Consider the following 115343-nt stretch of genomic DNA (forward strand, 5'->3'; position numbering starts at 1 on the left):
AGTTTTTATGACCCTGATATGCAGCATTTGACCCACTTAGTGCGGTCAAATTATAAAAATATTATCATAAATAATTGAAAATCAATCCTCACTTTTTTGATAAATTAAAGGCGGACAAGTCAGGAAATATCAAAAATAAGCAGATACCAAACTTATGTGCGCCTATATGCCCTATGATCCTGTGTTAAAAAAACAACTCATAAACAGAATATAAACAAAGAAACTTTCAGATTATCCGCCTTGCTTCGCTGAAGTCTTTATTCAACCATACCACGCCGGGTTTTTTACCTTTTTCAAAGCTGCCCAAATCGTTATGCCAGTGCAGCGCCTTTGCTCCGTTTAGAGTGGCCCATTGTAAAAGGGTAGCTATAGGAATATCCGGTAAGTGTTTATGAATAGCCGCCATTTCACTGGTAATACTTAATTGCCGGTTGCTGCCATAACTATCTGTTCCCAAAACAATATTACAATTGTGCCTGATAAAGAGATCAATTGGCGGCAGCTTTTCCTCTATATACAAATTGGCATTGGGGCATAGACAATATACTAATTGCAGTCCGTTCATTTCCGCGTATTCATTGGCGAAAATAATATCTTCTTCAGGCGTATAGGTATTGTGTACCATGATAATGGTTTGCCCGTTATTAAAATAGGGCAACCAGGTTTGTATACTGCTTTTTCCGGAAACAGCCAACGGCATTGATTTGCGGCCAATACTTTCATAAAACCTGAGGAACCTGCCACTACCATTGGTAAATAATTGGTCTTCATCGGCGCATTCCTGGTTATGGATGGTGATGGTTTTGTTTTTTGTATTTTTATTTATAAGGGAAAAAGTAAGTGGCGACACACTGTAAATGGCATGTGGCGACAGCGCCACATTGGAGGTGGAAGGCAGTGCTTCTTTGAATTCATTTGCCATATTATTATACAGCACAACACGTTCTGCTGCTTTTGCATCGTCCAGATTGGTTAGCTCAAGGAAATTATACCATTGTATATTGCTTTTTTCTTTTTGCCGTATGGAATAAAGCTGGTTGCAGATATCGCCTGTAGCTACAATACCATTTTCATACATTTCTTTATCTGCTAAAGCCATACTCCGCTCTTTTTCTGCCTGATCAACTTTGGGAAATCCCATAACGGAGGATATAAAATGGGTAAGTCCCCGCCCGGCAGGGATACGATTGCGCATATGGCTAAGCTCCAGGTGGCAGTGGCAGTTGATGTGCCCGGGCATGAGTATACCGCGGAATTGCTGAATATCATTGCCCGCTTCTCCTGTTACAATATCCACTACTGTTCCCCCTTCATCGGTAACCAGCACATGGGAATGATCAAGAAGTTGGTATCCTGTAAACAAATGATCCGCCTGAAATTTGCAATACGCCATAGCTAAACTAACTTTGCTGCCCTAAAAAGCCGGTAACACAAAAATAACAGAAAACCATCCACGGGGCAATTGTGGAAACAAATAGCGATGTTAGACAAATTAGAAGCGATAAAAGCAAGATTCGACCAGTTGGGTGTTGCACTCACCAATCCGGAGATTGTGAATGACAACAAAAAGTTTACGGCTACCAGCAGGGAATACCGGAGCTTAGAGAAGATTGTGCAGGCCTATAATGCCTATAAAAATGTATTGGATAATATTGAATTCAATACTGAAGTGTTAAATGGCGATGATGATGAGATGCGGAATCTTGCAAAAGAAGAATTACCGGTTCTGGAAGAGCAGAAAGAAACAATGGAAGCCGGTATCCGCCAGATGCTGATACCCAAAGACCCGCAGGATGAAAAGAATGCTATTCTTGAAATACGTGCCGGTACCGGGGGAGATGAGGCATCATTGTTTGCAGGTGACCTGCTGCGTATGTATATCCGCTATTGTGAGCGGAGGGGTTGGAAAACGGCGATCCTCAGTGAAAATGAAGGTACCGTTGGGGGGTATAAAGAAGTTGAGCTGGAGGTAACAGGTGAAGATGTGTATGGTATATTAAAGTTTGAAAGTGGCGTACACCGCGTACAGCGCGTACCACATACGGAAGCCAGCGGCCGGGTGCACACCAGCGCTGCCACCGTGGCTGTGATGCCCGAAGCGGAAGAAGTGGATTTTGAGCTGAGGGAAAGCGATGTAAAAATGGAAACCTCGCGGAGCGGTGGCGCAGGCGGACAAAATGTGAATAAAGTAGAAACCAAGGTGATGCTAACGCATATTCCTACCGGCACGGTGGTGATATGCCAGACAGAGCGTTCGCAATTGGGCAACCGCGAAAAAGCCATGCAAATGATGCGAACCCGCTTATATGAAGAGCAGGTGCGTAAGCAGGAAGAAGAAATAGCGCGCCATCGTAAAAGCCTCGTGAGCACGGGAGACCGGTCGGCAAAGATCAGGACCTATAATTATCCGCAGGGCAGGGTAACAGACCATCGCATAGGCCTTACCGTATATAATCTTGATGATGTGATGAACGGAAATCTCCAGGAATTTATGGAGGCGCTCCAGTTTGCGGAAAATGCAGAAAAGCTGACGCATGAGGGGGTTTGAAGAGTTTGAAATTTATTGTTTGTGGTTTGTAGTTGACAATCCCCTTCGGATGATTATGATTTGAGATTTAAGATTTGAAATTTGAGATTGCAGGTTACAGGTTGCATGTTTCAGGGGGGCGGATTTCGAATTTGTGACTGTCAGGCATTGACCGTCACCGATCAGTAAATAACTGCTAACGACAGGCTGTATACGCCTTCTTTACCCTGCTCATGGCTGAATCTGATTGCTGACAGCCCTCTTCGGATGTCGGATTTTCAACTTCGGGTTTCGCATTTGAGAGTTATCCGCCACGGCTGACAGTTTTGAGATTGGTGCAGGGTGCAGGTTACAAGTTTCAGGTTGCAGGGAATATCAGCATTGTTCACTTTTATTCAATAATTGAAATGGAAGAATTTTTGCTCTGCCCGCCCGGATGAACCGTTCGGACGGGGTATTGTTATACAGCACCGTCCCTCTCCTACGGTGTGGACAGGGAAAGAGCCCGCCCGAACGACGTTCAGTCGGGCGGGGGTGAGGTATTCCATTAGTTTATTTACTTTGCAGCTATTATAAAATACAAAGGATGAAAATATTAATTACCGGTACAGCAGGATTTATAGGATTTCACCTGGCTAACTACCTGATAAAGCGTGGCGATGAAGTAGTAGGATTGGATAGTATTAATGATTACTATGATGTTAATCTCAAATACAACCGCCTGCAAACCGTCGGAATAAATAAAGAGAATATGGAATATAATAAGTTGGTCTCCAGTTCCAAACATGCCAATTACAGCTTTATTCAACTGCAGTTAGAAGATAAGGAGAACCTGGAAAAATTATTTGCCGGTCAGCAATTTGATAAAGTATGTAACCTTGCTGCGCAGGCCGGTGTGCGCTACAGTCTCACCAACCCCGATGCATACCTTAACAGTAATATCGTTGGTTTTCTTAACATTTTGGAATGTTGCCGTCATAATAAAGTAAAGCATTTGGCCTATGCCAGCAGTTCAAGTGTATACGGGCTCAATGGTAAATCGCCCTTTGCTACTTCCGATAATGTAGATCATCCGATTTCCTTATATGCCGCCAGTAAAAAAAGCAATGAACTCATGGCGCATACCTACAGTCATTTGTTTAAAGTTCCTACTACCGGGCTTCGGTTTTTTACGGTATATGGCCCCTGGGGCAGACCGGATATGGCCTTGTTTCTGTTTACCAAAGCCATACTTGAAAACAAACCCATCCAGGTGTTTAATAATGGCAATATGGTAAGAGACTTTACATATATAGCCGATATTGTAGAAGGAGTGGTAAGAGTAATTGACAATCCCCCGGCTGGCAACCCTTTATGGGATGCTGCTCATCCCGATCCTTCCACTTCCACTGCGCCGTATAAAGTATATAATATAGGAAACAACAACCCGGTTCGGCTAATGGATTTTATTGAAGCCATTGAAGAAGCCCTGGGCAAAAAGGCCGAAAAGCAGCTATTGCCTATGCAGCCGGGAGATGTTGCCTCTACCTGTGCCGATGTGGAAGACCTGGTGCGGGACCTGCACTATAAGCCGGATACAAAAGTGGGCGAGGGCATAAAAAATTTCATTGAGTGGTACAGGGCGTATTATAAGTAGTGAGTAGTGAGTGAATGTGACACGATTAAGGGGATCTGGCTAAGGCCTATAGTTTTATGAAATAATTTACATTTCTTCCTCTAAAATGAATGGGTAAGATTGCGAATCCGGATCATTAAATTGTACGAATCACACGCTTTTTTTGCGTACCCGAAGGGAACTTTTAAAAAAATTTTGCGCTTTATATGAATACCCTAACTTTGCCGCAGGAAAAGGAACGACAGAAGGGAACGATTCGTTCCCTTCTTCATTTATCAGACTATGATCAGCGATGCAACAACAGGGGTTATAGAACAAATGATGACCACATTACTGGCTGATAATCCCGACTATTTTTTGGTGGAAATCAAAACAAATCCTGCCAATAATATAAAGGTTTTTCTGGATGCAGATGCTGGCGTATCTATAGACAAATGCGTGAAGTATAACCGGGCATTGTATAAACAGATAGAAGAAAGCGGGATTTTCCCTGAAGGTGATTTTTCTCTTGAAGTGTCTTCCCCGGGGCTGGATGAACCACTAAAGCTGAAACGCCAGTATAGTAAAAATACAGGCAGGAATGTGGAAGTACTTTTGCACGATGGCAGCAAAGTGGAGGGAAAGTTATTAGCGGTAAATGATGCAGATATACAGGTGGAAGAAGTAAAAGGTAAAAACAAGAAAAAAGAAGTAGTAGAACATACCATACGCATTGATAACATTAAAACAACTAAAATTCAAATTCAATTTTAACGACCCTTGCTGAATAAAGGGCATCCCCCTGGTTCAGTTGAAGGATAAAAAGCTGTAATATGGCAAGTATTAATCTTATTGAATCCTTTCAGGATTTTAAAGACGCGGAGAATATAGACCGGCCCACGCTTATGAAGGTGCTGGAAGACGTGTTTAAAACCTTACTCCGCAAAAAATACGGTTCGGATGAAAATTTTGACGTAATTGTGAACACGGAAAAAGGCGACCTTGAAATTATTCATCGCAGAACCATAGTCGAAAACGGGCAGGTAGAAAATCCTGTTGCTGAAATTGCATATAGCGATGCTACCAAGATTGAACCTGACTTTGAAGTAGGCGAGGAATTATTCCAGGAAGTGGATATCCTTGATTTTGGCCGTCGTGCTATTTTGGCCGCCAAACAAACCCTGGCAAGCCGTATCAGTGATTTAAAGAAAAACAGCCTGGTTAAAAAATATGCCGATCGTGTTGGTGAAATTATTAGTGCAGAAGTATACCAGGTATGGAAAAAAGAAGTATTATTATTAGATGAAGATGGCAATGAGCTGATTATACCCAAATCGGAACAAATACCTTCGGATTATTTTAAGAAAGGTGAAAATATAAAAGCGGTGGTGAAAAAGGTGGAATTGAAGAACAATTCCCCTGTAATTATTTTATCCCGCACACATCCTTCTTTCCTGGCTAAATTGCTTGAAATAGAGGTGCCGGAGATTTTTGACGGATTGATTGTGATTCGTAAAATCGTACGTGAGCCCGGCGAAAGAGCCAAAGTGGCGGTAGAATCCTATGATGACCGTATTGACCCGGTAGGAGCCTGCGTAGGGATGAAGGGAAGCCGTATTCACGGCATAGTTCGTGAATTGAAGAATGAAAATATTGATGTAATTAACTGGACCAATAATACCCAATTGCTCATCCAGCGTGCTTTAACGCCGGCCAAAGTGAGTTTTATGGAAATTGATACAGAGAGAAAGCATGCGAATGTATATCTTAAGCCCGACCAGGTGTCGCTCGCAATTGGTCGCCGGGGTGTTAATATTAAATTAGCCTGTGAGCTGGCAGGATATGAAATTGATGTGTTCCGTGATGATGAAAACCAAACGGAAGAGTTTGATATTGACTTAGACGAATTTGCAGATGAAATTGATACATGGGTAATTGACGAGTTGAAACGTATTGGATGCGATACGGCCCGCAGCGTGCTGGATTTAACGACAGAAGAATTAGAAAGAAGGACCGACCTTGAAAAAGAAACCATTGAAGCGTTAAGAAAAGTGCTGGAAGAAGAATTTCAAAAAGGATAAGACCCCCGGGGCGCCTATTTATAAGAACAGATAAAACAAACAAATCCCGTAAATTTTTATCAGAGTTGCGGGACAAAAAAGTATGGCTGAAATAAAATTACCACGCTTATTAGCAGCGGCCAAGGAGTTTAATATCGGGCAGGAAACACTCATTGATTTCCTGATTGGGAAGGGTTTTGCCAAAGATGAGCTAAAGCCTACCAGCAAGCTAACGGAGGATATGTATTTTTCCCTCCAGCAGGAATTTTCATCTGATAAAGCCGCTAAAGCTAAGAGCGACCAGATAGAGATACCCAAAGGCAATGTGATGGAGGCCCGGAAAAAGAAAGATGAAGAAGAAATTTTATTCAAAAAAGAAGTAAAGAAAAAGCAGTCAGAAAAAGAAGCAACGGTTACAGCAGAAATACCCCCTGCCCCGGTTCCGGAACCAGAAGCACCTCCTGCTCCAAAGCCAATTCCTGAACTACCAAAGCCGGAGATCACTAAAATTGAAGCACCGGAAATTGAAGGTCCTAAAATATTAGATAAAATTGATCTGAGCACTATAGATTCTTCCACACGGCCTAAAAAAACAGCCAAGAAAAAGGTGGAAGAAAAAGTGCCGGAAGAAAAAATACCGGCAAAAGAAGAGGAAGTAGCCCCTGCAGAACAGGAAACAGCGCCTGAGGTGGATAATACGCCTGCTGAAACGGAAGTCGCTCCTGTAGAAATGAAACCTGCAGAAGAAGAAAAAGAAGAAGAAAACCCCGCCGTAATAGAAAATATCCGCGCCGAAAAGTTAGAAGGACCCAGAATTGTAGGCAGGATCACGCTGCCTTCTAACAGCGAAACACGCCCGGCTGCTAAACCACAGGAAGAAAAGCGCAAACGCAAACGTATTCCTATCGAAAAAAGAGACCAGGCACAACCGCGCCAGGACGATCAAAACAGACCCCAACAAAGAAGAGAAGGTACGCGTCCGCCTATACAAAAACAAGGCGACAGAAAGGATAACAGGCCGCAGGGACAGGGACAAGGCGGTAATGCTGCCGGCGGACGGTTTGGCCACGGCCACGGAAGACCCGGAGACAGGCGCCGGGATAGTAAAGAAGTGAAGGAAATTGATGCCAAAGAAATACAGGATAAGATCCGGGAAACCCAGGCTAAGCTCGCCGGATCGTCAAGGGGAGGCAAAAGCACAAAATCAAAATTGCGGAGAGCAAGACGCGAGGAGGCCGAACACTTAGCGGGTGAAGCGCAGGAAGACAACAAACTGCAGGTAACTGAATTTGTAACGGTAAGTGAACTTGCCAACCTCATGGATGTAAGTTTTGCTGAAGTGATCGGTAAGTGTATGGGGTTGGGTATAATGGTATCTATCAATCAGCGCCTGGATGCGGAAGTAATAGAGTTGGTAGCCGGAGAATTTGGTTTTGAAGTAGAGTTTATTGGTGTGGATGATGTAGAGGAAGACGAAGATGAAGAAATAGAGGATCAGCCCGAAGAGCTTGAGCCAAGGGCGCCTGTTATTACAATAATGGGTCACGTGGATCATGGTAAAACATCATTGCTGGATTATATACGCAGTGCCAAAGTGGTGGCAGGAGAAGCCGGAGGAATTACCCAGCATATGGGCGCCTACCAGGTAACAATAGCATCAGGAAAAAAACTTACTTTTTTGGATACGCCGGGTCACGAAGCATTTACGGCTATGCGTGCCCGTGGCGCCAAAGCGGCTGATGTGGCTATTATTGTAATTTCCGCCGATGATGCGGTGATGCCGCAAACGCGTGAAGCCATCAGCCATGCGCAGGCAGCCAGCCTGCCTATGATATTTGCTATTAATAAAATAGATAAAGACGGGGCTAATCCGGAAAAGATCAAGGAGCAGCTATCAGCGATGAATATCCTGGTGGAAGACTGGGGTGGTAAATACCAGAGCCAGGAAATATCTGCTAAGACGGGTCTGAATGTGGATCTTTTACTGGAAAAAATCTTACTGGAAGCAGAATTGCTCGATCTTAAAGCCAATTCGGCCCGCGAAGCAACAGGAACCATTATTGAAGCCTCTTTGGATAAAGGCCGCGGATTTGTGGCTACCATGCTGGTTCAAAGCGGTATCTTACGCCAGGGGGATATAGTGGTGAGCGGTCAGTTTTTTGGGCGTGTAAAAGCGATGTTTAACGAGCGCAATCAGCGCCTGGAAGAAGCAGGACCCTCAAGCCCTGTGCAGATATTAGGACTAAACGGCGCACCACAGGCTGGTGAAAAGTTTAAAGTATACCACGATGAAAGCGAAGCCAAGGATACAGCTACCCGCCGGGCACAGATACTGAGAGAGCAGGGTATACGCGCCAAGAAACATATAACATTGGATGAGATCGGAAGACGTTTGGCCCTGGGCAACTTTAAACAGCTTAATCTTATTATTAAAGGCGATGTGGATGGTTCGGTAGAAGCCCTGAGTGATTCATTGCAGAAATTATCTACCGAAGAAATCGCCGTATCTGTAGTGCATAAGGCTGTTGGCGCCATTACCGAAAGTGATGTGTTGCTGGCTGCCGCATCGGATGCTATTATTGTAGGCTTTAATGTACGTCCTTCTATACAGGCTTCTAAACTGGCCGAAAAAGAAGGTGTTGAAATCAAAGCATACTCTATTATTTACAATGCCATTGAAGAACTGAAGAGCGCTATGGAAGGGATGATGGAACCGACCATTACAGAAAAAATAATAGCCAATGTTGAGATAAGGGAAGTATATAAATTCGATAAAGCAACTGTTGCAGGCTGCCAGGTATTAGACGGTAAAATAAGCCGCAATTCTAAAGTAAGGCTGATCCGTGACGGAATTGTAATATATCCTACCGGTGAAGGACAAAGCGCAGAACTGGGATCGTTGAAACGGTATAAAGATGATGTGAAAGAAGTGTCGAGCGGTATGGAATGCGGACTCACCATTAAAAACTATAACGATCTGAAGGCAGGCGACGTTGTGGAAGCGTTTGAAATTGAAGAAGTAAAAAGGAGCTTGTAAACCTTTGTTAAATAAGCAGGCTGTATTGCCCCTCCGGTGAAATGCCTTTATTTTTGAATGGCTTAGAAAGGTTAATTATGAAACAATTCATATTTGTTGTTGTTCTGTTTGCAATGAGCAGTTTGGTTACGGCTCAGGTGGGGCAGTCAAAAAAAGTACTGGCCGATAAAATCATTGCTGTAATTGGTGATAAAATCGTGCTTAAATCAGATATTACAAATACTATTGAAGATGAAAAAAGGCAGGGCCGCGAATTGCCACCCGATGCGGGTTGTGTGCTGTTGCAACAAATGATGGTAAGAAAAGCGCTGATGCTGCAGGCTCAAAAAGACTCTTTGCCGGTAAGCGATGAAGAAATTGAAGCGGAACTGGACCAGCGGATCAGGTATTATATTAGTGCCTATGGCGGCAAAGACGCATTGGAACAAATAGCAGGAAAAAGTATTTACCAGATTAAGGAAGATAACCGCATAGCCATTAAGGAACAGAAGCTGTCGGAAGCCATGCAAAGATCCATTATTGAAAATGTAAGAATTACGCCTACGGAAGTGAGGGATTACTTTGAAAAAATTCCTACGGACAGTTTGCGATTTTATGAAACGGAACTGGAAATAAAACAGGTTGTGGCTTATGCAAAGGCCAGCCGGGAACTTGAAAAATATGCGCAGGATGAACTGGCGGAATATAAAAGGCAGATAGAAAGCGGCACCACCTCATTTGACCGTGTGGCCAAAATGTATAGTGATGACCCGGGTACTAAAGAAGCGGGAGGTCGTTTTGAGTTTAACAGGAACGATAAAAGTGTAGATGGCACTTTCTCTTCAACTGCGTTTGCCTTAAAAGAAGGGCAAATATCAAGAGTAGTAAAATCAAAATTCGGGTATCATATCATACAATTGGTAAGCAGAACAGGTGATGATGTGGTGGTACGACACATTCTTAAAATACCCCAGATTACCGATAAAGAAGTAAACGATGCGATTGCAAAATTAGATACCATAAGAGCAAAGCTGGTTACCAACGCAATGTCGTTTGGTGAAGCGGTGGATAAATACAGCGAGGATGAAAACAGTAAGTTTACTGCGGGATCTATCACTAACCCCCAGGGTTCTCCTTATCTTACCATCCAGGACCTGGATAAAAGCCTTTTGCCTGTATATAATGAATTAAAAGTGGGTGAATACTCGAAGCCTGTTCCTTTCACTGACGAGAGAGGCAGAAAAGGCGCCCGCATTGTTTATATACAAAGCAAAACCGAGCCGCACCGCGAAAACCTCAAGGACGATTATAACAAGATTGCCCAGCGGGTGCTGGAAGAAAAAAAGGGTGAAATACTGAACAACTGGTTTAAAACCAAAATGCCTACTTACTACATTTCTGTAGATGAAGAGTTTCGCCAGTGCAGCGAAGTAAACAAATGGCTGGCGTTATCGGCAAATAATGCTAAGTAAACCTTATACATTTACAAGTGTTGCTTCTTCGTGCACAATTCCATTTACGGCATATTTCTCCTTTATTTCATGTAACACGCATTCTACTTCAGCCTGCGTTTTTACGGTTACCAATTGCATGCGGAAGTCTTTGATATGGGATAATCCTTTCAGATAATTTGCGTAATGCCTTCTCATTTCCAGGATACCCAAAACGGGGCCTTTCCATTCTACTGATTTGCGCAGGTGGGTGCGGCATACTGCTATTCTTTCCTCAACGGAAGGAGAGGATAATAAAGTTCCGGTTTGTATATAATGCTTTATTTCCCTGAATATCCAGGGGTATCCGATAGCAGCGCGGCCTATCATAATTCCATCTACTCCATACCTGTTCTTATATTCCACAGCTTTCGGGGGGCTGTCAATATCGCCATTGCCAAATATGGGAATATGTATGCGTGAATTGTTTTTTACTGCTGCAATCAGGCTCCAGTCTGCGTCACCTTTATACAATTGCGAACGGGTGCGTCCGTGAATGGTAAGTGCCTGCACACCCACATCCTGCAGGCGTTCGGCTACTTCCTCTATATTTTTAGAACTGTCGTCCCAGCCTAAGCGTGTTTTAACGGTTACCGGTAATGATGTGGACCGTACAACGGCTTCGGTTAGCCTCACCATCAGGTTAACATCTTTCAGCACTGCGGCCCCCGCTCCTTTGCAAACTACCTTTTTTACCGGGCAGCCAAAGTTAATATCCACCAGGTCGGGTTGCACAGCATCAATTATTTTAGCGCTGAGCGACAAAGCTTCCTCATCACCCCCAAACATTTGTATGCCAAAGGGACGCTCAAATTCAGAAAAATCTAATTTTTGTTTGCTTTTAATAGCATCCCTGATCAGCCCCTCGCTGCTGATAAATTCACTGTACATAAGATCGGCGCCGTTTTGTTTGCATACATAACGGAATGGTGGATCACTCACATCTTCCATGGGAGCCAGAAGAAGTGGAAATTCGGGGAGCTGTATAGAACCTATTTTTACCGCCATTGCACGAACTGTCTTATCTTGCATTTGTGGAACGGAACCAGTGCAGGTTTACCATATTTTGCAATACATTGCAAAAACTCAAAGAGTTGATATTCAATACCTGTATGCCTTGTTTCATTCCAATACAAGCCGCAAATGTACACACTAATTTTATAAATTATGTACGACGCAGATTCCAAAGGGGTTTCTTATGCCAATGCTTTTTTAATTCTGATAGGGCTATGGATAGCAGGTTTTATTGCCGGCGGAGTATTGAGCATTCCCGTATGGGTAGCGATGACAGGCAAAGGAGTAATGAGCATGCCTGCAGAATTACTTAAGCCGGAAAATATTAATGCCGTTCGGGTTATCCAGGTAGTGTCTACAGCGGTAACCTTTTTTTTGCCTGCTTTTTTTACTGCGTTGATTATTAACCGCCGTCCTGTTAAATTATTAGGATTTACCACACAATTTAATTACAGGCAACTGCTTTTGGCGCTGGGTATCATGTTTGGAGCAGCTATTACAGCGGCATCTCTCGCAGAGCTTAATGAACTGATTCCTATTCCCAAAAATGCGGCGGATTATTTTAGAAAATTAGAAGACAACTATAGCGCCCAGGTAGAAGCCATGACCAATATCAGAACATTTGGCGACTATATCATTTCTATCATTATGATCGCTTTGTTGCCGGCCGTGTTTGAAGAAACCTTTTTCCGTGGCGGGATGCAAAACCTGCTTACCCGGTTTTCAAAAAAGCCCTGGCTGGCAATTCTGATAACCAGTCTTATATTCAGTGTTATTCACCTTTCCTACTATGGTTTCCTGGCCCGTGTATGCCTGGGGGTAGTATTGGGCTTGATCTTTTATTATTCACGCAGCCTTTGGCTGAGTATTGCGGCGCACTTTTTCAACAATGCCATAGCCGTTACTCAAATGTATGTGCTGATAAAGCAGGGCAAACCGGTAAAGGAAGCCATGAATGAAACCTACCCCATGTGGTGGGGGATCATTGGCGTTATTCTTTTGTATGTGTTGTTTATCGTTTTCAAAAGAATTTCGGCAAAAGCCATACAAAAATATACAACCCCGGAAGACAGGGCTCTGGAAGAAAAATGGATTGCTTGAACGGATTTGAAATTTGAAATTTAAGACCAGCCTACCGTTTGAGATTATTTGTCTTCGGGTTGTACTCTTTCTTCGGGATTCGGATTTATTTGTTATTTGTCTTTTGGTTCTTGGTTTTTATTGTTTTTGAATTCTTCTCCGGGGGGTTCGGATTTTTAGCTTTAAACTAATAGCAATGGCAATGAACTGGCAGGTATTTAAAACCAGGGCGCTTACAGCACTGGTGTTTGTGGCAGTAATGCTGGCCGGCCTGTTTTGGAATGAATGGAGCTTTTTTATTTTATTTTCGGTTATACATTGGGGTTGTTGGATCGAATACCAGAAACTGGTTAAAAGAATTGACCCTTCTTATGCAAATATATCTTCCTTTCATGAGTATGGCGTAATGCTGGCAGGATGGTCGCTGATGTTGTATTGTGCCGGTGATGGTTACCGGGTGGGAAACATTAGCCTGCATGCCATAGGGCTTATTGCGGGATTGGTTTTTGCTTTTGCGCTGCCCATCATTGAAATTCTTTTTTCGAAGCAGTTCAATCTTAAGCACATCGGCTACTCTGCTATGGGGTTATTGTATATTTCCTTAAGCTGGGCACTTATGATCAGCATAAGATCTATGGATGGACTATGGATTTCGGGGAAAGGCAGTCATTTTGAAACGGGCCGGATAGTGCCGCTTGTTATCATTTTTTCAATCTGGATCAATGATACGATGGCTTATATTACCGGGTCTTTCATAGGACGAACGCCGTTTTCAAAAGTATCACCCAAAAAAACAATAGAAGGCACAATTGGCGGAGCTGTATTGTGTGTTGCGGTAATGGGTATGCTGGTATATTATATGCGGTTGCCTGTTGCGCATGTATGTATTATTGCGGGCATAGCAGCTATTTTGGGTACTGCAGGCGATTTGCTGGAGAGTAAGCTGAAACGTATGGCTAATGTAAAAGACAGCGGTCGCATTATGCCGGGGCATGGCGGTTTTTTAGACAGGTTTGATTCATTGTTACTGGCTACACCGGTGGTATGGTTGTATGTGATGACCATCATGAAATGAATAGCCGCAAAATTTTGATGCTCTTTCGTCATTGCCTACTTTTGCTCCTTCAACCTGTATAAATGACAGTACATAAAGAGGGATATCAAACCATTGCACTTTGCGGATTGTTTTTTGTGATCATCAACCTTGTGCTGTTTTATTTTTTGCCTTATAGTGTAAGCTGGCTGGCCTGGATTATTTTTATTCTTTCTTTTTTGTTTTTCCTTTTTATCATTTCTTTTTTTAGGGTACCCAAACGTACACTCACCCTTGATGATACTAAAATTGTTGCACCGGCCGATGGTAAAGTGGTAGTGATTGAAGAGACCATTGATGAAGAATATTTTAAAGAGAAGCGTTTGCAGATATCCATTTTTATGAGTCCCGCCAATGTGCACCAGAACCTTAATCCCGTAAGTGGCGAAGTGGTGTACAGCCGTTATCACAAGGGAAAATACCTGGTGGCATGGGATCCTAAATCATCTACAGATAATGAACGGCATACGGTTGTAATACGAAACGGAAATGCAGAAGTGCTGGTTAAGCAAATTGCCGGTGCGGTAGCCCGTCGTATTATAAACTATCTTAAACCCGGGCAAAAAGTACAGCAGGGCGCTGAATTAGGGTTTATAAAATTTGGCAGCCGGGTTGATGTGCTTTTGCCACCCGGTACAAAAATTCATGTTCAGTTGAACCAGGCTGTAGAAGGCGGAATAACTGTACTCGCAAGCTGGGGTGGGTGAATGTGAAAATGTGGCAAATGTGGCAAAATCCATAAGGTTTGCAGGACGGGAATTGCAGGGTGAGAAAACCTCATAGATTAATATGGCGGTCGGTACGCGATGAAGGAGCGTCAGACCGCGTAGAAATTTAAGAATAGCATTATCCCTAAAAGATATTTTCAAGCTCTTTCAACGCATATACAGTGTAGGTTGGTTGTAAAGGCGGCGGAATATTCTTATGGTTAATATATACCTGGTCAATGCCGGCGTTTTTTGCACCCACTATGTCTGCCTCAATGTCGTCGCCCAGCATAATGCTCTCACTTTCTGTTGCCCCGGTTTTGTGCAGTGCATACTCAAAAATTTGTTTGTGCGGTTTGAGGCTGTTGCTTCCTTCAGAGGTAATTACTTTTTCAAAAAAACCGGTAAGACCGGAATGTTTAAGTTTGCTGTGTTGTACCGTTTCAAACCCATTTGTTATAAGGTGTAATGCATAACCCTTGCCGCGCAGGTATTCCAGTATTTCTATCGCATAAGGAAATAGTAAAGTTCGTGTAGGCAGCTTGTCTAAAAAAAAGGCATCCATGCTTCGCGCCAGTTTTTCATTGCCTGTTTTAAAATCCAGCAAAGTATGCCACATCCGTTTCCATCGCAGGTCATCTCTTTTAATAAAACCTTTGCGGTAGCGTTCCCATAACCTGGTGTTATGATAAATATATCTTTCGTAAAACGCATCAAAACTATCTACGCCATGGGTAGTTAGTTCCAGCGCAACATGCAGTTCCTGCAGCGTTCGTTTTGCATTGGATTCGAAATCCCATAAGGTATGGTCCAGGTCAAAAAAAAGATGTTTGTAGGCCATGATATAAACAATGATGCAAAAGTACGGTGTTTGCCAGAAGTATGTAGATTTGGTGATTGCCGGGCATCGGAATCCGGATTGTATACATTGAACAGGGGAGTTTTTTTAAAAATTGTAATATCGGATACTTTTCATAGCATCCCTGTTTCACAATAATATGATTTATGAATATCATTATCACCGGCGCATCCAGGGGATTTGGAAAATCAATAGCTGAAATATTTGCCGCAAATGGACATAACCTGTATATCAGTTCGCGCAATGAAGTGAGCTTGTATAAAGCAATGGAAGAACTTACCACCCGTTTTCCGGAGGTTAGCATTAAAGCCAGACCATTTGATTTAAGCCGTAAGGAGCAGGTAAAAGATTTTGGTCACTGGCTTTTGGAATCTAATATTTCAATAGACATATTGATCAATAATGCAGGTTCATTTGAACCCGGAAGTGTATATAACGAGCCCGAGGGCACAATGGAAAATATGATGACGGTTAATTTTTACAGCGCGTACCATCTTACCCGGTTGCTGATCCATAAAATGATAGCGCAGCAAAACGGCCATATTTTTAATATGTGCTCCATCGCATCATTCCAGGCCTATAAAAATGGCGGTGCATACAGCATCAGCAAATTTGCTTTAGCAGGATTTTCAAAAAACCTGAGAGAAGAAATGAAACCACATGGAATTAAGGTTACAGCCGTATATCCTGGTGCAGCATATACCGATTCGTGGGCTGGTAGTGGTATTGATCCCAAACGAATAATGGTAGCAGATGATGTTGCAAAAATGATTTATGCAGCCTCGCAGCTTTCAGTACAGGCCTGCGTGGAAGATATTATATTGCGCCCCCTGTTGGGAGATTTGTGAGGGGAGCGAATAGTGAGTGGTCAGTGGTCAGAGGTGAGTGGCAGGTAAGCAAACTGATATTTCTATCGTTTTCTATTGTGCCTATGTGTTAATTGTTTTATTAAAATTGAAAAGAACGGTTTTCTTTTGCGGATGTATACATAGCCAGTACAATTTCCACTGCTTTGCGGGCCTCATTTCCATCAATTTCAAAAGCTTCCCCTGTTTCAACAGATGATATAAATGCAGCAATATTTTTTGCATGCAATTCAAACGGGATGGCCGAAGGATCTGCTGCGCCTCCGCCACTTTCATTTGTTGCGTATTGAGCGCGGATCCTTTCATCGTCTTTTGTTTCAGCAGCAAATTGCCAAACTTTAATGTTATTGTCTTCCAGTATAGCCGTTCCTTTGGTTCCTGTAATTTCTATACGGCGGGGCTGACCCGGAAAAGAAGCTGTAGAGCCATAAATAGAACCCAGGGCTTTATTTTTGAAGCGCAGAATAGCTGTTGCTGTATCCTCAGCTTCTATATTGTGACCAAGTGTAGCAATATAAGCGTGTAATGAATCAATGGGTCCCATAACGTATTGCAACATATCTACCATGTGAATGGATTGATTCATCATGGCTCCTCCTCCATCTAATTGCAGGGTGCCGCGCCACTTATGCTGGTAATATACATCGCTTCTCCACCAGGGTACATGCACTGAAGCATATGTAATTGTTCCAAACCGGCCTTCATCAACAGCGGTTTTCAGCAAATGAACCGTATCGGTAAACCGGTAATTAAAAATTCCGCCGAGCCGGGTTCCTGCTTTGCTATGCGCTTTAATCATTGCATCAATCCTTTCCGGAGAAATATCAATAGGTTTTTCACACAACACATGTTTACCCTGCAGAGCAGCTTCCACAGTGGGTTCCATATGCATGCCGCTGGGTGTGGCTATAGTAATGATGTCTATCTCCGGGTTGCGCAGCAAGGCATGATAGTCGGGAAACTCCCGGCAATTGTATTGCTTTGCCAGTATAGCTGCCCTGCCGGATCCTGCGCCACAGATCCCCATTAGCCGCGCATTACTAAGGTGCTGAATGGATTTGGCATGAAAATCGGCAACCATGCCGGCTCCTATAATTCCGAACTTCCAGGTTTTCATTCTTTTATGAGTTGCTTAAATATACTCAAATTTATCAGTGTAAAATGATACGGCAGCCTTCAATTTAAACTCATGCTTTAGCCTTATGCTTTTTTATAAACCATTTTGTTATTGCTCCTATAACAATACAGCTTAAACCCGAAAAAATAATTATCCATTCCAGGGAATAGGTATTGTTCATAGCAAGGGTATCTGTTTTCCCTATCAGCACAGGGCCTGCCCAGTAACAGGGCATAGATCTTTCTTTGGAAGCGGTTTTCAAAAATTCCAGCTTGGCTTTTTGTAAAGCCATATCGGTTGGTAAGCCTTTAACAAGATGTTTATAAAACAGCTCCGTAAGTAAATAGGTGGAAGTATTATCAACAGACCATAAATTGGCGATAGCAGCAGGAACGCCCAGCGCGGCAAACCCTCGATTGAAACTAAAAATGCCTTCACCATGATAGTTTTTGCCTTTTGCTGTTTGGCAGGCCGACAATACGATGAGTCGTGTAAAGGGTTTATGTACATTAATCAGGTCTGAAAGATATAGCGCTGAATCAGCAAAATATATAACAGGCTCCTTATTTTCACTGCTGTCTGCGGCATGTGTATACAGTTGAATAACCTGGTATTTTGAGAATTGTTCTGTGAAATTACTCATAGAAGCATCAGCAGCTATATAGGTTACAGCATGATCGAAATAAGCAGAAATAGTATGCAGCGACTGATCGCTTCCCGGAAGCGCTGCCAGAGAAAAAGAGGCGGGATAACTAACCGGGGCAATACCCATAAAATTTTTACCGGTTGTTGGAGGTGGTGAAGTAAAATCATTCATAAGAAAACGGGCCGAATAGGTATAGCTTACGGCATGGTCATTCAAAAACCAGGCAGGCGGTTGCCCCGGGCGACTGGTTACCAAAGCTTCAAACGGAAAATATTGGCCATCAGGCGATATGATGATGCGGTTGCCGGGTACAGGCAAATTGCGAAAGATAAGCTGGTATAAATCTGCTGCGGTTTTTACAAAATCATTGAACTTGCGGTTCATCAATCCTGCATCGGATAAATAAGAAACAAATTTGAGTGTGACATTTTCATAATCCTGCTTATTTATTTTAGTTAAATAATTATTGTTTGCTGTTACCAGCAGTGCATAAACAGCACGATCGCCCGAAAAAATTTCAAGCAGCGCATGATGCTCTTTTAACAAGACTTGCTGTACATTTTTTACGGTAATAAAGCCCGTATCAAGAAAGCTTTGATAATACAGGGGGTTGGCGGTCTTAATCTGTTGCTCCAGGAAATCCAATTCCTGTTTTTTTGAAAAGATTTCAGTAATAATTATTTTATTTCCGTCAGCATCTGCACGGCTCAATTCTTTTTCGAGGCGGAGTATTTGTTTCTTCAACTGGGTTTGTTTCAAAATATCAGTTTCTCCCATCCATCGTTGCCGGCTGAGCTGGTCGTTCAGTAATACAGCCCGGCTCTTTTCAAAAAAATAAAAAGCATCTTTGGTATTGCCCAGCAAATAGCAGGCATCAATAGCATTTTCATATAGTCGCCGGGAATCGGCCCTCCAGAAAAGTTTGGATTTTAGTTCGGATTGATTTAGCCTCACCTTGTCCAGTAACTGATCAGCCACTTTGTAAACGTTCAGTGCCTGGTTAAGGAGGTTGGTTTTTTTTAAGGGTTCATACTGATGTTTAAAGGCGTCGCCTTTATCTATTACAAGTCCTGTGAGGTAATGCATTTTTCCTTGCTTCACAAATTCATCAGATGAGGTATTAAGTAAAGACGTTTCATCGGCCCCGGTGCGAATTTGCCGGAATGCAAGACGGAAATAATAAAACGCGGAATCGTAAAGCTGTTTTCGAACATAAATATTTGCGATATTGTTTAATATATCTACAGACTCAATCGCTTCAGTGCTTTTTTCAAGTTTATTTCTGTTAATATAGTATAAAGCTTTTTTACAATAAAATAGCGCCCGGTCATCGTCATTAAAATAACGGAAGTGAATATTGTAGCCTATATTGTTTAATATAACCTTGCACCCTACATCATACCCTGTTTTGGCTGCGCACTTGAGCGCCAGTTGATAATTCAAAAGCGCTTTTTGAGCATCTCGTCTGTACAGATGTACTTCTGCTAATTGGGAATATATGGTTGCCAGGTAATCTTTGAGTCCGGCCCTTTTGCATTCATCGGCTTTATTGGTTAGAAGCCTTTCCGCAGTTTCATCGTCTTTCAATATCAGTAATGCATTCACTTTCCATAATAAACTTCGTAATCCGGTATCTATCAAGTCGAAATATTCATTTTTTTCAGCTTTTCCGGCATATTCTTTAGTATACCTTTCGCATATGGTTGCGTAATCTATACAATGCTGGTAATCTCCCATATTAAAAAAGTACTCTACTTTGGCAAGCAGAGAACTGACCAGATAGCTGTTCACAGTATTATATTTCATTGCCAGAGCAATACAGCTGTCAAGGCATTTCATCTTTTGGGTAACATTATTCAATGAATCACAGATCCAGCCAAGGCTATAATAGTTTCTTATATTATGTTTGATGTTTATAGAAGGGTTGCCGGCATTGGTATTAATCATATTAATGGACTGCTGCATATACCGGGCAGCCTTCAAGTAATCTGTTTCATAGAAATAGGTAGCGCCGATACGCTGTAACAACAAGGCATGGGTTGAATCAAACTGGTATACGCAAGATTTAATGCGATCTTCGTAATACAATAATTCCTTTAATTTTTCTGAAGGCGATAATGTTGAGGAATCTCTAAGAAAAATTAGTCTTTTCCACACCCTGGCTCTATCGGGGCATTGCCCAAATGAAAAAACAGGGAAAAGCAAATGAATGCAGACCGGTATTAGCACTTTAATAAACATGGCTGACTGATACATTCATAATCGCAACACTTCCTGAGAAGTATATGTGTTAGCGCATTCCAGGAAGCGCATTATCAATTATCTGCTGTAAATCTGGCATAACGCCTATCTTGTTTCGTGACCCTGTGCCATTGGAAGGATTACTTAGAATTTTACGCATTTCTCCGGGACTCAGGAGGGGTTTGCCAGATGCCTCAACAATACTTTGAACGGCTATAGCTGCGCCGGCTATGATTGCGGAAGCACTTGAAGTGCCGGAAAAGTTTGACCTGTAGGGAGGCGATTGCAAGGGATCAGCAGTAAAAACGTTTTTTCCCCAACCATAACAGTCAACCCGGCTTCCATAGTTCGAAGATCTTGTTTTTCCATGTGTGCCGGAGGCTGTTACGGAATCAGAGGCCGCGCCAATGACAATAGCGCCCGAATCTCTGAAATCATCGCTGCCGCGGTCAAGAATCGCTTTTCCATCAGCATCGGTAAACCCGTCAAGATCAAAACCACGGACTAAATTGCCATTGCCCGCAGCTTCAATAACTATAATTCCACTGCTTATTGCAAGTGTTATTGCATCAAAAATTGCCTTTTCAATTTCCGCCGGTCTGTATACATTTGGTAAATGAGGATCAAAAACCTGTACTTCAAGTAAAAGTATATCGCCAAAATTAAGGTGCGAAACAGCATGAAGGATCGCATCTTCAATTGAATAAACTCTTTCAGGACTTATTTGGGACACCAGCCTGGATTTAACTTTCGGAGTTATCCCCAGTCCGCCATCGTCGTTATCCTGCATTAGCACTATCCCAAGAACCGCGGTGCCATGTTCTTTTTCATCCGGAAAATCTTTATTCCCCCAGAGAAAACTGACATCGGCGGACTTTATATCTTCATGATCCAGTATCCATGCATACTCTATATCAATAAACTGAACACCTCCCCCGCCACATCCTCCATCAAAGCCCCATGCATGTCTTGCGTTAATGCCTTTTGGAGCGGGGTCTAAATATCCCTGGTTCATGCTCATCGGATTTGTTCCTGTTGCATTACATGGAGGGGGCGCCGGTTTACTTGTAATATAGGCGAACTCCACATGCTTATTTTTAAGCAATTCCTGTAAAACTTTATTAGCATTCATTTCATACGGACAGTCCATCGTACAATAGCTGAGCAATTGAGGAGGATTGTAGCCTGGATTTATTTTTTGGGCTTTCTTAACTAGTTCGGTAATCTGGTCTGGCTCAACAGACGTGAAGAGTTTGTTTATCTTCATGCCGGGAAATTGTTCTAAGAGTTCTTTCACCGGAATGATTTGATTTTTCAAAAGATAGTCCATGATATCTTCTCCGCTCCTGTAGGGCAAACGAAGAGCGTCTTGAAATTTGATCACTATCCGGTGGGGAAAGTTTTTAGGATTCGGTTCGCTTTTTTTCATTTTACTTTTCATTGCCTGTAAATATGAGGTGAATAACCAATCTGCCTATAGTAAATTAAGCTATTAACTACACTTCTCTCAAAAGGTTCCCCAAAAGAGTGGATAACGTTATTCATAATTTGAGGAATTTTTTTTTACATTGACGATGGCGGTTTTTTCTTTACCGGGATGGGTGGATCGCCCGGACCGCCGGGGCCTTTAATTGTAGACGATATCCATACCGTAAGTTTGTATTTATCCGATGACTTACCAGGGTTTTTCCATTCATGACGGCTGATAGCCCAGTCTCGCCCATCCGGATCTTCCTGAAGCAGCCTTTCACAATCTTCCAGCGCATTGGTTTTTCTTTGGGAAATGGGCAAACTCTCATTCTTTTTTCGAAAAGGAAGCTGCCGCGAAAACCATACAATTTCACCGTTGTTTTCTGCCATAAAAAATAATTTAATGGTTACAAAAATGGAATTACAATGCGTAAATATTACAGGTAATCTCTTTTCATTTTCTTATACATCATCGCCTTTCGTTCATATATCTGCTATTTGATTATCGGGGGCAGGATTAATTTTATATGGATGATGCGGAGATTTGCATAGTATATTGTAAGGCCAGGCTTTTGCGGTAGCGGAGGTATTTCTTCTTTGTCGTATTGTTTGGGCAGGGAGGAAACAATACAGACGTTTTTGTAATTTCAGAAGATGATTTTATCAGGCCAAAGTTTCAACTCCTTTTCGGCTAAAACTTTTTACTTTCATAAGATACAAACAATTCGGGAAGAAAGATTGCTTTTTTGAGCAGGAGTATCTTTTATTTTAGCAATTGACGCAGGCAGGCACTATCATCCGCGGTGGCTGGTAAGCTACTGCAGAAATACAACCGGTAGACGAAAATGTGAAAGGCAAATCCAATTTTCTTTTAATCTTCCCTTTCCTTATAACCGGTATAACTGGTTTTAGCAAACACACCGGGAGTAGCGTGACTGCCTTCCGGGAAATCGAGGTTTACATAATTAATACCGGGAAGCATGGTAAGGTTAAGCACAACAGTTGAAATATATTCGGATGCGCCAAAGGAGCCCATATCGTTAGCGAACGTAAAGGAACTGTCAATATGCGCATATACCGTATCCCCGGAAAGCTTAAGAAACTCCAGGCGGATAGAAGGGTAAATAGAATTAATACCGTTAACAATGCTTTGCGGCTCGGTAATAGTCATGGTATCTTTATATACTCTCGTTTTTACTTTCTGTTCTATATCTACTGTCCAGAAAAGTACCGTATCCGGCTGTTCCATAACAGTTTCAGGCTCCAAAATATCTGTTGAATCTGCAGTGTTGTCAGTATCGGCAGGTTTATCGGGACCCGAGCAGGAGATAAAAACAATAAAGACAAAAGGCAAAAGCTTATATAATAGTTTACAATTCATACTTCAAGATACAAAATCAGGTGAAGGGAACATTATTATTTTAACAAATTGTAGGCCAGGAAACTCAAAACATAGGCTAACCCTGTCATATATATCAATTGAATGAGCGGCCATTTCCATGAACGGGTTTCTCGTTTCACAATAGCCAGAGTGCTCATGCATTGCATGGCAAATACATAAAACACCATAAGCGATACGCCGGCGGGAAGTGTGTAAATTTTTGCCCCGTTTGTCCATGTAGCGGCTTTCATCTTCTCTCTCAGTGTCAGGTCATTTTCATCGGCGTTACCCCCAACACTGTAAATGGTGGCCATTGTGCCTACAAATACTTCACGTGCCGCAAAAGAAGTAATAAGAGCGATGCCAATCTTCCAGTCGTATCCCAATGGCTTAATAACAGGCTCAATGGTTCTGCCCAGTATGCCTACATAAGAATTTTCGAGGAGCGCTGTTCTTTTTTCTTCCTCTAATTGCTGCGCATTTTTGGGTTGTTGTAAAGCCAGTTGTTCATAGCGTGTTTTAACAGCTTCCATTCTTTTCGGAGGTCCGTAGGTACTCAATGCCCAAAGGATAAGGGAGATCACCAAAATCACTCTACCTGCTTCAAATACAAAGATCTTTGCCTTTTCCACCATTATCACCAGAACGTTTTTCCAGCGCGGCGCACGGTAAACCGGTAATTCGAGAATAAAAAAGCTTTTTTCTTTGATGCGGATAAACCATTTCATTACATACGATACCACAAGAGCCATTACAATCCCAAGCAGGTAAAGTCCGGTCATTACCAGGCCATGCAAACTAATAAACCCCCAGTAGTAAGTATTGGGTATAACCAATGATATTAAGATAATATATACGGGCAGCCTGGCGCTACAGCTCATTAAAGGGGCTACCATAATCGTAAGCAGCCGCTCCTTTTTGTTTTCAATATTGCGGGTGCTCATAATGGCCGGTACCGCACAGGCAAAACTGCTGATCATGGGCATTACGCTTTTTCCGTTAAGCCCCACTTTGCGCATAAGCTTGTCCGTTAAAAAACTGATCCTTGCCATATATCCCGTGTCTTCCAGGATGGTGATCAGTCCAAAAAGGATCATGATCTGCGGAATAAAAACAATGATGCCGCCCAGCCCCGCCACCAAACCATTTACGATCAAATCGCCAAACCAGTTTTGCGGCAAAATACCGGCCAGCCAGTTGCTCCATTCGCCAAATATCCATTCAATAGCATCCATGGGGTACTGCGCCAGCCAGAAAATACTTTGAAACAGAATGGCCAAAACCCCCAGTAATATTATATTTCCCCAAAAGCGGTGCAGCAAAATGCGGTCTAACCGGTCACTGGCCAATTGTTTTTCCCGGGGATCGGCCTCCACAACCGTTTGCTGCATAATGTGGCGGATACGGGCATAGCGCTGGGTAATTTCTTCCGCCTGTACTTTGGTATGATTGAAGTTGTGCTTTCTTTCTATATCCTCAATCGTAACCTGTACAGGGGCATCCAATGCAAACGATTCGTGATGAATGAGGTAATGAACCGCGGCATAATCGCTGATCCGCGGAAATATTTTTTTGATATCCTCTATCGCTGCCTGCGATAAATCGCTCGCTTCAACGAAATTCCTTGAAGGTGGCTTGTACAATTGCCGGGCGGTTTGTTCAATTGCTTTTTTAAGTTCATTAATGCCCTTATCCCTGCGCGGGTTTACAGGTATTACCGGTACGCCCAGTTCTCTTTCCAATCCCTGAACATCTATGGTGAGTCCTTTTTTGGAAGCAATATCCAGCATGGTAAGGGCTATCACAACCGGTTTTTTCAGGTCTATAACCTGTGATGCAAAAAGCAGGTTGCGTTTCAGATTGCTTGCGTCTACAATTAAAACATATAATTCCGCGTTTTCCGCCGAACCGGGATTCATCAGTACATTATAGGCAACCCATTCATCGCTGCGTCGTGGGTATAAGCTGTACGTACCCGGCAGATCAATAATGTTGGCAGTAAGCGCGCCGGAAATTTTAGATTCTCCGGATTTTTTATCTACAGTAACCCCTGGAAAATTGCCTACTTTTTGATTTAATCCCGTGAGTGCATTAAATAAAGAGCTTTTTCCGCTGTTAGGGTTTCCGAGCAATGCAATATGTAGCTGTTGTTGTTTCAATACTGGTTTTTGGGAGTTTGCAAAAATACGTGCAAATCAAATTGATATAGTTACGAAATCGGTAAAGGAGTGATAAAATGTATAAATATGGCATGAAAAATGAACATATACAGAATTTAAAATGACTAATCATAACTTTGCCGCTATGGTTACACAACTTTTTCCTGCAATGAAAAGAATACTATTTGTCGTCCTGTTTTCTTCACAATGTGCTTTTGTTTTTTCGCAAAGGTTAAGAAAGTCGGACCGGGCGATTGTTGAAAACCTTAAAACCACCATTCATTTTCTTGCAGATGATAAGCTGGAGGGAAGACGGGCCGGCACCGCTGGTGAAAAAAGTGCATCTGAATTTATCATCAGTCAGTATAAAGCCGCAAACCTTACACCAAAAGGAGACAAGGATACCTACCTGCAATCCTTTGAAATAAAGGATGGCAAACAGATCAATAAAGCAACGCTGTTTATGGTAAACGGCAAGGAACTTAGTGTACAAAAAGATTATTTCCCGCTTGCTTTTAGTGCCAATGCATCAGTAGCAGAAATACCTGTAGCCACCTCTTTATCTGAAAGAGGCGCTCCCTGGTTTAAGGACATTGAGGCAGTGATAGCAGAAAACCGGAAAAATCCTCATTTTGATATATATGAGTATATAAAAAAAGAAGCCGGTATAGCGGCACAAAAAGGCGCAACGGCGTTGATCCTGTTTAACAGTGAGAATGGTGAGGACAATGTACAGTTCAATAAAAAGGATAAATCCGAATTGCTTGCCATACCGGTAATTTACCTCACCAAATCGGGTAAAGAAACCTATCTCGGGGATGCATCGTCTATTTATGACATAAAGCTCAAAGTAGATATTGGAGAGAGCAAACGAACAGGACATAACGTTATCGGATATATTAATAATAATGCAGCTTCTACTGTAATTATAGGCGCACATTACGACCACCTGGGATACGGGGAGGACGGCAATTCGATGCTGCGTAATGGACAAAAGCAAATTCACAATGGGGCGGACGACAATGCCAGCGGAACGGCTGCTGTTATAGAGTTGGCCAAATTGTTGTCCGAATCAAAATCAAAAAACAATAATTATCTCTTTATCGCTTTTTCGGGTGAGGAATTGGGATTGTTTGGCTCCAAATATTTTACGGAGCATCCCACTGTTGATCTGTCTTCGGTTAATTATATGATCAATATGGATATGGTAGGAAGGTTGAGTGATAGCACCAAAACCCTTACTGTTGGCGGCTATGGTACTTCTCCTGCATGGAGTGAAGTATTGTACGACCAGAAAAGGCTGCCTTTTTCTATTAAGATAGATTCCAGCGGCGCCGGACCGAGCGATCACACTTCTTTTTACCGGAAAGATATCCCGGTATTGTTTTTCTTTACAGGACTGCACCAGGATTATCACAAGCCTTCCGATGATGCCGATAAGATCAATTACGTGGGTGAGTTGCAGATCATAAAATATATTGCCGGATTGGTAAAAGACCTGAACAAGAAAGATAAGCTGGCGTTTACTCCAACAAAAGATACCCAAATGACAACTACCGCAAAGTTTTCGGTTACCCTTGGTATCATGCCCGATTATACATACAGTGGGTCGGGCGTTAGGGTAGATGGGGTAAGCGATGGAAGACCTGCTCAAAAAGCGGGCTTAAAAACGGGAGATGTGGTGGTGCGTTTGGGGGAATACACTGTTAATTCACTGGAGACCTACATGCAGGCTTTAAGCAAATTTAAAAACGGCGACAGCACAACCGTGAACGTAAAAAGGGGAAACGAAGACCTGAAATTTGACATTACTTTTGTAAAGTAGGGAAGTATGGGGTGTGGGGTGTAAGATATCAGCCGTCAGGCACAGCCATCGGCTCAAAGCTGATAGCCGACAGCTTCCGGCAAACGGGTATTTGTAATTATTGATGAAGCTAACAATAGACAATAGCGCCCTTGCAGAAGATTTTTTTTCTGATACGAAAATACTCGGTATTGTTGCGCCTGTTAAAGATTACAGGTTTTGCTGGTTGCTCAACCAGTGCCTGGGCTGCGATTTCCGCTTAAACAGTGATATTGAAATACAACTGTCAAAGAAAAACCGTCAATACTTTTTTTCGGTGTACGAATATGGAGAAACAGGCACTTCACTTGTTCATTATATATATAATAACCAGTTTGAAGGGGAATACCTGCTGCCCGAGTTCCGGCACCTTGACTTTTTATGGCTCCTGAAAGGCGATGATGTACACGATAATTATGTGCATTACCTGCGGCAATCTATAAAAAATATACAGGGCGTACAACTGATCACTGAGCTGGAGAAAGAAAAGATAAGGAACAAGATGCACCTGGTATTTTAAAACAAATGTGGGAAGTATGAAAATGTGGAAATGGGCACACCTTATACCTCTACCTTATACTCTCCGCTATCCCTGTAACTTGTAACCCGCAACAGCAAACAAACAATAAACCATAAACAACAAACTTTATCACTATGTGGAAAGAAGAAAACAACCAGTTGTATAAAAAGTTTGAGTTCAAAAACTTTTCCGAAGCATTCGCTTTTATGACAAGGGTAGCGCTTGAAGCTGAAAAGATGGACCACCATCCTTTATGGACCAATGTATATAATAAAGTAGAGATTTGGCTGAATACGCACGATGCCGGCGATGTTGTTACCGAAAAAGACCATAAGCTGGCCAAAAAGATAGATAAAATAGGAGCATAATATGAAGGGAAGGTTTAGGTTCGTGTTGATCCTGTTATCAACTGCGCTATCACTTCCGGGTAGTACTTATGCTCCAGCACCAGTACTTTTTTTGCGAGGGTTTCGGGGGTATCTGTTTCATCTACAGGGCAGGTAAGCTGGAGGATGTGTTTGCCGTGGTCAAATTGCTCATCTACATAATGTATGGTAATGCCGCTTTCTTTTTCTTTGGCTTCAATTACAGCCTCATGAACAAAATGACCATACATACCCTTTCCGCCATATTTGGGTAAAAGGGCTGGATGGATATTGATGATTTTGCCAGGGAAAGCATGTATAAGGGAAGTTGGTATCTTCCATAAAAAGCCCGCAAGAATAATCCATTGTATATTTCTCTCTCTCAATTCGCTCACATAAGCATCTCCCCTGAAAAAGCGCTCTTTTTCAATGATTAATGAAGGAATATTTTCACTTTCAGCAATGTTCAGCACTCCTGCCCCGGGCTTGTTGCTTGCTATTAAGGCTATACCTATGGAGGAATGGTTCTTGAAATGATCAATGATCTTCCGGGCATTGCTGCCTGCTCCGGAGGCGAAAATAGCGATACGAACCATTTGAGATCCGCCACGGCGGACAGGTTTGAGATCCGCCACGGCGGACAGGTTTGAGATCTGCAACGGCGGACAGGTTTGAGATTGGAGATGCAGGGTATTGGATGCCCGATGCTGGATAGCAGTTAGTTCGTGCTCCCCTTTGGGGAATGGGGGTAGAGCAGATGCCATCTCTCCTGGAACCTGAAACCTGCGACCTGAAACCCACCTCAATAATTTTTTTTCATATCTCCAGAAAAAAGGGAACTGGCCGAAAAGAAAGGCAACCAACAATAAAATAGCCTGGTAGCCAAACATAAGGATGGCCAGGCGGAGTAAAAATCTCCACGACCAGAAAGTATCTTCCGTAAAACCTACCCATGTTGTAATGGCTTTAGTAATATAGGCTGTACTGGTTCCTGTTATGGCAAATACACACAGAATTAATAAAAACTGCGAATTGCTTACACCCCATTTTTGTTGAAGTCGTTTGAGCATGATTACCTGCAAATTGCAGAAAAAGAAGGAAAGACCAATATTTTACATAATCTAAATATAGAGTATAAACGAACTTACAAAAACATGACAAAAATTTATAAGCCGTAGTAGAAAAACGCTGAAATCCAGGCCACAGCAGGGAAAATTTTTTTCGGAAATGTTAATATTTTGTCAGCGTGTTGACCTATTTTTGCAGCCGTACGGGAAAATGTTCACCTCAACACAAACTCCGGGATATAATGAGCTACCAACGATCAATTGTAAAAAGACTAATATTTGGATCAGCGTTTATTTTTTCCCTCTCTTTTTTGGTTACTATAGCCAATGCACAGGATGGTAAGGCCATTTTTAATTCAAAATGCGCCGCCTGTCATAATGTTTTTAAAAATTCTACAGGCCCTGCTTTGGGAGGAATGGAGGAACGCGGACCATGGAGTGACAGAAAGAAGCTGTATGCATGGATTCACAATCCTGCCGCTTTTATGGCCAATGATCCTTATACACAAGGCTTAAAAGATTCTCACAATGGTATATTGATGACCGGCTTCCCGGATCTCACCGAAGGGGATATAGATGCGGTTGTTAATTATGTAAATACAACATTTACTGCCGGTCCTGGTGGAGGCGCAAAACCTGCAGCCGGCGAAACGGCCGCGCCTGAACCTAAAAGCGATGATACCTTATTGTTTGGTGTTCTTACACTTATACTGGCGGTTATAGCGCTTACCTTACTCCAGGTAAACAGCAATCTGAAGAAAATGACCGATGACAAAGAAGGCATTCCTGCTTCAGAACCCGTTCCTTTTTACAGGAATAAATTATACATAGCGCTGGGAATCATTGTTTTATTTTTAGTTGGGGGATATTATACTATACAAGGCGCAATAGGATTGGGACGTCACCAGGGGTATGAACCGGAGCAACCTATTTTTTATTCGCATAAAGTGCATGCAGGCATAAACCAGATCAGTTGTTTATATTGTCATGGCGGCGCACAGGAGGGGAAATCGGCTAATATCCCCGCTGTTAATGTATGTATGAACTGTCATATGGGTATTAATGAATATACAAAAGGCCCCCAATTATTCAGACCCGATGGCTCTGAGGTGAATGGTACTGCAGAAATACAAAAATTATATTCGTACGCCGGCTGGGATCCCGACAAGAAACAATATACAGGAAAAGGTAAGCCCATTGAATGGGAGCGTATCCATAATCTTCCTGATCATGTTTATTTTAATCACTCCCAGCACGTGGTGGTGGGGCAGCAGCAATGCCAGACATGCCATGGTAATATTACCGAAATGGACGAGGTACAGCAGTTTGCTGATTTGAGCATGGGCTGGTGTGTCAATTGTCACCGCAATACTAAAGTGCAGTTCACCGATAATAAATTCTACAGCATTTATGAAAAGTTCCATGAGGACATCAGGAATAAAAAGATTGACAGTGTAACGGTGGAGATGATTGGAGGAATAGAGTGCCAGAAATGCCATTATTAATGAGCAGTTAACCGGGAGAGTATCCTGCATGAATGATTGAATATCTTAATAAATTTTAGGCGACCAGGTATAATATATTTAATAACACTTTTCTGGATTTGGTGTAAGCGAATGAACAGTGAAACGGGAAGATCCGGAATCTAAAAGCTCCTTTAGGGGTTGGGTATGAGTCAAAAAAAGTACTGGCAAAACTTAGGCGAACTAAAAAATACAGAAGGTTACCAGAAACTGGTAAAAGACGAATTTCAGGAAGATCTGCCATTTGCGGAAGATGGTAAAGGCATATTGGATGCCACAGCTCCCCGCAGGGATTTCCTGAAATACCTTGGTTTCAGTACTGCAGCGGCAGCATTGGCTGCGGGCTGCGAAACGCCTGTTACAAAAAGTATCCCCTATCTTAATCAGCCCGAAAATTTAACACCCGGAGTAGCTCAGTATTACGCTACTACTTTTGTGGCGGAGGGAGATGTGGTGCCTGTTATAGCAAAAGTAAGAGACGGACGACCCATTAAATTAGAAGGCAACCCGCTCTCTTTCATAAACTCAAAGGGCGAGGGCACGTCTGCAAGGGTGCAGGCTTCGGTACTTGATCTTTATGATACGGGAAGGTTACGTTATCCTGTAGAAGTAGCAGGGAAAGAATTAAAAGAACTACCCTCTTTTGAAGCGGCAGATAAAAAAATCGCCGGTGAATTATCCGGACAGGTTGTTTTGCTTACTTCTACACTTAATTCTCCTACTACTCGGCAAATTATAAGCGAATTCCTGGCCAAATACCCAGGAAGCCGCCATGTACAATACGATGCTGTTTCATACAGCGGGTTGCTCTTGGCCAATGAAATATCATATGGTAAAAGAGCTATCCCCACTTATCATTTTGACAAAGCAAAAGTTATCGTTAGCCTGGATGCCGACTTCCTCGGCACATGGTTGAGTCCTGATGAATTTTCTAGCCAGTATGCTGCGGGCCGGAAAATTAACCAGAAGAATCCGGAAATGAGCAAGCATATCCATTTTGAAGGGGTGCTTAGTTTAACAGGCGCCAATGCCGATGACAGGTTTCTTCATCGTCCATCGGAAACAGGCGCTGTGGTGCTGAACCTGCTGGCTAAGCTGGGTGGCAATGTAAGCGCTCCGGCTATCACTGATGAAAAATTGAAAAAAGGTATTGATCTGGCCGCCGGTTTGCTTAGTGCTAATAAAGGTGCGGCGCTGGTGGTATGTGGAAGCAACGATCCCAATATACAGGTGCTGATTAACGCCATTAATGAACTTTTGGGCGCTAATGGCACTACTATTAACTGGGCCAATCCATTATTAACCCGCCAGGGTATTGATGGGGAAATGGATCAGTTGGTAAAAGATTTGAATGCGGGCAGCGTGGGGGCATTGCTTGTTTATGAAGCCAACCCGGCCTATAATTATCACAATGCAGCAGACTTTATAAAGGGGTTGCAAAAAGTTAAACTCTCTGTTTCCTTCAGCGACAGGGCGGATGAAACTTCTGCCTTGTGCAAATACATTATTCCGCATCACCATTATCTTGAAAGCTGGGGCGATGCCGAAGGACGGACTGGTTTTTTCAGCCTGCTTCAGCCCACTATCTCTCCCCTCTTTAAAACAAGATATTTTCAAACTTCACTCTTAAAGTGGAGCCTGCCTACCGGACAGGCAGGTGGTAATAATACCGATTACGAGGATTATTTTAAAAATTACTGGTTAACAAAGTTGAACGGTCAGGGAGCGTTTGACAAAGCACTTCAGGATGGCGTAGTTGAGCCGGCTGCATTAACCTTTGCTGCTACGGTTTATAATGCTGTTGCCGTGGCCGAGGCTGCATCGAAATTAAATGCAGGAGTGCCCGCAGGTAAAACAGAACTGGTATTGTATCAAAAAGTTTCTGTGGGCACCGGAGCCGCTGCCAACAATCCATGGTTACAGGAAATGCCCGATCCTATTACAAGAGCCACCTGGGATAACTATGCTATTATTTCCTATGCTATGGCAGCCGAATTAGGCATTAAGCTGGATGACCAGTATGAAGTGGAATTTCATAAGCCTGTTGTAGCATTTACGATCAATGGAAAAGAAGTGAAATTGCCCATTTTGGCAATACCCGGTGTGCATCCCAATGTAATTGCAGTTGCGGTAGGATATGGAAGAAGTGAAGGCGCCGGACGCGCGGCTAACGGGGTAGGTTACAATGCTTATCCGTTGGTAAATGCCAAGGGAAGCACACGGCAATATTATGTTACTGATGTAACCGGTTACAAAAAAACCGGCGACACTTACGATATAGCGTATACCCAAACGCACAACCAGTACGAAGGGCGTGTTGAAGTAGTAAGGGAATATTCCCTTGAAGATTTCAAACAAAACCCGGATGCCATTCCCGAGTATCGTAAAGAACTGTCAGAAGATTTTGCGAAAAAAACAGGCGATTTCAGAGCTGAAGGTACCATGTACCCTGTATATGAATCTCCAGGAGCGCATTGGGGAATGAGCATTGACCTGAATTCCTGCACAGGTTGCGGCGCCTGTACCATTGCCTGTACCGCCGAAAACAATGTGCCCATTGTAGGAAAGAATGAAGTAAAGCGTTCTCATGAAATGCACTGGCTCCGTATAGACCGTTATTTTGCATCTTACCGCGATGCTACTGAAGGAGATAATCTGAATGTAGTATTTATGCCCATGCTTTGCCAGCATTGCGATAATGCGCCCTGCGAAAATGTATGTCCTGTATCGGCTACCAACCACAGTTCTGAAGGATTAAACCAGATGGCGTATAACCGTTGTATCGGTACCCGCTATTGTGCCAACAACTGTCCCTTTAAAGTTCGCCGGTTTAATTGGGCCGATTATACAGGCGCAGACAGTTTCCCGGATAACCAGCATCATAATGGAGTTGGAAAGTTTGATGATGCTGTGCTGATGATGAATGAAGATCTGACCCGTATGGTGCTTAATCCTGATGTAACGGTTCGCTCACGCGGAGTAATTGAAAAATGTAGTTTTTGTGTACAGCGTTTACAGGATGCTAAATTAAAAGCCAAAAAATCGCAGGATTCTTCTGTGATCAGGGATGTTAAAACCGCCTGCATGCAGGCCTGCTCTACAGGGGCCATTGTATTTGGCAATGTAAATGATAAGGAAAGTAAGGTATATAAAATTCGTACGCAGGAACAAAATCATCGGGCATACTATGCATTAGAACAGTTGCATGTGCTGCCCAATATCAGTTACCTTGCTAAAATAAGAAACACGGGCAGACCGGTAGGGGTGAAAGATGAATTTGCGGAAAAGAAAGCCGCCGCTCATGAGGCACATCATTGAGATAAGTATATGAATATATAAGAAACATCGAATAAAGGCAGATCTGAATTCTCAACATTAATATGCAAACTCCTGTTGCGGGCTTGCAGGATAAAATTAATTAGTAAATGAGTTTGACTAAATACGAATCTTTCGTCAGGGAACCATTGGTAGATGGAGACAAAACCTACAACAGGGTTACGGAAGATATTGTGTATACTATTGAAACCAAGCCTACCCGTTTATGGTATATCGGATTAAGTATATCACTGGCTTTGCTGCTGTTTGGTGTTTATTCCATATACCGCGAAGTAACTTATGGTGTTGGTCAGTGGAACCTGGGCAAAACCGTTGGCTGGGGCTGGGATATTACCAACTTTGTATGGTGGATCGGTATTGGTCACGCCGGTACGCTTATCTCCGCTATCCTTTTACTGTTCCGGCAGGGATGGAGAACAGGGGTAAACCGCGCCGCGGAAGCCATGACGATTTTTGCGGTGATGGCCGCAGGTCAGTTTCCTATCTGGCACATGGGCAGAGTGTGGCTCGCATTTTTTGTAATGCCTTATCCCAACAGCCGTGGTCCCTTATGGCCTAACTTTAACTCGCCGTTATTGTGGGACGTGTTTGCCATATCAACCTACTTTACGCTTTCGCTGTTATTCTGGTATTCGGGTTTAATACCCGATGTGGCAACACTGCGCGACCGCGCTAAAACCAAGTTCAGAAAATTATTCTATGGTATAGCGTCATTTGGATGGACAGGTTCTACCAAACACTGGCAGCGTCATGAAAGCCTTTCACTGGTACTGGCCGGATTGTGTACGCCGCTGGTATTATCCGTACATACCATAGTATCTTTCGACTTTGCTACTTCAATCGTTCCGGGCTGGCATACTACTATATTTCCTCCTTATTTTGTGGCTGGTGCGGTATTCTCGGGTTTTGCTATGGTACAAACACTGATGCTGATCACCCGTAAGGTAATGAACCTGCAGGATTATATTACTTTGGGGCATATTGAAGCCATGAATAAAGTAATTGTGCTAACAGGTTCTATTGTGGGCTGTGCGTATCTTACTGAACTGTTCATGGCCTGGTACGGTGCAAACATGTATGAATATGATGCGTTTTTCAGGTATCGCCTGGCGGGACCCTATGGCTGGAGCTACTGGATTATGATGACCTGTAATGTGGTGTCTCCGCAGTTGTTCTGGTTTAAAAAACTGAGAAGGAATATTGAGTTTACTTTTATAATGAGTGTGGTGGTAAATGTAGGTATGTGGTTTGAGCGGTTTGTAATTATCGTTACCTCCATTTTCCGCGATTACCTTCCTTCATCCTGGTCGCTGTACTACCGTCCCAGCATTTTTGAAATTGGATTTTATCTGGGCACTTTCGGGCTGTTCTTTACCTGTTATTTCCTGTTCTCAAAATATTTCCCTGTAATTGCTATTTGGGAAATCAAACATATTTTGAAAACAAGCGGTGAAAATTATAAAGCTAAAATGGAAGATCTTGAGAAAATAAGTGCGGATGAATTTTACGCTAAAACACATCAGCATTGAGGTTAACTTATAAGCTACTTCTGAAACTGATATTTTGAACACAGATTTATTCACCTTAAAAAACCCGTTGGTTTAAGGTTATGACAATAAAAAAATTTGTAGTAGGATGTTTTGATGATGAAAATATACTGTTTCCCGCGGTAAAAAAAGTGCGTAAAGCAGGATATAAAATTCATGATGTATATACCCCTTTCCCTTTGCACGGACTGGACAAAGAATTGGGTATGAGGGATACGAGCCTGCATACGGTAGGGTTTATATATGCATTAACCGGGCTTACTACCGCATTGGGCTTTATAAGCTGGATATTAACCAAAGACTGGGTGCAGAACTATGGTGGTAAACCTCATTTTTCCCTTGCCGCATGGATACCTATTATGTTTGAGCTTACGGTTTTATTTTCCGGGGTAGGAATGACCCTTACTTTTTGTTATCTCTGCCAATTGGCGCCGTTTGTAAAAAAGCATCATTTTCATCCCAGGGCAACAGACGACCAGTTTGTGATGGTTATTGAATGCACATCCAACACCAATGTGCAGGAGGCTGAAAATTTTCTGGCAGCAGCAGGTGCAAAAGAAGTTAATGTGCAAATGGCAGAAACCGGCTGGTGGCTGGGTCGCTACGACATGAACAAAAAATTATTTGATAATACAACCGAAACAGTAACGGCTTAAAGCAGGAAAGACAAACTTATTTCCGGATGAAACAAAGCATGAGAAATTGCTCTTTAAATGAAAACATGTATATGCTGTTTTCCAACAGACATCCGGCAATATAAAAAACATAGAAATATACGAATGAAAAAGATACCAGTTATATCATGCGCTTTTATGGTGGCAGTAATGGCTGTGGCAAGTTGCAGTAATAAAAAGCCCGGCATCAATTACATGCCCGACATGGCATACAGCCGCGCATATGAAACCAATTCGGAAAATGATATTTTTCCGGATAAGCAAACCAACCGCACGCCCGTTGAAGGAACCATAACCAGGGACCAGTTACTGCCTTTTCGCATTGAAAAGGATGGTGGGAGTGATACCACTAATTTTGCGAAAGCCAGAATGGTGCAAAATCCTTTGCGGACGCTGAATGCTGCAGACCTGAAAGAAGCAGAAAGATTGTATTTAATTTACTGCGGCATATGCCATGGTCCTAAATTAGACGGGAACGGTCCATTGTGGAAGGATGGTGACGGCCCTTTTCCCGCGGCGCCGAAAAATCTTTTGGATCCCACCATTGTCAGCCAGGGCGACGGGCAGATCTTTTATACCATCACTTATGGAAAAAATATGATGGGCAGCTATGCTTCCCAGTTAAATCCAAAACAGCGTTGGATGGTAATAGATTATATAAGAGAAAAGCAGGGCGTTAAAAAAACTACAACTACCGCTGCGGCAGATAGCAGCAGCACGGTAAAATAAAAACTGATTGAGCATTAAAAAATTCATTGAAGAATGATTAAGCAACAATTTGAAGCTCCGGCCAAATACAAGAAATGGACATATGGCTTACTGGCTGTTGGCCTGGTAGCATTTTTGGCTGGTTTTTTCTTTCTTGGCCTAAGTAAAGATGAGCATGACCAAACCCGGTTTTGGGCAGGACTTTTACAAAACAGTCTTTACTTTCTTATGATCTGCAATGCCTGTATGTTTTTCATATGTATCAATATACTTGGCCACAGTAGCTGGCAAACCACTTTCAGGAGAATACCGGAAGCGATAGCTGCGGTAGTTCCCGTTTTTGCCGTAGTATCAATGCTCGTATTTATTGCCATTGTTGTGGGCGATCAGCATCATATTTATCACTGGCTTGATAAAGATGCAGTGGCAAGCGATAAAATCCTTAGCTGGAAGAAAGGATTTCTTAATCCTACTTTCTTTTTTGTATGGACTGTCATCACTTTAGTCGTATGGATATTGGTAGGCAGAAAGATTAAACAGTTGTCATTGAGGGCAGATGAAGGTGAAATAACAGGTGAGGAAGCCCGGCAGTATATTTGGAACAATACGGTATGGGCCGGCATATTCATTGTGTTTTTCGCCTTAACTACCGGGTCAACCATTCCCTGGTTATGGCTTATGAGCATTGACGCGCATTGGTATTCGACTATGTATAGCTGGTACACTTTTATGAGCAGTTTTGTGGGTGGACTGGCATTGATAGCATTGTTTGTTATTTTCCTGAAAAACCAGGGTTACCTGGAACATACAACCAGTGAGCAACTGCATGACATCGGGAAATACATTTTTGCATTCTCCATATTCTGGGCTTATCTCTGGTTTTCACAGTTTATGCTGATATGGTATGCTAATATACCGGAGGAAACGATTTATTTTAAACCAAGGCTGCAGGGAGTGTATAAGGGCATATTCTGGTTTAACTTTATCGTTAATTTCATAGCGCCTATACTCATATTAATGACAAGAGGGTCTAAACGTAATTATGCTATTATGACATTTATGGCAATGGCTCTTGTTTTGGGTCACTGGCTTGATTTTTACCAGATGGTAATGCCGGGAGCCATGGGTGATCATTTTAGCCTGGGCTGGTACGAATGGGGTATGCTGGCCTTTTTTAGCGGTATGCTGATGTTCTTTACCGGAAGGGCTTTAGCCAAAGCACCTTTGGTGCCGAAATATCATCCTTATCTTAAAGAAAGTTTGATCCATCATACGTAAAGTAAAGTGCTGAAAGACACCCATTATTCAAGAATAATTTTTATATAAAATGACTTCCACCGAGTATTTTATTATCATAATAGTTGTATTGGTATTCATCGTTGTCTTTCAAATTGCAAAGGCCAGTGAGTATGTATCTGTTTTAAAAGGCGAGAAAAAAGCCTTTGAGCAAAATAATCGTATCAATGGATTTTTGATGCTGGTGTTTTTGGTAACAGGACTTGCGGCAGCCTGGTGGTGCAATAAGGTTTTGTATAAGAAAACATTGATGGGGGTGCCTTCCGCATCCGATCATGGTGAAAATATTGATACCATGATGTGGATCACCCTGGCTATCATTGGTTTTGTATTTGTTATTACCCAGGTATTGCTTTTTTGGTTTGCATACCGGTACCAGGCTTCTGAAAAAAGAAAGGTATTGTATTATCCGCACAACAATAAGCTGGAATTATTATGGACGGCGGTACCTGCTATTGCATTAACTGTATTGGTTGCTTTTGGATTGTACTATTGGTTTAAGATAACAGGAGATGCGCCTAAAACGGCTATGGAAGTTGAAATTACAGGTCACCAGTTTGGATGGGAATACCGCTATCCCGGAAAAGACAATGTTTTAGGCCGGCAGAATTATAAATTGGTAGATCCCTCTAAAAATAATCCGCTGGGACAGGATTGGAATGATGCGGCCAATCATGACGATCTTCATCCATCGGAAATGCATTTGATCGTTAACAAGCCTGTTAAATTGGTCATCCGTTCGCAGGATGTTATTCATGATGTAGGATTACCTCATTTCCGGATGAAGATGGATGCTGTGCCCGGCACGCCAACTACTATGTGGTTTACGCCAAAGTATACTACAGCCGAGATGAAAAAAATAACAGGTAATGAAAATTTTGTGTACGAAATTGCCTGTGATCAGGTGTGCGGGGTTGGGCACTATTCTATGCGGGGTGTGATTGTTGTTGATACACAGGAAGAATACGATAAATGGCTCGCAAGCCAGAAACCACAATTTCTTACCGCGCACCCGGATGGAGTTCCTCCAGCGGCAAAATCTGCCGCGGCAGAAGCTACCGGTACACAGACACCGGAAGGAAAACCTGTGGCACAGGCCGAAGAGCATTGATTTTGATTTGTAAACAGGACATTGTTGATTTGTAAAATATTTTTGTAATGAGTAACGAAGCTGTAATCCAACCTGGTGTTATCTCTCACGAGGTGCATGAACATCATGGTGAGCACCATCATCACGAAACATTTATATCCAAATATGTATTTAGCCAGGATCACAAAATGATCGCCAAACAATTTCTTATAACGGGTATGATTTGGGCGATCATTGGAGGGCTGATGTCGGTATTATTCCGGATTCAATTGGGATATCCGGAAGCAACCTTGCCCTGGCTGGAAGATATTTTCGGGCATTGGGCACGGGGCGGGAAAATATCTCCTGAATTTTATTACGCTTTGGGTACCATGCATGGTACCATATTGATATTTTTTGTGCTTACTGCAGGATTAAGCGGCACTTTCGCCAATTTGCTCATTCCCTTCCAGGTGGGCGCCAGGGATATGGCTTCGCCATTTATGAATATGCTTTCGTACTGGTTTTTTTTATTGGCCAGTATAATTATGATGTCTTCTTTGTTTGTGCAAACAGGTCCTGCTGCCGGCGGATGGACGGTATACCCTCCTTTAAGTGCATTGGGAGATGCATCCCAGGGATCTAAAATAGGAATGGATCTGTGGCTCATTAGTATGGCCATGTTTGTGGTATCGCAATTACTGGGCGGACTTAACTATGTTTCTACTATCCTTAATATGCGTACTAAGGGAATGACCATGACACGTTTGCCACTAACCATATGGGCAATTTTCTTTACAGCAGTATTGGGCTTGCTCTCATTTCCTGTTCTTTTATCAGGATTCATTCTGTTGCTGTTTGATCGTCACTTAGGTACGAGTTTTTATTTATCGGATATCGTGATTGCCGGAAAAATTTTACCTAATGAAGGTGGAAGCCCAATTTTATACCAGCACCTGTTTTGGTTCCTTGGTCACCCCGAAGTGTATATTATTATATTGCCCACCATGGGACTGGTTTCCGAGGTGATGTCTATCAATGCCCGAAAACCCATTTTTGGGTATATGGCCATGGTCGCCTCTTTATTCGCCATCGCCGTGCTGTCATTCCTGGTATGGGCGCACCATATGTTTGTAACCGGGTTGAATCCTTTTCTGGGTTCTGTTTTTGTGTTGCTTACTTTGCTGATTGCCGTACCTTCTGCTATAAAGGTATTTAACTGGCTTACTACACTCTGGCGGGGCAATATCCGGTTTACCCCGGGTATGATGTTTTGTATTGGGTTTGTCAGCACTTTTATTTCAGGCGGGTTAACTGGTATTTATGTTGGCAACTCTACGCTCGATATACATGTACATGATACATATTTTATAATAGCGCATTTTCATATTGTAATGGGGGTTTCCGCCTTCATGGGAATGTTTGCCGGAATTTATCACTGGTTCCCCAAAATGTATGGCAGGTATATGAACAACACGCTGGGCTATATCCATTTTTGGATAACACTGGCATGTGCTTATATTATATTTTGGCCAATGCACTACGAAGGGTTTGCAGGTATGCCACGCCGTTACTATAGCTACGAAAACTGGGAATCGTTTAAGCAATTTGCGGAACTGAACCGTGTCATTAGTTTTGCTGCTATACTGTCTTTCCTGGTGCAGTTGTTGTTTTTGTTTAATTTCTTCTATTCTATTTTTAAAGGAAGAAAGGTTACTACAAAAAATCCATGGGGAGCCAATACGCTTGAATGGACAACACCTATTAATCCCGGACATGGCAACTGGCCGGGTGAAATTCCTGAAGTGCACCGCTGGCCCTATGATTATGGTAAGGATGGCGTAGATTTTATTCCGCAAACCGAGCCGGTAACGAAAGATGAGTCGAAGCATTAATGATTTCCGCAAAGCGGGGTAATACAGCTCTTTGCGCTGATAAAACAGAGATTTTTGAAGGTAAGGGATACATACGATGGGGTACAGCAATCAGCTTCTTTTATGGTAATTGACAAGCTCAAAGACTATATGCTACTGATAAAGTTCACCCTGAGTTTTACAGTAGTATTTTCTTGTGTGATCAGTTATTTACTGGCGCCGGATATTACGTTCAGTTTTTTGTCAGTTCTTTTATTATTTATAGGTGGATTGCTGATAACGGGGTCGGCCAACGCTATTAACCAGGTAACAGAGAAAGATACAGATGCATTGATGAAGCGCACAGCGAAGCGTCCGGTTGCCAATGGTAAAATGAGCGTTTCTGAAGCTTCAGCCTTTGCCGCTGTGGCTGGCATCGCAGGCATATTGATAGTGGGTTATTGGTTTAACTGGACGGCGGCTATGCTGGGATTGTTCAGCCTGTTCCTGTACGGATTTGTATATACGCCTTTAAAAAAGGTGCATTCCGTTTCTGTACTGGTAGGCGCCATTCCGGGAGCATTGCCCTGTTTGATCGGCTGGGTGGCGGGTACGGATGAATTGAGTGCCGGCGGATGGGCTTTATTTGCAATCCAGTTTTTTTGGCAATTCCCGCATTTTTGGGCAATTGCATGGGTAGCGCATAAAGATTACAGCAGGGCAGGGTTTAAGCTGATGCCCTCCGATGCAGGGCCAACAAAATATTCGGCTATCCAGGCCATTATCTATTCGCTTTTAATGATACCGGTAGGTATAATTCCCTACCTGATACATATGAGCGGACAAGTTAGCCTGGTTATTATATTAGCGGCCAATTTATTTATGGTATGGCAAAGCATGCGTTTATACAGGGAAATGAATGTACAGGCCGCCAGAAGAGTAATGTTTAGTTCTTATATTTATTTACCGGTAGTGCTTTTAAGCCTGCTTGCCGACAAAGTAGCAGGCGTATAAATGAAACAAGTTCTAATGATAGAAATGATGAGTGCGCAGCAAAAAAGAATACATCCGTACAAGTTTAACATGTGGCTGGGCCTTGCAGGTATAATTATGATGTTTGCCGGGCTTACCAGCGCTTATATTGTAAAACGCAGTCAGCCGGGGTGGGAAAGTTTTACGTTGCCAGGCATATTTTCATACTCTACTTTGGTTATACTGGTTAGCAGCGTAGCCATACAAGTGGCCTTGAGGGCGTTCAAAGCGCACCAGATGGGTAAATACAGATTGTTCCTTGCTATAACTGCTGTTTTGGGTATCCTGTTCAGTATATTACAGGTGAGCGGATTTTACCGGTTTGAGGAAATGGGTATGAAAATGATTGGTATAGGTTCCAATCCGGCCTATTCCTTTGTACTGGCTATAGCCGGGTTACATATTGTGCATGTATTGGGTGGTGTGGTTGCCTTAGGGATTGTTTTTTTTAAAGCATTTAGTACAAAAAAACGTAATTATGATAGTACACCCGTGGAAATAGTAGCTACCTACTGGCATTTCGTAGATATTCTTTGGGTTTACATTTTTGTATTTTTTCATTTATTGCACTAACGGGAACAAAATTGAGCATTAATAAAATTTAAATTGCATGTCAACACACATACCGGCCGGATATAAATGGTGGACGGGGGGGAAAAGCCCTTATAATGTAAGCTATGGAAAACTGATGATGTGGATTTTCCTGATGAGTGACACATTTACTTTCGGCGCATTGCTTATTTCTTATGGCACTATCCGGGTAAGCCATAATTACTGGCCCGACCCCAATCATGTATTTAATACATTCCCTCTGATGGGGGATGCCAACCTGCCGCTTGCATTTGTGAGTTTGATGACCTTTATCCTGATCATGAGTTCCGTTACCATGGTGCTTGCCGTGCATGAAGGACATAAGAGAAATAAGAAAGGGGTTGAGAAATGGTTGCTCTGGACAATTTTGGGAGGCTTTATGTTTTTGGGTTGCCAGGCATGGGAATGGACACACCTGATTACCCACACACATCCGGTTTTAATTGACGGACAGATACAGGAAATAGGCGCTACCATAACACAAAACCACTTTGGCCCTGCCGTTCCTGGACTTATGCATGATGGCCACCAGGTTCATTTGCCCGGACCTCCCGGCTTTGGAAACTTCTTTTTTGGTATAACAGGTTTCCATGGATTTCACGTATTTACGGGAGTAATGTTTAATATACTCATGTATTTCTGGACGCTCAACGGACGTTTCGAACGCCTGGGTCATTATGAGATGGTGGAAAAAGTTGGTTTGTACTGGCACTTTGTAGACCTGGTATGGGTATTTGTATTTCTTTGTTTTTATCTTATTTAACCGATTTATTGTATTAAAAGCATATGCAACACATGGAACATGCAACGCAACACATGGCGGGATCACCCGAAATAACTTTTCAGCACGAGCCTGCGCCCAATACAAAAAGGATTTGGAAGACCTTTTGGATACTGCTTGTCCTTACTATAGCTGAGCTTGCACTGGGCTTATCTCATTATGCCTTTCATATGGAAGGATGGGTATTGCTGTTTTTAAAGGGAGGCATGATTATTCTTTCCCTGTGTAAGGCAATTTATATTGTTTCTATCTTCATGCACCTTGGCGATGAAGTAAGAAACCTTAAACTTACAGTATTGGTGCCGCTGCTGCTTTTTGTATGGTTTATTCTTGCTTTTTTATGGGATGGTGTAGCATATAAAAATTTACGCAACAAGTTTGATGTACCTGCTCCCACGGAGCAGGTAGCACCTCATGATGTTCAGAAACCCGGAACATTAGATTAAATAGTTCGAATCACTTTCAACCATCGCTCAACCGGGCGATGGTTTTTTTGTAGATTTAGATAAAATCTTTTGTGATGCAAAAAGTGCTCTTTCTGCTGTTGAGCGGGTTGCTGCTGAACTGTTCTTCTACCAGGCAAATAGAAAAGCGCTATACGGCCGATGATCAAACTGTTTTTGCATTGCTGGAACGGTTAAAAAAGAACGCAGATGATGCCGAAGCCGCTAATCTGCTTCCGGAAGCGTACAAACAGGCTGCTGAAGCCCGAAAAAATATCAATAGCAATGCTTACAACACATTGAGTTCGGGCGACCGGTGGATGGAAATCGCTAAACAACTCCAGGTTGCAGAGCAAATGTACAGCCAGATTAAAGCGACTCCCGCGGCTGCTAAATTAATTCCCAACCCATGGGATCCTTCCATTAAAATACAGGAAGCGAAACAAAAAGCTGCGGAAGAATATTATAACCAGGGACTGCACTACTTATCGTATAACAACCGTCCTTACGGACAGAAAGCCTATGAAATGTTCGTTAAGGCAAACAAGGCATATCCTCGTTACCGCGATGTAGAGCGCCTTATGCAACAGGCGCAGGAACTGGCTACAATTAAAGTAGTGGTACAACCCGTGGATTATTATAATAATAACTGGAGCTACTGGGGATTCAATAACGATTACCTGCAGTATACAATGGTTCGCGATCTCAATAACGCATCTTATAATAATACCCGTTTCTATACCAACAGGGAAGCTGAAGCTAACGCTATAAAGGCAGACAGGGTAGTGGAACTGAATTTTAATGATTTGTATGTAGGCAATCTATATACCGACCGGTATACTATACAGCGTTCTAAAAAAATAGAGATAGGACAAACGCGGTCTGTTCCGGCAAAACCCGTTTACAAAACAATTACTGCCACCGTGCATGTTACCCGCAGCATATTGCAAAGCCGGGCTTCATTGGATTGTCGCATTTATGATTGGGTGAGCGGCCGTAATATATTGTCGGATCGTTTTCACGATAATTATACATGGCGGCATGAAGCGGCGCGCTATACAGGTGACAAGCGGGCTTTGGAAGCTTCGGACTGGAGCCTCATCAATAACTCAAGCCCCATTCGCCCGCCTTCGAGGGAGGCGCTGGCAGAAAGGCTGGTGAATAATTGTTATAATCAATTGCTGAACCGGATCCGGAGCGGGGTGAGTTTCTAAATCCGCATCTTATTGGGTTAAAAGTTAATGCTTCTTTTTCTCGCTACCACATTCCATTCGGTGGCGATTTTTTTATTTTCAACTACATAAGCCTTATCGTACAAAGCAACGGTAGGGCATATATGTACGGGAACACCGTATAGTATATCACCGGTATGATATTGAGCGGCGTCTGCCACACGCAATACCAAATGCTCCTCGCTTTGTCCTGTCGGCGTTACATCCGGGGCATTTAAAAAATGAACCCGCGGCAAAGGATTTTCTGCAGCAACCGATTTATGCCCCAGGTCGGTGCAAATGGTATGCTCATCTACTATGGAAATTACTCTTGTAATAACGAGCGCCGCATACTCAAAAGGCTCATCGGGAAAAGAATGTTTATACCCCCAGTCAGTAAAAACAAAAGTACCGGGGCTGCATTCAACATGTTGCCGGTGGGCGTGTGTTGGAAACGTAGGTGTGCCACCCATTACTATTTTTAAAGTGTGCTGATGCGCTTCTTCTATCTTTTGATGTAATGTAGCTACCTGCTGAAATCCCTCATCACTTTTTTGTTGCCGTAAAGTTGTATCCGTATCACGTATATGACCATCATAGCCGTGCAAACCAACCAGTTGTATATTCTTCAATGACAGGATGAGACCAACAAGCGGTAAAGCTTTTTCCGGCACAATACCGGTTCTGTTCATTCCAGTATTCAGGTCAATAAAAACATTTATTACAATGCCCTGCGCCTCGGCCACATTGTTAATGTGTATTGTAGTTGCTTCATTGTCTGTTAAACATGCAAAATGAACGGAGGGATATGCTTTAATAAGATTAGCGAATCGTTTTGCTTTAGGTCCAACAGGCTGGTAAGCCAGCAATACATCCGGCGCCCCTACAGTTGCCAGCATTTCGGCTTCTGCAATAGTGGCGCATTTGAATTTGGTTACGCCTTCTTCCAGCATCATGCTGCACACTTCAGCCATTTTATTGGTTTTAACATGCGGGCGCAGTATGCGCACATCCTTTACCATGCTTTTTAGCAAACGAATATTTTCTTTTACCCGGTCTTTATACAGCAGCAATGCAGGAGAATCAATACTGTCAGCATCATCAACTGTATACCATTCATTTGTTGAACGAACATTATCAACCATAACCTTTTATTTTATCATGCCAATTCAAATATTGCTTCTATCTCAACGGGTATATTACCCGGTAAGGAGCCCATACCTACCGCGCTGCGAACGCCTACGCCATTTTCTTCTCCCCATATAGAGGCAAACAATTCACTGCAACCATTAATCACATAGGGGTGTTTTTCAAATTCAGGTGTGCAATTTACCATGCCCAGCACTTTAATAACCCGCTTAATATTGTCGAGGCTTCCAATATGTGCTCTTATAGTTGCCAGCATGGTTAGCCCTACCTGCTTTGCAGCCAGTTTACCCTGTTCCTCATCCATATCCTTTCCAATACTTCCTTTTATAAGGGTTTGGTCTTCCTGCACAGGACCATGTCCTGAAAGATAGAGATGATTGCCGTCTATGAGGCAGGGTTTGTAAACGCCCATTGGTTTTGGCGCAGGTGGTAGCGTTAGTCCTAAACGAACCAGTCTTTCTTCGGCAGTTCCGTCTTGCATATAATAAAATTTAGTTTACAAATATAATTCAACAGTTACATGTTACCGGTAAGGTATAAATCTTTTGTACATTTATATGCCATTTCATTTTTGAATGACAAAAAATATTTTTATGTACCACCGGTTTTTTAATACTAAAAAGATATTCCTGGCGGCAGCGCTGTTCATTATTATTTTGCCCGTTTTTTCGCAGGAGATTGGCGTGCAGTTGTACAGTTTTCGAAAACAACTGCCCGGTGATGTGCCCGGTATGCTGGAGAAAATAAGTAAAATGGGTATTAAAGAGTTGGAAGGCGGTGACAGCTATGGATTGCCGGTAGATGAATTTAAATCCCTGTTGAAGAAAAATAACCTGGAGATGATTAGTGTGGGCGCCGATTTTCAGCAACTGGCCAAAAATCCGCAGGCATCTGTGGATCTCGCCAAAACCTATGGTGCAAAATATGTGGTTGTATTCTGGATTCCGCATACAGATGCTTTTACAATTGATGACGCTAAAAATGCAGTTGCTGTATTTAATACCGCCGGAAAGCTATTGAAAGAGAATGGTATTACTTTATGCTATCATGCGCATGGATATGAATTTGGAGCTTACGGTGAGGGTACATTGTTTGATTACATGGCACAAAACATGAATGCCTCCTATGCCAATTTTGAAATGGATGTATTCTGGGTAAAGCACCCCGGGCAGGATCCGGTAGCATTGCTTAAAAAATATCCCAAACGTTTTCCTTTAATGCATCTTAAAGACAGAAAGACTGGAACAGAAGGCAACCAGAAAGGGGAGGCCGATGTAGAATCCAATGTAGTGCTGGGTTCGGGCGATGTGGGCATTGCTGCCATAATGAAGGCGGCAAAGAAAGCCGGCGTAAAGCACTATTTTATCGAAGACGAATCCTCCCGCTCGGTAGAACAGGTGCCACTCAGCCTTGCTTACCTGAAGCTGCTGAAATAATAATGCTTTGAAAAAAATACACCGCGAAGAATCGCGGTGTCTGATATATACTTAAAACTCCAAAACGTCTCTTTAAATATTTTTACGGTGATTAGCATTAGTAATGAAAAGAATTTATTCGGAAAGCTTGCCGTATTGTGTTTCCTTTTTTTTCATTTTTAGTTTGGTCATAACCAATGCTCCTATTTTTTCTCCCTGCATTACGGCTACGTCTACCGAATTCCGGTAATGTATTCCACCATAAAAACGACTGATCCCCGCTTCTGTTGCTGCTTCCCGCGGCGACTTAAAATCTCTGTCTGGCCAGCCCCACGCCCTTTCTGTGGTGTCCCTGAAGGGTGTGTCTTCGCCATAAATAGAAGTAAGTACCGAAGCGGCAGCGGTAGAAATAATGGCATGGCCGCTGGTATATTCAGGAAAAGGCGGTGTTTGTAATTCCGGTTTCCAGTCTTCATCAATATACTTATTGATATAGGTTTCCGGCCGAATAACATTCCATCCGAATTTCATATCCCAGCATGAGATAAAAGCATCCATAACGGCAAATGAAACAGCAGTATAATTGTATATTGTTTCATCAAAATCTGAATTTTTATTTTTTGCGATAATGCCGGTAATGCCCATCCAATGGCCGCCCGGCGTCATGGCTTTGGTAGCAAACATTACATGCCCTGCTACATTCATTTTAAATCCATTGCAATCCCAGAAATCTGCAATGGCTTTTTGTTCAGGACTAAGGTTTTTTCCTGTGAGATATACTTCATTCACCATTTTATAAAAAGTACTGTTGCTGTCTTTGCTGAAAGCGGGGGGTGGAGACGCCATAAATTGATTGGCACTGTCCATAACGATCGTTCTTATGGTTGCCCAATGCGGCTCCACTGCCTGGAAATAACCCGGTGGTGTGGGTACCCATTTACCTTCATCATCGGGCACAGTATATTTTGCTGCAGAGCGGGTTTGGGCATAATTATCTTCTTTACTCCATAGCAATACATGTTTTGCAACGGTATCTGCATATTTTACAGAATTATTATACACATCTTCGGGCATGCCATGATCTTTTGCCAGTTGCTGTAGTGAATCTATGATGGCGGCAGTGGTCTCTTTTGAAAAAGTCAGCGTTTCTCCTATCTGCATCAGCGCAAGCGTAGCGGCAAACTGGTATTGAACAGGGGCGCCGACAGGTGGCGATGGTACATTTTCCCAGTCTTTCAGTTGTCCGTTGAGCGATGTGTATTTTGTATTGCCATGCGCCATTACTTCATAGGCCGCCAGGTGTGCGTAAGCATATATCCTGCTCGCCACGGGTGGCGAAAAAATATCATAGGTAATTACTTCTGTCAACTGGTTGGTTACGTGGCTATATAGCAAGGGGTTACTGAATACAGCTTCATAATCATTTTTAGTATTGCATGCACTAAAAAAGAGGGCTGATACCGCTATAGAATAAATAAATTTTTTCATATCGTATTAAACCGGCTATGCCTTATTATGGCGTTGATAAATCACGTGATGTGAATGACAGGATACCCAGATTCTTTTATAGAGCCTGAATGTTATATCAATTCACTACTTATGTTTGTTCATTTTCAAAAGGGAAATGAACAATAGAAAATAAAGGAGAACTATCCTGTTAGTGGAATATCGTTACAATAATTGTTTGCTGCAATTTGTCGGGCAGCAAATTTTTGTTTAACAGGAAATGGTTTGTAAATCGGGGGGCTGCCAGGGAGAGCTGACAGAGATGGAAAGAAGCGGGCTTGCGCTTGCACCAATACAATAAGAGATAACATTGCTTATTGCGGCAATTACCCAGTCTTCGGTTTGCTGGCCAATATAATCACCGGCGGAAAATTGAAATGACAGGGGAGGATGAGATGATTTTGCATTGCCGGCATCTTTCTGAAGATCATTAACCAAACTGAAAAATTCATCACGGGCTGTGCTGATCTTTGTTTTTATTTCATCAGGAATGCAAAGCAGCACCAGCGAGTCGTTAAATATTTTCCGTTTTACGTATTTGTAATGCACGCCATCAATATCTATCTCGCCGTCATACCTTTCAAAATCATTCCAGTTGCTGTGATAAGGCAGGTGGATGGGAATTTTTACTTCTACCAGGTCTTCATCATTATATTGCTGCTGGTCTAATTTTACTTCCAGCTTTGTATTTTCCTGCACTTCCCAGTATTGCAACAGGGCCCTGTAACCAACAAGGTTAAAGAGAAAGATCAAAATCAGGGATATAGCAGTTAACCGGCGCAAAATGAATTCAATTGTCTTTTAATGCATGTAAAAGCAATTGCAATATAAATCTATTTCATTAAAAAAGGAACAATTTTATATAACATGCTTTCCGATTAGTGCTGTGTTAAACGTGAGAAGTAAGGGGTAGTGAATGGTGAGAAGTGAATAGTGAGAGGTGTGATTCACTATTCACCTCTATCCTCCAGCATAATTTGCCTGACTTAACATGAGTAGTTTTTATTTAGCCGCAATTACACTGATCTCCACATTCACGTTTTTGGGTAATCCCTTAACCGCTACTGTTTCCCTTGCCGGAAAGTTGTCCGAAAAATATTTTCCGTACACCTCGTTTACTATGGTAAACAGGCTCATATCCGATAGAAAGATCGTTGTTTTTATTACATGGTTAAAGCTTAGCCCGGCCTCACTCAGAATGGCTTCTATGTTTTGCATTACCTGTGTTGTTTCGGCTATAGCGTCTGTTGCTTCAATATTTCCTGTATGTGGATTAATAGCTATTTGCCCCGAAACAAATAATAAGTTGCCCGCCATTACCGACTGGCTGTAAGGCCCGATGGGAGCAGGTGCATTTTGAGTGTTGATGACCTTTTTGTCCATAGTATAATTGTAAGAATGATAAAATGGCAAAGTTACCCAATATAGCAATACTTGCCGGTTTGAGATGGATTCAGGGTGCAGGTTACAAGTTGCAGGTTTCAGGGAAACAAGGTACGAAGCATCTGTATTTATTTAGTTTTGTGATTTGTTTCCTGGTTCTTTGTACTCCCTCCGGATTTTGTTCCGCAAGTGCGGGGCTGGCTTCGGACTTTTAAATTTATTTTTGATAAACGCTAAAAAACTGAATTAAATGGCGCTTCTCTTACACATTGATACAGCATTGGAAAAAGCTTTTGTAGGACTGTCCCGCAATGGGGTATTGTTAATGGAGCTTGAAAATGCGGTGCAGTATGATCATGCCACTTTTGTGCAACCTGCTATCCGGCACATCCTGGATAAATGCAGTTTTTCAATGAATGATATTGATGCAGTAGGTGTAACAACAGGCCCGGGTTCTTACACGGGGTTACGTGTAGGTATGGCCAGCGCCAAAGGAATATGTTATGCGTTGAACAAACCATTAGTAGCAGTAACTACGCTTGAAGCAATGGCGGCTGCAGCTATTGAAGCATTTCCCGGCTTTGATGCTTACTGCCCGATGATTGATGCCCGGCGGAATGAAGTGTATGCAGCATTGTACGAACCGGCAATGAAAGTGGTATTTGCACCCCAAGCCGCAATACTTTCTGTAGATTTTTTTGCACAGGAACTGCAACATAAAAAAATTCTTTTTTTTGGAAGCGGCGCCTCTAAATGGAAGCAAATGGACGTTTTTAGCAACAATGCCTCTTTTGAAAAAGCAGCATATAATGGTAAACACTTAGTCAAACTTCTGCTTAAGTCCTTTAAAAACAATCTTTTTTGTAATCTTGCCTATACAGAGCCCTTATATATCAAAGATGTTCATTTTGCGGGGCCAAAAAAGCCGGAATAACCATCCATACAATTTTATTACTTTAACACAGTATGGAGGGCTTTATTTGTATTTTCGGTTATATCTTTGCACTTGATATATTAATGATTAAATTTTAAAGTTATTATTCCTATGACAGGCCTTACAAATCCATACACAATGGTGTTGAACGGATCAGCGCAAGAAAATGCATCCGAGTTAAGGATTGACTTCCTTAATGTTAAAAAAGCTGCGCTCATTCTGAGAGCGCTCAATCACAAGCTGAGACAGCAAATGATTCAGTTGCTGGATGAAAAACAAAAGATGACAGTTACTGAATTATACGTGCAGTTAAGGCTTGAGCAGTCAGTTGCGTCACAGCACCTGGCTATTTTGAGAAGAGCAGGTATGGTAAGTACTACCCGTGAGGGAAAGTTCATATACTACTCGGTAAACCATAAGCGCCTGGCCGAAATATACCATTTTGTAGAACAGCTATTAAGTTAATACTTACCGCTTTTTTATAAACGGTTGATGTATCATTATCATCAACCGTTTTTATTTAAACGCATTTTTAAGCATATGTCCGAAATGTTGTATCCCCATAGGCGTGCATTTACTGTCCGGCAATTAAAGGAATTATTGAAGGATAACGAACACACCGTTATTGTTGACACCAGGAGCGTTGCCGCTTTTACAGAAGGGTTTATACCAGGTTCTGTTTTTATAGGGTTGGAAGGCAACTTTGTAGAGTGGGCCGTTAACCTGCTGCCCACCAGTAAAACGATAGTTTTAGTTACTTCCACCGGAAAGGAAAAAGAATGTATCGAATTGCTGATAAATGCCGGGTTTAAGAATGTGGCTGGTTACCTGGATGGGGGATTTGAAGCATGGAAAGATGCAGATGGCGCAGTTGATCTGATCATTGATATTGACGCCGGTGAACTGGCAATGGATATACCTTTTGATGAAAATCTTGTAGTGGTTGATGTGCGCCGGCCGGTAGAATATGCAGAAGGTCATGTGCAGGATGCATTAAACCTTCCCTTAATTGATATGAAAGATCCTGGCAATATTGCCCGGCTTAATGAAAAAGATAACCTTTACCTGCATTGTGCACGGGGATACCGCAGCGTTATTGCTGCATCACTGCTCAAGCTACAGGGCTACAATAACCTGCGCAATATAACCGGTGGCTGGGAATCAATAAAGCATACCAAGGGCATTACCATTGTAAAAGATCCCGGGGCGTTGAATTAGGTTTCAGGTTTCAGGTTACAGGTTACAGGTTTCATGGAAACCCTGTAACTTGTACTCTGCAGCTTGCACCTTGTAACCTGCAACCTGCATCCTATTCCGTCCCCAGCCCGCCTTTGCCTTTGTATAGTTTTATTGGCCCGTCTAATTTTACTTCAAGCACTGTCATATAACCATCGGTAGCGGTTCCGGGAATTTCATCAATATATACTAAACCCGGCACCGGGCTCCACGAAATTTTGCCTACAATTTTATGGTTTAATGATTGATCTGCACCTACTACCCTAATGCTGTTGATGGTATTGTATAATCCCCTGATAACCAACTTACCCCTGTTAAGGGCAGGCACAAAAAGATAAAGGGTGGAAGAATCTTTGGAAATGGTACTTGGCCCGTAAAAATGGCCGGGAGGCAAACCGGCTTCTGTATTAAAAATAGCCTCGCCGTGTTTATGCGTCCATTTACCCAGTTCTTTTAATAAATGCACTTGTTCGGTGGGTATCCAGCCGTCTTCCCTTGGTCCAATATCAAACAGCAGGTTGCCTCCGTTGCTGATTACATCGGCAAAAATAGTGATCAGTTCATAGGGTGTTTTATAAGCGCTGTCATCAGGATGGTATCCCCAGTTATTGTTAGCGGTCATGCATAATTCCCATGGATTAAGGGACGGACGGGTAATGGGAAAATTTTGTTCGGGGGTTTCATAATCGCCGAAGCCGGTAAGTCGGCCGTTAATAATAGCGTTTGGATTATTTTTCAGGATCATGCTCCTAACTTTCTGCGCCTGCCATTCTGCCGCACTATGTTCCCAATCGCCATCAAACCAAAATAAATCGGGGTTAAATTTTGTACTCAGTTCCTGTATCTGTGCCTGGTAAAATGCCAGGTAACGATTCCATCTTGCGGAATCATCTTTTATCTTGTAGCGGCTGCTGTCTTTTAAAAATCCAGGATAATCCTGGTGACTCCAGTCTAATATGGAAAAATAAGCTCCTGTTTTAAGTCCCGCATTACGCAATGCGGCAAAAAAGGGTGTGATCACATCTTTTCTGGCAGGCGTTAATTTAGCTGTGCTCATATTATTGGCCCGGGTATCCCATAAAGCAATTCCATCATGATGTTTTGTAGTTATTACCGCATAGCGTGCGCCCGATTCTTTGATGAGCTGAGCCCATGCATCCGGGTTATAGTTTTTGGCAGTAAAACCATTCAATTGCTTCATATAGTCTGCATACGACATCTTTTTGTTATGAAATGACCAGCTTTCATCTACACCATTTACGGAATATATGCCCCAATGAATAAAAATACCCAGTTTGGCATCTTTAAACCATTGCATTTTAGCCTGATTGTCATTCGTATGGGTTTGACCGTGTAAATAAAAACCGGTGAGGAGCACAAGCATTGCAGAAAAAAGTAAACGCATTGGTGTTGATTTAATATTTGAAAATTACGATTAACCCACGCTGCAGCAAATATCTTCTTTTTGTGTGACGATTGGCATTAAAAACCAACTGGCGTTATGAATGGTCGTTTAGGGTGTTATCGGAATTGAATTAGCGCCCCGCAAAAACATGGGATGGAAAAACAATTAATCATTTAATTATGCCACCCCGGCTGGTGTCCTCACCACAGCCGTCAACTTAAATAAAAAGAGGCCCTGGTGGTGGTACGTGGAGACACGTACCACGGCAATTTCCCCGGCACATGTCTCCACGTGCCGGAAAAGTGAGATTGCAGCTTCCTCTTCTAAAAAACTTAAGTTGACGACCATAGTGTCCTCACCAACCGACCACCTATTTGAAGGGATATTATCGGCATTGAATTTAGCGCCCGGCAAAAAATGGGATAAAACATAATTAATCATTCAATTATTTTAAAAAAATAATGAAGACATTTTGTTTTTTTTAAAAAAGTTAGTTTACTTTAACATTTAATTTAAGAAATGTTAACCTTATTTTAATAAAAATGGCTGGCAAGACTCAATTATATAGGAAAAGAATAATAAATCATCTTTATTTTTCAAGAATGCTTTCCTGTGCAGAAGTGAGTGAGAAAATTGAAAAAAGCCTTTCGCTTACAACAAAAATATTAAATGAGCTGGTAGAAGATGGGTATGTGATCGAAACCGGGCATGCTCCCTCAAGCGGGGGCAGGCGGCCGCAGATGTATTCTCTTAAACCCGATATCATGTACACTGTATCGGTTGCCATGGATCAGTTTGTTACCCGCCTGGTGGTTATGGACATGCAAAACCAGCATATCGGAAAAATTGAAAGTATAGAACTGAACCTTGCCAGTAATCCCGGAGCCCTGGATATCATTACAGACAAAATCAACGAGGTAATTGACAAATCCGGGACACCAAAAAATAAAATTGCCGGTATCGGCATCAGCATGCCCGGGTTTATAGATGCAAAGGAAGGAATCAACTATTCGTTTCCTGGAAACCGGCAGGGTACAATCACAGCATTTATTGAAAACAGAACGGGTATCCCGGTTTTTATTGATAATGATTCGAGCCTTATTGCATTGGCTGAGCTAAAATTTGGAGCCGCCCGTAATAAAAAGAATGTAATGGTAATTAATGTGGGTTGGGGTATTGGACTGGGTATGATATTGAACAATGCATTATTCAGGGGCGATGACGGTTTTGCGGGTGAGTTTAGCCATATTCCCCTTTTTCAGAATGGCAAGCTATGCAGTTGTGGTAAAAGCGGTTGCCTTGAAACGGAAGCTGCATTAACCGCTGTAATTGAAAAAGCGCTGGAAGGACTGGCATCCGGAAGGACTTCGGTATTAAAAAAATCAGCATTGGAAGTCTCAAGTCCCGAAGATGCAGGCGATGCTATTATTGCTGCTGCGGCAAAAGGAGATCGTTTTGCTGTTGAACTGCTGTCTGAGGCGGGTTATAATATTGGCAGGGGCATTGCTATTTTAATTCACCTGTTAAATCCCGGGCTGGTAGTGCTAAGCGGAAGGGGATCCTCTTCGGGTAAAATATTGCAGGCCCCTATTCAACAGGCATTAAATGAACATTGTATTCCGCGGCTTGCAGCCAATACCGAAATTATCATATCCGACCTGGGGCATGAAGCCCAGCTCATAGGCAGCGCGGCCCTGGTAATGGAGAAATATGAGAAAGGAATAACACGTAAAAATAAAATTCAGGAAGCTGCCTGAGAAGAACCCTTAAACAAAATTTGCAACTAAAACTAAGAGTGATGAAATCAAATGTTATGCGCCTGTTTTTAATGCTTTTTACCGTATTAACGGGTATTACCGCTTTGGCGCAGGAGAGAAAAACGGTTTCCGGAACCGTATCCGATGAAAGTGGAGCAACTTTACAGGGTGTATCAGTTGCCGTAAAGGGAGCAAGCGCTATTGCAGCTACCGATGCCCGGGGGCATTTTAGTGTATCATTAACCGCATCTCAAAATGTGCTTGTATTTTCTTCTGTAGGATATGAAACTGCGGAAGTAACAGTCGGAACACAAACCACTTTATCTGTAATACTTAAACCGAGCATTAAAGAAAATGAAGCGGTAGTGGTTACAGCTTTAGGAGTTGTAAAACAAAAAAGACAATTAGGATTTTCAATAACGGATGTTAAAGGATCGGAATTGTCTAAAACTAACGAATTAAACCCCGTCAATGCATTACAGGGCAGAGTGGCAGGGGTACAAATTGACATGGGAGGCGCCGGCGGATTAATGGCGAATTCAAAAATTGTTATAAGGGGTAACTCAACATTAGGAAGAAATAATCAGCCCATCTTTGTAATTGATGGGGTGATTATGGATAATGATATTTTTAGTGGTACAGGCCGCGACTTTGGCAACGACCTCAAGAATTTGAATATGGATGACTTTGAAAGTGTATCCGTACTTAAAGGTTCTGCTGCTGCAGCTTTATATGGTACAAGAGCTATCAATGGCGTGATACTGATCACCAGTAAAAAAGGGAGAGCACGCAAAGGAATTGGCGTAAGTGTTAACCAATCTGTGAATATCGCACAGCCTTATGCTGGCCCGGATTTTCAGAATGAGTTTGGCGGCGGTACCGTAGGTGGATTTTTTACAGATAACAGAGATCCGAATTATAAATCAGACGAAGCATGGACAACCAAGGTATTTCCAACAGATCCTGTAAGTGGTCAGCCGTACATAGACAGGCAGATTAACCGGGAACTGGAAAACTGGGGACCCCGTATGTTAGGTCAGGATGTGAGAAATTATGACGGAACGATGACCAAATATCTGCCGCAACCCAATAACTTTTTAGATGCCTTTCAAAACGGCTTTGGTTACAATACCAATGTTGCTATTGATGGTGGTTCAGAGAAAACAACTTTCCGTTTATCCTACAACAGGAACCAGGCAGAGGGAATAGTGAGCAACAATAAATTTACTAAGAACGCCTTTGACTTGCGTGTTACGCATAAGTTTACTGATTTTCTTGATGTTGATGCAAGTGTGGCCTACACAAATTTTGAAGGACAAAATCCCCCACGCCTCGGAGGCCTGGACGCATTTGCTTCTTATAATTTTGGTAAGTTGTTTAGCTGGATGCTGCCCCGTAATTATGATACCAAATACTGGATGCAACGCCAGAATTATGTGAGCAAATTCGGAGGTGCCCCTGATTATTCAAATCCGAATGAAACAAATTTAGTTCCTGAATCAAGGTTCTGGTTTTCCCTTTTTGAAAACAATTATTTGCAAAAAGAACAATTATTGAGAAGCCGGTTAGCAGTAAACCTTACGCTCACAAGCTGGGCTAAACTGGTTCTGGAAGGCAACTTCAATAATATTTATACAAACAGTGAAAGCAAAGAATTGGGACTGGGATTGAATTTTGCCGGTGGAGCATATTCGCTTGGGTTTCAAACCAAAGAAAGCCATATGCTAAAGTGGATGTTGATGCTGAATAAGGATTTTACTCCGGACTTTACTTTCAATGGATATGTTGGTGGCGAATCACAGGCATATAAAACTACTTACGAAACAAGCTCAACAAATGGTGGATTAACCTATCCCGGTAACTTTTTTCTTACCAACTCCAGGAACCCGCTTACGACCAATGGCGGAATTTTAAATAATAAGCAATTTAATTCGCTGTATGCAAGTGCAGACTTTGGATATAAAAACATGCTCTTTATGCAGGCCACCTGGCGTGGGGACTGGTCATCTTCTTTGACTTATTCGAACGGAACCGGTAATAACAGCTATACTTATCCTGCCGTAAGCTTATCCTGGATATTCAGTGAAACGTTCAAAAAATCCCTCCCCGGATGGATCAGTTATGGAAAATTAAGGGGAAGTGTTGCCGCCCTGGGAGGAGATACAGATCCGTTTACGCTAAACCCTGGATTTTCTTTCAGCGGATACAGCAATGCCAATGATCAAACTGTTCCACAGTCAACATATAGCTCCAGCAGTGTGTTGCAGCCTAATATCAAACCGCTGCGTAAAATATCTAAAGAACTTGGTCTTGAAATGCGTTTCCTTGAAAATCGTTTAGGATTCGACGTAAGTGTTTACCAGGACAATACAAAGAATCAGATATTACCTGTAAACGTTCCATTTGAAGCTGGTGTAACAAATATTTTAATTAACGCAGGAAATATTCAAAATAAAGGTATAGAGATATCGCTTGATGCAACTCCTGTGAGAACTAAGAATTTTTCATGGACAAGTGCTTTAAATTATGCTGTAAATCAAAATAAAGTTCTTGACCTCTATCCTGGTATAAATGAATATAATTTGGGCGCCAATATTGCCGAAGTAAGTACATGGGCAGTTGTTGGTAAGCCATACGGGACGATTAGAAGTTCTATCAATTCTACGCCGTTTCAGGCTGTTGATGGCAGCGGCAAGCCAATTGATGATCCACGCAATGGTAAACCTATTCTTACATGGCGTTCAGATGCAAGAGCTGCTTTCCCTGCAAGAAGTAATGTGCTGAAAGATGTAGGAGACATTAATGCCAAATTCAGAGCCGGCTGGGATAACACTTTTAATTACAAAAGCTTTAGCCTTAATGTACTGGTTGATGCCAAGATAGGCGGAGATTTTGTTTTAGCCAGCTACCGCTATGGTACTCATACCGGCGTTTTTCAGAATTCTATATTTGGCAGGGATGCGCAATCGGGCGGTATAACCTGGACAAGTGCCTATGATAATAAAACATATGATGATGGAAGAATTGTGGACGGCGTTTTTGCAGAGGGGCAGATGATAACCCAGGCGAATGGTACGCAGGTAGATGTAGGCGGCATGACATTCCAGGAGGCTTATGATCAGGGGTATGTAGAACCTACGCATACACCTCAGTTCTTTTATCGTTATGGTTCATCATCAACAGGTGTATCTGATTTCTGGGTACTGGAAAATTCCTGGATTTCATTGAGGCAGGTAGCACTAAGTTATGCTTTCCCTGCCACAATTTATTCCAAATTAAAATTGAATGCTTTGTCTTTATCAGCCGTTGGACGTGACCTGTTCTTCCTGCACCAGACCTTACCTTATAATTTTAATCCTGCTTCCAATAGTTCTAACAACACAGCTTTTTCTGGTGAAGATGGATTTTTGCCAAAAACACGTACTATTATTTTTACGTTGAGGGCAGCATTTTAAAACAGCTTAAGATTTTAAATTACTTACAATAGTATAATCATGACAAAAATATCAGCATATATCGCATTTGCCGGGTTGTTGGTGATAACGGCCGGTACTTCGTGCAAAAAGAATTTCGGGGAAATAAATACAGATCCGAGTATCGTTATTACCCCGGATATTAAGTTTTTGTTTACCTACTCAGAGGAACGCATGGTTACCTACCAGGGAACGGAGTGGGTATGGGAAAGCATGGAACAGTTGTTACGATATACCCAACACGTTACAACAGATCCATACGAAGTAACAAGCAATGTGAACAGCCGCTATGGTACTTATTACCAGCAGGTTTTACCCAATCTTTTTGAGATCAGACGCCAAATTGGTTTGAAGGAAGATAAAGACGCGTACCAGAAAATGGGTGCAGTAACATACGTATTGCAGGTTTGCCATGGTATTAAAGTAACCGATATGAATGGTTCAATACCCTACACAGAAGCAATTCAGGGCAGATATGAGAGCAAGTACAATCCTGTATATGATAATCAGGAAACACTTTTTACTACCTGGCTTACACAATTAGATGATGCCATTGCGGTATTGTCAAATAATTCATTACCGGAGCAACAGTCATACAGCACTTCTGACATCTTTTATAAAAGTGACTGGACCAAATGGATAAAACTTGCCAATACATTAAAACTCAGAATTGCAGCGCGACTTGAAAACCAGGATGCGGCCAGGACCAAAGAAATTTTCAAGGAGGTTATTACTGATGCAACAGGTCCTATTGATAATGACGACGCACAGTTGTTGTATGAAAGTCCTGATTATACGCCTCAGGGCGATGCGGTAAACTATAGAAGCATACGGTATGGCAGCACATCAATAATTAATTTTTTGAAGGGATCAGCAGACCCGCGATTGGGCATATACTTTGAAGATAATGACCTCGTGGGATCATATAAAGATACCTTAAACAAATATGGTGTCAGCCTGCCTTCCTTTATTAACCCAACTGATCCGTTAATTCAATTTCAGGGCGCTCCTGCAGACTGGACGACTAATCCAACTGTAGCAGCATATATCAGTAATGCCCTTGCGGCGGGTTCTTCAAAATACTTTTTGATATCGCCTATTAACCGGAAATTTTTCTCTCCCCGGCAGAACAATGCTGTTGGCGACTATATTGAAGCAGTGGTTACAAATGCAGAATCCTGCCTGCTCGTAGCAGAATTTATTCAAAAAGGTTACGGTGATGGTGCTGACACAAAAGGATCTGCGGAAGATTGGTATAAAAAGGGGATCGCATCCTCTATTAGTACTATGAATAGAATTGCGACTGCGGCTAATTCCACTACAGCGTTTACCGGAAATGGAACAGCAATCATCGATGATTACATAGAAGGTCCACTGGTAAAATTCAACGGAGTAAATGATCTTGAGCGTATATACATTCAGGAGTACCTGAACTTTTACCGCAATCCTAACGAAGCATTTGTGTTTGTCCGCAGAACAGGGTATCCAAAGAAGACTTCAGCCTATTATGCACGGGAGGTTTTTAATGAGCCCATTGCAAGGCGCTGGTGGTTAACCGACCCAGGTGAAGTAAACAGAGATAACTGGAATGCCGCGATGACCGAACAAGGGTTTACACCCAATGCACAGGATATGCCCACATTAAGTTCGCAGCGGATTTGGTATGATAAAAATGCGCCGGATTTTGGTGAAGGGCAATAAATAAAAGACATTAACTGATCCTATACCCTGTACAAAACCAAATTGTAGCATCCAATGTCGTTTAGGGTAGCATAATATGAAAACAAGTAGCTGCACAGTGAGATTGAACCCTGATCCTTAAGCCTCTTTCCACTGTGATTCTTAAACGACTAAACGACATTGGATATATGAGCCGAACCCTAAGTTAACCACACACTTTATCCTTCCTCTGCGTTTTTCCTGCTATTCGGGCTGGTATTGTGTTTTTTGACCCGGAAGCATTGAATAGTCAATCAAAGAACCTGCCCTAAACCGTTTTTATCATTATCAATCATAATTAAACTCAACTGCAAATGAAAAAATGTAAAAAAATGCTTTTACTGCTTTCGATGATCTTCCTGGTGAGTAGTTTCCTTTTTGCTCAGGAAGCGCGGGTCATCAACGGCGTAGTAAAAGATAACAAAGGGAACCCGGTGGCAGCCGCAACCATATTGGTAAAGGGCTCTACCGCAACGGCCGTTACAGATGAAAACGGACGTTATTCAATTACAATTGACAGGAAAGGCGCTGTTCTTCTGATCAGTTCTGTTGGTTTTACCTCGAAGGAGGTAAAAACCGGAGATGCCACTGCTATGGATATTGAACTATCAGCATCAGCCTCTGACATGGATGAGGTAGTTGTAACGGCATTGGGTGTAAAAAGAGACAAAAAATCTATAGGATTTGCCGTGCAGCAGGTAAAAGCTGAAGACATCACGATCGCTGCTCCTGTTGATATAGCTCAGGGTTTAATGGGCAAAGTTGCAGGGTTGAATATATCCAACAGCAACGGTTTAAATAATGCTTCCTCCAGAATCGTGATTAGGGGTAATAATAGTATTACCGGTAACAATCAACCTATCATTGTTATTGATGGAGCTATCCTGGATAATAAGCCTCTGGCGCAATCAAATATTAATGTACAGGACGGAATCCAGGATTGGGGGAACTATATGAGTTATGTGAACATGGAAAATGTTGAAAGCGTAAACGTATTAAAAGGCCCAAATGCTGCGGCCCTTTATGGTGCACGTGGCGCCAATGGTGTGATATTGATCACTACCAAAAAAGGCACAGCAAAGAAAGGAATAGGTATTGACTATAGCTTTACTAACAACTATACCAATGTATATCGTTTCCAGGATATGCAGAATGAGTATGGTGGAGGTTTTGCCGCTGGTTTATGGACCCTTCATCCGCAGCTTCCTAAAACAGAAAGTGGAGAACCTTACTTACCTACTTTATATCCTTCCGCGTGGAATGGCAACCCTTATGCAGTAAATGGAACGGGTTATAATGCATCACACGAAGTAATTCCGGGGGGAATGAACACATGGGATGTTTTCAGTTGGTTTGGCGCAAGTTCTTCCTGGGGGCCGAAATTAGATGGTCAAATGGTTCGCTGGTGGGATGGAGAATTAAGACCCTATGCTCCTCAGCCCGATAATAGAAAGTTCTATTATAAAACAGGTGTAGACAAAACACACAATGTATCTTTTTCCGGGGGAGGCGATTTTGGTACAGTAAGAGTTTCAATTTCAAGAACAGATGCGGATGCTGTGGTACCCAACACCAATAACAGCAATACGAATTTTTCGCTGGGTTCAAATCTTAAAATATCTAAGGCAATAACTGCAGAAATATCTGCGGGATACAACGAATCTTACAGGCTAAATGCACCGGAGATAGGTAACAACAATTCATGGACGAAGTTTTCAATATATGGGATGTCGAGAGAATATCAGCCTTTAGAATGGAAGTATTACAAAAACGCTGATGGCTCAAAGTATACTTTTCCGGGATCGTATCCACATGCAGAATATGGTAATAATCTTTGGTGGAGGTTTTATGAAAACAACAGCAAATTGAACAGAGACGAATTCCTTTCAACTATAAAATTAAATGCAGAGATTACTCCATGGTTGAACGCATTTGTCCGGACATCAGTTGATTTCATCGGCACCAATTTTATTACGCAGAACAATACTACTTCAGTTGATCATATGCAGGGTGGGTCATTCTCCAAAACGATAAGCAAAGACAAGATTTACAATACGGATGTAATGGTGACTGCTCATAAAAGTGACCTGTTTGCAAAAGGATTTAACGCGAGCATTTCAGGTATGTTCAATACATATTCCAACACTTCCGCAGGCGTTATGGGATCTAACTGGAGCACCTTTGCCGTGCCGAATGTTTATTCCCTCGGCAATTATGTAAACAAGGATAATACCAGCGCAACAGAAACCCGCTACGATGTAAAGTCGCAGTCTGTTTTGGGATTGCTTAATCTTAGCTACAAAGATTATTTATTCCTGGATATTACCGGCAGGAATGATGTAACATCCACACTTCCAAAAAACAATAATTCTTATTTCTACCCATCGGGAAGTTTAGCTTTTGTTTTTACAGAAGCGTTTAATATGGGCAGCACCCAGGATTTCCTGTCTTACGGTAAACTTAGGTTGGCATATGGTAAAAGCGCCAATGCTGCTCCGCCTTACCAGTTAGACTTTCAATATAATGTAGGTACTTTTGGAGGACAGTCTATCAATTCACTTCCTGCCACCGTTCCACCTTATGAACTGCAATTCCAGACATCAAGATCTTATGAAATTGGAACAAGTTTAGGCTTCTTTCAAAACAGGTTGAATTTTGATATCACTTATTATGATATCTCTTCTACAAAACAGATCATGACTGCTTCATTGCCGGTGTCTTCAGGGGCATCTGCCATAACCTTCAATACTGGTGAATTAACGAATAAAGGTTTTGAGTTTATCATCAATGCAACTCCTGTTAATAGAAGAAACTTTTCCTGGAATGTAACTTTAAACGGCGCTGCAAACAGAAACAAAGTTGTTGCTCTTTCTGAAGGCGTAAAAGAATTGAGAATCGGAGATGTATTTGGTAACCTTGGTGTGTTCATGAAAGTATCTCCGGGCGATCAATACGGTACTTTGTATGGTACAGATTTTTTAAGAGATGATAAAGGCAATAAACTTCTTAAAAATGTAACCGATGGCAGCGGTAATGTAGTAGGTACTTTATACCAGTCAACCGTAGATCCGGTTGCTATAGGCAATGCTACCCCGAAGCTTACAGGTGGTATTGGTAATACAATCCGCTATAAAAGTTTCAGCCTTTATGCATTGGTTGACGCTAAATTAGGAGGAGATATTTATTCATTTGATCACTCTACTGCAATGGGCGGTGGTTTATCACCGGCCACATTGGTGGAAAGAAACGGCGGTGGATTACCTTACACTTTCCCTGACGGTACTTCGGGAAATGTGGGCGTAATAATGGAAGGCTATAATGTGGATGATGCTAAAATAAATGACAGGGTTGTGAATTCAATTTATAAATATGGAGGCTCTTATACCGGATGGACACATCTGAACAGACCGAGAAGTCTTTCTGTGTTTGAGAACAGTTGGGTTAAATTAAGAGAAGTCGCTTTGTCTTACAGCCTTCCTAAAAACCTTCTTGGTACAGCCAGAATATTTCAGAATCTATCACTGTCCGTTGTAGGTAGAAACCTGTTTTATATCTATACAAGCCTGCCCGATCATCTTAATCCCGAAGGTATTAACGGGGTAGGAAATGGACAGGGTTTACAATGGTCAGCTTTTCCAGGTATGAGAACATTTGGTTTCAGCGTTAAAGCCCAATTCTAACTTTTAAATTTTACTGAAATGGAATTTCGAATAATTAAGAATACAACAAAACCATTGGTGATTTTGTGCACAATGGTACTGGGTATTTATTCCTGTAATAAGGATTTTGGTGACATCAATAAGGCCTGGGATAACAAAACATATGATGCAAGTATTCCCGCCACGTTTAATTATATAGCCTCTACTATGCAGGATGCCGGTGGTCTTGGAACGATATATACTTCCTTTTTATATCAATCTACACAGTTGGCAGCCCAATATGCTCAGTCTGGATACAGGCTTGATAATTCGGTAGGTGGTTCGTGGGACAGTTATTATTATGCGTTGTCTAACTATTATAAAGTGATGGACCTGATAGCAGCATCTCCGGATTCAGCCAGGATGACCAATGTTAAAGCAATGCTCAAAACAATGCTGGCTTATAAGGCATTAAAAACAACTACCCTTTTTGGAGATATGCCATACTCGCAGGCAGGTAAAGTATTTTTTGGATCGGCCAATTTCAGACCTGCGTATGATCCACAATCTGCTATATTCAGTTCAGCACTTGACGATTTGAAATGGGCGATAGATAATTTTTCTGCAGGTACCGATCAAATATCATTGGGAGCAAGTGAAACAGTTTTTAATGGTGATATTGCGAAATGGATAAAATTTGCTAACTCCGCAAGGTTACGCTATGCAATGGTTATGCATGATAAGGATGCTACTGCTGCAGATGCAGTTATTGCGGACGCATTAGGTAAACCATTGTTGGAAGCGGGTGATAATTATGGTTTTTATCCTGCTAATTTACCAAACGCGGTTTATGACAGACGCGGCATGTATACAGGTAACTCTTACGTTCGAATGGGATCTACTATGTGGCATGCAATGTCTGCTACAGATGCTGAAGATGGTTCAGGAATCTATGATTTACGTACTAAAATTTTCTTTGAACCAAACAGTGATGGTGATTGGGTACCCTACCCAATGAACCCGGGAACAAGTACACCTTCTGAAACAGGTGGAAATGCAGGAGGAATTGTAAATGACCCTTACGATGAATCAAGGCTTACAACATGGGATGTTAATGGTGTTTACAAGTTTTCCCCGCTGAATTTTTATTATGTTGCTGATAAAACTTTTCCTCAGTTGTTTATTACCAGCGCCGAAATTAGTTTCTTAAAGGCTGAAATATACAATAGAGGCATTGGAGGAGTTGGTGCAGACCCTGTTGCTGCTAAAAAATATTATGAAGAAGGTATCACAGAATCTGTGAAATTCTGGTATGGACTTGCAAATGGATCTGCAATATGGACAGTGAACAAACCTGCAGCCGCCCCAACAACAATGGAATTAACTGCAATGCTCTCCAATCCTGCTGTAGCATACAGTGCCACGCCTGCAACAGCATTAGAGCAAATCTATAAGCAGAGCTGGATCGCTTTTTTCCATCAACCATTGGAAGCCTGGAATCTGCAAAGGAGAACTGGTGGTAAAACACCGGCAGAAGCACTTTCCCCTTCAAGTCCGGTTCTTAATTTCAACAAGTTGATATATCCGACTTCTGAAACAGAATCGAACTATGATAACTGGAAAGCCGTAACTGGCGGTACTAACGACGAAAAAGTGAAGCCCTGGTTTATGCCTTAATTTAAATTCTATTTCTTTATAACAAAGCAGCCTCACCCGGCTGCTTTTGTTTAATATACAGGATATACTCCAATAAATTTTGTTAAATGGCATGTGAATTATTGTTTGTTCATTTAATTTCGATTCTCTATTCGTTTTGGGTTTATTGTAAAACCTGATTCCTGCATTATTCAAAAAAAGTTCAAAAATGTCCACCCGTAGAAAGTTTTTGCAAACATCTGTGCTGAGTTCAGCAGCGGTTTTAACCGGTAAACAGATTTTGGCTGATACGATAGCCTTACCCAAACCTGTTGTTAATACCCCTATTGTTATTTCCACCTGGGATTTTGGTAAAACAGCCAATATTGCCGCATGGGAAATACTTGCTCAAAAGGGCCGGGCAGTAGATGCTGTGGAAGCCGGGGTTAGAATACCTGAAGCCGATCCCACAAATCATACGATCGGCTATGGCGGCTATCCGGACAGAGATGGTTATGTAACGCTTGACGCCTGTATTATGGATGAGTTTTACAACTGTGGCTCGGTGATGGCCTTGCAACACATAACGCATGCTATTTCTGTGGCAAGGCTTGTGATGGAGAAAACGCCGCATATTGTTTTGGCAGGTGACGGCGCTTTACAGTTTGCGCTGGCCAACGGGTTTAAAAAAGAAAACCTGCTCACGCCGGAAAGCGAAAAAGCATGGAAAGAGTGGATGAAAAAAGCGAAGTATGAGCCGGAAATGAATATCGAAAACAGATTGTACGATAAAGACAAAGACCCCATGCCCGGCGGACCCGATAACCACGATACCATCGGCATGCTGGCGATGGATGCAAAAGGAAATTTAGGCGGAGCATGCACCACCAGCGGTATGGCTTTTAAAATGCATGGGCGGGTAGGAGACTCGCCTATTATTGGCGCAGGATTATATGTAGACAACGAAATTGGGGGGGCTACTTCATCAGGAGTGGGTGAAGAAGTCATTCGCATTGTTGGCTCACACCTGGTGGTGGAGCTAATGCGGCAGGGACTTAAGCCTGAAGCGGCATGCAAAGAAGCTGTACAGCGCATTATCAAACGCAATCCTGAAAAATCAAAAAAGATACAGGTAGGATTTGTAGCATTAAATAAGAAAGGAGAATACGGCGCGTATGCGTTGCAGAAAGGGTTTACCATATCTGTAAGAAGCAATAAAGAGGAGAGCGTGTATGCTTCAAAGAGTGTTTATTAGAAGGTGTTGGGTAGGAGGTTTCAGGTTCCAGGTTTCAGGGGGCGGAGATGTCTTTAAATATAAATAAGTAAGAAAAATTATAATGGGTCATGTCTAAGCGTATTGTGCTGGAAGTTTGTGCATTTAATATTCAATCCTGCATCATTGCAGAAAAAGCAGGGGCGGTAAGAGTGGAATTGTGTGATAACCCCGTAGAAGGGGGCACCAATCCCAGTTATGGAACCATAAAAAAAGTGAGGGAAAAGATCTCCATTCAATTGTATCCCATTCTGCGTCCACGATCCGGCAATTATTTTTATGACGATGAAGAATTTGGAATTATAAAAGAGGATATCCATATATGCAAAGAACTGGGTTGCGATGGGATTTCTGTAGGTGTTCAAACCATTAAGGGTGATATAGATACCGAAAGGTTTAAGCAAATTGTAGCATGGGCCTATCCCATGGGTGTTACCTGCAACCGCGCTTTTGATGCAACTCCCGATCCGTTTAAAGCCTTAGAAGATATTATAGCCTGCGGTTGTGAACGGGTGCTTACTTCCGGGCAGGCAAGTGCGGCGCCGGATGCAGGGAAGCTGCTCGGGCAATTAGTACAGCAGGCCAATGGCAGGATCAGCATTATGCCCGGCGCCGGCGTGCGCTCCTCTAATATAAAAAAGCTGGTAGAAGAAAGCGGCGCTTACGAATACCATACTTCTGCACGAAAAATTGTACCTAACCCCATGTTGCACTCTAATCCTGCTGTGCTCGACAGCGGAAATGTATATATGGCTGATGTGGAAGAGCTGAAAACAATCCTGGCAATTATGGAGCAGAAAAGCAATCCAAAAGGTTAAATAACTATTTTCAGGTTTATTTAAAAAAATCGCCGACCTCTGAGGTATACTGAATAGACTATCTCCAGCATCAATAGAAACGTTGTTATACTTATATTATTTAATATGTATTAAGCAGCGTTTTTCTGCTTTACCTTCTCTATTAATTTAGCGAAATATAAATTTATTTGTAGTGGACTTGCCTGACTTAGCATATTTAAATAAAAAAAGATTAATCTTCTTATTTTTTTTAGAAAAGTAATATTAATTTAGCATTTTATACATGATGATTTAACGTTTGTATAGGATTAAGTATTATTTAGATCACCATTTCTAATTTCTTTAGCAGACATTTTAATAAACCAAAAAACTAGCAGCGATGAAGAAATCATTTAATCGTTTTTTGCTCGTAGCAATGCTCTTCTCATGTAGTGTATTTGTTTTCGGGCAAACTCAAAAAACTGTTACCGGCGTTGTAAAAGATGCATCCGGTACAGTACTTCCCGGTGTTTCCATTACCGAAAAGGGTCGCAAAACCGGCGGTACTTTTACCGATGAGTCTGGAAAATTTTCCATCAGTGTAACTGATAATGCAGTACTCATATTCAGTTCTGTAGGATTTTCGACAAAGGAAGTATCCGTAGGTTCAAACACCGACCTTAGTGTAGATTTGGCTGCGTCTGATAACGCTCTAACGGAAGTGGTAGTAACCGCAATGGGAATCAAAAAGGAGCAAAGAAAATTGGGTTATGCAGTATCAACTGTTACTTCCAAAGACATCCTCTTAACTTCTCCCACCAATTTCGCTTCGGCTTTATACGGTAAAGCCCCTGGCGTAAACATTAATACTAACCCCGGTGGTGCAACCAGTGCAGTTAGTGTAGGTATACGGGGTTTGAATTCAATTAATTTTTCCCGTCAGCCATTATTGGTAGTAGATGGAGTAGTAACACGTAATGGTGAAGCCAATAATGATGGTTTCTGGAGTTCTCCCCGTATTAACGGCAACGGGCTTTTAGATATCAATCCGGAAAATATTGAAACATTAACCATTTTAAAAGGAGCTGCTGCTTCGGCATTATATGGTTCGGATGCAGCAAATGGTGTAATCGTGATCACCACTAAAAGTGGTAAAGGCAGAGAAGGGCTGGGCGTGGATTTTAATTCATCCTACATTAGCGAAACAGTTGCTATAGTACCTGATCTTCAGAATGAATACGGACCCGGATACGATCGCGGCACTAATATGGGTAGTTTCGGCTCCGATGATGCCGGATGGCTTCAAACCACTGTAAATGGGCAAGCCGTGAAATACCCCATTTTCCGGGCATACGGTCAGTTTGGTCCTAAGTTTACTGGGGAAGATGTATATTGGTGGGACGGAGAAATGCGGCCCTATGTTGCTCAGAAAAACTACTGGAAATCCTTTTACAGGGATGGTATGAGCGCTGTTCAGAATATTGCAGTAAGCAACGCCACAGACAAATTCAATTACAGGCTTTCTTATACCCGTAACGATTATAAAGGAATCCAGATTGGCGGGAAGCAGGAAAAGAACACCTTTAATCTTAATTCATCTTACAAAATTACTTCCAAGTTTAGTACCGACCTGGTATTAAGTTATATTAATGAAAAAGTGCACAATCGCCCGTATCAGATTGACAGGCTTACCAATAACTATGGTGGTTTCCTGAGCGCTGCAGAAAGAATGGACGTAATTTTTGATAAATATAAAACGACAAAAGGATACAAATACGTTCCTTACAATGATGTTTCCAAAGACCCTGCGGAAGCATTAAAATATAATATACGCGGTTATGACTTCCTTGATTTTTTATGGAACCAGCTTGAAAATAGTTTTGATGAAACTTCAAACCGGTTGCTGGCATCTGCTACTATTAACTACGATATCGTAAAAAATCTTCGTTTCAGAGGCAGGTTGGGAACCGATTACACCGGATACTTTGCGGAATCAAAAAATAAATCAGCTTACCCTTTGGCTTTTGGTGAAAGTGGTTATTATGGAACAAACTTCAACCGCTATAATTTTACATACGGTGATTTGTTGCTTACTTATAGTAATAAGTTAACAGACAAGTTTACGCTTAATGTATCCGCAGGATACCAGGCCAGAAAAGAAGAATACCGTAATTCCAGTGCAGGTACAAGGGATGGCTTAACACAGGAAAACTGGTATAGCTTTAGCGCTTCTAAAACCACTCCAACATCTGGTTCGTCAACAAGGAGTTTTTTGGTAAAGGATGGCTTGTTCGGAATTTTGGGTGTTGAATACAATAATTTTTTATTCCTTGAAGGAACAGTAAGACGTGAAAGGACTTCTACATTGTATCCGGGCAACAATACTTTTGTTTATCCGGCTGTGAGCGGTTCTTTTGAATTGAGCAATGCTTTTAACTTACCGCAGTTTGTTTCCTATAGCAAATTAAGGGCTTCCTGGGGCATAGTAGGAAATCCCGCGCCTCCTTATGTAGCTAATACCATTTACAATGCGGGAAGTATTAATGGCGTTGCTACACTCTATCCTGGTAATCCTTATGGAAATAACAATTTAAAAAATGAGCAGAAAACAGAGATGGAATTTGGTTGGGAAACCAAATTGTTTAATAACCGTTTAGGATTTGATGTGTCTTATTATAATAACAAGGTCACTGACCAGATACTGAGCCTTACCGTTCCCGCCACTACAGGATCAACAGGTATTTTGGTAAATGTTGGTTCTTTAAGGAACTACGGAGTTGAATTAGGCCTTTATGGATCACCTGTTAAAAACAGATTTTTCCAATGGGAGACAAGGGTAAATTTGGCATTTAACCGTAATAAAGTACTCTCCCTGATGTCGGGTCTGGAAAGGTTGAACAATTCAAACCTGGATAACGGATCCTTATTAATTGTTTCGGAAATTGGTAAACAGGCGGGAGATATAATAGGATATAAAAGACGCCAAAATGCCAGCGGTGAATATGTGATTAATGATGCGGGCTATTACGACATCAATTTTGACGACCAGGTAAAAATGGGTAATATTCAGTCAAAAGGGCTTGGAGGTATAACGAATACATTAGCGTATAAAAATTTCGCGATTAACTTCCTGGTTGATTTTCGCTGGGGCGGTCAAATTATTTCCCAGGCGTTATTATATGGAACAGGTGCCGGAATGTATACTAATTCTATGGCCGGACGCGATAAAGAACATGGCGGTGTACCCTATTATGTTGATGTAAATGGTGCATTTGTAAAGGTCAATGATAATGTTACATCCGGTCCCAACGGAGAAAAAGTATATAATGATGGTATGATTTTAAAGGGTGTAAAGCAAAGCGATGGAAAGGGAAATGATGTAGTTATTGATGCGCCTAATTTTTACCTGAATACTTATAGCTGGGGATCATGGCCTGGTTCGGGTTCCTACAGTACCTATGAAGGCGCTGTGTTCGACAATGACTTTATAAAATTACGCGAGTTAGCATTGTCCTATTCATTGCCTGTAAAAGCAATGGAAAGAATTAAAATGCAGAATGTAACAATATCTATTTATGGAAGAAACCTTTTCTACTTCTATAAAACTCTGCCTTATCTTGATCCGGAGGAAAGCATTGGAACCAACTCGTTTTCCCAGGCTTTTGCCGGTGGTGCTACCGCCGCAACCCGTTCAATAGGTGCAAGTCTTAGAATATCATTTTAATTCATAACATCAATCAGACGAAAATGAAAAAACATATCATATACATCCTTTTAATTTTTACTATTCCGGTGTACTTCATAACGGGATGTAAAAAATCAGACTTCGATGACAATTATAATAATCCTGAAAAAACCGTGAATTCAAATATTGAGGGTTTGTTTGCAGGAATTTTCGACAATGGCAGAGTAATGCCAAGGTACTGGAATCTGTATACTTTTCATATTCCTATGCTTGGGGCGTATTCCCAAACTATTGGATATGGTAATGGATCTAAAATTTATGAACAGGCAATTAACTATACAGAGAATCGCTGGACCGACTACTATACAGGTACAATAGCAAGGTACAGGGAATTAGAGAAAAAGTACAGCACTTATGCAGATGGCTCCGTAGAAAAAACAGGATACCAGCTTTTCCTGGAAATAGCAAGATTGTTTGTATATGACCAAACTGCACAAATCGTGGATATGTGGGGCGATATTCCCTTTAGTACTGCAGGCCAGTTGAATGCAACCGGCGGAGATATTATATTGGCGAGCTACGACACGGATAAAGATTTATATAGTTTTATTCAGCAGGATTTAAAGCGGATTGCCGATTATCTGGCAACGGCAACCCCGGATCCCTTTTATACGGGGCAGTTGCAAAAAAGCGACTACGTGAACGATGGAAGCATTTTAAAATGGAGAAAGTATTGCAACTCACTGCGCCTGCGTCTGGCAATGCGTACCTCTTATTCGGACGAATCCGGATCAAAAGCTATTGTTCAGGAAATTCTTGGTAATCCAACTCAGTATCCTGTAGTTGATAATATTGATGAGACTATACAGATTGTTGCTGAAGGAAGCTTGGTTACAGGGGATATGGAAAGTGGTTTTGGAATTAACAGCCTGGCTCCGGGATATATGGTAGAGGATTTAATGAATCCTTCACATGATCCGCGACTGCCGGTTATATTCAGTGCTAATAAAAACGGGGAATATCACGGGGTTATTAATACCTGGTCAGCTACCCGTCAAACCGATTCAACTACTGCCGGTTATTATTCAAGATATGATTCGGTTACTTTCATTAAGAATAGAAACTTCCCTGGCATAATACTTACAGCTTCTGAAGTAAGTTTTATTAAAGCTGAGGCATACGAAAGATGGGGTGGAGGTGACGCCAAAGCAGCGTATGAGGAAGGTATAAAACAATCTATTGATTTTTATTATTATCTTAATACCCTGAATGACTCCTGGGGTTCGCACGACACTCCTCCAACTGTGGGTCAGGTAACAACATTCCTTAGTGATCCGCTGGTGGCTTATGGGGCTGTCGCGGAGGAAAACCTGAAAAAAATTGCTACCCAAAAATGGATTGATTTTGGTATTATGCAGGCTAACCAGGCCTGGGCAGAATACAAGAGAACAAAATATCCCGAGCTTAATTTCCCTACTGATGCCAGTTCTACTTTATCTCCCAATCCGCCTGTAAGGTTGTTATACCCTTCAACAGAACGTATATTGAATGCAGATAACTATGAGGCTGTTGCATCTAAAGACAATGTTACAACCAAAGTATTTTGGGATGTAAAATAGCTTGTGGCAAAAACAAAATATCGAAATAATATAAGTAAAGAGGCAGGTCACGATCTGCCTCTTTACTTTTGTATACCTACTAAAAATGTTTGTAGCATGCCTGTTATTAAAGCCGGTTGGATCATTGCTCTTTTAATATCTCTGTTTGTTGTATATACCGGAATAACAGAAAACATATCCGGGATTATTTCAAAACCCTTAACAGGGGCTGCAAATACAGATACTGTATTGCCCGGCAAGCGGTTGGCTTTGCAATACTGCCAGATGTGCCATCTTTTCCCCAATCCATCTTTATTAGACAAAAAAACCTGGGTAGATAATGTGCTGCCCAATATGGGGTTGAGGCTCGGCATAAACGAAACAGGCAAAGACCCTTATGCCGATTTGCTTCCGGAGGAGCAACCCATCATGCGCAAATTGAATGTATATCCCAGCACACCGTTAATCGCCAAAAAAGACTGGGACGAAATTGTAAAATATTTTGAACAGGAAGCGCCGGAAGCACCATTGCCGCAAAAGAAGCATGATCCCATCCGGGACACCCTTTCTTTATTTTTAACCCGGCAGATCAGTTTTGACGATAAGCCACTCCCCAAAACAACCATGCTGAAATTTAATAGCGCATCGGATGAAATGTATATAGGAGACGGGCAGCATAAATTATATATACTGGATAATCACTTTAACTTTAAATCGGCATGGAATACGGAGAGCGCTCCCGTTGATATCAGTTTCAGGAAAGGAGCAGCTCCTTTATTGCTTACGATTGGGAGCTTTAGCCCTTCAGATCAGCAGTTGGGACGTCTGTTGTCGTTCGATACCAGTTTTACAACAGCATTGCCGGAAATTAACATTGATCATTTACCCCGTCCGGTTCAATTTGCCTCTGCTGATCTGAATATGGATGGAAAAGAAGATGCAGTGGTCTGCAATTTTGGAAACAATGCCGGTAAGCTGACCTGGTACGATGATTTCCAGGTGTCAAAAGAAAATATTATAAAAAACCTTCCCGGCGCCAGGAAGGCAGAGATCAAAGATTTTAATGGAGATGGCAAACCTGATATTATGGTGCTCATGTCGCAGGCATGGGAAGGTATTTCCCTGTTTTATAATTTGGGAAAGGGTAAATTCAAAGAAAAAAAGCTTCTGCAGTTTTCACCGGTATTCGGCGCAAGCTATTTTGAACTGGCGGATTTTAATAAAGACGGGCACGCCGATATTTTACTTACCAATGGCGATAACTGGGATTATTCGGCTGTAAATAAGAACTATCACGGCCTCCGGATCTATCTGAATGATGGCAAAGATAATTTCAAAGAAACGTGGTTTTATCCATTGTACGGAACATCAAAAGCCGTAGCGGCAGATTTCGATAACGATGGGGATGTGGATATTGCAGCCATCGCGTTTTATGCCGACCTGGAGCATCCTGAAAATGGATTTGTATATTTTTCAAACCAGGGGAATTTAAATTTTAACCCTTCTTCTTCCATAGAAGCGGCTTCGGGAAAGTGGTTAACAATGGAAGCGGCAGATTTTGATCATGATGGCGATACGGACATTGTATTAGGCTCTTATTTTCATACCGTGGGGGAGTTAAATAAGCTTATCGGCAAGGGCGTAACGGTTTTTCCTCAACTTCTCGTTTTAACAAATGAAACCAAATAGGATTGTTTATGATAGGGGATATTTTCGATTGCTTAGTCCACCACCAACTCCCCTTTCAGCCGTATGTCTCTGGATGATGCTCCGATCATAATTGTAAATGCTCCGGGTTCAACAATTCTTTTCATTTCTGCGTTGAGCATGCTCAGTAAATCGGATGTTATAGTGAACGATACCGTTTTGCTTTCGCCTGGCTGCAGGGTAACACGCTGAAATCCTTTGAGCTCCATTACCGGCCGGGCTACAGATGCCAGCTTATCGGTAATGTACAACTGCACTACCTCATCGCCTGTAAATTGCCCTGCATTTTTTATGATACACCGCACCAGGGTGGAGTCGCTTGCTGAAATCGTATCTTCTTTAAATTGCAGGTCACTGTATTCAAAATGCGTATAGCTTAACCCATACCCGAAAGGAAATAAAGGAAGCCCACTTAAATTATTATAATCGTCTCCCCGCCCGGTAGGTTTATGATTGTAAACCAATGGCAACTGTGCTTCATGTACCGGGAAAGTAACGGGCAGGCGCCCCGCAGGGTTATAGTCACCAAATAAAACATCTGCAACGGCATGCCCTCCCTCTTCACCGGGGTACCACACATCCAGCACACCGTTTACTTTATGTAGCCAGTTGCTCATGGTTACAGCGCTGCCGCCCACTAATATTACCACTACAGGTTTTCCCGTGGCTGCCACCTGTTCAATCAACTCTTCCTGGCGCCCGGGAAGGGATAGCATTGCCCTGTCCTGGAACTCACCTTCATGTATACCTGCTACTACTACTGCGATATCCGATTTGCGGACCGCGGCCACGGCTTCCTGTATCTTAACATTCCAGTCCATCTTTGTTTCCGCGTTCCATACCAATTTTATATGTGCATTTCCCACGGGCTCAAAAAATTCGACCCTGAGTGTATATGCTTTATCTTTTTCAAAAGTAAAATCAGCCAGTAAAGTGTTATAGCTGCGTTTGGTCCAGTTGTCAATGATCAGCCTGTCGTTGAGGTATAAACGATAGCCGTCATTACCATCCAAACCTATTTTGTATTTACCGGGTGCGGGTGCTTTTAATATTCCCGTCCATCTAACAGAATAAAACTGTTGGGTAATGGCCGGAGCGGGTGTAAACAATGTCCAGGAAAAATTAAGGGTCGCATCGGTTCTGGCAATAGCAGGCTCACCGGAAAGATGGATGTTATTGAAATAGCTGGCATGCAACCCTGCAACTGTTTTGCCGTTTTCGGTATGGGCAAGATATTTTCCGGGAACCACAGTCCATGCTTTAGTGTTCCTTCCGGGTCCGGGCATATAGGATACCGCAATATTTTTTCCTGCTTTCCGGCGGATACCTTCCAGTATAGAAACCTTGTCATTTCCAGGTCCGCTGTATCCTCCCAGCCTGGCTTCTGTTGCGTCTTCTCCAATAACAGCGATGGAGCGGAGTTTTTTTGAAAGGGGCAGGGTCTTTTTATCATTCTTTAATAGCACAACAGATTTTGCAGCGGCTTCCCTGGCAAGCGCTTTGTGTGCAGTTAATGGTTTTGTTACCGCAGCTTCTGAAACATAGGGTTGTTCAAATAGGCCCAGCTCAAATTTGGCGAGCAATACCCTTGATACAGCATCATCTATTCTTTTCATATCAATGCCCCCATCTAAAAAATGAGGTATAAAAAGTTTATAATGATCATAAGCCGTTTGGAAAATCACATCAAGTCCCCCGGTAATGGATTGTTTACCGGATTCAGGATAATCTTTTGCCGTATTGTGCAGTACCACTGTTCCGCCGGTAGCGCCTGCATCGGAAATCACAAAGCCTTTAAAGCCCCATTCGGCTTTTAATTTTTTATTCAACAGCCAGTCGTTGGCGCTACAGGCAATACCATCCAATGAATTATAGGCGGTCATAACCGACCGGGATCCCCCGCGCCCGATGCATGCTTTAAAGGGAGGAAGATAAATTTCTTCCAGTATGCGTTCGTTAAAATGAATAGGATAGCTGTCGCGACCGCCATCACCCACATTGGCTACAAAATGTTTTGGGGTAGTAATGATATTCATCTTTTCAAATGCACTTACAAAAGCCACACCCATTTCGCTGCTCAGGAACGGGTCTTCGCCGTAAGTCTCTTCTGTACGACCCCAGCGTACATCACTTGCAATGTTCACAACAGGGGTAAGTATTTGCCGTATGCCGCGCATTTTCGTTTCCATAGCAATAGCATGGGCAACGCGGCTCATCAGTGCCGTATCGAACGTGGCGGCGAGTGCAATGGCTTGCGGAAATGATGTAGCGCCATCCCGCACCAGTCCGTGCAGGGCTTCATCAAATGCAATGATGGGTATGCCCAGTCGTGTTTTTTCAATAAAATATCTTTGAATGCTGTTTATTTTTTTCGCAAGCGATAATGCATTTTCCGATGCGCTGTAGGTAAGCAATTGCTGGGCGGCATCACCGTTTTTTGAGCCTGCGCTTACCTGGAAACCAAAAATGCCGTTTTTGTATTGGTCCGGTGAGGCATTATCCAGGTCTCCCGGTATCATAAACAATTGCCAGAACTTTTCCTCAATGGTCATCCTTTGTAACAAATCCCGGACTCTTTCCTCTGCGGGAAGCTCAGCATTTTTATATGGCAATATGTGCTGTGCAGAGAGCAGGAGAGGGAAAAATAATAATAGTATAGCCGGAAGAAATATTTTTGCGTTAAGCATGTTGTGGATTTTTGAGATTGATCCGGGTTGCAAGTTACAGGTTGCAGGTTTCAAGGAGAAATCCGTTTCACTATTGAGTTTATCGTTTATTATTTGTGGTTTATTGTTGCATTTGTCTCCGGATTTCGTCCCGCCCGCGGCGGGATAAATCTTTGGATTTGTAGTTTATCCGCCACGGCGGACAGGCTTGCCTGCCGCAGGCAGGTTTGGTTCTTGTCATTTGTTTTTTGATGCTTTGCATCTCCTTCGGATTTCGGGTTTGGCTTCGGATTTAATTTATCCGTCATTGGCAAGATCTATGCTTTGCGGGACGGAGTCCCGGAAGAACATACTGCATACAAAGTCAAAGACTTTGTATAGCGAAGGCGGTCAGCCTTCAGATCAGGTGAATAACTACCAACGACAGTCTGAATTACTCTTTTCTGCTCATACCTCATATCTAATTGCTGATGGCCTTTGGATTTTGGATTTTTCCTTTCGAATTTGATATTTGAATTCTATTTGGTTTTTGTCATTTGTTTCTTGGTACTTTGTATTCCCCCGACTTCGGCTAAACATACTATAGCCTGCTGTCAAGACCCATTGCTACAAAACAAAAAATGCCGCAGATGCGCAGATTAAATCTGCGTATCTGCGGCTAAAAAATCAAACGCAATGCCTGCATTGATTTCAGAGAGAATCAAAAGGTTTAAGCCTCCTGTTCTGCCTTAACAGGGTTGGTTACTTCCAGCACTTTATATTTCTTCAATCCGGAAGGCATTTTCCATTCAATCTCATCACCCTTTCTGAAGCCGATCAGCGCGGCAGCCATAGGAGTAAGAATAGAAATTTTCTTTTGCTTAATATCGGCATAGGGAGGCATTACGATTGTAAGATCGGTATTTTTTTTACTTGCCATATCCTGAACTCTTACTTTGGAGTTGAGCCGCACCGTATGCGGGGGCAAAGCGTTATCTTTTACTATAATTGCCCTGCTCAGTTCATAAGCCAGGGTCATTTCCTCTTCCATGTCATTCACAATGGATATTCCTACAAGTTGTTTTAGCAGGCGAAAATCTTCTTCGCACAGCAATACAGGTTTTTTTTCAGCATTCATAACATCGCTTTTTAAAGTATTAAAAAAGTATTAAAAGAGTGTTCCGTATTTGAAATATAAATTAGGGTTTACTGGTCTGATTTTTCACGCTTTCTTTCTTTACTTATTTTTTTCCTGTGAAAATAGTCAGATAAGACCTTTTTTTGCCGGGTTCTGAAATAGATGATCGGTCCCGAAAAAATTAAAAATGCAATCAGCCATAACCACAACTTCTCCGTAATTACGCCGGTAATAAGAATAGCGATATGTAAAGCATAAATGCAACAAAGGCAAATAACCCTTACCGGGAAGGTTATCGTATTTCGTTCCATAAAAATTATTTGATTGAGATGATAAAAAAGAAAATAAAAATATACCCCCGAACTACAGCATGTTAAATAAAGTCCGGGGTAAGCTTGTGGAAATCCTTAAAATTTGAAATGTAATATTGCTTTTTGCAAAAGCTGAGAAATGGAGGCATAACATGGGTATACACGGCATCAGGCACAGGAAAGTGCTTATCCCGTATCATTACAAAAGAATGATATGTTGTATACGCTGTCATATAAATGAGCTGCAAATATACCAATAAAATCCTTAAACTTAAGTTATAAGTCTTTTGTCGTAAATCTACGCAGCGATAGCCAAAGAGGTGCTATCATCCATAATAGCAATACACAAATGGCAAGTATAACACCTGCCTGGGTACCAAAAAAATTCCTGAAGATGGCGCCTGTATAACCCATTAGCGCCGATACGTCCATTTGCAGCAGGATCAATATTCTGCTGAGATCAATGGGGTTGAATGCACTTACCGCTACCATTGCTTTTTCCAATGGATAATCTGCAAACTGGAATAAAAGAAACAACACCAATCCATCAAACAATATGGAAAAATACAGCCACAGTAAAATCACCTTTCCAATACCCTTTGCCTTATCTCTTGTGGTAACAGAGGCGAGTATGGCAATAGAAACGAAGATAACAGAAAGAAAAAGCCCGGTGATCAGCATCATTATTCCCGTTGGGGAAGCCTGGTATAGGAGAATAGGAATGCCTGCACCGATAAAAAAAGACAGGGAAAGGGAGGCTGCAAGCCCGGAAAATAAGCTAAGCCAGATCGTTTTTCTTTTCAGCGGCTGGCTTACTAATAATTCAATAAATTCTGAACTGTTGTAAATGTATATAGTAGAAAAAACAATGCTTACTAACGGAACAATCAGCAAAATAATATTCAGCAAACTCAGCAAACCTTTGGAACTATTATCTTCCAGATTGAATACGCTTAACGACATCAGCAGCAAAAAAGCGGTGTAGGCGATCACTATTTTATTGCGCAGTATGTCTGCTATTACATATTTAATAATCTTTATCATAAAAACTAATTTGTCATTATACTGGCAATGGCCCTGGTTAATTGTGTTTGCCCGGTATCGGCCCTTAAAGCTTCAATGTTTTTGTGAAATCTTAGTTTTCCTTCCTGCATATAAATAACCTGGGTAATAAGATCATCCAGTTCGCTTAAAACGTGGGAAGTAATTAAAATGAGTTTGCCCTTTTCTTTTTCGGCAATTATTTTTTCTTTTAGTATACCTGATGCTAAAGGATCGAGTCCTGCGGTTGGTTCATCTAGTATCAATACGGAAGGATTAAAAAGAAAAGCCAACGAAGCGCTTACTTTTTGCCGGGTTCCCCCGGATAAGGTGCTCATTCGTTTTTGCATTAAAGTGTTTAATCCAAATGCTTCAATGAGTTCATCATCCGGTGTAATGTTTTTTGAATGGCGAATATCACGCATCATGTCTAACACCTGTCCAATGGTCATGTTGTCGGGGTAGCGGCCTATCTGGGGCATATAACCTATATCCTTCCTGTATTCCCAGTCGTGTAAAATATTTTTACCGTTAAATGTAATAAAACCGCTGTCGGGAACTACCATTCCCAGGATGGTTTTTACAAGGGTGGTTTTTCCACTGCCGTTGGGACCAATTAAGGCAATGCATTCTCCCTTATCACATTTTACGGAAACATTATCCAACGCTTTAAGCTTCCCAAATTTTTTAGATACATTACTGGTAATAATCATAATGCTAATGGTTTCATTAAAGGATAATCATCCTTCAGGTTTTCGGGGGTAAGGCTGGGCAAAAGTTTTTCTGTTTTATCGAGCAGTGTGGTTATAAAGCTGCGGAACAACATCATAGCGGGCGGCATCTGTTCAATAATCATCGAATACATGCTCACCGGCCGGTATGGAATATCGCCGATTTTGTCTTTATTCAGATCATAACCTTCGTATTTATCCCAATAGTTATTTTTAAAAGTATTCAGCACAAGGGAGCCGTTGGTTCCCATATCAAATGTGTTGTTGATGAAATTATTTTTTTCCAGTTTTATATCCATGCAACTCGCCTGCATTTTTATCGCCCAGCCATTGTCTTTAAATACATTTTTACGCATTTCAATGCGGCTTGAGCCATCCATATATATTCCGCTGGTATTTTTTTCAAAATAGTTTCCTTCAATATCACTGTCCGAAATTTCCTTTAACAGCAAGCCGTATGCGGCGTCCCCCCAGTTATCTTCAAAGCGGTTGTTCTTCATCGTTACATTGCGGGTATACATTACCGCTACACCTGCACCGTTATTACGGAAAACATTATTCGTATATGTGTTATTATGAGAAAACATGAAATGCAGACCGTAACGGTTGTTTTTTTGAACGGTATTTTTTTCGATCAGGGAATGGGTTGCAAATTCTAAGTAAATGCCATCCCTGTGACCTGTAATACTGTTGCCGCTAATGTGCATGCTGTCGCTTTTCCAGCAATGAATGCCATTGCCAGATAATTGAGTGGCTTTCGCGTAAGCAGTTACCTGGTTGTTCTGTATTACACAATGAGTACCCTGCTGTGCGTAAATTCCAAAAAAATTATCTTCTAATATATTGTTTATAACAGTAACATGGTGGGTGTTGTAAATTTTAATGCCTGCGATATCAGTCATGGAAGAATGCCCCGAGTTTCTTATAAGAAAGCCGTCAACAGTTACATTCGGTGATTTTACAGACAGGAGCTCATAATTTTTTTCTCCGTCCAATACCGGGTGGTTAACGCCTTTGAGTACAATGGATTTGTTGATAACAATATTACCCTGGCGGTATATACCCTCACTTACCAGTATGGTATCGCCTGTAACGGCCATGTCAATACCTTGTTGTATAACGGCGATCGTTTGCCCTTTACCAACTTTTATGATTTTGGCAAATGCCTGCGCGGGAATTGTTATTGCAAGTACAAAGTATAGTATTATTAATCTGTTCATATCACTTATCACTTCCGCATGTCATCAATTTGCCTTTACGGCATTATTTCTTTCCAGGTTACCAGCTTTCCGGGGAAATGTTCGGCTGCTTTTTTCTGGTCGCCTGCATTGGCGAAAGCGGCTGTATTGCCACCCATTGGGCTTTTTAGCGCTTCGCTTTTCAATAACCATGCATTTTCTGCATTGAGCCATTTTGTAGTTTCATTAAAATCGGCAAGGTAAAATTGCTTAATGCTGTTTTTGTTTGTGCCCGGTGCATTCACAAATGAGATCATACAATGCGTATCGTCAAACTTGTATACTTTTCCTTTTTGTGTAATGAGCTCGCAGGAGAAGCGGGTATCGCTTACCGTCATCTTGCAAAATGAGCATTGATCAATACCAGGCTGAATAGGCTGCGGGCCGCTATCGCAGCTCTGTAATAGCGCAAAGGGAAGCAGCATGGCTAAAGCGCGGGAAGGTATTGAAAGTTTTTTTCTCTTTTTTTGTTTGCGCCATTCGGCGATACTGCATAATAATAATGTTACGCCTACGCTTATAAATATCCACCCACCGATGGCTGGAATGGAGTAAGCGCCAAAGTTGAGTAATTGTTTAAAGCCAATGAGTGGTGGCTGGTATGCCATTCCGGGAACAATGATAGCGGCGTTAGGGTCAAGGTTGTGCCCGTAATCATATTCCCATTTCCAAAAATCTACCATAGATACAATACCAAAAAGAATAAAAAGGATGAGTACCGTATACAATAAGCGCCGTTTACCAGTGATGGTGGTTGCCAGGATGGCGAGGCTGAAAAAAACGATCAGGTAGGGCAATATTTTAAACTCAATAAAATCATCGGTATGTAAGGTTTTCATACCAATATAGTGGTTCAGTCCATTGATGATATCTACATTTCCTGCCAGCTTGTTGGCAAATATAAGAAGGCGTAATCCTTCGGGGTATTGCGGGGCATCAAGGTCTATTTGCCAGATAGGTACAAAATTAACCGCAAATAATGCTATGGCACAAATGCCCAGTGCGATGCGGATGCTGCCCTGTATGCGATTACGTTTCATAATATCAAATTAAAAGAGAACGGAATGCAGTTGTTGCTTTTGTACAGCGGGTAACCGCATTCCGTTTAAAAATGATCATTTACCTGTAGCTGTATCGCTGGCAGGCATATTGGTGCCTGTGCTAAAACTAAGGGGAACCTTGCTTCCTGCTGGTGATACCCTTAAATAGCCGGTCATCTCCTGGTGCAATGCACTACAAAAATCGGTACAATAAAAAGGGAAAATGCCAGTACGGTCGGGCGTCCATTTAAGCGTGGTGGTTTCACCGGGCATTATAAGCAGTTCGCCGTTGTTAGCTCCTTTTATAGCAAAACCATGCGGCACGTCCCAATCCTGTTCAAGGTTGGTTACATGAAAATATACTTCGTCTCCCATGCGTATACCTTCAACATTATCGGGAGTAAGATGGGAACGTATAGCGGTCATGTATACATGCACTTTGTTGCCTTCGCGAACTACTTTGGTTTCTTTTTCTCCTTTGGCCGCATAAGGATGCTTGTTTTCCTCAATCTTAAAAATTTTACGTGAGTTGTCTTTAATTTTTTCCGCTCTTACTGCCTGCGCATAATGCGGCTCGCCAATAGTAGGATAATCTAATATCAGTTGCATTTTATCGCCACTAATATCGAAAAGCTGTGCACTCTGCGATAATTCCGGCCCGGTAGGCAAATATCTGTCTTTTGTGATTTTATTATAGGCAACAACATACTTCCCGTCTGGTTTCCTGGAGTCGCCGCCAGGTATCATCAGGTGACCGGTAGAATAGTAAGTAGGAACGCGATCAAGAACTTTGAGGTCTTTAATATTCCATTTTACCAATTCAGACGATACGAACATGGAGGTGATGGCGTTTCCTCTTCCGTCAAATTCGGTATGCAGCGGCCCAAGCCCTGGTTTTTGTACTTCACCATATAAAGCCGCTTCATATTTTATAACAGGTATTTTTCCATAATCACCTTCAAAAGCTTTGTCTTCAATAGCTTTTAGCATTTTAGTAAACGAAAACACGGGAATCAGCGCTGCTAATTTACCACTGCCTACAATATATTCTCCGGTTGGATCAACATCGCAACCATGTGGCGATTTAGGACAGGGAATGAAGTAGCACAGGCCTTCCAGTTCGCGGGAGTCTAATACAGTCACTTCTTTTAGTGTTTCCGTTGTAGCTGTATGTGTTTCTTCGTTGAACTTATTGTGTACATATTTTACCGGCACTTTTTTCCCTTTACCGGCCTTAATATATTCTTCCGCTTTTTTCCAGTTTACCGCCATAATGAAATCTTTATCATTTTTGGAGGCGTTTACTTCTAATAAAGTATTAGCCTGTTCGGTATTATAGCAGGAGAAGAAAAACCAGCCATGTGAGGGTCCTTTGCCTGCGTGGCTAAGATCAAAATTTACACCTGGTGTTTCAATCTGGAAAGCGATATCCATATTGCCGCTTTCTTTATTAACGCTTACAAATGTAACGTTGCCTTTAAAGTTTTGCTTATAGGTGTTAATGGGTACATCACCATTAGCATTATCGGGTGGAACGCTGAAACGGGTACCCGCTACCACATACTCTGTATTTTCCGTAATAAAGGGTGAAGAGTGATTACCACCGCTATTGGGCAATTCCAATATTTCAGCAGTACGAAAAGTGGTAAGATCAACCCTGGCTAAACGGGGCGTATTGTTGCCGTTTACAAAAACCCAGCGGCCATCTATTTCGCCATTGGTTTGCGACATGTTAACATGGTGCAGATCGTCCCAGGGAACAAAACCATGTGAAGTGTTGAGCATAGGCTTGGTTTCTTCACTATAGCCCCATCCTTTTTCCGGGTCTACCGAAAACACGGGGATCACGCGTAGCAACCTTCCGGATGGTAGTCCATAAACAGCCAATTGGCCGCTGAAGCCTCCCGAAACGAAATTGTAAAACTCATCATACTTTCCCGGCGGAACATAAACTTTTTCGGCTGCATTACTACTTACAGCAGTTCCGGCACTTTTGGGTTTACAGGCGTTCATGCCGCCAAACAGTATGGCCAGGGCAAACGCTGCCAGTGTACATTGTACAGGTTTCATATATCAGGTATATTTAAATAAAAAATGAAAACAATTCATTCTATTTCACCCCGTCATTCTGCCGCATAAATTCTACTAAATGCCTGGCATCATCATCACCGAGACTTTGATTGGGCATCCGTACCAGGCAAATTTCCAGTTGGGCCTGCAATTCGGGGTCTTTATCAATCATGGCATCGGGGTTGGTAATAAAGTTCATGATCCACTCGGGTTTGTGCTTATTGCTTACACCTTTCCATCCGGGCCCTACTAATCTTTCATCGGTTAGCTTATGACAACTGGCGCATTTCACTTCATATATCTGTTTTCCGCTTTGAGCCATCGTCACATCCAATGACGCAGGCAGTTCCACGTTTTCAAATTTACCCTCACCTCTTTTGGGATCGTAAGAGGGGTTGCCACTTTCCGTTGTTTCCGTTGTTTCCTTTGATTCATCTGAGGCATTCGTTGAATCTTTGGTTTCGCTCTGGTTTCCGCAAGCATACAAAATGATAGCGATGATGCAGGTAGTGAGTAGTTTTTTCATACAAAATATTTTTATAAGTACAAGATTACCAAGTATATTTTAATTATTATACGTATATTTTAATTATTATTTGATTCAAATCATTGTGCAAATGTTGGTTAACTTGAAGATTAATTGAATGATGATCCTCAAAAAGAGATATGATATATATCAGGTTCAGAAGATACGGGCAGACTGTATTCCCGAAAACCGGCAGATTATATTGTTCAGGTATCTTATTTAATATAAAAAGGACATTTTTTTACCTGCAATTAACTTCTGCTCACCTGTAAACAACTTGCTTGCATGCTTGGTTTGCGTGTTGAAACCGTTATTCGTATTATTAAACAACCCGAACAAAAAAAATAGTTTCTATAATCAAAGGTAAGGTATACATGGAGAATATGACTTAAATCATATCCTGCTTACTGATTAGTTCGTTCTTTTGCAAAAAATCCGGGATATGGTTAAAAGTTTAACCGGCTGGTTCAGCATTGCTGTTTTTAATTTAATGCTTGTTGCATTTATCGGGGTTATGCTCCGGTATAAGATTGCTTACGCGCTGCCTTTTATTCATCAAAAGTATTTACTTCATGCTCATTCGCATTTTGCATTTACGGGTTGGGTAACGCAAATATTAATGGCCTTACTGGTATCTCGGTTGTATTCCGGGCAGCAAAATCCATTTAAAAAATATGCACTGGTGTTGTATGCCAATCTTATTGCAGCTTATGGCATGTTGTTCACTTTCCCCTTCCAGGGATATGGTTTATACTCTATCGGCTTTTCCACCTTGTCTATTTTTACCGCCTATGCATTTGCTATCATATACTGGCGCGACATTAACCTGGCTAAAGGAAAAAGCCCCGGCGACCCCTGGTTCAAGTCGGCCCTTTTCTTTAATATTATTTCTTCTGCCGGCGCGTTTGCACTTGCTATAATGATGGCTACCAAAACGGCACATCCTGATAAGTACCTGGCCGCTTCCTATTTCTTTTTGCATTTCCAGTACAATGGATGGTTCTTCTTTGCATGCATGGGATTGCTGGTTCATAAACTATATATCTGGGGGATAAGTTTAGGTGGCCATAAAACGATATTCTGGTTATTCACCTTAGCCTGCATTCCGGCTTACTTTTTATCTGCGCTGTGGCTTCCTATTCCATTATGGGCCTATGTACTGGTTATTGTTGCCGTTGGTTTTCAGCTTGCAGGCTTTGTCTTGTTATACCGCGCCGTCAGTAAACATTTCGCAAAATTAAAACAACTCATTTCTCCTCTGGGCAAATGGCTGCTGCTGTTATCAGGCATTGCATTGACGATTAAACTTTTACTGCAATCGGGCTCCATTATTCCCAGCCTGAGTAAATTGGCATTTGGTTTCCGGTCTGTTGTTATTGGTTATTTACACCTGGTTTTACTAGGCGTAATTACACTTTTTATATTGGGATACATCGTTATTAATGAATACATGCGCATAAATAAAACGGCTGTAACAGGTATTGTGATTTTTATTGCGGGCATTTTCTTTAACGAATTAATATTATTGATCCAGGGTGCAGGAGCTATAAGCTATATCAGTGTGCCATATACGAATGAAATGCTTTTTGGAGCTGCGGTTTTACTGTTTTCCGGGTTATTGATACTTAATATAAGTCAACGGCCGGGAAAGTACCGGAATAGCAGCACTGATTTTTAATTTTTTTATTCAATTTATATGTACCCAAGTCCACACCACAAGTTTCACATCCCCGTTATGGGGCTTGCCTTTACTATTGATAGTCCCGTTAAAGTTGCCCGTTTTGGCGTAGCATCGGTTGTTTCCATTATTGAAGACAGGCTTATTGAAACCATGAGGAGTTATTATTATCCTTTTGCCAAACTACCTTTTGTTCCTATTACTACAAAAGAAAAAGATTATCGCTCCAAAAGAATTACCGATTACCTTAACCTGGTCAATCATATCGTTAACGGGCAAATACAGAAGCTGAAAAATGAAGTTTTTGAGGTGGGTTCTGAGATCATGAAATATTTTGAAATGCTGCCCGATGATAATAAGGCGAAGCATTTATACCGCAGGATGATGAATACGGAAAGTGGGCCGGAAAAGGAAGGTATGGAAAGCTGGTTACGCAGCCAGGTTATACCGGGCAGCATTGATGTAAATATCATGACTAAGTTAGACAAGAATAATTTTGATAAAAGGGGGGCATTGGTGGAAGATGGATCGGATGCAGTATCGGCCTTACGTGGCTATGCCAACAGCAACCTTTCCAATTCATCTATTATTTTTTCCGCTGGAATGAATCCGCGATTATATAATTTTTTGGGAAAATGCAGCCAGTTTGATGCGGATGAAAATGGAGGCTTCAGCAAGAAAATTATTATTAAAGTAAGCGACTACCGCTCGGCGCTTATACAAGGAAAATATTTAGCCAAAAAAGGGATATGGGTCAGTGAATTCCGCATTGAATCGGGGCTAAATTGCGGCGGTCATGCTTTTGCATCCGATGGCTACCTGTTGGGACCTATTCTGGAGGAGTTTAAAACTAAAAAAGAAGAGCTTATCGTTTCCTTATTTGAATTATATAATGCCGCTATTAAATTAAAAGGACGAAAAGGATTTCATCAGCCGCACCCCATGAACATCAGTGTGCAGGGTGGAATAGGTACAGCAGCGGAAGACGCGATGCTGCATGATTACTATGGTGTAACCAGCACAGGATGGGGAACGCCTTTTTTACTGGTGCCTGAAGCCACAACAGTTGATGAAGCTACATTGATATTGTTGAGTAAAGCAAAGAAGGAAGATATTATAATGAGCAATAATTCTCCATTGGGCGTACCATTTCATTATCTTAAAGGAACAAGTGGCGAATTGGAAAAATTACAGCGCATTGAAAAAGGCAACCCGGGTAGCCCCTGTACAGAAAAACACCTGGTATCGAATACCGAATTTACAAAAGAACCCATCTGCACGGCATCCGCAAAATATCAAAAATTAAAGATGGCTCAATTGCAATCGCTGGAAATGGAGGAGCATGAATATCAAAAACAACTTAAAAATGTATTAGAGAAAGAATGTCTTTGTATTGGATTAAGCAATGCTGCGGCAACAAAGTACGAGGTGCCTTTTCTTAAAAATCTTAAGGCGGTTACAATTTGCCCCGGTCCTAATATCGCTTACTTTTCAAGGGTAGTTTCGCTACAAACCATGACGGACCATATTTATGGAAGAGCAAATATTATAGCAGGTACTGACCGCCCCCACCTATTTATCGCCGAATTGTCACTATACATCAGTTACCTCAAAAAACATTTGGAAGAAGATGCCGGTGCTATTCAAAACCCTAAGGTGAAAAAATATTATAATGGCTTCTGCCAAAATCTTATAAATGGCATAGCTTATTACCGCGGCTTACAACAATCCATTGGTTTGGGTGAACAAAATTTTAACGAATCGCTGTGTGGGGCCGAAAATGAGATAAACAATATCCATGCTCAATATGCTTTAGCAGAATACCTTATTGCTTAGGAAACGGCAACCTGCAAACAGCCTGGCATGGTGGTGTAACTACGCATTGTTGATCCTTTTGTAAGAACTTATTTAACACAAAACGTTCCTACGGAACGAACTGGAGTATTTGTTTATTTTCTACCTACGAAATGTTCCTACGGAACAAAGAAATAATTTTGATAGATAGCCCCTCAAAATAAGAATTGGCCTGATGGACAGGGAATACATTCTGCTGTTTAAAGTAATCTAACTTTATGGTTAATCCCCAACAAATTAATGTGAGCCCAAAATAGTTTTAAACCGTCATCGAAAATAAACGGGTAGCCGGTTCTTTTGCAATTAGTCTCCGGTCAAAGGCCATACATACATTTCGTAAGAAAGACCTGCCTTGTGGCTTAACCAATATTTTGTTTTCCGCAATTGTTATCAGTTCATCAGCTTCCAGTTCTTTTAGTCTTTCCTCAATTTCAGGATAATGCGCTTCCGGGGTCCATTCGGTTTCCATCAAACACATCAGGTTAAGTATATGCCGGCGAATGATTAAATCATCACCGGTTAAAATATGTCCTTTTACAATGGCCGATGCTCCGCTGTTTACCTGTTTATAATATCCTTCAATCGTTTTTTCATTTTGAGCAAAGGCATACCAACTGTCGGAAATAGCGGATACGCCCAACCCTATCATTACATGTGTGGCAGAAGAAGTATAGCCCATGAAATTGCGGTGGATCTTTTTATTCATCATTGACTGGTACAAGCTGTCTGAGGGCAGGGAAAAGTGATCCATACCAATTTCTATATAGCCTGCCTGTTCTAATAATGCTTTCCCGGTTTTATAAAACTGCAGCTTTAATGCTCCGGAGGGTAAATCATTTTCATTAAAACCACGTTGTCCTGCACCCTTTATCCAGGGCACATGGGCATACGAATAAAATGCGATTCTGTCTGGTCTTAGCTCAAGCGTATGTGCTATATTTCTACGTACATCCGCTAATGTTTGAAAAGGAAGCCCGAATACCAGGTCGTGGCTTACACTTTCAAAGCCCGATTCCCGGGCGGAAAGCGTTGTTCTTTTTACATTTTCAAAAGGCTGAATCCGGTGAATGGCTTTTTGCACTTTTTCATTATAGTCCTGTACACCAAAGCTTACTCTCCGGAAACCCTGTTTGTATAAAACTTTTAAGTGTTCTATACCGGTGTTATTGGGATGCCCCTCAAAGCTAAATTCCTTATCCGGGTGAATAATGCAATCCGCCAAAATGCCTTCTAAAAGTTTTTTAATATTCTTTGGCGAAAAAAAAGTGGGTGTGCCGCCTCCTAAATGTATCTCCCGGATAATGGGTATTTCAGGAAGCATGTTTTTATACTGGTTCCATTCTTTTAAAACAGCTTCTATATAAGGTTCCTCAACGCTGTGTTGTTTGGTAATGCGTTTATTACACGCACAAAAAGTGCAAAGGCTTTCACAAAACGGGAGGTGAATATAAAGGCTGATGCCTTCTTTTGCATTGCTTTCTTTGAATGACCGTTGAAGCGATGCAACCCATTGTGGCACACTAAAAAGAGCTTCATCCCAATATGGAACGGCAGGATAGCTGGTGTACCGCGGTCCTGGAACATTATATTTCTGAATGAGATCGGAATCAATCATTTGCTGTAAAGCAAAATTCATTGCTTTTTGAAGTGTAAAAGCTAACCTGTGTCATAACAATGGATGATAAAAAACAGGTTTTCAATAATAGAGGATAAAAAAGTCTTTTACTATTGAATTGTGATTAACTTTGCAGGTACAACCAGGTATACATGTTTTCAAAAACTTGTGAATATGCCCTTCGGGCGATGCTTTTTGTAGGTCAAACGTCAAAAGATGGGAAAAAAGCCGGAATCAGGGAAATTGCTGAAGGAATTGATTCACCCGAATACTTTATAGCTAAAATTTTACAGGAGTTGAGCCGCAAGAATCTTGTGCAGTCATTGAAGGGGCCTGCCGGGGGATTTTATCTTGATAAACAGGGGATGGAGTGCACACTCGCCGATATTGTTAAAGCAATAGACGGTGATAAAATTTTTTTGGGTTGCGGACTTGGGTTGAAAGAGTGTTCAGAAAAAAGGCCTTGCCCTATACATAATGAGTTTAAAAAAATAAGAAAAGAAATGCACGACATGCTTCAGTCGGCCACACTGAATGAATTTAATGAAAAACCGGAAAGGAAATTAACCTTTTTAAAAAGAGTATAGTTTTTATGAAAAAAAAATGGTATCCTCAGTTCATTAAAGGATTACTTTTAACAGCAGGGTTGATCAGCTTTTCCTCTCTGTTCGCCCAGGCCACAGGAAAACCAGGTTTTTATTTTACACATCTCAATGGTTTACTGCTTTTCCTTTTTGTGCTGATATTCTTTATGCTTGCCGCTGTTTTGTACCTGAAATTTAAAACCGGGGAAATGATTAAAATGAACAAAAGACTAAAGCAGCGCAATGCGGATAAAAATTTTGACAGGTACATCGCAAACCTGAACAGCAAGCAAATTGAAGCTTATTTGAATTATAAAAGGGATGGCTCCTCAACAAAAATATCTCTACCTGAAAATACAAATACCCTGCTTAAAACGATTTCCGTTTTTCTTTTGCTGTCGTTGAATAGCGGGCAGTTATTTGCGCAGGAGGCAGCGCCGGATAAAGGTTCTGTGCTGGGTGAAACAGGCATTATCATAACAATAGTATTGTTGCTTATTCCTATTAGCGCGGGTATTGTATTTATGGTCATTAAAGTCCTGAACCTCATTAAACAAAACCGTAACCGGCTAAATCTCGCTGAGGCCGACCAGTTGGCTCAATATCTTGCTACGCCTCCTGATGAGGATACACGCGCCGCTTTGCTTAAGCGAAAAGAAGCATTGGATTATACGCCTGCACATAACGAACTGTCGGGTAACCTGTCTCCGCAGGACAGCAGGGGCTTGATCAGCAGCATTAGTGTAAGCAGTGCACTGCCTGTGGTAGTACAAAAGAAAAGAGCGGTAAAGCGGCCGAATATTGATCCCAGGTTATCGCAACTGGTACTATGGTATATAGGGTGTGCCGCTTTCTGGCTATTGTTTGGCACCACTGTGGGCGAATACCTGGGCATAAAATTCGTAGCGCCCGATGCAGATCATGTAAGCTGGTTAAGTTTTGGCCGCCTGCGTCCTGTGCATACCAATGCCGTATTCTGGGGCTGGGCTTCATTGGGTATGCTGGGATTAGCCTATTATACGGTGCCAAGAGTAAGCAATACTAAGCTGGCGAGCTTTAAAATGGGGTGGTATTCGCTTCATCTTATTAATGCCGCTGTTTTATTGGGAACCATTTGCCTGATGGCGGGCATTAATAATGGCGGTGGTGAATACCGTGAATATATTTGGCCGGTAATGTTGCTGTTTGGAATAGCCTTAGTATTAACCCTCATTAATTTTTTACGAACCATTGCCAGGCGAACTACTAAGGAAATTTATATTTCCAACTGGTATATTGTAGCGGCATTGATATTCGGGTTGGTTATTTCAATTGTTGCTTATGTACCGTGGTGGCAGGATGGACTGGGTGAAACCATTATCCAGGGCTACTATATGCACCAGGGCGTGGGCATGTGGTTTATGATGATGACGCTTGGACTTGTTTATTATTATCTGCCCCAGCAGTTAAACAGGCCCATTTATTCCTATAGCCTGGGTATATTGGCCTACTGGACACAGATACTTTTTTATACCCTTATTGGCACGCATCATTTTGTATTCAGCTCCATACCCTGGTGGCTCCAAACCGTAGCCATTGTGGGAAGCGTAGGAATGGTTATTCCGGTAGTAGCCGGCACTACCAATTTTATAATGACCTTTAAAGGGGCCTGGCATAAAATTACGGATAGCTATACTTTGCCCTTTTTTCTTGTGGGCATCATCTTTTATTTTACGGGTTCACTGCAGGGCACTGCGGAGGCATTCCGCTCTACAAACCTCATGTGGCACTTTACTGATTTTACGGTTGCGCATTCTCATCTTACCATGTATGGGATCATTTCATTTTTTGTGTGGGCCGGCATATATACCGTTATCCCCAGGTTAACGGGCAGAGAAGCACCCCAGATAACAGTAGGCGCTCATTTCTGGTTTGCTTTGATAGGGCTGTTGTTTTATACTGTTCCGCTTATGTATGGCAGTACGTTAAAAGGGTTAATGTGGATAGATGGAAAGCCCTTCATGGAAAGTGTTATTTTTTCTGCGCCTTACTGGCTATGGAGAGCCATTGGCGGAAGCCTGATGTGGATCTCTCATTTATTCTTTGCGTATAATATTTATAAAATGCTCACAGCAGGCGGTGTAGTTGATGTAAAGGAAGCCGCCTTTGAAAAGCTGAACCAAAAAAGTGAAAGCACTATTTGATTAACAATAGAAAGACTGACATGGAATTTTTTGATAACCATAAAAAATTATTCGGCGCCACATTTTTACTGTTTTTGGGGCTTACCACGCTGGTGGCCATTTTGCCCGCTATTCATAACCAAAGAAACAATGCGCCGTTGCCCAATGCAGAAGTATTGAGCGATGATGCTGTGAAAGGCAAGGCCGTTTTTATTGCCAATGGTTGTGTGGCATGCCACACGCAGCAGGTGCGCAACGTGGACATGGATAAAACCTGGGGGTCACGGCCAAGCATAGCTGCAGACTATGCCGGCATACACCGTACCGATATCTGGCGCAATACGGCTACCCTGATGGGCACAGAGCGTACAGGACCTGATCTTACCAATATTGGCAGCAGGCAACCCAGCATTGACTGGAATTTAGTGCATTTATATAATCCCAGGATCGTGGTTAAAGAATCCATTATGCCTGCTTACCCCTGGATGTTTACCATTAAAGAGGAACCGGCAAAAGCTGATGTGGTTGTAAATGTTCCGGAGGAATTTTTGAAAGGTAAAACAGGTAAGGTAGTTGCTACCCGCCAGGCATTGCAACTGGTGGCTTATCTTCAATCGTTGAAGCAAACGCCATTACCCGATGGCAGGCCTGCTCCTGAATTTTTGTATAAGAGAGCAGAAAAGAAAATAGCTGCTGCAGATGGAGCAGCGCAGGGATTGGATGGAGCGGCCTTGTATGCAACCAATTGCCAAAGCTGCCACCAGGCTAACGGTGAAGGGTTAAAAGGCGCTTTCCCTTCTTTGAAAGACAGTAAGATCGTATTGGATGATAATCCTGAAATAATGGTGAATATTATCATGAACGGATATAATGGAAGGGAGAAGGAAGGCTTTCCGCCCATGCCTGCGGTGGGTACCGATAATAAGCTGAGCGCCGAAGAAATAGCGGCTATTATGAATCATGAAAAAACAAGCTGGGGCAATAGTGCGAAGCAGGTAACGCCCGAACAGATAAAGCAAATTGTAGACGCTATTAAAGTAAAGGCTAACTAGTGAGACAAGCAAATTATGCCTGTATGTTATTGTGAAAAGTGAGAATCCGCCCGGATGACTTCAGTCGGACGGGGATAAAGGCGAAAGAAGTGTTTCACCGCTCACGCCAGCCTGCCGGCTGGCAGGTTTCACGTTTCACACAGCACTAATACTTTGTGCGGGAATGAAGTGAAAAACGTATGCTGATAAGATTTTTAAAAAGGCTGAGATGAAAAAAATATTACTGAGTGTTTTTGCTGTATTACCGGCACTTGCGGGTTTTTCCTGCCCGGTTTGTGAAAAACAGCAGCCCGAAATACTACGTGGCATTACGCATGGCGCCGGGCCCAACAGCAGTTGGGATTATGTAATCGTGTGGTCGGCGGTTGTTATTGTTTTGTTTACACTGTATTTTTCCGTAAAATGGTTGATCCGTCCGGGCGAACGGTCGCAAACGCATATTAAAAGATTTATTTTAAACATAGAGTAATTTAAATGGTTTTAAATGGGAGATAAAAGCACCATATTTATTTTTCTCGACGATGAGGCGGCGCCAATAGCCAAACTGGTTTCGCCGGTAAACTTTGAATTAGATACCCGTAAACTGGTAGACGGCAGGCATAGTCTTAAAATTGTAAGCAAAGACCCCGCAGGCAAGGAAGGACTTCGTATTATTCCTTTTGAAGTAAGAAATGGCCCGGCTATTGATGTGGAAGGCATTAAAGAGCATGCAGTAGTAGACGGTGTATTGCCTTTAATGATCAATGCCTATGGAAAGGGCGACTCAAAAAATTTTATGATTACGGGGAGTGAAACGCCGCAAAGTATCCCTTCCTGGGTATGGATATTAATTATTGGTTTTGGTGGCTGGGCTTTGTATTACCTGGTTACTTATATCAGTATGAGATAATAAATGATTGATTATGCAGAACCTGACGGATATACTGAACCTTGAAGATGTTAAAAAACTGGTGGACGCATTTTACGGAAAAGTGAGAGAGAATGATTTGCTGGCCCCGGTATTTAATGAACGCATAAAAGACCGGTGGCCGGAGCATTTGGCAAAAATGTATACTTTCTGGCAAACCATTTTATTGGAAGAGCGAACCTATTTCGGCAGCCCTTTTCCACCACATGCAAAATTGCCTGTTGAACATGCACATTTTGGGGAATGGATGAAACTGTTTACACAAACCGTGGATGAATTGTTTACCGGTGAAAAAGCAAAAGAAGCAAAATGGAGAGCGGGCAAAATGGCTGAAATGTTTGAATATAAAATTGAGTATTATAAAAAGACGGGGTTTAAAAATTTGTTATGAAACGGTTATTGGGTATAGCCATCATGTCTGTTTTTTTGTGGTTGGGTTTCGTTTTTGCCATCAGCTTTATGGAAGCCTGGTTAAAGTTCCGGGCTCCGGGTGTAAGTATGTCCATCGGACTGGGTATTGGTAAACTGGTATTTGGCGCTTTAAATAAAGTGGAATGGGTATTCGCCGCCGTAGTTTTTTCCTGCCTTTATTTCAATAAAAATACAATACATTCCGGCAACAAAATCTGGTTTGGATGCATCGTATTGATTTTGCTTGCCCAAACTTTCTGGTTGCTGCCATTGCTTGATGCAAGAGCTGATGCCATTATCAATGGAGGAAGCAGAACCCCGTCATCATTGCATTGGTTATATGTAACTGCCGAAATGATAAAGGTAGTATTGCTCTTTTTTCTGGGTGCTGCGCTGTTCAGGTATGTGCAGGCAAACAACCTTAAAAAAATATAATAAATATGCCTGCGGTACAAATTAAAAGAGTGTATGAGCCTTTAGCAACCACCGATGGGTTTCGGGTGCTGGTTGACCGTATTTGGCCAAGAGGTGTAAAAAAAGAAACTGCACATGCAGATGTATGGCTGAAGGATGTAGCGCCTTCAACCGCTTTACGTAAATGGTTTAATCATGAACCCGAAAAATGGCCGGAATTCACCAGGAAATACACTGCCGAATTGAAACGAGCAGATGCCATGGAACAACTTTTGGATATTATCCGGAAGCATAAAAAGACAACACTGCTTTATTCAGCGCACGATGAGCAGCACAACCAGGCCCTGGTATTGCAGGAATTTATAAAAACACTGGTAAAATAAATTAAGTGGTATGAAGCCCAAACCGATCAGGCGGAGTGAAAGTATTATGAAACTTTCCCGTGAACATCATTTTAGTTTATTGTTTTGCTGGAAGATACGGGAAGGATTGAAAAAGCGGACAGCGCCTAAGCGTATGGTGCAGTATGCACAGTATTTCTGGAGCAATCATATACAACCACATTTTCTGGAGGAAGAAGAAATTCTTTTTGCTCCTTTACAGGATGAGATGGTACTAAAAGCTATGGAAGAGCATGCTGCAATAAGAGAGGGGATTGAAGCGCTGACTGTTCTTCCACCTGAAAATATAACAGATGAGCTTACAAAGCTGGCTGATCAGTTAGACAAGCATGTGCGGTACGAGGAAAGACAATTATTTCCGCACTTAGAAAACGTTTTGAGCGATGCACAGCTTGAAAGCATAGGCGCTCAGTTGAATGCATTGCCGTCCGCAGCATTAAAAGATGATTACCAGGATGAATTCTGGAGAGAAAAGAACGCTTCGCTATAGTGATTTGAAATTTGAAATTTTAGATTGCATTCCACTTACGATTTCCGGGTTCGGGAGTTTATGGTTTTTAGTTTTTTGTTTATCGTGTATTCCTTCGAATTTGAAATTTACTATTTGAATTTTTATTTGGTTCTTGTTATTTGTTTCTTAGCACTTTGCATTTCCTTCGGATTTCGCATTTAAGCTTTCGGGCTTCCCCCCTTATACTTTCAAAAACACCTTCTTCTTATACAAAAAATACAGGAAAGCCCATTTTACAGCAATATAGCACAATGCAAAAACAACAAGATCATAAGGCGTTCCTGCCAATTGTGTAAGCCATTCAAAAAAAGCGTTTGTGGTATTCTTCCAGTCAATAAAATGGCCCGACATATAAATTAAGATGGAATTCATGCCGATGACCACAAAAAAGAAGGCCCATTTTTTATATCCCTTTACATCTATGATATAGTAGAACACTGCCAGGAGCAGCATGCTTATGCCACCCACCAGGGTTGCAAAAGAACTTGACCACAAATTTTTGTTGAAAGGAAAAACGATGTTCCATACGAGGGCAACTGCAATAAGCGCAGCGCCTGCGATGATCAAACGTGCTGCTTTTGCATGAGGCGAGCGATCGCTGTTTTTCAGAAAGCCTCCTGTTAATATACCTAACAGTCCGGTAGCAATGGCGGGGATGGTAGAAAACAACCCTTCCGGATCGTGGATATTATTTACATACAATTTACCGGGAAGGAATAAACGATCAAAATAGGAGGCAAAATTGCCTTCAAGGGTAAGGTCGCCTGCAGAAAATCCCGGAGCAGAGGTGCACAGTAAGATGAACCAATAGCCCAATAGCAAACTTGCTGTCCATATTATCCGGCTTCTTTGACTTTTGGTATACAAATAAATAATATTAGCAAACATATATGCTAATCCAATGCGTCCCAATACACTGCCAAACCTCATTTCTGAAATGGGTTGTATGCGCAGTTCATTATTATAAATGATGCCCAGTACAACTAATATCAATCCCCGCTTGATTACACGCCATAACAGTTTTTGCCGGGGAACGCCTTTCTCCATCTGTCGGCCAACAGAATAAGGGGTGGCTACGCCGGCAATGAAGAGGAATAAAGGAAAAATCAGATCATAAGCCCGGAAGCCATTCCAATCGGGGTGCGAAAACTGGTGCGATAAACCATTCCAGAACGGCGAGTCTGTTGCTTTGGAAAGCGCATGAAATATACGCTCGCCACCCATGATCCAGAACATATCAAAACCACGGAGGGCGTCTAATGAATAAAGGCGTTGGGAGCCCGGCAATTGAGACATAAAATATTTGTATAAAGGGAGGGTGATAAAAAAACGCCCCGAATATATGCATTTGATTTTCCCGGGAGCAGATTTTTTAAAATAATAACGGGGGCTTATTGAAAATGATACTTGTTCTTATTTTTTTTTAAAAATAAAAAAAAGCTTAAATTGTGGTACGTGTGTATTATTTACACATTTAGAATTGGGAAAATTATATACTTCAAACTCTAATATTACTTTTATGGCGCCAAAACGTTTGCTTCAATGCATAGCATTGCCGCTGCTTCTGCTACTATTTTCTTTCACTGCATCCGCTCAAAATAAAATCATTACGGGAAAGGTTACCGACAGTAAAGACGGTTCGCCCATAATTGGCGTAACGCTTCAGGTTAAGGGGTCGGGTTCGGGAACCACAACGGATGTAAACGGAGACTTTAAAATTACGGTTCCCACATCCGCTAAAATCCTAACTGTTTCATCGGTTGGATATGAAGATCAGGATGTGCCAATTGACTCCGATAATCTTACGATTCTGCTTGTAGCGTCTAGTTCCAGCTTAAATGAGGTGGTTGTAGTTGGCTATGGTACGGCGCGTAAAAAGGATATTACCGGATCTGTTGCGTCTGTTAAGGCAAAAGATTTTAACCAGGGTGTTATTGCATCACCCGATCAGCTTTTACAAGGTAAAGTTGCCGGACTTGAAATAACGAATAACAGTGGGCAGCCTGGCGCGGCTACTACCATAAAAATAAGGGGAAATAATTCTATCAGGGCAAGCAATAATCCACTGTATGTAGTAGATGGTGTGCCTTTGGATGGAAGGACAGCAAAACCAAGCTTAAATTTCGGAGGGGGTTCAGGATTAGATTTTGGAACAACCCCTGAATCTAACCCATTGCTCTATATCAATCCTAATGATATAGCGCAGGTTGATGTTCTGAAAGATGCTTCTGCCACTGCCATTTACGGCTCAAGAGGCGCCAATGGTATAATTGTGATAACGACCAAAAGAGGTGCTTCGGGCGGTACAAAAATTGAATTCGGGTCAAAATTTGGGGCTGCAGCAGGTTATATGCATAAATATAAAGTGTTGTCATCCGACCAATTTAGAACTGCCCTGCATACCTATAGCCTTGACACGCTATCTGTTTCACTTGATCATGGGGAATCGGTTGATGCATTGAAGGCTATTACTCAAAGTTCTTTATCGCAGGAATACAATTTGGCTTTAAGTGGCGGAAATGAAACAGGCAAATTTAGAGCATCCTTTTTGGGTTCCAGGAATAATGGGTTTCTTAAAAAAACTTCATTGGATAAATATCTTGGCAATTTTACAGGGGAATATAAATTTCTGGATCAGCGATTGACCATTGGTTTTGGCTTGATTGCAGGCCACACCACGGAGCACATGGGACTGGTTAGCAATACCGCCGGCGCTGGTGGTAATTTAATTTCTTATGCATTGAACTGGAACCCAACGGCAGCTTTTAGAACCAGTGATGGAATGTTTGCCCCGGCTACCAATTCGGTTCCCAACCCGCTTGCGGTAACTGATGGTTATAATGATGTTGCCGATGTGAATGTTTTTCTGGGAAATATTTCCGCCGCATTGAAAATTACCAATGACCTTGAATATAAATTTTTGTACGCCATTAATCATGGTACGGGAAAAAGAAATTCGGATGTTGATGGCTGGATTGACGGCATTAATGGTGTATCGGGAATTGGGGTTGCCGCTATTTCAGAAGCATTTTTAACATCTCAAACTTTTACGCACACCTTAAGTTATAATACTAATCTTACGGATAATCTCAGATTTGACGCGGTAGCCGGGTATGAATACTGGAAGACGAATTATGGAAACTCGGCTCTTTTTGCCTCTCAGTTTAATACTAACCTGGATCAGGCAAGCCGGATTCCTATTTTATATACAAGCTTTTTCCAGAATGCTAAAACGCAAACCCCTTTAGTTACTTATGTAGATCCTACCACTGAAATTCAGTCTTATTTTGGCAGGGCTAATTTTAATTTATCTGATAAATATTATTTAACAGCAACTATCAGGGCTGACGGTTCAAGCAAGTTTGGGAAAAATAACAGGTATGGCTTTTTCCCCTCTGTAGGAGCTAAATGGATGATCAGCAATGAAGATTTTTTAAAATCCAGTTCGGTCATATCTAATTTGGGCTTACGCGCATCCTGGGGAGCTACAGGCAATCAGGAGTTTCCGGCGGGAGCATCTTTGGAGCAGTTTAATTCCGGATCATACAATAGTATTGGACAAAGTAATGTGGCCAACCCGGATTTGAGATGGGAGAAGACGACTCAGATAAATATTGGGTTGGATTTCGGGATTTTAAAAAACAGGATTTATGGTTCGTTTGATTATTACAATAAAAATACAACGGACATTCTATTTCAGAGTACGGCCATTCAACCGGCTCCGGCTTCTATTTTCTTTATTAACCTACCTGCTCATTTAATGAATTCCGGTGTTGAGTTTTCAATTGGCGGCTCTATTATATCAAATAAAAATTTGACCTGGGATGCTGGTTTTAATATTGCGTATAATAAAAATTTACTAAAGGATTTTGCACAGGCCGATATTGAGACTGCTATTATAAGCGGGCAGGGCGTTTCAGGCACTTTTTCGCAGATTATCGGCAATAACCATCCTGTTAATATATTTTATTTAAAGCAGTTTAGCGGATTTGATCAGCACGGGCAGCAGACTATCGCCAACGACCCTACGTTCCAGGGCGACCCAAATCCACATCTTTTATTTGGATTTGCAACCACTGTTACCTATAATAAATTATCATTGGGATTAAACGCGGGTGGCGCATCCGGGTTTTATATCTATAATAATACCTTTAATAGTGTAACTAATATCAGCAATCTTCAAAACGGTAAAAACGTAGATGCTTCTATTATTGGCTCGGCAGAAAATATAAATGCAAGTGTTGCCGTATCCAGCAGGTACCTGGAAAAAGGAGATTATTTCAAATTAAGGAATGCAACGCTCAATTATGCATTCGGGGATTTGGGAAAATACGTTAGGAATTTGAATGTTTTTGTTGGAGGCACAAACTTATTTGTCATTACTAAGTTTACAGGGTTTGACCCCGAAGTAAATGTTGATAAAAACAACAATGGTTATCCTTCGAGAAATATTGAGTATATACCATATCCTACGCCCAGGATAATAAATTTTGGGTTTAATATGTCATTATAATAATAGTATAAAAAAGCAATTATGAATCTATATAAATTTATAAAGCACCCAACATTATTTATTGTTGCCGCTGCTTTTACAACAGGTTGCACAAAACTTGACCAGGGTTTAAACAGCACCTTAAATAATGACCAGGCGTCTAATGCTTTAGGGTCCAACGGAACCCAGTTATTATTGCAAACCGCTTACAATGACGTTGGCGGTCCCTACTCCGATCCGGGAAATATTTTAGCGCTACAGGAGGTAACGGCGGATGAATGCGTGGTGCCTACCCGTGCCGGAGATTGGGATGATAATGGCAAATGGCGCGCTTTAAAGCAACATACCTTCGGCGCTGATGGAATAGATATAATAATAGGCCAATTCAATTCGCTGAATAAATTGAATTTTGATGCCACCAATGTACTGGCTTTTAACCCATCAAAAGCACAGGCTGCGGAAGCGAGATTTTTACGGGCTTTATCCTTATATCAACTATTGGATCTTTTCGGACAATATCCCTTTAGAAACCCGGGAGACAACTTATTAAATGCCCCCAAAGTATATTCGGGAGATAGCGCCGTTAGTTTTATTATAGACGAACTGACTACCATTATCCCCGACCTTCCCGCAACCAATGGCATGAGCCTGGCTAATGTAGATGCAGCAAACACCTTGCTGATGAAATTGTATTTAAATCGCGGCGCGTTTAATAACAGGGAGCAGCCAACATTTGACGATGCCGACATGCAAAAAGTAATAACACTGGGAACTGCAATAATGAATAGTGGAAAATATGCTTATAGCAATAACTATTTTGATAATTTCAGTGCGACCAATTCAACTTCTAAAGAAGGCATATTTGCTTATCCTAATACTTCAGGTGTTGCTACAAATAATTCGGGCATACATAACATGTGGTGGGCTACCCTGCATTATAATTCTTATGAGCCATTAGCACCGCAGTCTGGATGGAATGGCTTTTCAACCGTTGCGGATTTTTATAATTCTTTTGGAGTAAATTCAACTCCTACTCAAACACCGGCGGATACATTATTAGATAAAAGAATTGGCGGCAGATTTTATAAGGGATGCACGGATGTTTCCGGTATAAGGCCGGGATTATTGATAGGCCAGCAATATTATGAAGATGGCACAAAAGTAAAAGACAGGAAAGGGAATCTGCTGATTTTTAATACAAATTTCTCTCCAGACTTGAAGGAAACAGGTCCGCTTCTGGAAGACGTAGGTATTCGTGTTGTGAAATATGTGCCCGACTTCTCTGGTAATGGAAAAAATTATGGTGGTGGTACAGCCGGAAATTGGACCATGATATTCAGATATCCCGACGTTGTTCTAATGGTTGCTGAAGCAAAAATGAGAGCTGCTGCAGCGGATAATGCAGGGGCTTTGGCCATAGTTAATGAATTAAGGATGGCAAGGGGTGCGGTTCCGATGACGGCTATGCCACTTGTTAATCCAAATGATGTTGCAGACCCCAATACTTTACTTGCGGAGAGAGGCAGGGAGTTGTACTGGGAAATTGTTAGAAGAACTGATTTGATCCGCTTTGGCGTATTTATGAAACCCTGGGCGCTTAAACCGGCTTCAGATGCGGCCCATCTGGTATTTCCAATACCTTCTACTGCATTGGCGGCAAATCCCAACCTGAAGCAAAATCCGGGATATAATTAGTATTGCTGCTCACAAAATATTTATTACACATAAGGCCATTGAAAAATGGTCTTATGTTTTTTATGAAAATTAATGATCTTTATTAAGCAAGATAAGCCATGGTATGAGATATTTTAATGCATATATAGTCATTGCTTGTTTAATGGCAGGCATCTCGTGCAGTAATGAATACAAAAAGGGACTGTTTGAATTAATGGAGCATACCGGTATCGGTTTCATGAATAATGTAGAGGACGGGAAACTTGACAATAGTTTTTTATTCAGAAATTTTTACAACGGCGGAGGGGTAGCAATTGGTGATATAAATAATGATGGATTGAGCGATGTATTGCTCAGTTCCAATACGGGAGAAAATAAGTTATATTTAAACAGGTCTAACTTTACTTTTGATGATATTACGGCCACCTCTGGCTTTCGGCAGGATAGCATGTGGAGCACAGGTGTAGTAATGGCTGACATAAATGCAGATGGCTGGCTCGATATATATGTTTGTAATTCGGGGCACATGCGAAACGGAAACCGGAGGAATAAACTATATATCAATAACCATGATCTGACTTTCACAGAGTCTGCCGGTAAATATGGATTAAACATTTCCGCCTATACTACACAGGTTTCTTTTTTCGACTACGATCTGGATGGGGACCTGGATTGTTTCATGATCAATAATAGCCCTATTCCTATTAACCAACTGAATTTCGCCAGTAAAAGAGACTTACCGGACAGCGCCTGGAATATTGCCGATTTTTTAAAGGGCGGGGGAGATCATTTGTATAGAAACGATAATGGTATGTTTAAAGAGGTAACCAGGGAAGCCGGTATTCACGGTGGCCTGATAAGTTTTGGTTTGGGTGTATCGGTAGGTGATATCAACAATGATGGCTGGCCGGATGTGTTTGTTTCAAACGATTCGTACGAGAAAGATTACATGTATGTGAATCAAAAAAACGGAACGTTTAAAGATGAGTTGGAAGATTGGTTTCAACATACAAGCTATTCTTCCATGGGTGCGGATATTGCCGACATTAATAATGATGGATATCCGGATTTGTTTTCAACGGATATGTTGGCCGAGAGTGATTACCGGCTTAAAACAATGGGATCATTCGATAATATCAGTCTTTTTAGCAGCAAGCTTGAATCAGGGTTTTATTACCAGTACACCAAGAACTGTTTACAACTCAATAATCAGAACGGAAAATTTATTGATATCGCCCGGTATAGTGGTGTGGCTGCTACAGATTGGAGCTGGGGTGCATTAATGTTTGATATGGATAATGACGGCTGGAATGATCTATTTGTATCTAACGGTGTAAACCGCGATGTAACCAATCTTGACTTTATGGATTTTTTTGCCAACGAGGTCATACAAAAGATGGTAATAAGTGGAAAGAAAAATGAAATAGATAAGGTTTTAAAAGAAATTCCGCGTATTTCTATCCCCAATAAAGTTTACAGAAATGAGGGGAATCTGCAGTTTACGGATATCGGAAATGAATGGGGACTGGTGCAGTCTACATTCTCCAATGGTGCTGCTTATGGCGACCTGGATAATGACGGGGACCTGGATTTAATTGTCAATAATGAAAACCAGCTTTGTTCGGTGTATAAAAATAATTCCAGGGAAATCAATAAAAACAATTACCTGGGTGTTTCGCTGAAAGGCATTGGGAAAAATACTTTTTCGATAGGCAGTAAAGTGCAATTGTTTGTTGGAACTGAAACACTTACACGTGAGTTGGTACCCAGCCGTGGTTTTCAGTCTTCTGTTGACTATAAACTTATTTTCGGATTAGGTAAATATGCAAAAGTAGATTCGATGATGGTTATCTGGCCGAATCGTACTGCAGTTACTTTCATTTCTCCCGGCATTAATAAGGTTCATATAATAGAACAATCAGAAAAGAATACACATCAATGGAGTATAAAGCCATCTGAAATACTCCCAGTTTTTTTTACCAGCGAAGAATCCAGATTTGATAAGCATATTGAAAATAATTATGTGGATTTTTATGCCGAACGTGCCATCCCAAAGGTGCTTTCACGCGAGGGTCCGAAAGCCGCTGTTGCTGATGCAAATGGAGATGGGCTTGAAGATATATATATAGGCGGGGCCTCCGGGAGTCCTGGTCAACTTTATCTGCAAACAGCAGACGGAAAATTTAAAAAGAAAGAAGAAAAGGCTTTTTATCCTTTTTTTGAATTCGAAGATACAGCAGTTCTGTTTTTTGATTATGATAATGATGGGGATGCGGATTTGCTGCTTTGTTCTGGCGGAAATTCGAGCAGCCTCAACAGCAGGGAGTTGCAGCTTCGGTTATTTTCAAACGATGGTAAGGGAAATTTTACGATTAACGTTTCAGCTTTCCCCAATATGAGTATGAATATTGCCATTGCTATTGCCAATGATTTTAATAATGATGGTTTTGATGATCTTTTTATTGGCGGAAGGAGTTTTCCGGGTATTTATGGAAAGGATCCAGACAGCTATTTATTCATAAACGATGGTAAAGGGCATTTTAAGGATATCGCTAAAACAAAAAATGCCGATATAGCGCATATTGGTATGGTTACGGGTGCAGTTTGGGAAGATGTGTCGGGAGACAAACAGAAAGAATTGATCATAGTGGGAGAATGGATGGGGCCGAGAATTTTTTCCTTTAATGGAGATCATTTTGAAGAAATTAAAACCAATATCAGTAATAAATTTGGCTGGTGGCAAACAGTAGCTGCTGCAGATGTAAATGGCGATGGCAGGCAGGACCTTATATTAGGCAATATGGGAAAAAATTTTTATTTGCGGCCCGATTCTGCTAACCTGGTAAAATTATGGATAAACGATTTTGATAAGAATGGCTCCCTTGATAAAATAATATCCTATACTGTAAATAACAGGGATATGCCTGTTTTTTTAAAACAAGATATGCAGGAGCAACTGCCATTTATTAAAAAGAATAATTTAAAGCACCAGGAGTATGCGACTAAATCCGTACAGGATCTTTTTCCTGGCGAATTGATGAAAGACTGTATTGTTAAAAAATTTGACTATACTCTTTCCTGTATGGCCATTAATAATGGGGATGGACAGTTTAGTATACAGGAATTGCCGCGGATGGTGCAGCTGTCCTGTATAAATGCCATTCTTCCTATAGATGTAAATGAAGATGGTTATATTGATTTGGTTATGGGCGGAAATCAATTCGGATTGCTGCCACAGTTTGAAAAATTAGATGGAAGTTTTGGAGATATTTTAATAAATGATGGTAAAGGAAAGTTTACCTGGCAGCCCCCCAATCGAACAGGCCTAAACCTGAGAGGAGAACTGAGAGATATTGCGACAATAAAAAACGCAAAGGGCACGTATGTTTTATTCCTTCAGAATAATGAATTTCCGCTCCTTTACAAGTTACACACAACAGATCAACCAAAATAATTTAGTTCACTTGTGACTATCCGCAACCTTTTTTTTGTTTTAAGTGCAGCAACCTTCTTTTTTTCAGCATGTGAGCATGAAAATAAGGCTTTGGAACCTGTTTTATTTAAAGTAATAAAGCACCATATAACCGGATTGAACTTTAATAACACCCTTACTCCTTCCGGCGATTTAAACATGTTTAATTACATGTACTTTTATAATGGTGCTGGTGTAGGAGCGGGAGACTTTAACAATGATGGTTTGATAGATTTGTTTTTTTCTTCCAACCAGGGAGATAACAAATTATTTTTGAATGAAGGGAAATTGCATTTTAAGGATGTAACGATTGAGGCGAAAGTTCCCCAGGATCATGGTTGGTCAACGGGCGTATCTGTTGTTGATATTAATAATGACGGGTGGCTTGATATTTATATTTGTAAGGTTGGGAGGTTTGCAGATTTAAAAAGTACCAACCAGTTATTGATTTGCAAAGGGCTGGAAAATAACATCCCGGTATATGAAGATCAGGCCCGGCAATATGGTTTAAATTTTTCAGGTTTCAGTACGCAGGCTGCTTTTTTTGATTTTGATATGGATGGAGACCTTGATATGTACCTGCTCAATCATGCTATTCACCACGATGGGTCATTCGCCCCACGTAAGAAATTTCTGGAAACTTATGATACCTTGTCTGGCGACCGCTTATACCGCAATGATGAAGATTATTTTACCGATGTTACCAGGCATAGCGGTATCAATAGTTCTGCTATAGGGTATGGGCTTGGTATAGCTGTAAGTGATATTAATCTCGATGGCTGGCCGGATATATACATAGGCAACGATTTTCATGAAAATGATTATCTCTACATTAACCAGAAAAACGGAACGTTTGCTGATGAAAATGCACAAAGGCTGATGCATACCAGTAAATTTTCAATGGGAGTGGATATAGCAGATGCAAACAATGATGGCTATCCGGAAATAATAACGGTTGATATGCTGCCATCGGATCCATATATATTAAAACGTTCTTTAGGAGATGATGACTACGATATTTTTTATGATAAAATTTCTTTTGGCTATAATTATCAGTATTCGCGCAATACCCTTCAATACAGCAGGCGGAATGGAATGTTTAGTGAAACAGGTTTGTATTCGGGCGTATACGCAACAGATTGGAGCTGGGCCCCTTTATGGATGGATTTTGATAACGATGGTTTGAAAGACTTGTTTATTTCCAATGGAATTCCCAAACGGTTGAATGATATGGATTACGTTAATTTCATTTATAACAGTGAAATACAGAAAAAGGTAAGAAATAACGAAATACAGGATAAGGATATAACACTGATTGAAAAATATCCTGAAATAAAAATTCCCAATAAGATTTATAAGAATAGATCAAATCTCCGGTTCCAGGACATGGAGGGCGGTATAGAAAATGATCAGCCCTCCTTTTCAAATGGCGCGGTGTATGCAGATTTTGATAACGATGGGGACTTAGATGTAGTGGTAAATAATATTAATGATTTTGTATTATTATATGAAAATAAATCTGTTCAGAAAACAAATGAAGATTTTGTATCTATTAAATTAAACGGGCCTGAGAGGAACAGGGATGCAATTGGCACAAAATTGTTTTTATTTGCTAATGACGGAATACGGACCTATGAAAATAACCCTGCAAAGGGATTTATGTCGTGTATGGTAATGCCATTGTATATCGGGCTTAAGCAAACAAGGGTTGATTCCGCTTTTCTGGTGTGGCCCGATAATTCTTTTCAAAAAATTACTATACAACCGGCAATCCGCCAGGCAGCGTTTACTTATGCTAAGGGTTTACCTCCTTTTAATTATAGTTCAATTACTGATTTCCGTAAAGAGGACAGCAGACCCTTTACAAACATCGCCAAAGAGGCACAACTTGACTTTGTTCATAAAGAGAACAGGTTTAATGAATTTAACCGGGAACCATTAATGCCCCACATGGTTTCAGCCGAAGGCCCCGCTTTGGCTGTAGCGGATATCAATCACGATGGACTGGAAGATGTTTTTATCGGCGCTTCCAAAACCTTTCATAGTGCTGTGTTTTTACAAAAACCGGGTGCTGTGTTTTTAAAAGTGTCGCAGCCCTGTCTGCTGCAGGATAGTATGTATGAAGATGTAGACGCAGTATGGGGCGATGTAAATAATGATGGAAATATAGATTTGATTGTTGCTTCAGGCGGCAACGAATATTATGGTACTGATGAACATTTATTGCCGCGTATATATCTGAATGACGGTAAAGCAAATTTTATAAAATCACAACATCCGTTCAGTAATCAATATACAACCGCGTCATGCATTGCATTCAATGACTTTAATGGTGATGGTTTTATTGATTTATTTCTTGGAGGAAGGGCAGCGCCATGGAACTATGGGGAAATCCCAACTTCTTATTTATTGCAGAATGACGGAACGGGTAAATTTGTTGATGTAACCCAAACCAATGCTAAGGAACTATCAAAAACAGGCATGGTAACAAGTGCGGTATGGCTTGATCTGGATAAGGATGGCGACAATGATCTGATCGTTAGTTGCGAATGGGGCCCCATAACCGCGTTTCTAAACACTAAAGGATTTTTTACCAAAAAAGATTTGACGGATAAAAAAGGCTGGTGGACTTTTATATTACCCGTGGATATTGATGCGGACGGCGATATGGATTTTGTTGCGGGTAACCTTGGCCTCAATAGCCGGCTTCATGCTTCTGAACAGCAACCAGTCCGGCTTTATTTTAATGATTTTGATGACAACGGCAAAAGAGAGCAAGTACTTACTTATTATGCAGAGGGGAAGGAAATACCTTTTGCTGGTAAAGATGAATTGCAAAAGCAAATACCTTTATTAAAGAAGAAGTATTTTTACGCGGAAGATTTTGCTAAAGCAACATTGACGGATATTTTTTCTCCCGGGAAAATAGAAAACGCGGTGATATTATCAGCGGATTATTTCTCCAACGCTCTATTAATCAATAATGGCAATTTTAATTTTTCCGTTCAGCCTTTGCCCTGGGAGGCGCAACTTACCACATACCGGGATGCCGCAATTGTAAACGCCAATAGTGACAGTTTACCTGACCTGTTACTGGGAGGCAATTATTATGAAAATAATATTGCTTCCGGCAGGTATGATGCAGACTATGGATCGGTTTTAATCAATAAGGGAAATGGAAAATTAACTTGTGAAAGTTTAAATGGGGTAGTTATAAAAGGCGAGGTGCGTCATATAAAGCCAATAAGCATATCAGGAATGGAATCTTTTATTTTTGCTAAGAATAATGACAGTGCAATGCTGCTTAAATTTACAACCTCCTGTAAATGAATACCATGAACCACTATCTTACAGGACAATAAATTCTTGTCACCCATTTACTGGTATCCGGCTCCCGGCTCCTGTCGGTTACAAGCGAATAAAAAGGGATACCCGGTATGGTTTGATGGTGATCGCTTACATATTTAAGCATTTGTTCAAACGCGTTGGAAACCGTGTTGGTTCCGCCTTTTATTTCCATCATTAAAATATTTACATTAACCGGCATCCTCTTCTCATAAATGTCTCCCGATGAGGGAAGTGATTTAGGCAAAGGAACTGCAACCCTTACAATGTAATGTATACTGTCTAATGCATCAACATTAAGCATTGGGTATCCGGATATCATTACTGAATGCGCATTGGCATAGCTTCTTAACTTATTGACGCGGTTGTAGATAAACGCTGTAGAAGGATAACTACTGATAGTATCAATGGTAGAAATGAAAGTTGAATCAACAATTAATAAGTGATGGACTTCATGCTCATATATATTTTTTGGCTGAGATAAAAAGGACCCCATTTTTTGTAGAATCGTATCCATGTCCCTGTTTATTTTTTTTGCCTCCCTGAATGCAAGAAATCTTTTAAATGGATTGTAGGACGTTGAAGATTCACCTATCCATTGAAGCAGTACAACGTTCCTTTGCAGTGGAATTAAATAAAGCGATGTGTTTAATTGAGATCTGTTGCCTGTAATAGTAACAGGCAGTAATGAAATATTATTGTTGCCTATCTTGTAGGAATAACCGCCCAGCAAAAAAATATTTTTAGCAGAGGCTTTGTTTACGTTTCCAGGCCACCATTTATTCAAACTTTCTTCGTTTAGCAACATTCTGTAAACTCCTTGCCGGGTAGCTTTAATGTTTATATTGCTTTTTAGCGTTACGGAATCAGGTATAAAAATATACAGGCAACCAATGATAACCGAGAGAGAGATTATTATAAAGAGCAGCCATTTCTTATTATATCGCGGCATAAATAAAGCAGATTCAAAATTTCTTAAACAGATATCCCCTGCAATATTACAGAAATGATTTTTTAGGTTTTTTATGTTTTGGCAGTGAATCATACATTTGCCTGTATTTTGTATTGCGTATGTTCAAACCATCTTATCATTATATAGCCGCTTGTATAATATTATTCGGCGCCTGCAAAAACAAACAGAACGCTTATGTTCCGCCCGCAGATCCTTTGTTTACCCAAATGGACAAAGCACAAACCGGTATCAGCTTTCGTAATGATTTAAAGGAAGATGCCAGCTTTAATGTTTTTAATTACAGGAATTTTTACAACGGGGCCGGTGTTGGCATAGGTGATATTAACAACGATGGGTTGGCGGACGTTTATTTCACCAGCAACCTGGGAAAGAATCATTTATACCTGAACAAAGGCGATATGCGGTTTGAAGATATAACCGAAAGAGCAGGAGTAGGGGGATCAAAGGCTTGGAGCACTGGCGTAGCAATGGCGGATGTGAACGGAGATGGGCTTTTAGATATATATGTGTGTAATTCCGGTAATATTAAAGGCGATGACCGCGCCAACGAATTGTTTATTAACCAGGGTAATTTAACTTTTAAAGAAGAAGCCGTACCATACGGACTGGAAGAAAAGGGAGGATTGACCACCCATGCTGTATTTTTCGATTACGACCTTGACGGCGACTTAGACTGCTATATACTCAATAATAGTTTCAGACCTATTGCCAGCTTTGGCTATAACAAAAACATCCGCAATGTGCGCGACTCCATAGGAGGACATAAGCTATACAGGAATGACGATGCGGGCGGGCGGAGAAAATTTACCGATGTAAGTGAACAAGCGGGTATATATGGCAGTGAAATCGGTTTTGGACTGGGCGTTAGCGTGGCAGATGTAAATGCCGATCAGTGGCCGGATATTTATGTAAGCAACGATTTTTTTGAAAAGGATTATCTCTACATCAACCAAAAAAACGGAACGTTTAAGGAATCCATAGAAGAAAGTACAGGACATCTTAGCCTTGCTTCCATGGGATCTGATATTGCCGATATTAATAACGATGGCAGACCGGATATCTTCACCACCGAAATGCTTCCGGAAGATGATTACAAGTTAAAAACGGTTACCCAATTCGATGATTACGATGTGTTTAATGCTAAAGTGAAGGGAGATTTTTATTACCAGTATCTTCAGAATGCATTGCATTTGAATAATGGAGACAGCACTTTTTCGGAGATTTCATTTTTGGCCAATGTGGCAGCAACCGACTGGAGCTGGGGTGCTTTGATCTTTGATTTTGACAATGATGGATGGAAAGATATACTGGTTTGCAACGGTATTTATAAAGACATCACCAACAAGGATTTCATAGATTTTTTAGCGAACGACAAAAACAGGATACGGGTAATAACAGAAGGGAAATTTAATTTTAAAGAATTTTTAGATTCTATTGCTTCTAACTCCGTACCCAATTACGCCTTTATCAATCAGAAAAACCTGTCCTTTCTGAATCAATCCTACCGATTAGGATTGGGCATGCCCGGTTTCAGCAATGGCGCCGCTTATGGCGACCTGGATAATGACGGCGATTTAGACCTTGTGGTGAATAATGTGAATATGGAGGCTTTTGTGTACCGCAACAACGCAACACAAAAATTGCATAGCGCATATCTAAAAGTGAAGCTGCAGGGAGCGGGTGAGAACAGGCTGGGTATAGGAGCAAAAATTTCGGTGTATGCCGGCGGGCAGGTGCACAACCTGTATCAAATGCTTTCGCGTGGTTTTCAATCCAGTGTAGATCCTGTGCTGGTGGTTGGTTTGGGCAATAACGTCAGCATTGATTCTCTGGTAGTGGTATGGCCGGATATGAGGAAGCAAACTTTAAAAAATGTAAGTATCAATACAACCCTATTGCTGAAACAGGAAGAAGCGAACGAAAAATTTGTGCAGCAACCACCGGCACACCCATTATACACTGATGTTTCAGCAAAGTTCATTTCTGGTGGCTCGGCGCACAGGGAAAATTTATTTATTGATTTTGACAGGGAAAGGCTGATGCCGAAAATGATTTCAATGGAAGGTCCTAAATGCACCGTGGCAGATGTAAATGCGGATGGATTAGATGATATTTTTATTGGAGGTGCAAAATCAGATTTTGGAAAATTGTTTTTTCAGCAGGCTAACGGAACATTGATACGTTCTCAGCAACAGGCATTTGCTATTGCCAATACAACCGATCAAACAGGTGCTGCATTTTTTGATGCGGACAAAGATGGCGATAACGACTTATTGATTGTATATGGCGGTAATGAAGATAAAGGAACGACTGCAACCCTGCGGCCCCGCCTGTTTTTAAACGATGGTAAGGGAAATTTCTCCTATGCACCGCAAAACCTGCCTGTAATTACTACTACTGCATCCTGTGCAAGGATTGCGGATATGGATAACGATGGCGATATAGATGTATTCATAGGCGGTCGTGTTTTACCGGGTGAATATGGTTTAACACCCAACTCTTTTCTTTTAGTGAATGACGGCGCCGGCAAATTTACAGACCAAACGGACAATTATGCGCCGGGGCTAAAGAACGTTGGAATGGTAACGGATGCCCGCTGGACAGATACGGATAATGATGGGAAGCCTGAGCTTGCGGTGGTGGGCGATTGGATGCCTTTAACCATATTTAAAAACACAAACGGTAAATTAGTAAAAAGCGAGCTGCCGTTTTCCAGGGGATGGTGGAATTGCATTCAGACTGCAGACCTTAATGGTGATGGGAATGTTGATTTTGTAATGGGCAACCTGGGATTGAATTCAAAAATAAAGGGCGATGTTGCTCATCCTGTAGAATTGTATGTGAAGGATTTTGATAAGAACGGGCAAACGGAATCTGTTTTGTGCTATTATAAATCAGACAGTATATCTTATCCCCTGCCTTTGCGTGGTGATATAGTAATGCAACTACCCGGTTTAAAAAAGAAATTTCTGAAGTATGCAGACTATGCGGGCAAAACCATTCACCAGGTTTTTTCGGAAGAGGAACTTGAAGGAGCCATTATAAGAAAAGCGGAACAGTTTAATACCTGTATTGCTATAAACGATGGCAAAGGAAATTTTACTTTGAAGCCCCTGCCACTGCATGCACAGTTCTCTCCCACGTACGGTATTTTAACAAACGACCTTGACGGGGATGGATTAACCGATATTTTGCTGGGTGGTAATTTTTTTGGTGTAAAACCGGAAATAGGCAGGTACGATGCCAGCTATAGCTGTTTCCTCAAAGGAGATGAAAAGGGTAACTATACTTTTGTGCCCAATGCAAAAACCGGCATGACCGTTAAAGGAGAAGTAAGGGATATTATACAGTTAAATAATAAAAAAAGTTCTTCTATACTTTTTATCAAGAACAATGATGAAGTGCAGGTATTTAAGAGGAATCGCTGAAGGTTGGAAAGATAAATCCGAAGGGGCTGTCAGCAATCAGCTTTGAGCTATGGGCAGGAAAAATCTCAAGAAGCAAATAGCAAATACCAATAAAGTCCGAAAGCTTAAGCTCTAAATCTGAAGCACTCTTTAAAACCTGAAACCTGCAACTTGAACCCTGAA

General features: G+C 41.6%; 85 protein-coding genes. 56 read left to right on the forward strand and 29 right to left on the reverse strand.

Features of this window, described 5'->3' with window-relative positions:
- Positions 1-226: 226 nt before the first annotated feature.
- Entirely contained in the window at positions 227-1393 is a 1167-nt protein-coding gene (locus FRX45_RS13010) for an amidohydrolase family protein (RefSeq protein ID WP_152268877.1), read from the reverse strand.
- Between the two features lie 87 nt (positions 1394-1480).
- On the opposite strand from FRX45_RS13010, the gene prfA reads away from it, so the two are divergent.
- From prfA to FRX45_RS13040, 6 genes are all read left to right on the forward strand, one after another.
- Complete coding sequence (prfA, locus tag FRX45_RS13015; protein WP_152268878.1) at positions 1481-2548, forward strand: peptide chain release factor 1; 1068 nt, start codon at positions 1481-1483, stop codon at positions 2546-2548.
- A 565-nt stretch (positions 2549-3113) separates the two neighbouring features.
- Positions 3114-4163: an NAD-dependent epimerase gene (locus FRX45_RS13020; RefSeq protein WP_152268879.1), complete on the forward strand. Its 1050-nt coding sequence runs from the start codon at positions 3114-3116 to the stop codon at positions 4161-4163.
- 261 nt (positions 4164-4424) lie between these two features.
- Entirely contained in the window at positions 4425-4895 is a 471-nt protein-coding gene (locus FRX45_RS13025) for an LSm family protein (RefSeq protein WP_152268880.1), read from the forward strand.
- Positions 4896-4954: 59 nt separating this feature from the next.
- On the forward strand, positions 4955-6202 hold the full coding sequence (gene nusA / locus FRX45_RS13030; RefSeq protein ID WP_152268881.1) for a transcription termination factor NusA: 1248 nt from the start codon (positions 4955-4957) through the stop codon (positions 6200-6202).
- A gap of 82 nt (positions 6203-6284) precedes the next feature.
- Positions 6285-9218 carry a translation initiation factor IF-2 gene (gene infB / locus FRX45_RS13035; protein WP_152268882.1) on the forward strand — a complete coding sequence of 978 codons (2934 nt, stop codon included), beginning with the start codon at positions 6285-6287 and terminating at the stop codon, positions 9216-9218.
- Positions 9219-9295: 77 nt separating this feature from the next.
- Positions 9296-10669, forward strand: a complete 1374-nt coding sequence (locus tag FRX45_RS13040; protein WP_152268883.1) for a peptidylprolyl isomerase — start codon at positions 9296-9298, stop codon at positions 10667-10669.
- A gap of 3 nt (positions 10670-10672) precedes the next feature.
- Here the strand turns inward: FRX45_RS13040 and dusB are convergent, their stop codons facing one another.
- Positions 10673-11719 (reverse strand): tRNA dihydrouridine synthase DusB, encoded by a 1047-nt coding sequence (gene dusB, locus FRX45_RS13045; RefSeq protein WP_226805347.1) that lies wholly within the window; start codon positions 11717-11719, stop codon positions 10673-10675.
- Positions 11720-11854: 135 nt separating this feature from the next.
- On the opposite strand from dusB, the gene FRX45_RS13050 reads away from it, so the two are divergent.
- The 3 genes from FRX45_RS13050 to FRX45_RS13060 all read left to right on the forward strand — a co-directional run bounded on the left by FRX45_RS13050 (position 11855) and on the right by FRX45_RS13060 (position 14581).
- A complete protein-coding gene (locus FRX45_RS13050) occupies positions 11855-12802 on the forward strand; it encodes a CPBP family intramembrane glutamic endopeptidase (protein ID WP_152268884.1) in 948 nt (315 codons plus the stop codon).
- 175 nt (positions 12803-12977) lie between these two features.
- On the forward strand, positions 12978-13856 hold the full coding sequence (locus tag FRX45_RS13055; RefSeq protein ID WP_152268885.1) for a phosphatidate cytidylyltransferase: 879 nt from the start codon (positions 12978-12980) through the stop codon (positions 13854-13856).
- A 62-nt stretch (positions 13857-13918) separates the two neighbouring features.
- Positions 13919-14581, forward strand: a complete 663-nt coding sequence (locus tag FRX45_RS13060) for a phosphatidylserine decarboxylase family protein (protein ID WP_152268886.1) — start codon at positions 13919-13921, stop codon at positions 14579-14581.
- A 145-nt stretch (positions 14582-14726) separates the two neighbouring features.
- Here FRX45_RS13060 and FRX45_RS13065 read toward each other — a convergent pair whose 3' ends face one another.
- Positions 14727-15422, reverse strand: coding sequence for a YjjG family noncanonical pyrimidine nucleotidase (locus FRX45_RS13065; RefSeq protein ID WP_152268887.1), 696 nt, complete (start codon positions 15420-15422; stop codon positions 14727-14729).
- A gap of 164 nt (positions 15423-15586) precedes the next feature.
- On the opposite strand from FRX45_RS13065, the gene FRX45_RS13070 reads away from it, so the two are divergent.
- The gene (locus FRX45_RS13070) at positions 15587-16288 is read left to right on the forward strand and encodes an SDR family NAD(P)-dependent oxidoreductase (RefSeq protein WP_152268888.1); all 702 of its coding nucleotides are present in this window, start codon (positions 15587-15589) and stop codon (positions 16286-16288) included.
- 100 nt (positions 16289-16388) lie between these two features.
- On the opposite strand, the gene FRX45_RS13075 is transcribed toward FRX45_RS13070, so the two are convergent.
- The 6 genes from FRX45_RS13075 to feoB all read right to left on the reverse strand — a co-directional run bounded on the left by FRX45_RS13075 (position 16389) and on the right by feoB (position 25320).
- On the reverse strand, positions 16389-17423 hold the full coding sequence (locus FRX45_RS13075) for a Gfo/Idh/MocA family protein (protein ID WP_152268889.1): 1035 nt from the start codon (positions 17421-17423) through the stop codon (positions 16389-16391).
- Positions 17424-17493: 70 nt separating this feature from the next.
- Positions 17494-20157 carry a CHAT domain-containing protein gene (locus tag FRX45_RS13080; RefSeq protein WP_193311692.1) on the reverse strand — a complete coding sequence of 888 codons (2664 nt, stop codon included), beginning with the start codon at positions 20155-20157 and terminating at the stop codon, positions 17494-17496.
- Between the two features lie 202 nt (positions 20158-20359).
- Positions 20360-21739 carry a S8 family serine peptidase gene (locus tag FRX45_RS13085; RefSeq protein ID WP_193311693.1) on the reverse strand — a complete coding sequence of 460 codons (1380 nt, stop codon included), beginning with the start codon at positions 21737-21739 and terminating at the stop codon, positions 20360-20362.
- 134 nt (positions 21740-21873) lie between these two features.
- The gene (locus tag FRX45_RS13090; protein WP_152268892.1) at positions 21874-22170 is read right to left on the reverse strand and encodes a hypothetical protein; all 297 of its coding nucleotides are present in this window, start codon (positions 22168-22170) and stop codon (positions 21874-21876) included.
- 481 nt (positions 22171-22651) lie between these two features.
- Positions 22652-23161 (reverse strand): hypothetical protein, encoded by a 510-nt coding sequence (locus tag FRX45_RS13095; protein ID WP_152268893.1) that lies wholly within the window; start codon positions 23159-23161, stop codon positions 22652-22654.
- A 35-nt stretch (positions 23162-23196) separates the two neighbouring features.
- A complete protein-coding gene (gene feoB / locus FRX45_RS13100; RefSeq protein ID WP_152268894.1) occupies positions 23197-25320 on the reverse strand; it encodes a ferrous iron transport protein B in 2124 nt (707 codons plus the stop codon).
- A 121-nt stretch (positions 25321-25441) separates the two neighbouring features.
- Here feoB and FRX45_RS13105 point away from each other — a divergent pair, with 121 nt between their 5' ends.
- The 3 genes from FRX45_RS13105 to FRX45_RS13115 all read left to right on the forward strand — a co-directional run bounded on the left by FRX45_RS13105 (position 25442) and on the right by FRX45_RS13115 (position 28051).
- The gene (locus tag FRX45_RS13105; RefSeq protein WP_152268895.1) at positions 25442-27145 is read left to right on the forward strand and encodes a M28 family peptidase; all 1704 of its coding nucleotides are present in this window, start codon (positions 25442-25444) and stop codon (positions 27143-27145) included.
- Between the two features lie 103 nt (positions 27146-27248).
- Complete coding sequence (locus FRX45_RS13110; RefSeq protein WP_152268896.1) at positions 27249-27683, forward strand: IPExxxVDY family protein; 435 nt, start codon at positions 27249-27251, stop codon at positions 27681-27683.
- A gap of 134 nt (positions 27684-27817) precedes the next feature.
- Positions 27818-28051 carry a 4a-hydroxytetrahydrobiopterin dehydratase gene (locus FRX45_RS13115; protein ID WP_152268897.1) on the forward strand — a complete coding sequence of 78 codons (234 nt, stop codon included), beginning with the start codon at positions 27818-27820 and terminating at the stop codon, positions 28049-28051.
- A 14-nt stretch (positions 28052-28065) separates the two neighbouring features.
- Here the strand turns inward: FRX45_RS13115 and purN are convergent, their stop codons facing one another.
- Positions 28066-29118: a phosphoribosylglycinamide formyltransferase gene (gene purN / locus FRX45_RS23570; RefSeq protein ID WP_226805349.1), complete on the reverse strand. Its 1053-nt coding sequence runs from the start codon at positions 29116-29118 to the stop codon at positions 28066-28068.
- A 239-nt stretch (positions 29119-29357) separates the two neighbouring features.
- Here purN and FRX45_RS13125 point away from each other — a divergent pair, with 239 nt between their 5' ends.
- The 13 genes from FRX45_RS13125 to FRX45_RS13185 all read left to right on the forward strand — a co-directional run bounded on the left by FRX45_RS13125 (position 29358) and on the right by FRX45_RS13185 (position 45182).
- Positions 29358-30620: a c-type cytochrome gene (locus FRX45_RS13125; RefSeq protein WP_152268898.1), complete on the forward strand. Its 1263-nt coding sequence runs from the start codon at positions 29358-29360 to the stop codon at positions 30618-30620.
- A 165-nt stretch (positions 30621-30785) separates the two neighbouring features.
- On the forward strand, positions 30786-33956 hold the full coding sequence (locus tag FRX45_RS13130) for a TAT-variant-translocated molybdopterin oxidoreductase (RefSeq protein ID WP_152268899.1): 3171 nt from the start codon (positions 30786-30788) through the stop codon (positions 33954-33956).
- Positions 33957-34063: 107 nt separating this feature from the next.
- On the forward strand, positions 34064-35503 hold the full coding sequence (gene nrfD, locus FRX45_RS13135) for an NrfD/PsrC family molybdoenzyme membrane anchor subunit (RefSeq protein ID WP_152268900.1): 1440 nt from the start codon (positions 34064-34066) through the stop codon (positions 35501-35503).
- 80 nt (positions 35504-35583) lie between these two features.
- Complete coding sequence (locus tag FRX45_RS13140) at positions 35584-36177, forward strand: DUF3341 domain-containing protein (RefSeq protein ID WP_152268901.1); 594 nt, start codon at positions 35584-35586, stop codon at positions 36175-36177.
- 123 nt (positions 36178-36300) lie between these two features.
- Entirely contained in the window at positions 36301-36924 is a 624-nt protein-coding gene (locus FRX45_RS13145; RefSeq protein WP_152268902.1) for a c-type cytochrome, read from the forward strand.
- Between the two features lie 33 nt (positions 36925-36957).
- The gene (locus FRX45_RS13150) at positions 36958-38181 is read left to right on the forward strand and encodes a quinol:cytochrome C oxidoreductase (RefSeq protein ID WP_152268903.1); all 1224 of its coding nucleotides are present in this window, start codon (positions 36958-36960) and stop codon (positions 38179-38181) included.
- Between the two features lie 49 nt (positions 38182-38230).
- Positions 38231-39310 carry a cytochrome c oxidase subunit II gene (locus tag FRX45_RS13155; protein WP_152268904.1) on the forward strand — a complete coding sequence of 360 codons (1080 nt, stop codon included), beginning with the start codon at positions 38231-38233 and terminating at the stop codon, positions 39308-39310.
- Positions 39311-39357: 47 nt separating this feature from the next.
- Positions 39358-41163, forward strand: coding sequence for a cytochrome c oxidase subunit I (locus tag FRX45_RS13160; protein ID WP_152268905.1), 1806 nt, complete (start codon positions 39358-39360; stop codon positions 41161-41163).
- A 54-nt stretch (positions 41164-41217) separates the two neighbouring features.
- Positions 41218-42135 (forward strand): heme o synthase, encoded by a 918-nt coding sequence (gene cyoE, locus FRX45_RS13165; protein WP_226805351.1) that lies wholly within the window; start codon positions 41218-41220, stop codon positions 42133-42135.
- The gene (locus FRX45_RS13170) at positions 42136-42726 is read left to right on the forward strand and encodes a cytochrome c oxidase subunit 3 (protein ID WP_226805353.1); all 591 of its coding nucleotides are present in this window, start codon (positions 42136-42138) and stop codon (positions 42724-42726) included.
- A gap of 37 nt (positions 42727-42763) precedes the next feature.
- The gene (locus FRX45_RS13175) at positions 42764-43507 is read left to right on the forward strand and encodes a cytochrome c oxidase subunit 3 (RefSeq protein ID WP_152268906.1); all 744 of its coding nucleotides are present in this window, start codon (positions 42764-42766) and stop codon (positions 43505-43507) included.
- 32 nt (positions 43508-43539) lie between these two features.
- Positions 43540-43971, forward strand: a complete 432-nt coding sequence (locus tag FRX45_RS13180) for a cytochrome C oxidase subunit IV family protein (RefSeq protein WP_193311694.1) — start codon at positions 43540-43542, stop codon at positions 43969-43971.
- Positions 43972-44045: 74 nt separating this feature from the next.
- Entirely contained in the window at positions 44046-45182 is a 1137-nt protein-coding gene (locus FRX45_RS13185; RefSeq protein ID WP_152268908.1) for a hypothetical protein, read from the forward strand.
- 17 nt (positions 45183-45199) lie between these two features.
- On the opposite strand, the gene FRX45_RS13190 is transcribed toward FRX45_RS13185, so the two are convergent.
- Positions 45200-46324: a D-TA family PLP-dependent enzyme gene (locus FRX45_RS13190; RefSeq protein ID WP_152268909.1), complete on the reverse strand. Its 1125-nt coding sequence runs from the start codon at positions 46322-46324 to the stop codon at positions 45200-45202.
- Positions 46325-46338: 14 nt separating this feature from the next.
- Positions 46339-46809 carry a RidA family protein gene (locus FRX45_RS13195; protein ID WP_152268910.1) on the reverse strand — a complete coding sequence of 157 codons (471 nt, stop codon included), beginning with the start codon at positions 46807-46809 and terminating at the stop codon, positions 46339-46341.
- Positions 46810-46921: 112 nt separating this feature from the next.
- On the opposite strand from FRX45_RS13195, the gene FRX45_RS13200 reads away from it, so the two are divergent.
- Positions 46922-47764 carry a sugar phosphate isomerase/epimerase family protein gene (locus tag FRX45_RS13200; protein ID WP_152268911.1) on the forward strand — a complete coding sequence of 281 codons (843 nt, stop codon included), beginning with the start codon at positions 46922-46924 and terminating at the stop codon, positions 47762-47764.
- Positions 47765-47878: 114 nt separating this feature from the next.
- Here the strand turns inward: FRX45_RS13200 and FRX45_RS13205 are convergent, their stop codons facing one another.
- The 3 genes from FRX45_RS13205 to FRX45_RS13215 all read right to left on the reverse strand — a co-directional run bounded on the left by FRX45_RS13205 (position 47879) and on the right by FRX45_RS13215 (position 50632).
- Positions 47879-49231 (reverse strand): vanadium-dependent haloperoxidase, encoded by a 1353-nt coding sequence (locus tag FRX45_RS13205; protein ID WP_152268912.1) that lies wholly within the window; start codon positions 49229-49231, stop codon positions 47879-47881.
- A 228-nt stretch (positions 49232-49459) separates the two neighbouring features.
- Positions 49460-50002: a hypothetical protein gene (locus tag FRX45_RS13210; RefSeq protein WP_152268913.1), complete on the reverse strand. Its 543-nt coding sequence runs from the start codon at positions 50000-50002 to the stop codon at positions 49460-49462.
- 249 nt (positions 50003-50251) lie between these two features.
- On the reverse strand, positions 50252-50632 hold the full coding sequence (locus FRX45_RS13215) for a RidA family protein (protein ID WP_152268914.1): 381 nt from the start codon (positions 50630-50632) through the stop codon (positions 50252-50254).
- A 250-nt stretch (positions 50633-50882) separates the two neighbouring features.
- Here FRX45_RS13215 and tsaB point away from each other — a divergent pair, with 250 nt between their 5' ends.
- The 3 genes from tsaB to FRX45_RS13230 all read left to right on the forward strand — a co-directional run bounded on the left by tsaB (position 50883) and on the right by FRX45_RS13230 (position 52784).
- Entirely contained in the window at positions 50883-51566 is a 684-nt protein-coding gene (gene tsaB / locus FRX45_RS13220) for a tRNA (adenosine(37)-N6)-threonylcarbamoyltransferase complex dimerization subunit type 1 TsaB (RefSeq protein ID WP_152268915.1), read from the forward strand.
- 111 nt (positions 51567-51677) lie between these two features.
- Entirely contained in the window at positions 51678-52031 is a 354-nt protein-coding gene (locus FRX45_RS13225) for an ArsR/SmtB family transcription factor (RefSeq protein WP_193311695.1), read from the forward strand.
- Positions 52032-52106: 75 nt separating this feature from the next.
- Positions 52107-52784, forward strand: coding sequence for a rhodanese-like domain-containing protein (locus tag FRX45_RS13230; RefSeq protein WP_226805356.1), 678 nt, complete (start codon positions 52107-52109; stop codon positions 52782-52784).
- 91 nt (positions 52785-52875) lie between these two features.
- Here the strand turns inward: FRX45_RS13230 and FRX45_RS13235 are convergent, their stop codons facing one another.
- The gene (locus tag FRX45_RS13235; RefSeq protein WP_152268916.1) at positions 52876-54207 is read right to left on the reverse strand and encodes an alpha-L-fucosidase; all 1332 of its coding nucleotides are present in this window, start codon (positions 54205-54207) and stop codon (positions 52876-52878) included.
- A gap of 542 nt (positions 54208-54749) precedes the next feature.
- On the opposite strand from FRX45_RS13235, the gene FRX45_RS13240 reads away from it, so the two are divergent.
- The 10 genes from FRX45_RS13240 (at position 54750) to FRX45_RS13285 (ending at position 75450) form a co-directional block, all read left to right on the forward strand.
- Positions 54750-55964: an ROK family protein gene (locus FRX45_RS13240; protein ID WP_152268917.1), complete on the forward strand. Its 1215-nt coding sequence runs from the start codon at positions 54750-54752 to the stop codon at positions 55962-55964.
- A 41-nt stretch (positions 55965-56005) separates the two neighbouring features.
- Positions 56006-59419 carry a SusC/RagA family TonB-linked outer membrane protein gene (locus FRX45_RS13245; protein ID WP_152268918.1) on the forward strand — a complete coding sequence of 1138 codons (3414 nt, stop codon included), beginning with the start codon at positions 56006-56008 and terminating at the stop codon, positions 59417-59419.
- Between the two features lie 39 nt (positions 59420-59458).
- Positions 59459-61138, forward strand: coding sequence for a SusD/RagB family nutrient-binding outer membrane lipoprotein (locus FRX45_RS13250; protein WP_152268919.1), 1680 nt, complete (start codon positions 59459-59461; stop codon positions 61136-61138).
- Between the two features lie 332 nt (positions 61139-61470).
- Positions 61471-64836 carry a SusC/RagA family TonB-linked outer membrane protein gene (locus FRX45_RS13255; protein ID WP_152268920.1) on the forward strand — a complete coding sequence of 1122 codons (3366 nt, stop codon included), beginning with the start codon at positions 61471-61473 and terminating at the stop codon, positions 64834-64836.
- Positions 64837-64854: 18 nt separating this feature from the next.
- Positions 64855-66471, forward strand: coding sequence for a SusD/RagB family nutrient-binding outer membrane lipoprotein (locus FRX45_RS13260; protein ID WP_152268921.1), 1617 nt, complete (start codon positions 64855-64857; stop codon positions 66469-66471).
- A gap of 187 nt (positions 66472-66658) precedes the next feature.
- The gene (locus tag FRX45_RS13265; protein WP_152268922.1) at positions 66659-67684 is read left to right on the forward strand and encodes a N(4)-(beta-N-acetylglucosaminyl)-L-asparaginase; all 1026 of its coding nucleotides are present in this window, start codon (positions 66659-66661) and stop codon (positions 67682-67684) included.
- An 89-nt stretch (positions 67685-67773) separates the two neighbouring features.
- A complete protein-coding gene (locus FRX45_RS13270) occupies positions 67774-68520 on the forward strand; it encodes a copper homeostasis protein CutC (RefSeq protein WP_152268923.1) in 747 nt (248 codons plus the stop codon).
- Positions 68521-68878: 358 nt separating this feature from the next.
- Positions 68879-72202, forward strand: a complete 3324-nt coding sequence (locus FRX45_RS13275; RefSeq protein WP_152268924.1) for a SusC/RagA family TonB-linked outer membrane protein — start codon at positions 68879-68881, stop codon at positions 72200-72202.
- 23 nt (positions 72203-72225) lie between these two features.
- A complete protein-coding gene (locus FRX45_RS13280; protein ID WP_152268925.1) occupies positions 72226-73782 on the forward strand; it encodes a SusD/RagB family nutrient-binding outer membrane lipoprotein in 1557 nt (518 codons plus the stop codon).
- 96 nt (positions 73783-73878) lie between these two features.
- Positions 73879-75450, forward strand: coding sequence for an FG-GAP repeat domain-containing protein (locus FRX45_RS13285; RefSeq protein WP_152268926.1), 1572 nt, complete (start codon positions 73879-73881; stop codon positions 75448-75450).
- A gap of 32 nt (positions 75451-75482) precedes the next feature.
- On the opposite strand, the gene FRX45_RS13290 is transcribed toward FRX45_RS13285, so the two are convergent.
- The 10 genes from FRX45_RS13290 to FRX45_RS13335 form a co-directional block, all read right to left on the reverse strand.
- On the reverse strand, positions 75483-78155 hold the full coding sequence (locus tag FRX45_RS13290; RefSeq protein WP_152268927.1) for a glycoside hydrolase family 3 protein: 2673 nt from the start codon (positions 78153-78155) through the stop codon (positions 75483-75485).
- An 89-nt stretch (positions 78156-78244) separates the two neighbouring features.
- A complete protein-coding gene (locus FRX45_RS13295; protein ID WP_152268928.1) occupies positions 78245-78442 on the reverse strand; it encodes a hypothetical protein in 198 nt (65 codons plus the stop codon).
- Between the two features lie 401 nt (positions 78443-78843).
- A complete protein-coding gene (locus FRX45_RS13300; protein WP_152268929.1) occupies positions 78844-79251 on the reverse strand; it encodes a GreA/GreB family elongation factor in 408 nt (135 codons plus the stop codon).
- Between the two features lie 68 nt (positions 79252-79319).
- Complete coding sequence (locus FRX45_RS13305) at positions 79320-79562, reverse strand: hypothetical protein (protein ID WP_152268930.1); 243 nt, start codon at positions 79560-79562, stop codon at positions 79320-79322.
- Positions 79563-79838: 276 nt separating this feature from the next.
- Positions 79839-80606 carry an ABC transporter permease subunit gene (locus FRX45_RS13310; RefSeq protein ID WP_152268931.1) on the reverse strand — a complete coding sequence of 256 codons (768 nt, stop codon included), beginning with the start codon at positions 80604-80606 and terminating at the stop codon, positions 79839-79841.
- A gap of 5 nt (positions 80607-80611) precedes the next feature.
- The gene (locus tag FRX45_RS13315; protein WP_152268932.1) at positions 80612-81316 is read right to left on the reverse strand and encodes an ABC transporter ATP-binding protein; all 705 of its coding nucleotides are present in this window, start codon (positions 81314-81316) and stop codon (positions 80612-80614) included.
- Positions 81313-82554 (reverse strand): nitrous oxide reductase family maturation protein NosD, encoded by a 1242-nt coding sequence (locus FRX45_RS13320; protein ID WP_152268933.1) that lies wholly within the window; start codon positions 82552-82554, stop codon positions 81313-81315. The genes FRX45_RS13315 and FRX45_RS13320 overlap by 4 nt, the downstream gene beginning before the upstream one ends.
- A 35-nt stretch (positions 82555-82589) precedes the next feature.
- Positions 82590-83612 (reverse strand): nitrous oxide reductase accessory protein NosL, encoded by a 1023-nt coding sequence (locus FRX45_RS13325; protein ID WP_152268934.1) that lies wholly within the window; start codon positions 83610-83612, stop codon positions 82590-82592.
- A 75-nt stretch (positions 83613-83687) separates the two neighbouring features.
- A complete protein-coding gene (nosZ, locus tag FRX45_RS13330) occupies positions 83688-85682 on the reverse strand; it encodes a Sec-dependent nitrous-oxide reductase (protein WP_152268935.1) in 1995 nt (664 codons plus the stop codon).
- Positions 85683-85722: 40 nt separating this feature from the next.
- A complete protein-coding gene (locus FRX45_RS13335; protein ID WP_152268936.1) occupies positions 85723-86208 on the reverse strand; it encodes a c-type cytochrome in 486 nt (161 codons plus the stop codon).
- A 442-nt stretch (positions 86209-86650) separates the two neighbouring features.
- Here FRX45_RS13335 and FRX45_RS13340 point away from each other — a divergent pair, with 442 nt between their 5' ends.
- Both FRX45_RS13340 and FRX45_RS13345 read left to right on the forward strand, forming a co-directional pair.
- Positions 86651-87886, forward strand: coding sequence for a hypothetical protein (locus FRX45_RS13340; protein ID WP_152268937.1), 1236 nt, complete (start codon positions 86651-86653; stop codon positions 87884-87886).
- A 57-nt stretch (positions 87887-87943) separates the two neighbouring features.
- On the forward strand, positions 87944-89722 hold the full coding sequence (locus tag FRX45_RS13345; RefSeq protein WP_226805358.1) for a hypothetical protein: 1779 nt from the start codon (positions 87944-87946) through the stop codon (positions 89720-89722).
- Between the two features lie 277 nt (positions 89723-89999).
- On the opposite strand, the gene hemN is transcribed toward FRX45_RS13345, so the two are convergent.
- Positions 90000-91376 carry an oxygen-independent coproporphyrinogen III oxidase gene (hemN, locus tag FRX45_RS13350; protein ID WP_226805360.1) on the reverse strand — a complete coding sequence of 459 codons (1377 nt, stop codon included), beginning with the start codon at positions 91374-91376 and terminating at the stop codon, positions 90000-90002.
- 131 nt (positions 91377-91507) lie between these two features.
- Between hemN and FRX45_RS13355 the strand changes: the two genes are divergently transcribed.
- From FRX45_RS13355 to FRX45_RS13395, 9 genes are all read left to right on the forward strand, one after another.
- Positions 91508-91942 (forward strand): RrF2 family transcriptional regulator, encoded by a 435-nt coding sequence (locus FRX45_RS13355; RefSeq protein WP_152268939.1) that lies wholly within the window; start codon positions 91508-91510, stop codon positions 91940-91942.
- A 5-nt stretch (positions 91943-91947) separates the two neighbouring features.
- Complete coding sequence (locus FRX45_RS13360) at positions 91948-94122, forward strand: cbb3-type cytochrome c oxidase subunit I (RefSeq protein ID WP_152268940.1); 2175 nt, start codon at positions 91948-91950, stop codon at positions 94120-94122.
- A 20-nt stretch (positions 94123-94142) separates the two neighbouring features.
- Positions 94143-95153, forward strand: a complete 1011-nt coding sequence (locus FRX45_RS13365; RefSeq protein WP_152268941.1) for a cytochrome c — start codon at positions 94143-94145, stop codon at positions 95151-95153.
- A 208-nt stretch (positions 95154-95361) separates the two neighbouring features.
- Positions 95362-95622 carry a hypothetical protein gene (locus FRX45_RS13370; RefSeq protein WP_152268942.1) on the forward strand — a complete coding sequence of 87 codons (261 nt, stop codon included), beginning with the start codon at positions 95362-95364 and terminating at the stop codon, positions 95620-95622.
- 15 nt (positions 95623-95637) lie between these two features.
- Positions 95638-96042 (forward strand): cytochrome C, encoded by a 405-nt coding sequence (locus tag FRX45_RS13375; RefSeq protein WP_152268943.1) that lies wholly within the window; start codon positions 95638-95640, stop codon positions 96040-96042.
- A gap of 13 nt (positions 96043-96055) precedes the next feature.
- Positions 96056-96451, forward strand: coding sequence for a group III truncated hemoglobin (locus tag FRX45_RS13380; RefSeq protein WP_152268944.1), 396 nt, complete (start codon positions 96056-96058; stop codon positions 96449-96451).
- The gene (locus FRX45_RS13385) at positions 96448-96906 is read left to right on the forward strand and encodes a hypothetical protein (protein WP_152268945.1); all 459 of its coding nucleotides are present in this window, start codon (positions 96448-96450) and stop codon (positions 96904-96906) included. Before FRX45_RS13380 ends, FRX45_RS13385 begins: the two co-directional genes overlap by 4 nt.
- A 5-nt stretch (positions 96907-96911) precedes the next feature.
- A complete protein-coding gene (locus FRX45_RS13390; RefSeq protein WP_152268946.1) occupies positions 96912-97268 on the forward strand; it encodes a DUF488 domain-containing protein in 357 nt (118 codons plus the stop codon).
- Positions 97269-97278: 10 nt separating this feature from the next.
- Positions 97279-97776, forward strand: a complete 498-nt coding sequence (locus FRX45_RS13395) for a hemerythrin domain-containing protein (protein WP_152268947.1) — start codon at positions 97279-97281, stop codon at positions 97774-97776.
- Positions 97777-97977: 201 nt separating this feature from the next.
- Here the strand turns inward: FRX45_RS13395 and FRX45_RS13400 are convergent, their stop codons facing one another.
- On the reverse strand, positions 97978-99093 hold the full coding sequence (locus tag FRX45_RS13400) for an acyltransferase family protein (protein WP_152268948.1): 1116 nt from the start codon (positions 99091-99093) through the stop codon (positions 97978-97980).
- Positions 99094-99316: 223 nt separating this feature from the next.
- On the opposite strand from FRX45_RS13400, the gene FRX45_RS13405 reads away from it, so the two are divergent.
- From FRX45_RS13405 to FRX45_RS13420, 4 genes are all read left to right on the forward strand, one after another.
- Positions 99317-102310: a SusC/RagA family TonB-linked outer membrane protein gene (locus FRX45_RS13405; protein WP_152268949.1), complete on the forward strand. Its 2994-nt coding sequence runs from the start codon at positions 99317-99319 to the stop codon at positions 102308-102310.
- A 21-nt stretch (positions 102311-102331) separates the two neighbouring features.
- Positions 102332-103984: a RagB/SusD family nutrient uptake outer membrane protein gene (locus FRX45_RS13410; RefSeq protein ID WP_152268950.1), complete on the forward strand. Its 1653-nt coding sequence runs from the start codon at positions 102332-102334 to the stop codon at positions 103982-103984.
- Positions 103985-104087: 103 nt separating this feature from the next.
- Entirely contained in the window at positions 104088-107417 is a 3330-nt protein-coding gene (locus FRX45_RS13415) for a VCBS repeat-containing protein (RefSeq protein WP_226805362.1), read from the forward strand.
- 90 nt (positions 107418-107507) lie between these two features.
- Positions 107508-110765, forward strand: coding sequence for a VCBS repeat-containing protein (locus tag FRX45_RS13420; protein ID WP_226805364.1), 3258 nt, complete (start codon positions 107508-107510; stop codon positions 110763-110765).
- Between the two features lie 13 nt (positions 110766-110778).
- Here FRX45_RS13420 and FRX45_RS13425 read toward each other — a convergent pair whose 3' ends face one another.
- Positions 110779-111732 carry a hypothetical protein gene (locus FRX45_RS13425; protein WP_152268951.1) on the reverse strand — a complete coding sequence of 318 codons (954 nt, stop codon included), beginning with the start codon at positions 111730-111732 and terminating at the stop codon, positions 110779-110781.
- 119 nt (positions 111733-111851) lie between these two features.
- Between FRX45_RS13425 and FRX45_RS13430 the strand changes: the two genes are divergently transcribed.
- The gene (locus FRX45_RS13430; protein WP_152268952.1) at positions 111852-115181 is read left to right on the forward strand and encodes a VCBS repeat-containing protein; all 3330 of its coding nucleotides are present in this window, start codon (positions 111852-111854) and stop codon (positions 115179-115181) included.
- Positions 115182-115343 lie beyond the last annotated feature (162 nt).

This window comes from Agriterribacter humi, assembly GCF_009192765.1.
Lineage (GTDB): Bacteria > Bacteroidota > Bacteroidia > Chitinophagales > Chitinophagaceae > Agriterribacter > Agriterribacter humi.

Coding starts and splice junctions, on each gene's coding strand:
- FRX45_RS13275 (WP_152268924.1), top strand. CDS start 68,879: ATGAAGAAATCATTTAATCGTTTTTTGCTCGTAGCAATGCTCTTCTCA.
- FRX45_RS13425 (WP_152268951.1), bottom strand. CDS start 111,732: ATGCCGCGATATAATAAGAAATGGCTGCTCTTTATAATAATCTCTCTC.
- FRX45_RS13345 (WP_226805358.1), top strand. CDS start 87,944: ATGGGGCTTGCCTTTACTATTGATAGTCCCGTTAAAGTTGCCCGTTTT.
- FRX45_RS13310 (WP_152268931.1), bottom strand. CDS start 80,606: ATGATAAAGATTATTAAATATGTAATAGCAGACATACTGCGCAATAAA.
- FRX45_RS13370 (WP_152268942.1), top strand. CDS start 95,362: ATGAAAAAAATATTACTGAGTGTTTTTGCTGTATTACCGGCACTTGCG.
- FRX45_RS13205 (WP_152268912.1), bottom strand. CDS start 49,231: ATGAAAAAATTTATTTATTCTATAGCGGTATCAGCCCTCTTTTTTAGT.
- FRX45_RS13360 (WP_152268940.1), top strand. CDS start 91,948: ATGAAAAAAAAATGGTATCCTCAGTTCATTAAAGGATTACTTTTAACA.
- FRX45_RS13280 (WP_152268925.1), top strand. CDS start 72,226: ATGAAAAAACATATCATATACATCCTTTTAATTTTTACTATTCCGGTG.
- FRX45_RS13010 (WP_152268877.1), bottom strand. CDS start 1,393: ATGGCGTATTGCAAATTTCAGGCGGATCATTTGTTTACAGGATACCAA.
- FRX45_RS13320 (WP_152268933.1), bottom strand. CDS start 82,554: ATGAACAGATTAATAATACTATACTTTGTACTTGCAATAACAATTCCC.
- FRX45_RS13140 (WP_152268901.1), top strand. CDS start 35,584: ATGACAATAAAAAAATTTGTAGTAGGATGTTTTGATGATGAAAATATA.
- FRX45_RS13415 (WP_226805362.1), top strand. CDS start 104,088: ATGAGATATTTTAATGCATATATAGTCATTGCTTGTTTAATGGCAGGC.
- FRX45_RS13230 (WP_226805356.1), top strand. CDS start 52,107: ATGTCCGAAATGTTGTATCCCCATAGGCGTGCATTTACTGTCCGGCAA.
- FRX45_RS13325 (WP_152268934.1), bottom strand. CDS start 83,612: ATGAAACGTAATCGCATACAGGGCAGCATCCGCATCGCACTGGGCATT.
- FRX45_RS13410 (WP_152268950.1), top strand. CDS start 102,332: ATGAATCTATATAAATTTATAAAGCACCCAACATTATTTATTGTTGCC.
- FRX45_RS13290 (WP_152268927.1), bottom strand. CDS start 78,155: ATGCTTAACGCAAAAATATTTCTTCCGGCTATACTATTATTATTTTTC.
- FRX45_RS13195 (WP_152268910.1), bottom strand. CDS start 46,809: ATGCAAGACGGAACTGCCGAAGAAAGACTGGTTCGTTTAGGACTAACG.
- FRX45_RS13040 (WP_152268883.1), top strand. CDS start 9,296: ATGAAACAATTCATATTTGTTGTTGTTCTGTTTGCAATGAGCAGTTTG.
- FRX45_RS13305 (WP_152268930.1), bottom strand. CDS start 79,562: ATGGAACGAAATACGATAACCTTCCCGGTAAGGGTTATTTGCCTTTGT.
- FRX45_RS13375 (WP_152268943.1), top strand. CDS start 95,638: ATGGGAGATAAAAGCACCATATTTATTTTTCTCGACGATGAGGCGGCG.
- FRX45_RS13115 (WP_152268897.1), top strand. CDS start 27,818: ATGTGGAAAGAAGAAAACAACCAGTTGTATAAAAAGTTTGAGTTCAAA.
- FRX45_RS13315 (WP_152268932.1), bottom strand. CDS start 81,316: ATGATTATTACCAGTAATGTATCTAAAAAATTTGGGAAGCTTAAAGCG.
- nrfD (WP_152268900.1), top strand. CDS start 34,064: ATGAGTTTGACTAAATACGAATCTTTCGTCAGGGAACCATTGGTAGAT.
- FRX45_RS13090 (WP_152268892.1), bottom strand. CDS start 22,170: ATGGCAGAAAACAACGGTGAAATTGTATGGTTTTCGCGGCAGCTTCCT.
- FRX45_RS13400 (WP_152268948.1), bottom strand. CDS start 99,093: ATGTCTCAATTGCCGGGCTCCCAACGCCTTTATTCATTAGACGCCCTC.
- FRX45_RS13380 (WP_152268944.1), top strand. CDS start 96,056: ATGCAGAACCTGACGGATATACTGAACCTTGAAGATGTTAAAAAACTG.
- FRX45_RS13355 (WP_152268939.1), top strand. CDS start 91,508: ATGTTTTCAAAAACTTGTGAATATGCCCTTCGGGCGATGCTTTTTGTA.
- FRX45_RS13025 (WP_152268880.1), top strand. CDS start 4,425: ATGATCAGCGATGCAACAACAGGGGTTATAGAACAAATGATGACCACA.
- FRX45_RS13405 (WP_152268949.1), top strand. CDS start 99,317: ATGGCGCCAAAACGTTTGCTTCAATGCATAGCATTGCCGCTGCTTCTG.
- FRX45_RS13340 (WP_152268937.1), top strand. CDS start 86,651: ATGGTTAAAAGTTTAACCGGCTGGTTCAGCATTGCTGTTTTTAATTTA.
- FRX45_RS13365 (WP_152268941.1), top strand. CDS start 94,143: ATGGAATTTTTTGATAACCATAAAAAATTATTCGGCGCCACATTTTTA.
- FRX45_RS13240 (WP_152268917.1), top strand. CDS start 54,750: ATGGCTGGCAAGACTCAATTATATAGGAAAAGAATAATAAATCATCTT.
- FRX45_RS13285 (WP_152268926.1), top strand. CDS start 73,879: ATGCCTGTTATTAAAGCCGGTTGGATCATTGCTCTTTTAATATCTCTG.
- FRX45_RS13130 (WP_152268899.1), top strand. CDS start 30,786: ATGAGTCAAAAAAAGTACTGGCAAAACTTAGGCGAACTAAAAAATACA.
- FRX45_RS13255 (WP_152268920.1), top strand. CDS start 61,471: ATGAAAAAATGTAAAAAAATGCTTTTACTGCTTTCGATGATCTTCCTG.
- infB (WP_152268882.1), top strand. CDS start 6,285: ATGGCTGAAATAAAATTACCACGCTTATTAGCAGCGGCCAAGGAGTTT.
- FRX45_RS13385 (WP_152268945.1), top strand. CDS start 96,448: ATGAAACGGTTATTGGGTATAGCCATCATGTCTGTTTTTTTGTGGTTG.
- FRX45_RS13170 (WP_226805353.1), top strand. CDS start 42,136: ATGAAACAAGTTCTAATGATAGAAATGATGAGTGCGCAGCAAAAAAGA.
- tsaB (WP_152268915.1), top strand. CDS start 50,883: ATGGCGCTTCTCTTACACATTGATACAGCATTGGAAAAAGCTTTTGTA.
- FRX45_RS13260 (WP_152268921.1), top strand. CDS start 64,855: ATGGAATTTCGAATAATTAAGAATACAACAAAACCATTGGTGATTTTG.
- FRX45_RS13430 (WP_152268952.1), top strand. CDS start 111,852: ATGTTCAAACCATCTTATCATTATATAGCCGCTTGTATAATATTATTC.
- FRX45_RS13250 (WP_152268919.1), top strand. CDS start 59,459: ATGACAAAAATATCAGCATATATCGCATTTGCCGGGTTGTTGGTGATA.
- hemN (WP_226805360.1), bottom strand. CDS start 91,376: ATGAATTTTGCTTTACAGCAAATGATTGATTCCGATCTCATTCAGAAA.
- dusB (WP_226805347.1), bottom strand. CDS start 11,719: ATGCAAGATAAGACAGTTCGTGCAATGGCGGTAAAAATAGGTTCTATA.
- nusA (WP_152268881.1), top strand. CDS start 4,955: ATGGCAAGTATTAATCTTATTGAATCCTTTCAGGATTTTAAAGACGCG.
- FRX45_RS13390 (WP_152268946.1), top strand. CDS start 96,912: ATGCCTGCGGTACAAATTAAAAGAGTGTATGAGCCTTTAGCAACCACC.
- purN (WP_226805349.1), bottom strand. CDS start 29,118: ATGCTCAAACGACTTCAACAAAAATGGGGTGTAAGCAATTCGCAGTTT.
- FRX45_RS13190 (WP_152268909.1), bottom strand. CDS start 46,324: ATGGTTGATAATGTTCGTTCAACAAATGAATGGTATACAGTTGATGAT.
- FRX45_RS13070 (WP_152268888.1), top strand. CDS start 15,587: ATGAATATCATTATCACCGGCGCATCCAGGGGATTTGGAAAATCAATA.
- FRX45_RS13235 (WP_152268916.1), bottom strand. CDS start 54,207: ATGCGTTTACTTTTTTCTGCAATGCTTGTGCTCCTCACCGGTTTTTAT.
- FRX45_RS13145 (WP_152268902.1), top strand. CDS start 36,301: ATGAAAAAGATACCAGTTATATCATGCGCTTTTATGGTGGCAGTAATG.
- FRX45_RS13185 (WP_152268908.1), top strand. CDS start 44,046: ATGCAAAAAGTGCTCTTTCTGCTGTTGAGCGGGTTGCTGCTGAACTGT.
- FRX45_RS13075 (WP_152268889.1), bottom strand. CDS start 17,423: ATGAAAACCTGGAAGTTCGGAATTATAGGAGCCGGCATGGTTGCCGAT.
- FRX45_RS13245 (WP_152268918.1), top strand. CDS start 56,006: ATGAAATCAAATGTTATGCGCCTGTTTTTAATGCTTTTTACCGTATTA.
- FRX45_RS13160 (WP_152268905.1), top strand. CDS start 39,358: ATGAGTAACGAAGCTGTAATCCAACCTGGTGTTATCTCTCACGAGGTG.
- FRX45_RS13085 (WP_193311693.1), bottom strand. CDS start 21,739: ATGAAAAAAAGCGAACCGAATCCTAAAAACTTTCCCCACCGGATAGTG.
- FRX45_RS13155 (WP_152268904.1), top strand. CDS start 38,231: ATGACTTCCACCGAGTATTTTATTATCATAATAGTTGTATTGGTATTC.
- FRX45_RS13300 (WP_152268929.1), bottom strand. CDS start 79,251: ATGAATGCTGAAAAAAAACCTGTATTGCTGTGCGAAGAAGATTTTCGC.
- FRX45_RS13150 (WP_152268903.1), top strand. CDS start 36,958: ATGATTAAGCAACAATTTGAAGCTCCGGCCAAATACAAGAAATGGACA.
- FRX45_RS13050 (WP_152268884.1), top strand. CDS start 11,855: ATGTACGACGCAGATTCCAAAGGGGTTTCTTATGCCAATGCTTTTTTA.
- prfA (WP_152268878.1), top strand. CDS start 1,481: ATGTTAGACAAATTAGAAGCGATAAAAGCAAGATTCGACCAGTTGGGT.
- FRX45_RS13225 (WP_193311695.1), top strand. CDS start 51,678: ATGACAGGCCTTACAAATCCATACACAATGGTGTTGAACGGATCAGCG.
- FRX45_RS13200 (WP_152268911.1), top strand. CDS start 46,922: ATGTACCACCGGTTTTTTAATACTAAAAAGATATTCCTGGCGGCAGCG.
- FRX45_RS13125 (WP_152268898.1), top strand. CDS start 29,358: ATGAGCTACCAACGATCAATTGTAAAAAGACTAATATTTGGATCAGCG.
- FRX45_RS13175 (WP_152268906.1), top strand. CDS start 42,764: ATGTCAACACACATACCGGCCGGATATAAATGGTGGACGGGGGGGAAA.
- FRX45_RS13105 (WP_152268895.1), top strand. CDS start 25,442: ATGACTAATCATAACTTTGCCGCTATGGTTACACAACTTTTTCCTGCA.
- FRX45_RS13295 (WP_152268928.1), bottom strand. CDS start 78,442: ATGACGGATAAATTAAATCCGAAGCCAAACCCGAAATCCGAAGGAGAT.
- FRX45_RS13060 (WP_152268886.1), top strand. CDS start 13,919: ATGACAGTACATAAAGAGGGATATCAAACCATTGCACTTTGCGGATTG.
- FRX45_RS13180 (WP_193311694.1), top strand. CDS start 43,540: ATGGAACATGCAACGCAACACATGGCGGGATCACCCGAAATAACTTTT.
- FRX45_RS13395 (WP_152268947.1), top strand. CDS start 97,279: ATGAAGCCCAAACCGATCAGGCGGAGTGAAAGTATTATGAAACTTTCC.
- FRX45_RS13215 (WP_152268914.1), bottom strand. CDS start 50,632: ATGGACAAAAAGGTCATCAACACTCAAAATGCACCTGCTCCCATCGGG.
- FRX45_RS13110 (WP_152268896.1), top strand. CDS start 27,249: ATGAAGCTAACAATAGACAATAGCGCCCTTGCAGAAGATTTTTTTTCT.
- FRX45_RS13020 (WP_152268879.1), top strand. CDS start 3,114: ATGAAAATATTAATTACCGGTACAGCAGGATTTATAGGATTTCACCTG.
- FRX45_RS13270 (WP_152268923.1), top strand. CDS start 67,774: ATGTCTAAGCGTATTGTGCTGGAAGTTTGTGCATTTAATATTCAATCC.
- FRX45_RS13265 (WP_152268922.1), top strand. CDS start 66,659: ATGTCCACCCGTAGAAAGTTTTTGCAAACATCTGTGCTGAGTTCAGCA.
- FRX45_RS13095 (WP_152268893.1), bottom strand. CDS start 23,161: ATGAATTGTAAACTATTATATAAGCTTTTGCCTTTTGTCTTTATTGTT.
- FRX45_RS13335 (WP_152268936.1), bottom strand. CDS start 86,208: ATGAAAAAACTACTCACTACCTGCATCATCGCTATCATTTTGTATGCT.
- nosZ (WP_152268935.1), bottom strand. CDS start 85,682: ATGAAACCTGTACAATGTACACTGGCAGCGTTTGCCCTGGCCATACTG.
- FRX45_RS13065 (WP_152268887.1), bottom strand. CDS start 15,422: ATGGCCTACAAACATCTTTTTTTTGACCTGGACCATACCTTATGGGAT.
- FRX45_RS13055 (WP_152268885.1), top strand. CDS start 12,978: ATGGCAATGAACTGGCAGGTATTTAAAACCAGGGCGCTTACAGCACTG.